The organism is Nitrosospira multiformis, from assembly GCF_900111585.1.
GTDB lineage: Bacteria > Pseudomonadota > Gammaproteobacteria > Burkholderiales > Nitrosomonadaceae > Nitrosospira > Nitrosospira multiformis_B.
Genome location: NZ_FOHI01000011.1, coordinates 1 through 83,315, shown reverse-complemented (window position 1 = coordinate 83,315; position 83,315 = coordinate 1). Strand labels below are relative to the sequence as shown.

Below are 83,315 nucleotides of genomic sequence, written 5' to 3'. Positions count from 1 at the left end.
GAGGGATGAAGCGGAAGAAATACGTTGGCCAGAACGAGAACCGCAAGCATCACCATCAGCAGCGCCGTCGCCAGGCGCCGCATCCGGTTATTGGCCACCACTGGCTCTACAGGCCGCATTTCCTGATTCCCGGCTGGCGATTCCAACGGATGCACCCGATCGATGGCTGGAGATTATAAAAGTCGTGTTTTCAAAGCGCTTTCTGAGTCAGCTTGAGTCCAAAGTACACTTTACCCATTGCAGTGGTCAAGACGTTTTTTGCCATACCCGGTGAGAGCGACGGTAAACACAGCCGCAGGAGGGGGTCGATATCGGGACAACCCAGTCAGCAGGGTGCGCGGCATCCTCCTGCGTGCAGAAGGAGTTAAGGATGTTTCAGACAAGTGCTCCCGTCGCCTTTGCTCCCATCTTGCCTCCCGCTCCTCGTGGTGACAGCTGATCGCGGCCGGATCTCCAGAGCGAAGGGAACCATTTGGCGCATATGCGCTTTGCCGAGAACCAAAGCCAGATAACGTGCAACTTTTTGTGCCTCTTCCTGTGTCACCTGATCAATCTCAATTTTCATGTCCTGAGGCAGAAGCTCTCGAATAAACACCGAACGCTCAAGGAGACGAGCCGCGGCCATCCTTTCCCCTAAATATGGGGATAAGTGGCGAGCTCCCTCTACTACGCGCTCACCATGCTCTAGCGGCATTTTTGCAGTCGCATAGCGTGGAGCCGCAGCCACCGAGGCTTCCTTGATATCTATTAAACATAAATTCTCGTTGGAAGTGCTGCTCCCTACATTAAGCAGAACTGCATAGCGTAGTTTCCCAAGTGAACTGCACCCTTTCAGCCAATAAGCTGCATCTATGACACTCACTTCCGTGCTTTCATCGCGGCGACTCAAGGAAGTTACTAAATACGAAATGGCTTTTCTCTCGAATAATGCGATGATGCCAGCTTTTTCTTCCGCGGAAAGAGGCCAGAAGCATTTTCCCAGGGGTATACACGGTGCCGTGCCGGAAATGCGCTCTTTGGCCAGAGCATTCCAAGTCCGCTTGCCAGCTTTTCTCATGATCATTTTTATCGGTGCGGGAATGGTTATCAAATCCTTATCTATCTCTTCGCTGTCAAAAGCCTGCTCATACCCGACCATAAGTTGTTCCATCATCTGAGCAGTTATAACACCAGGAAGAGCCGAACTGCGGGCCGCCATTGAAAGCGATAATCCGAGCCGGATCAAATCATGAGCTGGGTTTCCGATAATCGTTTGGTCCAGGTCCCTTATTTGAATATCGATTTTCCCTTGAAGATTAGCAATAGGCCCAAGATTTCCTACATGGCAGTCCCCACAAATCCAGATTGAAGGACCACATGGCAAATTATTGGTAGGATTCTCTTCTAGCCATTCATAAAACTGAGCGGTATTGCCACGAACATACGCATGTGCTGACCGCGTCATTTTCAGATTACGCCTTTCACTCAGTAAGGCATTTCTTTCCTGTGGATTCGGTATTCCTGTCTTTTCCTTCATAAAATGAGAACTCATATATAAACTGGCGATTTCTATGGTTTTAGCTGACGCGAAGATTAAAGTAGACTTAACTAAACAACCGTGCAGAGCCGCACATAGGAATACCGAAAAATCGATAGGAGCGAATCATGAACCAGGGGATTGCATTGGTAACTGGCGCATCCAGCGGTATCGGAAGAGCAACAGCGGAGCTTCTTGCTCAAAATGGATATTATGTATTTGCCATAGCGCGGCGGAAGTACAGACTGGAACAGATCCGCTCTGATCGGATTGAACCAATCATCCTGGATGTTACGGATGATGAAGCTGTTCGAAAGGCCGTAGCGTACGTTATATCGACCAAGAGCCGGATCGACGTGCTGGTAAATAATGCTGGGATTAGCCAACTTGGCGCAGTGGAGTGCGTTCCCCTAGAAGCTGCCCGCTATCAGCTCGAAGTCAATCTTTTCGGCTATGCCCGGTTTATGCAGGCAGTGCTGCCGCACATGAGAAACCAGAAATCTGGCTGCATCGTCAACATTGTTTCGGTATTGAGCAGGATATCCGTGCCCGGTTTTGGTTGGTATTCGGCGTCAAAATATGCTATTGAAGCGCTAACCGATGCGGTCCGGGGAGAGGTCATGGAGTTTGGAATCGATGTGGTGCTGATTGCACCTGGCTTGATTAAGACGGAGTTTGTTCCCAAAGAGCTCAGATTGCTGGAGACCATCTCTCATCCTCCTGCATACAAAAATCTCCTTTCAGGCATACGAAACCTCGTAGCTGACGAGCCCGAGGCGCCTGGACCTGAGATCATTGCAAAGGCCGTACTGGACGCTGTCACCGCGTCTCCTCCTGTAAGACACGCGCTGCCTCTCGATTCCAAGATGTCCGTTATTGCGAGATGGCTATTAGGCGCGCGAATCTTCGCCTGGGCAGTGCGGCTTCAGATGAAGTTTTCGAGATAAGAAACTGCTTTACCAACTGGAAGTTCCGAACGCTCATTATTGTTGAACGCAGCACTATTACTCGGTAACAGCCATTACAACCACTGCAGCGGCGCTTATAAGCCCTTCAGCTTCCAAAGTAATCACTCGATAAAAGTCTGGAGCCAGACAGGATGCGTTCTATCCGCACTTTATTGGAATCCTGGGTATAGAAAATCAGGTAGCGGCCAAAAGGAATGGCGCGGATGCCTTCACCCAGCTCTTCGCGCAGCGGGAAGGCTTTGGGAAATGTCAAAATCTTGCTGCAATGCTCGGGGATTTCATTAATGTAAGACAAAGCCCGGTGCAGATTATCACGGGCAATGTGCACCTTTGCCGAAAGGCTATCAGAGTCAGAGGGGAGATTATGAACCTCCTTCTATTCTTGATGCAGGTTTTGCTAATCACTGCGTTCGGGTAACTTTGGTGCACAAGGGTACACACTCCGGTACACACGGAAAATCTCCTGACACGGGTCCGCTCAATCCAGAATGACGCGATCATCCTTTAACCGTCCTTTCATTCATGCCTCTCCTCAGATAAGGAAATGCCATCCAGGTTTAAAAAGGTCTGCGATGGGGCAGTTTTTGGGCGAACTTTGAGAATGGCAGGGAAAATTCTTTTTCCAGCACCTTTGCCGTTGCTGGCAGTTCTTCCCAGACGGCTCTTGTCGGCGGGTGCTTGAAGGCAAACACGATCAGATTGCCGTAAGGCTCTGCCAGTATGGTGGCAATACGCCCCGCAAAGCTGTTTTCAAGACGCGCGAGATATTCGTGAACTCTTCCGTCCCGGCTGAGCAGGTTGACAACCAGCACGCCATTTCTCGTCAATGCTTCACTTGCCTGATCATAAAAAGCCTGCGTGCATAGAGAAGCCACCTGCCTGCCATCGTCGAAACCATCGACCATCAGAATATCTGTGCTGTCTGGATGGGCAGCAATATATTCACTGCCTTCTGCGATCAGCACTTCCAGGCGCTCATCATCAGCCGGCACGTAGAATTGACTGCGCGCGACCGAAACCACCTGGGGGTTGATTTCGATCACGGTCGTATTGACCGTTGGCAGTTGCCAGTAAACAAATTTCGTCAGTGAGCCTCCTCCCAAACCGATCATGAGAACATTTTTGGGTCGTGGGCGAAACAGCAGAAAACACATCATGCACTGGGTATAGGCAAGCTGCAATTCATTCGGGGCAGCGATACGCATTGCGCTCTGTACCATGCTGCTTCCCAGATGAAGTGAGCGGATACCGTACTCTTCGCTCAGGTGAACGAGCCCGGCGTCTGCGAGGGGTGGATTTCTGCTGACGTTTGCCTGCCGTTCACGGCGTTTCAGAAATCGATTCATGAAAGGAGCTTTTCCTTATCCCGTTGCTGTTGCCCCTGCCGTTCCCGCGGACAAGCTTTACAAGTCGTTCTTTTTGGCCTAGGTTTAGATTGAGCGGATACCGGCGTGATGTAATTCAGCCCGGGTTCCTGTCGAAGGGGAGGCAGAGTTTTGCAGGCAGGCATCAAATTGATTAAGGTTCTGGTCTTCTCTTTCTGCGGGACCCTGCTTGCGGCATGCGCAGCCATCGGCTGGGAGGAGTCCTCGTTTACTCACGGAGGAAAGGTCAGCGGAAATCTCGCTGTACTTGCCCACTGCACCGTCGACCAGCTTCAATCCGATAGTCGATGGATGATCCGCACCCTGCAATATCAGGTTTTCAGCTACCCGGATATTGCGGCAATGGAAATCTACGCCTATCCTGAAGGTGCACTCGCAGGCACCTATGCGCGCAACTCGCCTTCCAATCCCGATGCAGTGATCAGATACGGTCTGCCCACCCCCATGATCCATCCCGGCAAACCCGGCAGCAATGCTGACAAGGAAGTGGATCGCGATTATTCTTTCGTTCTCACCTTGAAACGAACGGATAATGCTACGACATTTGCCACCGTCAGTGGAAGGAAATATGAAAGCCGGATTGCGTGGGACACGCTGGAAACCTGCTCGGCTCCCGAATAACTCCTGCTGAAAAAAGCTGGGGGATGGCCGCATAAAATGTAAAAAACATAAAGCCGGCTTTCTTGATTTTTCCCTCGAAACGCGCGTAAGAAAAAAACAACCTCGCGAATAAAAAATTGCAGATGCCGTAACACCTGTAACTTCAGGGGCGTGCCGGGTAGAATGCGCGGGCAATATGGAGTCGGGAATTGAAAGTGAAAATGATGCGTCTATCCAAATCAGTGGCAACATCCAGGTTCGCAATAGCCGGCCCGGTGTTGATGTTGTTCGTCTCCCTGGCTATGGCGGGGGACTTCGAAGATGGAATGAAGTTCGTCCTCAGCAAGGACTACACCAAGGCTATGCAATCTTTCCGGAAAGCGGCCAACGAAGGGAACGCCGACGCGCAGTTCAATCTGGGCGTGCTGTATTCACGGGGCCGCGGCGTGCCGCAGGATCATGAACAGGCCGCCAAGTGGTATCGCAGGGCGGCGGAGCAAGGGGACGCACCCGCACAATCCATGCTGGGGTATATGTATCTGAAAGGTCAGGGCGTCCCGCAGGATTATCAACAGGCAATGTTCTGGTATTTCCGGGCGGCCGACAGCGGGTACGCCGTGGCGCAATACAATCTCGGGGTGATGTATGCGAAAGGCCAGGGTGTGGAAAAGGATTATCGGCACGCCCTCTCCTGGTATCTGAAAGCCGCGGAACAGGGACACGCACCTGCGCAGGCAATCATGGGGTTCATGTATCTCAAGGGGCAGGGGGTCGAGCAGGATGATCAGCAGGCCGTATCCTGGTATCGCAAGGCAGCCGAGCAAGGGTACGCAGAAGCACAATATGCTCTTGGCGTGCTCTACGCCAAGGGCCGCGGAGTAGAGCAGAGCAACCAGGAAGCCGCCTCTTGGTATCGCAAGGCTGCTGAGCAGGGGAACGCGGATGCACAGTTCAATCTCGGCATGATGTTCGCTGTGGGAGAAGGAGTCGTTCAGGATTATCGTCAGGCGGCGTCCTTGTATCGTCAGGCGGCGGATCAGGGATATGCGCGTGCCCAGTTCAAGCTGGGGGTGGCAAATGCCAGAGGGCGCGGCGTTCCTGAGGACGCTTACGAGGCAGCGGCATGGTATCGCAAGGCGGCCGAGCAGGGCTATGCTCCTGCACAGTTCAATCTCGGCGTGATGTATGCGACGGGTAAAGGCGTCATTCAGGATGATCGCCAGGCGGTGTCATGGTATCGACAGGCGGCCGAGCAAGGAGATCCGGATGCGCAATATAACCTCGGGGTAAGGTATGACACCGGGCGGGGCATCGAAAAGGATACACAACAGGCAGTAGCCTGGTATCGCAAGGCGGCCGAGCAAGGCTATGCGCGGGCGCAATACAGCGTGGGTGTGAAGTATGACAGCGGGCAGGGAGTGCCGCACGATTACGCGCAGGCGCTAGCCTGGTACCTGAAGGCGGCGGAGCAAGGGCATGCGGGCGCCCAGACCAATCTCGGCGTGCTGTATTACAACGGCAATGGCGTGAAACAGGACTATGTGGAAGCCGACAAGTGGTTCAGCATCGCCAGCGCCGGCGGCTACGAGGATGCCAAAGAGAATCGCGAACTGATGGAAAGGCTGATGACACCGATGCAAATCGGCGATGCGCGACGCGAGGCGGATGAATGGGCAAGAGCCCACCAAAGGTAATTCTGTTACCGTTACCGCCTCTCCTTTCCGCTTCCACCAGCCGGCCCCCATGGAACGAACAGTTTTCTGCTCGTATTGAACAATCATTCCCGCCTTCGCTCCCTGCTCGTTCCCAACCCCCCGCTCCTGGATTCCTCAACTCGGAGGCTCTGGTTAAAAGAACTTCGCCACAATCGCTCTAAATCACTGAATGCTCCTTCCTGGCTATGGTCTAGTATTGTGGAATTAATAAAAAACCACGAAGGCGGCTATCTCGAGCATTGCCGAAAATTTGCATTGCGCTTTACTACGGCCGCCTAAGTAAGCAGAGTTGGGTGGCTTGAGGCTGTCCCGCCAAGTTGCAGGACAGAGTCGGGCAGGCGTGGCAATCGAGGAGAAATACCAGTACTGGAAGGAGAAAATCGATGTGGCGGGGCAGGTGCAAAAAGCGGATGAAGAACTCTCTGGGATGGTTGCCGGGTGATTTAAAGGTGAAATGTATTCCTGCCGCTAAGTAACCATGAGCTACAGGCCCTGAAAAAGGGCCTGTAGCTGGATAAAGGGGAATTTTCGTGCACGGGAAAGTCCATCATTGCCTTTGTCAGCTGGCTTCCCGTTTTTCCTTATCATTCGCCGTTCAAAGCCTTTAACGTTGCACCGGCTTCAATGAGGCAACCCCTTGATGTGACAATCTTCAATTCCTCTCGCTTTGCTGCTTGTCGCTTGAAAGCGTCTGAAAGCGCTTGAAAGCACTAATTTTTGCGGATGAATAAATTATCCATCGCGCTTAGCTGTAAAACGGCATTGACAGCACCCTTCACGGCAACAGAATCCGGAACATCAACGGTGATCTGGTCAAAAATGCCGCCCCTGGCAAAATGTATCTTCTGAGCTCTCTGCCAGCCCCCGGACATCTCGTCAATGGTAAACAGCTCAAGGCGAGGAAACCGGTCCTCATACCTAGCGGCAACGGCCGGATCGCGAGGTCGGTAATAGTGCTTGGCGGCGATATGCTGCGCCTGGGATGTATGGAGGTATTCGATGTAGGAAGCCGCCACACTCCGGGTACCTTTCCCGTATGCGGCCGTATCCACTACGCTTATAGTGGGTTCGGCCACTATTGATATGGATGGGGTGACGATTTCAAACTCATCATTTCCGTTATTTTGAACGATCAGGTGTGCTTCATTTTCCCAGGTGAGGAGTACATCGCCTGTGTTGAGAAAGACAAAGGCAGTAGCGAGGTTTCCCGACTTTTTACCCTCGTAATCCAGCGGCTGGGCGTTGGCAAACAATTGGCTGACAAATTCGCGCGCCGCTTGTTCATTGCCGCCTGATTGCCTCATCGCGTATCCCCAAGCAGCAAGATAATTCCAGCGCCCGCTTTCAGACCGCTTTGGGTTTGCGGTAACTATTTTTATATCCGGACGTACCAGATCGCTCCAGTCCTTGAGTTCCTTGGGATTGCCTTTCCTTACCAGAAACACGATGGTCGAGGTATAGGCTGAAGGATAAGATTCATTCCGAAAATCCTGCGCTAAAAGCTGACGGAAGTCAGGCGCAATAAATCTTTCCTTGTCATGCAGCTTGTCCGCATCGTAGGACAGCGCAAGAGCAGGAACGTCGAGCCCATGGAGCGTAATCTGCGTGGGCTTGCCCGACTTATTCCTCGCCGGCTCAACTCTGATATCCAAGCCGGTGCGGGCTTTCCAGTGGGAGGCAAAAGCAGCATTCAATTCCTCATATAACTGCCCGGCAGCGCCGGTAGCAGGACGATCGGGAAAATTATTCAGGGTGGCGTAGGCAGCCAGGCTCACCAGCGCTATGAATATACCTACAGCAAAACGGGAACTATCGGTTGTCATTTTTCATTTCCTCCAAGTGACACATAATGGATCGAGCACAAATTGGTGCTTGTTCACCGCCTCCTCCATCAGAACAGACGCAGGAATTGGCATTACCTGGCTTTAAGTCAAGCCAGTTGTCCAGGCAGTTTTGGCTCTAACACACCGATAAGGCGGGGGGCAGGGTAATACCAGCAGGGCGAGAATGAGGATTAATGGGGGCTATGCCCACGCTTGGTCCGGTACTGTTTTCCCAAAGCACTACGGATTCAGGAAAACCAACGAGTTCTTCTTCGTGCACGTAAGGGGCTAAAGAACCGTAGGTTTCCCGAGGATCGTAAGCCAGGTTGGAAATAACGTTATCCATGCGCGTGATGTAACCCTCTTTGGTTCGTATATACACGGCGTATTCGAACATGGATCACTCCTGTCTAATAGGACTTGCTTTGCATATGGTACTGGGAATTTGTTACAGCCTTTATATAGGCGGCCACCGTTTCTGATCGGGTTACGGGTCCTGGCCTGTGAGTAGCGAGAACAGGAAATTATCGAACGTCATTTTCATTTCCTCCAGAAATAATAATCAAGGAAGGAAATTTAGCATCATCATCTGCTTATCAGAACCAATAAAAAAAGAATTGCTTATCAAAATAAGAGCGTTCCCAAGTAGGTTGTCCATCTGGCAAAGGGGAATCGGTCTATCTTGAGGAGGAAGTGGATTACGAGGAATGGGGCCGGGAATACTATCTGAGTGCAGTCAACACGGTGGTGGACATTCATACTCGTGTCTCCGACTTGTATAGCAGTCCTCACAATCAGATTCACGAACAAGTTCGCCTGGCCATCGAAATCGAAGGAGCGGCAGGAGCGAGAGCTTCTTAACAACGAGGAGTCGTAGAGGTGTCAGGTGTCAGCGTGCAGGCTCTGACAGCGGGATTTCTCCTGATCATAGGCAGCAGCAATGCTGGGGATTCTCGCGAAGATAGTCACGAAATGCGAGATGTCGCATGATCTCCGGTGAAGCTTCGGCATAACATTGAAGCTGAATTAACCTGCGATTCGTCACAGGATCGCTCTCCGTGCAGTAGCGTGACTCAGGCAAACCAAGTTCACCCCACCCTTCATAGCCCAGCACTTCAAGATCGGCCTGATGGCGATCCAGCTCAGGCAGACTTGTGACCACTGGCATGAGGTCGAGAACCGGTTTTGCACGAATGCCTGGTATTGCGGTTGATCCGACATGATGGACGAACAACAGGATTCTCCCCAAGGCAGATGCAAGCACCTTGCTTTCAACAAGAGCATTTTCAACCCAGCTTGGATCATATGGATGTAGTTTGACCTTGAGGGGTGGGGGCAATCTGGTTCCCCTTGCATCGATGCTTAATATGATGCGCAAATACGCTCAATCATCGCTTTGGCGTAGCACACAAACGAGGCTACTTGTTTCGTACGCCCGGCCAAGTCGTCTCGTACGGTACCCAGGTAAGCTGCCTGCGCCACCATCAGGACCGCTCGATACTCATGTGGTAGGCGCTCAAGCACCCATGAGGCGGCTACGTCCTTGGGCGCGATTTCACCCGTGGATATGCTAAACCAGATGCGTGCAAGAGCAAGCACAACATTCCGTTCATCACCTTGCCAGTCAGACTCTTCGTTCCACTGTGCAGTAGTGTCAGAAAGCGCCTTCACAAAGCTTTCCTTCGGAACTGGATCGAACAGTTCTGATGCAGGCGTTCCTACGAGGCAGACACTGCGTTGTCTCACCGTTGTTAGCAGAATCGCAAGGTCGTGGTCTGGGATGGCGGACTGAATAATTCCAGTCCCCAGCTGTTCGCGAAGCCATTCACCGAACTGGAACTCCCGCATCGGTGGATATCGCCAGGGAACCACTTCTTCCCGGACGATAACCGTCACTTCGAGTGCGCGATAAGCTTCACTGGTTCCAGGCCAGGCGGAGACTGACAGTAGGTCCATCATCAGCGAGCGCTGAACTGATTCGGCGAGCGGACCGTTTATGGTTACGAGCAAGTCGATATCGCTATACAGCTTGAGCCCCCCATCGACTGCCGATCCAAACAAATGAATTGCTTGCAGTGTTCCGGCCAGGTTTCGTTCAATCACTTCGCATGCACTTGACAGTTGCCGTGCAATTTCGACAGGTGGTGAAGTCCTCATGGCGGCTAATTATAGCGGCTTGCAATCGAGGCCATTTTCGGCCGAAAGTAACTGATTCTATCGGTCCCATCCAATCACTTTATCTGCAATGGAGCGTGCAATCACCGGCTTCCCGCTCGGATTATCTGCAACCAGATGTCCAACAAATCTATCTTCAATAAATTGCTTTCCCTCGGCTTCTCCCGCTACCACATAGGACAGTTTTTAATGGGAGAACTTTTGCTTTGAGGCTGCCGAGAGAATCCGATAAACGGTACCTTCACCCTACAAGAGGGGTACGGATGACAAGATCAGTCATACTGAAATTTTGCCGTTCACCTACAGTTACTGAGAAACGGCTCAAGGGGTCAAGAAAAAGGGAGTGGTGACGTAGAAAAGATAATTCAGAGTTTTTAACCGTGCACGTGATGCTCAGGCTCAACGGACAATCGCAGTCCGACTGTCTTGAGGACTGCGAGCAGAGTTTTGAGAGCCGGATTCCCTTTTGGCGATAACGTGCGATATAGAGATTCGCGACTGAGGCCGGCTTCTGCGGCAACTGCCGCAAGGGAACACCGAGTTGCTCGCCCCACCAGGTATGCTTGGGGGGCATGTCCCGGACTAATCAGGTGGCCGTACATCATCACCGTAACGTTTTACCACGTTGTCCCTGATAATCCAGTCGGCAGGCCGGTTGTCTGGGGAGTAGAAGCGGGTGTGTAAGTTTGAGTACGCCCGGTTGCCTCTGGTTTCGGCGTCATGCACAGCGACATCAGGAGTGAGGCCCATCTGATAGAGACTATCGGCGCGTTGGTAGAATAGGTTGCTGTTGAACCAGTAGTGGCGCACGTCTTCGTGAGGAGGAGCTGGATCATAGCCACCTTCACCGATCATGGCGCCGGTGTTTACAAACAAATTGCAGGCCGCATAGGCATAACTGGCTCCACCCTTGCTGGGATGACCGTGAATACGGTAGTTGTGTTTTCCTCCTGCTGAATCTGAACTACCGTTTTGAAGGCGGTTATGCACAGTCACGGTGTTCACCGAGTCATGCATACGTACTGTCGCTTCACTAACAGGTGTTGAATCATCGCGCGTGTAGCCTTTTGAATGCAAACGGTTGTTGGCGATGATGATGTCCTTATTCTGGGCAGCGATAGGTGGAGTGCTTAAGGGATTCCAGGCCGCCATCGGATAAACCAGGCTGCTTATCGTGCTATTGATGACTGCACCCCGGCGCACCCCCCGAAACGTAACGCCATCGCAATCATTGCCGTCGGTCTCGCATAGTGGGTCTTCTTGACTGTTGTTTAGGGTAATGCCGTCAATCAGGACATCCGTGATATACCCACTGTCCTCGTTTGTTGCAATTGCAGTTTCGGGAGTATTGGCCATGGTGGCGCGAATTCGACCGACTTCGCCGCCGCCGGTGATTTTCACGCGGTGGACAGGGCCAACAAGCTCGATGTTTCGCAGTTTGAATCCCGGCATAATGACGATTTCAACGTCAGAGGCATCTACGGAAACTGGCTCATCAATGTTGTCTTGAAAGAGGAAGCGGGTTCCCGATTTGTCACTCCCGGCGTAGCTATCCTGGAAATTACCGGAGTCGATAATGACATCTCTTCTGCTTGGGATTGAGGGAGGCGTCGGCCAAGCAATTGGCATTCCCTCGGGTAGCGGCCCCAGATCCGATATGCCCTGAACTAGGTTGCTAGGCGGCAGCGGACCAGGTTTGCAGATATAGGTTGATATCGGCTCTGATTTATTGTTTGTTTCATTACTTTCAGCCACCCGGCAGCCCTTTGGTCTCACGGGTATAGGGCAGTAGTCTGCAATTACACGCAGAAAGATGACCTCATTCAGGCGAGAAGGGACCCTTACTGTTCCTTTAAACATTAACGGAGGTTCCGGAGCTCCCAGAATTCGTGGCCCCAATTTTCGCGGCCCGAATTCGGGAAAGGCATTAAAGGGAGCCACGGAGGGAGTCTCGGAGTTGTAGTTGTATTGAATACCTGTTTCAAAAGACGGTGCAGGTGTTGTACTTCGATTTTTTACAACAAACTCAATAGGTATTCTTATTTCAACCCCACGTGTATGAATGATAGTGGTAGGCCCTGTAAGATCAGTTACGACCAGGTCAGGGAGCACGCGTCGCTGGGCAGTGGCATGATTAACAAGGGTGAGACCTATACCTAAGGTTGCGGCCAGAATGAGATTGCGAATTTTGAAGCAATCGTTAATTATCATTGCGTGCTCCACGACAGGGCGCTTTAAAGTAATGAAGAGTCTATTACTTAAACTAGGTGATGGAATTCAAGCTGTCAAAGGCAGACCTCGTATCTGTAGTCCATTTTCGCATCCCCAAAAATTTCCCATTCCCCGTTTGCCGTCTGTCACGGGCCATTCCCGCCGCTTTGCTTTCCTGTCATGGCCTATGATCCGCAAAGCTTTGCGGCCGCGCCGCACTTGAATGCCAACCTCGTCGGCAGGCCCCATGCTTCCCGCGCCAATCCCCCACAACGCCCCACCCTCTACGAGGGGGACTTGTGGGGGGATAAATGAATACGCGGGAAGTCATAGGCCGCTATTTGCCTGCCTTTTTACCCCACCCAATCCAACCCTTGCCCATGAGGGCAAGGGCTGTCTCCCCACTCCTGTCCCCCAGGGGCGAGCCGAGGAAAGTCCGAATGAGAGGATGTGATTCTCACAGCTGCTCCCCTCGGTACGCCTACATTCCTACCTGCCAAATTCTGCGGGCCTGCGCCATGCAAGCCAGATCAACGGCGAGGAAGCAAACGAGATCATCCTGCTCAACAGCCATGACGGACAGTGGGTGAACAGCTCGAAGAGATGAAATCACTCCCCCCTGAATGAAGGCGAGCAAAAGGCTTTCGCACGCGCCGCCTTGACCCTCAATATGAAGATTCGGAACCGGTACCGATCACGGAGCGGGATTTACTGATGCCGCGGCGTTTCTCGGATCGTGCAAGCAATATGTGGACGACCTTCAGCCGTGTTCAGGAGAGCCTGATTAAGGGCGGCATACGGAGGCGGAGTAAATCCGGAAGCTCCCTGCCCACCCACGCTGTGAATGGCATCGACCAGAACGTGAAGCTCAACCGCGCCTTGTGGATACTAGCCGAAGAAATGAGAAAGCTGAAATAACCAGGAGAAGGGGTCAGCATCTTTTTTTGCTGGCCCCAGTCCCGTTTCACATCCACGAAACAAGCGCATACGAGATAGCTGCGGCAGCGGGGAAAGGTTTTATATCCGGCTTTGCGGTAACTGCTGCTTGGCTTGTCACCAGAAATGCTGCGACAGCCGAGGCGATTGGTGGAGTAGTAGACGAAGTAATCAAAGTGGGATTGAACGGCAAATTGCCCGATTCTCCAACTGGGGTCATAAAATCAGTTGTCGCTGGGGCCGTATTAGGGAAAGATAGCAGGGGCGGCAATCCCATCGGTAGTTAAAAATATAGATATTCCGCTTTCTAAGACTCCAGCAAATCTAAATTTAAACACTGACCCTGGTCGAATGGTTGCCCAGACAGTCAGCACAGGTTTAGGTGGAGGCGCTGTTCAAGTGGTAGATAGGGCAACTTCAAAAGTCCCCAGAAAATAAGGGAGGGATCATGGGATTGAGCCGGGCATGCCGCGATCTATTTAATTCAGCTGAAATTTGCATAGAGAATGATTGGAGTATCTCCTGGGGTTTTCTTATGAGGACGTCATCCACTGGGAACAAGACAACTTGATGATGAACCCACTGCGGCCTTCTCTCCCGATGCTCTTATGTGGCTCCTACCCCACAAGGCACGTTTTGCAGCCCCCGTCTCACCTGCTGCTTCCGTTTCCCAGTATTGATTAACCGCTATAAGAAATGAAAAAAAGAGGAAATCAATCAACTAGGTGTGGAGAAGCCACTGGATCGAAGTCTCTCCACTCCCCATTCTCCCACTGGCCTTTGGCTATTTCGATGTCCTCGGCCCCGTGCTGTCTCAAACAATCAATTATCTGCTGTTTGTCATTGGCATTCGCCATACGCACCGCCAGCATCAATCCAGCCTGTCGCGGATGCATTTTGTTTGTACCTTCGCCCTCCCCGGGTAAACCTCCTGCTGTACCTGCAAGGGAGCCGGTATACCCGCCCACGGCAGCCGCTACTGCACCCACTGCCGGTCCTCCAATCACCGTGCCGGCAGCACCTGCTGCAATGCCTCCGCCGATTGCGCCGGCGGTCGCCCCTTTTGCCGCACCTTGATCGCTGGTTCTGGTCGCATTCTGATCGGAATCGTGAGCACCTAGCTGATTGTTAAAAAAAAATGAAAACATCATTCTTGCTAACAGAATCGGGCAGTGATGCTGCCGCTGCTCTAGCCTTATCATCTGTTTCAAATCTTCCCGCGATAATATCTTCCATAAATCTCTCCTGAGAATAATGGGCCAGCGCTCCAGCTATTGGTCGCGGCCACTCTAATGGGTCTGCAGTTCAAATGCTGAGTTGGCACCATCCTTGCGACTAGCGCAGCAGCTTTAAATGCCAAGGCTGGCGGCCGCCTCAACTGGGCGAGGTTGCTCAAGCGAGTCTTCGACATCGACATGGAGCACTGTCCGAGCTGCGGTGGGGAGTTGCAGCTCATTGCGGTGATCCTGGAACGGCCGGTGATCGAGATGATCCTCGAGCACCTTCGGTTGGAGTCACAACCCAAGGCCCCGCGACTCGCTACTCCTCTGTAATGTAGTGGCACTGGACCCCACGGCGCTTGCCGTTGACCACTAGGTGCGCGCACGCCTTCCCGTAGTGCTTCAGTGTGCGGTTCTCCTTGATCTCGCGTTTGGCGGAGAGGTCGCAGCTGTGGTGTGTCCTTCCTTTGTCAATCTTGTACGTCTTGCCGTTCGTGTCCGCATAGTGAAAGTCGATGCGCCAGTTGCAGAGACTGAATTGAGGGACGGCACACCCGAGATATGCTATCTGGTCCGTGATCTTCTTGCCACTTCCGTGAATTTCGTGATTGAGTTGACACTCGGGAACACGGACGGTGACCCCGGCGGGGGTGTCCATTTCAAATCCCCCCACTGGTTCGGCGCCGATGGCCGTGGCGGAGGCGGTGGAGGTCACTAGTGCTCCCCCAAGTGCAATGGCGCTGTACAGCACAGCCACTTGCCAGAATCGTTGCATCGTTATCTCCTTACCTCCATCATGGAGAATTCTTAAGCTCATGTACTCATACCAAAAACAACCTCCTTATTAACTTTAATGACAAGCGAGGGCGAAAAAGTTCATGCGGATGATTTTTCTTGTTGGTCGCAGTCATTTTTTGCTCCTATGGAATGGCTATCAATCAGCTAGTGTGCTAGCCCAGCCTATTCAATACCACGCATCTTTCAGACTGATCTGCTCGGTTATCAACATAGTTCAGTAGAATGTTTGCAAATTGATGCCGTGGCTGATGTTGAAGCGCGATGACCAATAAAATTAACGGAAGAAGCATTTCAAGAGGATATTTCGCTTCAAATTGCTGGTAACCTGAACCAAGAAATTATTAATGAGGTTTTCCCCTGTTACCGGGGATAGAGCGGGGATAGGACTGTGGATAAGTCTCTTAAGACTCTGTTTCAGCTAGATCTAATAAAATTGGTCAGATTTGTTGCAGTGTGTTTTTCTCGAAAACAGTTCTTGAAAATCTATTCTTGATTGCTGTCATCTCAACAAGTTTCGATAAGGTACGAGGAGGTACGAGGCATTGAAAACCTGCCCGAAGGCAGGGGAAAGGAAGCCGGCACTTCCGGTCAGTTGGAGCCCCCTCAATTTCTTCTCATTGGGATAGCCTGATATCCAGTTATAACGCGTTAAACGCGATAACTGAGAGTTCATTCATGAATTACCTTTTTATCTGGAGAGTCAATATTCCAAATAGCTATTAAGGCCCGTAAGATTTGCGTGGACTCTTTATCGTGCGGATGGCTTTGTCTAGTAGAAAACGCGTTTTTTTGGCGGCTCGCTCGTCTTTTTTCGTCAACTCTTTCTGTACCATCTCCGCGAAAGCGATTAAGTCCTGTCGGGGATAAGCGTCCTGCACACCACAATCTTGAAAGAATTCAGCAATCCAATGAGCATTAAGTTCGGTGTTTCCCGTTTCTTCTAAATACGTCTCTGCTGCCATCTTCACGTAATCCGTCAGTTTAGGCATCGTGTCTCCTCATAGATCTGTAGATGCTCGGAGGTGGCAAACCCGCAAGGGCGATCTCCCCACCGCCGCCGCTGGGCGGCAAGAAGCAGCTGTGGTATCTCACGAGGAGAATCGGTCAGCCGATTTTCATGCCCGGGCTGTCCCGCACCAGGTATTACCCAAGCAGAGCCCCCGCATCTCAGAGACCGCGAAACGGGTAAATACCTGGGTAATTTGAGTACCTGTCCCTACGACCCCAACTCGGATACCTTTGCCTAATTAACAACTGCTTGCGCAACATAAGCTTTGCCGCGGTGTTTATCGGCGAAAAATGGCGCAATACCGCTACTATTTTTATAGCAAGCAATCCAAAAATTGCTTAGGAGGAAGAGTAAAGGGCATTCTCTTACGTAGCGTTATTCTTTTGCCGCGCCATAAAGCCGAGTAAACCAAGCCCGGCCAGCAGCATGGGATAAGCTTCGGTTGGGGAATCTAAGCTGTTACTTCTACTTTTCCTATTTGAACCTGGAGCGTATATTCGCCACCGTTCGGCATAATATTGGACCCAGGACTCCAACCGGTATCCAGTGCCTCGCTGCAACACTGGGTTACACCAGCAATATAGTGACCAACCGGTGCTTCTGCCGATAAAAAAGAATCAAAAGAATGTACCGATCCACCAGCTCCTGCTGATACTCGCGCTCACTAATGTCCCGCCCGAGATCGGGCGGTTCGCCAATACCGCCAACCGGCAGACCGACAAGCGTATCAGGAGTTACATATCCGGCACAGAGTCTAATAGGCGAAACGGTACGCCAATCGAAAAAAGCGATACGCAGTGAACAAGGCGGCTTTGCGTCATTTCTTATTTACTGAATTACGGCTCTCCGTATTACCGGGCGTTCAATATAGTGTCGGAAGGTAGGCGTAGCTGTAATATCGATCTACTATCCACCATTTATCATCACGTTTTATCCGTCTTACATAGGTCTTCACTGATGCGAAGCGGCGGGATTTGTGGTAAAGTTTTCAGGTAGTTGTAACTGGAGAATGGAAGGAAAAAGTAAGGAAGGATCATGGCGAAATTTTACGAATCCGATCACACCCGGTTCATGCGTGAACTGTTCGAGAAAAATCCGAAATTGCCGGAGGACCAGAGGGAAGCGCGCGCAATCTGGTGGGACAAAAAGCTGGACCCGGAAGAGCGCCGGCGTTTCAAGGAATCCGCGATGCCGCAAAAGGCTTACGTCTATTTCGGAAAATAGACGTCCTGCCTGGGAGCCTGGAAGCTTTTCCGGGCACTATCCCCACGTCCGGAAATTTTCCAGTACGACGGAAGCGACCGAAAGCGGTTGAAACACGTTACATGGCTTCAAACACCCCTGCTGCACCCATTCCGGTGCCTACGCACATGGTGACCATGCCATACTTCTGATGGTGCCGGCGCAAGCCATGCAGCAGCGTCGCGACGCGAATGGCGCCGGTGGCCCCCAACGGATGGCCGAGCGCAATGGCTCCCCCGAGGGGATTAATCTTCTGCCGGTCCAATCCGAGATCATTGATGACTGCAAGGCTTTGCGCGGCAAAAGCCTCGTTCAGTTCAATCCAGTCGAGATCGTCCTGTTTCAGGCCCACCTGCTTTAGCGCCTTCGGTATTGCCTTCACTGGACCGATGCCCATGATTTCCGGCGGCACGCCCGCTACCGAATAGCCGAGAAAGCGTCCCATCGGCGTCAGGTTGAACCGCTTCAATGCGCCTTCGCTTGCCAGCACCACCGCACCTGCGCCATCAGACATCTGCGAACTGTTACCCGCTGTCACCGTACCCTGGGCTGCAAACACCGGCTTGAGCCTGGAAAGAACTTCCGGGTTCGTGCCCGGTCGGGGGCCTTCATCGGTATCCCGAACTACTGCCACATCTCGTATTTCATGGGAAGCAATATCGGGTCGCTTTTCCACTACAGTATAGGGGGCAATTTCCTGCTCGAATTCCCCTGTCTCGATTGCTTTCAGCGCCCTTGTGTGGCTCGTCGTCGCAAACTCGTCCTGAGCCTCACGGCTGACCTGCCACCGCTGAGCGACTTTTTCACCGGTAATACCCATGCCATAGGCGATCGCCACGTTTTCATCGCGCAGGAATATGGCCGGGTCCAAAGCCGGCTTGTTGCCTGACATCGGTACCATGCTCATGCTCTCGGTGCCGGCCGCTATGATCACATCGGCCTCTCCCAGCCGGATACGGTCGGCGGCAAGCGCCACGGTCTGCAGTCCTGATGCGCAGAAACGGTTCACTGTCATTCCGGGTACGCTGTTCGGCAACCCCGCCAGCAGAAGCGAGATGCGTGCGACGTTCAATCCCTGCTCCGCCTCCGGCATGGCGCAACCTGCTATCACATCATCGATGGCAGCAGGGTCGAGACCTTCGCACTGATTGACGGCAGTCCTCAATACGTGGGCGAGCAGGTCGTCGGGACGCACGGTCTTGAACATTCCGCGCGGCGCCTTGCCTACCGGTGTGCGGACGGCAGATACGATGTAAGCATCGCTGGTTTGCTTCGTTGTCATGATGAATTTCCTTTACGCTGATTCACAATAAAAACGATGATGGCTTTGACCGCCTTCGGCTTCCCTGTCGCACTACTGAAAACTGCTTTCATTGCCTTTTTCGTTCTTATCTGCGCTTGTTCTTCCTGATCAGCGGTAAGTCGTTAAGTTGCCAGCTTTCCTCAGTTCCTGAGGGGTTTTCCCGTTTTCAAGGTATGCTCGATGCGTGCCTGGGTCTTTTCGGTTGCCAGTAGTTCGATAAACGCATCCCGTTCGAGTTCCAGGAACCATTCCTCATCGACCAGGCTTCCGGGTGTGAGTTCTCCGCCACACATCACAGAGGCAATCTTGGTGCCGATCAGAAAGTCATGATCCGAGATAAAATTGCCTTCGTGCATGTTAACCAGCATGCCTTTGATGTTCGCGATGCCGGTTGCACCGGCAACGGGGATACGGCGCGCTCTCAGCGGAGGGCGATAGCCCGCCTCCGCCATTGCCGCCGCTAGCGCCTTGGCAATATAAAGCAGTTCAAACCGGTTCATCACGATTTCGTCGGCACGCCGCAGATATCCCAGCTCTTTGGCTTCCTCCGCACTTTTCGACACTTGGGCCGTGGCCACGCTTTGAAAGTAATTTTTCAGTACGGGAAAAGGATCGCCGTCTTTCGCCTTCTGCGCTGCGCGCAGCGCCAGCTCCTTGCAGCCTCCTCCCGCTGGCAACAATCCCACGCCGGCTTCCACCAGTCCGATATAACTTTCTAAGGTAGCGACCGCACGGTCACAATGCATGACGAATTCGCATCCGCCACCGAGCGCAAGTCCATCCACCGCCGCAATCGTTGGAATCATCGAATAGCGCAACGCCTGCGAAGTCTGCTGGAATTGCGCAATCATTGCCTCCACTTCCGCCAGCTTGCCCGCCATCAGGGCATCCGCAAGATTGAGCTTGCGCGCGGCCTTGAGTACGGCGGATTGCGCCGTTTTCTTGAATTTCTTCGCCAGCACGTTGAGAGCTGAAGGAGGTTCTTCGTTCTTCAAGCGCTCGGTTGCCTTCTTCAGATTGGCGCCAGCAGAAAAGGGAGGGTCGGTCTGCCAGATTATCAGGGCACCCCAGTTACGTTCAGCTTCGTCTATCGCCTGTTGAATTCCATCCAGCACGTCACTACCGATAGTGTGCATCTTGCTCTTGAAGCTGAGTATGGCAATGCCGTCGTCGCCCTTTTCCATGCGACCACCTGCTTCAGCCTTTTCCGGCATGCTCCACATCCTCACCGCCTGGGTTTCAAATACGGTCTGGCCATACCGGGGTTCTTCGCTCAGCAGCCGGTCGGTAAACAATTGCCGCCGGTATACCGGTAGCGAGGAGCGTAGCCGAAAACTCTTGCTGGAAGGCGCGTAAGAGCCCGGCTTCCTGTGTACCCCCTGTATGTCCGGGTTGACTGCCTGCGCCGGGCTTTGTCCCAATTCGTGCACCCACTCCGGCAGCGGAGCATTGCTCATACTCTTTCCAGCAGCGATGTCTTCGCTGATCCATCCGCTGATCTCGCCCCATCCGGCGGCCTGCCAGGTTTCAAACGGACCCTGCGTCCAGCCGAAGCCCCAGCGCATGGCAAAATCGAGGTCACGGGCATTGTCCGCTATTTCCTCGAGATGCACCGCGCAGTAATGAAATAGATCGCGAAACACCGCCCACAGGAACTGAGCTTGCGGATGAGGACTGGCGCGTAGGGCTCCCAGTTTGCCGGCAGGGCTTTTGTCTTTGAGCAGTTCCGCTATGTCAGGGTCCGCCTTGCCCGCCGAGAGCACATATTCGTTTCGCGCAATATCCAGCACGTGAATGTCCTTGCCTGTTTTCTGATATACCCCCCGCTTCGTCTTCTGACCGAGCGCGCCTTTGTCTATCAGGGCTTGCAACCAGGGTGGCACCGCATAGTATTCGTGCCAGGGGTCACCCGGCAGCATTTGGCGCATGGTATTGATCACGTGGGCAAGAATATCCAGTCCCACCAGGTCGGCAGTACGGAAAGTCGCACTTTTCGGGCGCCCAATGAGGGAACCGGTCAAAGCATCCACCACGTCGAATCCAAGTCCGAACTCGCTTGCGTGATGCATGGTGGCGAGCATGGAAAATACACCAATCCGGTTGGCAATAAAATTGGGCGTATCTTTCGCGCGGACGACACCCTTGCCCAGGTAAGTAACCAGGAAGGCTTCCAGGTCGTCGAGCATGGCGCTATCACTGGTTGTACAGGGTATCAATTCCACCAGGTGCATATAGCGCGGCGGATTGAAAAAATGGATACCGCAGAAACGGTGGCGCAGGGTTTCCGGGAACACCTGCGCCAGTTGATTGATGGACAGTCCCGATGTGTTGCTGGCAAAAATTGTGCGTTCCCCCAGATACGGCGCTATTTTTGCGTACAGCCCCGTTTTCAGATCCATGCGCTCCGCAATCGCTTCGATTACGAGATCGCACTCCCCGAGCAGTTCAAGGTTCTGGTCGTAGTTCGCAGGCTGTATGAATGTTGCTCTGGCTGTGCTCGACAGAGGTTGGGGGTCCTGCTTTTTAAGATTTTCGATTGCCTTGACTACATTCGCATTGGGATCCTCTCCGGCGGAAAGCTCGAATAAGAGGGTTTCAACGTTCGCATTGATCAGATGCGCTGCAATCTGCGCTCCCATTACTCCTGCGCCGAGAACGGCGGCCTTGCGCACGGTGAATCCAGAATTATTCACTTTTACCTCCAATACGATATGTCCACATCACCCGGGAGGAACCACGCGCGGCTTGCGATGCTCATCGACCGCAACATAGGTTAGCACCGCTTCCGTCACCCGATAGCATATTTCCTTGTCGCCCTGCCGTAATCCGCGCTGCGCATACACGGCCACATCCACCGTAATGGAAGTCCGCCCAATTCGGACGATATTGGCATAGAAGCTTACGACATCGCCGACGAATACCGGTTGCTTGAATACGAAGGAATTCACGGCCACGGTTACGACACGACCGCGAGCCCGGCGGATGGCGGGAAGGCTGCCGGCAATATCCACTTGCGCCATGATCCAGCCCCCGAATACGTCTCCCGCATAATTCGTATCCGTGGGCATCGGCACCAGCCGCAGCACCGGGTCGGAATCCTCAGGCAGCGATACCTGAGATTCAGCGTCACTGTCTGTCATTTTTTATGATTTCACAGGATAAGGTATACGCTGGAGGGAAGCAGATTCAACTACTCACTCTCTCCCGCGAATTTTTCGGCATGAAGGCAATTATCTGCTCATTACTTCGTGTAGAGCCTGTCCACCTCGCTTTTGTAGTGGTTCAGCACATAAGTACGCCGCAGTTTCAACGTCGGTGTCAACATCTGGTTCTCGACTGTCCACGGCTCGGTCACCACGGCAATGCGATATATCTTGGCATAACCCGGAAATCCTTTGATCTGATAAGCGATCCGTTCCAGCAGGATTTCTTCGAACTTCGGATCGCCCCCCAGACGGCGCCAGTTCCGATCGAGATGGTATTCATCTGCCATGCTTTCCCAATTTCTGGAATTGAGAACTGCCAGCACCGCTAAATGAGGACGTCCCTCGCCAACCACTATGACCTGTTCAAATAACGGATCGCGCAGAATCGCTGCTTCCATGTTGGCAGGCGGGATCTTTTCCCCGGTCGACATGACAATGATTTCCTTTACCCGACCGGTAATGGTGATATGCCCGGACTCATCGATTTCCGCGATATCGCCCGAATTGAGCCACCCGTCCGGGGTCATTACCGCTCGAGTGGCCTCCTCATTGTTCCAGTAACCGAGCATGACGTTGGGTCCGCGAATAAGCAAGGCATTCTGCTCGCCGAGCTTCACCTCCACCCCTGGAATAGGCCGTCCGACACTCGCTGGAGCATTGTCCTCGATCGTATTGCAGCAAACCACCGGGCTGCTTTCCGTCATACCGTAGCCCTGGAGGATGGGTAGGCCCAAGCCGATAAATACGCGGGAAACCTCGCTCGATAATGCGGCTCCGCCACTCATTGCTGCGCGTAGCCGCCCTCCCAGTTTGCTCATCACCTTCTTTGCCACCAGTATTTCCAGCAATGGCCACAGCGCATGGGAAAAATGCTTCTCGGCGCGCCCCTGCTGATACTCGAACCGGTTATACCCGATCTCGACTGCAAGGTCGAACAGCCTGCGGCTCAGCAGGGGACCCTCCGCCAGCTTGGCGCGAATGCCGGCATATATGCGCTCATAGATTCGGGGCACCGAAACGAGGATGGTCGGCCGGATGATCAGCAAATCCTCCTGCAGCTGGGGAATCGAGCGCGCATACGCCACTGTCGAACCCCGCATCATCGGCACATAATAACCGGCAGTTCGCTCAAACGTGTGAGACAGCGGCAAAAAGGAGAGTAGCACATCGCTTTCTTCGATCGGTACGACCTGCAGGCAGCTATGCGCATTGGTCAGTATATTATGATGACTGAGCATCACGCCCTTGGGGTGCCCGGATGTGCCCGACGTATAAATGATGGTAGCCAGCTGATGCGGGTCACGAGCGAGGACACGACTTAGCGCGGCTTCTTCCGAAGCTTGATGGTCCGGCTCCGCAGGAAGCTGATAGACGGGTTCCACGCTTGGCAACGACTGGGTCGGTCTCTCGCCGGGGAACCACTCTGGTAGCCAGTCATGCAGCGCAAGTACGAGCTCGTTCCCTCTATGGCCCTGCCTGACGCTGCCCTGGATAATGATGACGCGCACAAGCCCTGCCATCTGGTCACGCACTTCGGAGAAAGCGAGCCACTGCCCCAGTTCCTCCAGCAGAAGTATCTTGACGCCCGCATCCTGAAGGATATAGGCCGCATTATCCGGGCGATCAGTGGGATAGAGCGGCACTACCACCAGCCCAAGCCTCAGCGCAGCCTGTTCGAACATTACCCATTCCGGGCAGTTTCTTAACATTATCCCGACGCGGTCACCCGGTTTGAGCTTTTCCTTCGATAGCGCAATCACCCAGTGTGCAATGCGCTCATCCATTCGCGACCAGGTAAGGTCACGCCACTTGCCGCTTGAGCGGTCATAATCCCGATAGGCTATCGCTTCGGGCGTGCGGCGTACCCGCTCGCGGAACAATCCATCCAGAGTTCCCGCAGTTTCCACCGGAATGATGCCCGCCATGTCCTTTCTTCCAGATGTTGTAGGGATTTCCGCTTCGCTTGGCGTTGTTGCCGGAGATAACGCCGATCGAACCTGCTGCCGGCTGGCGGAGGCATTGTTCATATATTGCTCATGCGTTGGTTAACGAAGCAGCCTCAGTTGCCTTGTCCGACCTGGAGCCAAAGTCAGAAGGAAAATCATCCACCATGATCACGCGGCGCCGCAAGGCTCCCATTTTTTTCAATATTTCCAGTTCCGTAGACGTAATGACTCTTTGCTTGAGGGCAGCCGCGATACTCTCTTCTTCCTGGGCGGGAATCTGCCCGCTCTTTATCGCCGTACGCAGCTTGGCTTCCGTTGCCTCACAGGACACTGCATGCTGCAGTGCCTGTTCCAGAATATTCAGCGGCTCGTCTTTCGCTGTGGGTATGTAAATACCGGCAGTGAGGCGATCACGTGCGTCGCTGGGCGCCAGCATCAATGTCGCAATTTTGTGTTCCAGTTCGTCCGGGGGCGGAGAGAACGGTTTACCCAGCGGAAACACCATGAATCGCAGTACGCGTCGTGTAAATCCGGTAGCGGGAAAATTATCCAGTACCCCATCGAATGCCTGTTGCACGCGATACAACGCATCCTGCATGGACCAATGCAGCAGCGGCAAGTCAGAAGGGGGTCTGCTATCGTCATTAAAGCGTTTCAGCACAGCGGAGCATAAATAGAGAAGGCTTAGAATATCGCCCAGGCGCCCAGACAAACGCTCCCTGCGTTTGAGCGACCCACCCAGAACCAGAAGGGAGATATCGGCGAGAAAGGCGAAAGCGGCCGAGCAACACGCCAGCTGGCTGTAGTAACCCTGTACTTCCGGATCTGTGTTGAGCGGCTCCTTCGCAAACCTGCCGCCGGTAAGCCCGTGCATGAGCGATCGTAAGCCATTGCCGACCGTAAAGACAAAATGCCCAGCCAGAGCCTTGTCGAATTCCACCAGCCCCCGCTTCGTGTCGGAGTCCCCGGCGGCGCGGATTTCCTTCAACAGGTACGGGTGGCAGCGTATCGCGCCCTGGCCGAAAATGATCATGTTTCGCGTGAGGATGTTGGCGCCTTCCACAGTGATGCTGACAGGAATCTGCTGATAGCTGCGTCCCAGGTAGTTGCCGGGTCCCAGGCAGATGCCCTTGCCTCCATGCACATCCATTGCATCATTGATCACCTCGCGTCCCCGCTCAGTGAGATGGTATTTGACAATGGCGGAGATCACGGAAGGCTTTTGCCCGAGATCCACTGCCCCCGCAGTCATCATTCGCGCCGCATCCATCATGTAGGTATGGCCTCCGATGCGTGCAAGTGCTTCTTCAACACCCTCAAAAAATCCGATAGGCTGCTTGAACTGCACACGCACTCTGCTGTAAGCGCCCGTTGCGCGTGTGGCCAGCTTGGCTCCGCCAGTGCTGGTGGCGGGCAGGGAGATGGAGCGGCCCGCGGCAAGACAGTTCATCAGCATGCGCCACCCCCGTCCTACCCCTTCGATTCCTCCGATCACATACTCCATGGGGATGAAAACGTCCTTTCCCGAATTGGGCCCGTTCTGAAACGCGGCATCGAGCGGAAAATGACGGCGACCGATCTCAACACCCGGCGTATCAGTGGGAATCAGCGCCAGGGTGATGCCCAGATCCTTCTGGCCGCCCAGAAGTCCATCCGGATCATGGAGCTTGAATGCAAGTCCGAGGAGGGTCGCGACCGGGCCAAGCGTGATGTAGCGCTTCTCCCAGGTCACGCGCATGCCCAGCACCTTCTCATTACCGTTGAACGTGCCATAACATATAATGGCCGAATCGGGAATGGCGCTTGCATCCGAACCTGCCTCAGGTCCAGTGAGCCCGAAACACGGCACCTCCAATCCCTTCGCCAACCGCGGAAGATAGTAGCTCTTCTGCTCTTCCGTGCCATATTGCAGCAGCAGTTCAGAGGGGCCCAGCGAATTTGGCACCATTACAGTCACTGCAGCGGTGCCGCTGCGTGAACTGATTTTCATGATGACCTCGGAGTGCGCGAACGCGGAAAAGCCGAGCCCCCCGTACTCCCTGGGAATAATCATGCCAAAAAAACCCTTGTCCTTGATGAACTGCCATACATGGGGCGGCAGATCGTGCAATTCCCGCGTGATCTGCCATTCATCCAGCATCGCGCACAGTTCTTCCACAGGACCGTCTAGAAAGGCTTTTTCTTCCGCCTGCAGCTTGGGCTTGGGAAATGCCAACAGCTTGCTCCAGTCCGGTCTGCCGCTGAACAGTTCTGCCTCCCACCATACTGTGCCGGCATCCAGCGCTTCCTGCTCGGTTTGCGAGATATGGGGCAGAATCTTACGGAAGATTTTCAGCAGGCGGCTGGAAATGAGGATGCGGCGCACCTGCGGTACGAAAATGATGACGCTGGCAACTAAAATCAGCGTCAGAAGCAGAGATGAGATCAAGGTAATTTTCCTTGGTAGATTTGTGACACCTGTAAAAAACCGGCTCTCTATACGGGTGCGGCTTCTCAGCCGTCAGCCGGAGCGGGGGCGCCGCGGACATTCATCTTGTTATCCACTTTCTTTACTCCTTCAACCATCCACGTGAGCATGTTGACACGATCCAGTTGAGCCTGATTATCCGCAAAACCGCTCAGCATTACCGTTCCATTATGCGATTCCACCCGGACGTCGAGATGCCGGACATCCGGATCCGCCTTCAAGGCGCCCTGTATCGAACTGTTGAGCGTGCTATCATCCACAATCGCCTGGGGATCCGGCGTCTTCCATGATTCATGCACCTTCTCTTCTTTTCCGCAACTCGCCAGGAAGAGGGCACCTGCGAGGGCGACGGCTAAAACTACGGGTTTATATCTATCGATCATTTTATTTTTCCTGGTCAGAATAAAAAATGCCAATCTCGCGCTGATCAAATAATTACCGATTATGAAACCTCTGTAAACTTCAATCCAGTATTGAGGAGGTAGGTTTTCACCTGTTCAGGCAGATTTTCTTGCAGGCAGTCGAATTCTCTGGTTTCTTTCATAGAACGAAGCCAGGTGAGTTGGCGTTTCGCCAATTGCCGGGTTGCGGCCAACGCCATTTCCCGCATTCGCAATGCGTCGGTTTCTTTTTCCAGATGCATCCATACTTGCCGGTAACCCACGCACCGCATCGAAGGGTTTTCGTCACTGAGATAGAATTTATCACGGATTGCCCGCACCTCATCAATTAATCCATGCTTCAGCATCTGCTCGAAGCGGGCTGCGATGCGCTGGTGCAGTGCCTGACGGTTGCCGGGAACGAGCGCAATCTTGACCACCTCGTAGGGTAGTGAAACATTTTTCGGCTTGCTCAGTGTTTCCGACATGGGTTTGCCGGTGAGATAGAACACTTCCAGGGCGCGCTGTATGCGCTGGCTGTCGGTTGGTTTGATGCGTTCTGCGCTGGCGGAGTCCAGCCGGAACAACTCCTGGTGCATCGCGGGCCAGCCGCTTTTTCGAGCTTTGGCTTCAATCGCAGCGCGCAACTCGCTGTCCGCGGAAGGAAGTTCCGAAAGTCCCTCGAGGAGCGTCTTGAAATAGAGCATCGTGCCGCCTGCCAGAAGCGGAATATTGCCCCGATCCGTAATCTGCCGCATGGTGCGCAGTGCGTCAGTGCGGAACCGGGCAGCAGAATAATGCTCAGGCGGATCGATCAGATCGATGAGATGATGAGGCGTGGCCGCCAGCGCTTCCGCGTCTGGTTTCGCAGTGCCGATATTCATGTGGCGATAGACCTGCGCCGAATCCACGCTGATGATCTCCACCGGAAGATAACGTGCGATATGCAGCGCGAGCCCGCTTTTCCCGCTTGCCGTCGGCCCCATCAGAAAAATTGCGGACGGATAGGGGGAATAGTCCGCTTTTTTTTCATTCCGGATTCTTCTGCCCTGTTCAGTCACGGTAGCGGGGAAAAGGCTATGCCTATGGTAATTGCCTGCCTCGTGGATCAACCTCTATATTTTCGCCAAAGCGCTTCGGATGGTTCCCGGTTTGTGTTGCGAGTGGTCCGGGATTGAAATCTGTTTTATTCAAGGGATTAAACGCGATATTCGATTGAATGACAAGCATTGGTTTTTTCGGTTAGAATCCATTCCTTGACTGGGCGCCCAAGCCCGCCGCGTTTGCCCAAACCAATTCTATTTTATGATTCTTGTACTTAGCCCGGATACCGGACCTGAAAGTCCCGACTACAAACAGTTACTGGCGTATCTTGCCAATATGCCGGGAATATCCACTCGAGTGCGCACCGAGGTCGGCAGCGAGCAGACGCTCACCGAAGTGTATCTGATCGGGAACACGAAGGCGCTGCTGGTCGAGGATATGCAAAACCTGCCATGTGTAGAGCAGGTTGTCCGGATCTCGGAGGAGTATCGTGTTCTTGGTCGACACAAGGATGATCACCGGCCTACCCATTTCGATTATAACGGAGTGCGTTTCGGTCAGGATACGCTGAACGTTTTTGCCGGACTGTGCGCAGTGGATACGCTCGAGCACGTCGAACTGATGATGCAGGCGCTGCGGGACAACGGACAAGTGTGCACCCGCATGGGAGCCTACAAGCCCCGTACCAGCCCCTACTCGTTTCAGGGCCACGGCAAGGCCTGTTTACCCTACGTATTCGAACTGGCCGGAAAATACGGGATCAGGGTGATAGCCATGGAAATCACCCACGAATCCCATCTTGAGGAAATCTGTGATGCGCTTTATCGCACGGGCAATGCCACCGGGGTCATGCTGCAGATCGGCACGCGCAACACACAGAATTTCGAGTTACTGAAAATAGTGGGACGCCAGCAGGATTTTCCGGTGCTGCTCAAGCGTGGTTTTGGTATTACCCTGGATGAATCTCTCAACGCTGCAGAATATCTAGCATCCGAGGGTAACCGCAAAGTCGTTTTCGGTCTGCGCGGCATGAAAACCAACATGGGCGATCCGCATCGCAATTTTGTCGATTTTGCCCATGTGCCAGTGGTCAAACGGCTGACACGCATGCCGGTCTGCATTGATCCGTCGCATTCTGTCGGAATGAGAGCCGCGTCCCCAGATGGCATACTCGATATCATGCATGCAACTGCGCAAGGCGTCATCGCCGGCGCCAATATGATACTGGTGGATTTTCACCCTGCGCCGGGGAAAGCGCTGGTGGATGGACCTCAGGCGTTGTTGATGAGGGAATTGCCGCTTTTCCTGGAAGACGTGGCCATTGCGCGGAAAGCCTACGAGCAGCGTGCTGCCCTTGCCCAGCGTTATCAGGAGGATGCCGAACCGGCGCTGTCCTCCTCGGTACAAAGCGCCTGAATTGCCAGTCTGAACTTCTTTTCGAATAGACACTCCAGGCACGCCGCACTGCCGGCTGCCTCAGCTTCCCCTTTCTCATTCTTTCCAGTCCTTCTCCATAGACATGCCGGGAGGGGAGCAGCGTGACTGTGATACGCCAGGTCCTGATGCTGCTGTTCGCATTGCTTACATCGGCTTTCATGGATTCCGGCAATGCTGGCGGCGTAATTCGACCGGCATCCTCCCCAGGTTTTGCTACTCCCGCAACCGGAACATCTTTATCGGGCTTTCCGGGGACGATGACGGACGATGACGGTCGCAGTGTTCGTATGACTCACGCTGCAATGCGCATCATTTCCCTTTCACCCAACATCACTGAACTGATATTTACTGCTGGAGCCGGGAAAAAACTGGTTGGAGTCAGCAGGCACAGCAATTATCCGGATACCGCAAAATCCATTCCCGACATAGGGGACTCATTCAGTCTGGATCTTGAGAGAATTGTCGCACTACAGCCCGATCTGCTGCTGGCCTGGCGCAGTGGCAACGCCAGAGCCGATATCGAGAAGCTGGAAAGGCTTGGCCTGACTGTCTTTGCGACAGAAGCAGTCACGCTGGCTGATGTGCCGCGCCTGCTGCGAACCATCGGCACGCTGGCGGGAACATCAGGGCCAGCGGAACGGGCAGCGAAAGCCTATGAAGAGGAATTGCAGCGGATCGAGAGCAGCTACAGCAACCGGCCCAGGGTCAGCGTATTCCAGTTGATCTGGCATCAGCCGCTGATGACGGTAAACGACCAGCACCTCATCAGCGATGTTATCGATGTATGCGGCGGCACGAACGTGTTTGCGCTGGCATCTTCCCTGACACCAGTGGTATCCGGGGAAAACCTGCTCGAGGCGGATCCGGATGCCATCATCAGCAGTGTCTCACTGGAGCAGGATGAAAGCGCGACGGCTGAAGTCAAGGCTTTCCTCCGGCAGTTTTCGCCGCTCAGCGCGGTGAGGAATAACAATGTATTTTTCGTGCACCCCGATCTGATCCAACGCCAGACGACTCGCGTGTTGCAGGGGACACGTCTGGTTTGCGAACAGCTGGAACGCGTTCGTTCCCGCCGGAAAACCGCCCGCCTGCCTGATTCCTGATTTTCGTGCTCCCCCATGAACATGCACCGGCAGGCCCTCAGAAGCGGATTTGTCAATCAGGAGGATAAGAATTTCTCTTGAGAAAACAGATGAATGGTAAAATAAGCGTTTATGCTTTTGCCTTCCCCGCCCTGCATTGAATGCCTCATGGTTTGTAGAATGGCTGGCACTCGCAGGCATACAGAGGTTATCCAGAGGATTAAATTTGAGGGTATATGTCGAATGCTAACCGTACCGCCAGCGGTATTTGTGCTTGAATGAGGTGTATTTAATGGAAAACGGCGAAATGATCAAGGTATTGCTTGCAAACCCTCGCGGTTTCTGTGCAGGCGTGGACCGGGCAATCGAAATTGTCGAGCGTGCACTGAGCGTGCATGGCGCGCCGATCTACGTGCGCCACGAAGTGGTGCATAACCGTTTCGTAGTGGAGGATCTGGAAAAAAAGGGAGCAGTATTTGTCGAGAACCTCGATGAAGTCCCAGCCGGCAGCATTCTGATCTTCAGTGCTCACGGAGTTTCCCATGCGGTGCGACGCGAAGCCGAGGCGGGACAATTCAAGGTATTCGATGCCACGTGTCCGCTCGTGACCAAAGTCCACATTGAAGTGGCAAAGATGCGGGACCAGGGAAGAGAAATCATCATGATCGGCCATGCGGGACATCCGGAGGTGGAAGGTACCATGGGTCAGGCCGAGGGAGATGGTCCTTCCATGTATCTGGTGGAAACAGAAGAAGATGTCGAGAAACTGCAGGTGCAGGATCCGGCTCACCTGGCTTACGTGACCCAGACCACCTTATCCGTGGACGATGCCAATCGGGTGATCCAGGCCCTGAAAGGTCGTTTTCCCAACATCCTCGGTCCCAAAAAGGATGATATCTGCTACGCCACCCAGAACCGGCAGGACGCGGTAAAAACGATGGTCAAGCAATGCGATCTCGTGATTGTGGTGGGCTCCCCCAATAGCTCCAACTCAAACCGCCTGTGTGAAGTGGCGAGAAATGCCGGAGTGGACGCGTACATGCTGGACCGGGCGGAACAATTGCAGGAAACCTGGCTGAAAGGCAAAATGCGGATCGGTATTACTGCGGGGGCATCGGCGCCGGAAGTGCTTGTACAGGAAGTCATCTCGCGACTCAGACAAATCGTGTCAGAGCAAGCGGAAAGGGAAGTGGTGGTGGAAGAGTTGAGAGGAGTGGTTGAGTCAGTGGTGTTCCCATTGCCAAGAAACTGATCCCGGCTTTTCATCGGATAGTTTTACTCCCTTAGATCGGAAACTCCTTGCTTCCATCCATCAGTGCCCGCTCGGGCTGACGCGGCAACCTCACAGCGGGTAGCTGCGGCATTCATTCATCTCCTACGTTCTCACCGAGTTTCGGCATTCATACGCAATGCAGGTTGTTCCAGAGTTTTTACAAGTTCATTCGATCCGACTATTCAGCCCATAGCAAAATGCAACACATATACGAAAAGGCAAGAAAGATCACGATGGTTATCTTCGATGTGGATGGCGTGCTCACGGACGGGAGCCTCTATCTCACGGACGGAGGTGAGGAGATCAAGGCGTTCAACAGCCAGGATGGCCACGGCCTGAAAATGCTCAAGGCCACCGGAATCAAGGTGGCGCTTATCACGGGCCGTCAGTCCCGCTGCGTGGATTTGAAGGCAAAGGACTGGGGCGTTACCCTCGTCTATCAAGGCGCAAAAAACAAGCTTCCCGCATTCGAGGCCTTGCTCGAGGATCAACACCTGGATGCATCCGCCTGTGCATACGTGGGAGATGATCTGATCGATCTGCCAATCCTGCTGCGCTGCGGTCTTGCCATCTCTGTGCCTGCCGCACCTGCCCTCGTGAAAAAGCACGCGCACTATATCACCCGTCTGGAAGGAGGGCGAGGTGCTGCGCGCGAGATCTGCGAAATGATAATGCAGGCACAGGACACGCTGGACGCGCATCTTGCGACTTATCTCACATGATTGGTCACCTTCGCTTCGGGTTCCTTTTCGTTATATTAGCCCTGTTTGCATCATTGCTAATCCTGCTGAATCAGGACGGGCACACACCTCTGCTTGCGCCGGAGAGCGTATCAGTACGGGCGCCCGATTATGTTTTGGAAGATTTTTCTGCCATTCGCACGGATGAGAACGACGCGGGATACAAAATGCTTCTCGGAAAAAAAATGGTGCATTATCCCGACGATGATTCGGCTGAGCTGGAACAACCCCGCTTAATTACTATCGAACCCGGTAAACCTTCAGTACAACTGCAGGCGGATCATGCGAAGATGTCCGCCGAGGGCGAAGACATTTATTTGAGTGGCAATGTGGTGATCGTCCGAAACGCGGGTAAAGGCCGCGGTGAGACAATCTTGACAACCAGTCTGCTGCATCTCATTCCCGACCAGGACATTGCGCGAACGGACAAGCCCGTGGAGATAACTGAAACGAACGCCACTATCAGAGCGATTGGAATGGAAATGAACAATCGTACGGGCAACACACAGTTGTTGTCGCAAGTAAAGGTCGTGCATGACAAGAAACGCTAGGTTCTCTTTTACGGCTCCCATGAAACCCCTGTCTGCCGCTTTTCTCGTTGTAATGCTCTTCAGCGCACCGGTTCTGGCAGAGCGGGCAGACAGCGAGAAGCCTGTGCATCTGGAGGCGGACCGCGCCACCGTGCAGGATGCCAACAAGCTAGCTACCTTTATCGGCAATGTCGTACTGACCCAAGGAACACTGATTATTCGCGCGGATAAGATGACAGTGAAGGAAGACGCCAACGGTTTTCAATACGCCACTGCATTCGGCAATCTTGCCAGTTTTCGCCAGAAGCGCGATGGCAAGGATGAATACGTGGAGGGCTGGAGCGAGCGTATGGAATACGATGGCAAGGCCGACAAGGTTCAGCTTTTCAAGAAAGCAAGATTGAGACGCGGAAAGGATGAAGTTCATGGGGACTATATTTCCTATGATGCGGTCAACGAATTCTTCCAGGTAAATGGCGAGGGTGGAACGAGCACCCAAACCCATTCCGAGGGCAGGGTGAGAGCTGTGATACAGCCCAAAAAGAAGGAGCCCAAACCCGAGGCAGACAATTCATAAACAAACACCATTATGGAACTTCCCCTCTCTTCAGCCCGCGGCCACGCCGATCATGCTTCCCAAGCCCCTGAAGCTCCCCTGGTTTCCTCAGGAAAGAGAAGTGAATTCAGGGCGGAAAATCTGAAAAAAAGCTACAAGTCGCGCACAGTGGTGCATGATGTTTCCCTTTCGGTTAAAAGCGGAGAAGTCGTCGGCTTGCTGGGTCCCAATGGCGCAGGCAAGACCACCTGTTTTTACATGATGGTGGGCCTTGTGCCGCTGGATGGGGGCAGCATCGTCCTCGATGAGCTTGACCTCAGCCAGATGCCCATGCATGAGCGCGCGCGCCTTGGTTTGAGCTATTTGCCGCAGGAGGCTTCGATTTTCAGGCGACTCTCGGTAGCCGACAATATTCGCGCTGTACTGGAATTGAAAAACCATGGGGCTGACGAGATGCAGCAGCATCTCGACAATTTGCTGCATGATCTGCATATCAGTCATATACGCAACAGTCCGGCCATCAGTTTGTCCGGCGGGGAACGGCGGCGCGTCGAAATTGCCCGTGCGCTGGCGACAGGGCCACATTTCATCTTGCTGGACGAGCCATTTGCCGGAGTGGATCCCATTGCCGTGCTGGACATCCAGAAAATTATCCGCTTTCTGAGGGAGCGGGGCATCGGTGTGCTGATCACCGACCATAATGTCCGGGAAACATTAGGAATCTGCGACCATGCCTACATCATAAGCGACGGCAGGGTGCTTGCGAGCGGCAGTCCAGACGAAATCATTTATAATGAAAACGTGAGAAAAGTCTATCTGGGAGAACATTTCCGCCTTTGAAATAAAACTTCGCTTTACCTGAAACCGGCTTTATCGCTGTTTTTCCAATATGAAACCAACTCTTCAAGTCAAGCTGTCGCAACATCTGGCGCTTACGCCGCAATTGCAGCAGTCCATCCGGTTATTGCAACTCTCCACCATAGAGTTGAACCAGGAGATAGAGCGCATCGTACAGGAGAATCCCCTTCTGGAACTTGATGACAGCATCGGTAACGACAGCACGGATTATCATAAAGTCATACCGGAAGAGTTGGCCGCACCGTTGCCAAATGAGCTGGAGGTTGCCGAGGAAAGCATCCCTATTCTCTCCGTCGAAGCAGAAACCGATGTGAAGCAGCCGCTCGACGAGCGGGAGTGGCTTCCGGAGGACAGCGTTTTTCGGCACAACCGGGACGATGAGGACGAACGTGATATTCCGCAGCAAGCGGTGGAACCTCCGAGTCTGCGCGACCACCTCAACTCGCAGCTCAGCCTGAGCCAAATCTCCCAGCGCGATAGAAAGATCGCCGGATTACTGATCGACAGCCTGGATGATGATGGCTATCTCGTCCAAGATCTGGAAGAATTGGTCGATCTGTTGCCCGCCGAGCTGTCAATAGATATCGACGACCTGCACATTGCCCTCGAACATTTGCAGCACCTGGATCCCCCCGGGATCGGTGCGCGCAACTTGAGAGAATGCCTCATCATGCAACTGCAGGCGCTGCCACCCGATACGCCCTACCTGGAGCAGGCGTTGGCGCTAGTGAACAATCATCTTGAAAGCCTGGCATCCCGGGACTTCAGCGCCATCAAGCGGGTGCTGCACTGCAGCGACGACTGTCTTCGTTCCGTCCAGCAGATGATAACGCGGTTGAATCCGAGACCAGCCACGGCCTTCAGCTCCGCAGTTGCCTGCTACATCGTACCCGACGTCATCGTGACCAAAATCGGCGGTTCCTGGGTAGCCAGCCTTAACCCGGAAGCCATGCCGCGTCTCAGGATCAACCGCCTCTATGCCGAGATCCTGAAAGGATGCAATGATGACTCTACCCGTCGGCTGATCAGCCAATTGCACGAAGCAAAATGGCTGGTAAAGAACGTACAACAGCGTTTCAACACCATCCTCAAGGCATCGGCAGCCATTGTGGAACGCCAGCAGCAGTTTTTCGAGCATGGAGCAGTTGCAATGCGTCCGATGGTATTGCGGGAAATCGCCGATGTGCTGAATCTGCATGAATCCACCATTTCGCGGGTTACCACGCAGAAATTCATGCGTACGCCGCGCGGTATTTTCGAATTGAAGTATTTTTTTGGCAGCCACGTATCAACGGATAGTGGCGGCGCCTGCTCCGCCACCGCCATTCGCGCGCTGATCAAGCAAATGATCAGCGCAGAAAACTCGAGGAAGCCGCTCAGCGATAATCAGATCTCGGAGGTCCTGGGGCAGCAGGGTATCATGGTTGCTCGCCGCACCGTGGCAAAATATCGGGAGTCCTTGCAAATTCCTTCCGTCAATCTTCGGAAATCGTTTTAACCCCAGTTCATTTCATAGGAGCCACAAATGAACATCCACGTCACAGGTCGGCAAGTCGAAATCACCTCTCCATTGCGCGATTATGTTGTTTCCAAATTGAGCCGGATCACTCAACGTTTCGACCAGATTGTGGATATCACTGTGACCCTTTCCGTGGAAAAACTGGAGCAGAAGGCGGAGGCGCTGGTCCGGGTGCCTGGCAATGATATTTTTGTCGAGGCAGACAGCACCGATATGTACGCTTCCATAGATAATCTCGTTGATAAACTCGATCGTCAGTTGGTCCGCCGCAAGGAGAAAAATGAAAGCCAACGCACGGATGCCGTTTAAGGAATTCCGGATCAGGACAATCTGAATCAACGATCAGGTGTAGCAACGATAAAGAGTTCTGCATCAATAGATTCAACACCGCTTTTCGCTCCGAAACCATGAATTTGTTTCGGGACTCCCGGGAAGAAGCTCGTGGTTTTTCCCAATCCTGATAATCAGGAGGTATTCAACCAGATGGTCGGAATTGACGCCAGACAGCTTTTCGAGGAAAAACGCCAGAAACTGGATCTCACCTGGGAAGCAGGGCGGGATGGAGGCGACAGGAGTCTCGATAATGAAGCGATCGCGCGTTCGACGCAGGGGATGATCGGACACCTCAATTTCATCCATCCCAACTGGATTCAGGTACTGAGCGAAACCGAGGCCGAATATCTCAACGCGCTCGATCCTGCTTCCCTCGAACAGCATATGCGCAGGCTTGCCGAAAGCGACATGCTATGCATCATTGTTACAGCGGGCGCATGTGTCCCCGATTCCATAAGGTCCCTGGCGGATTCCACGCGTACCCCTCTCTTCTGTACACCCTACTCCAGTCTCGAAATCCTCTGGATATTACGTCCCTATCTCGGGCAGGTCCTTGCTCCTTCCTGCAGCAGGCATGGCGTATTGCTCGACGTTCTTGGCCTCGGCGTAATGATTACCGGCGAGAGCAGTGTCGGCAAGAGCGAATTGGCGCTGGAACTGGTAAGTCGCGGACATGGATTGGTGGCGGATGATGTGGTGGAGCTCTATCGCATTGCGCCGGAAATGCTCGAAGGACGCTGCCCGCCCATGCTGCGCGATTTTCTCGAAGTGCGGGGACTTGGAATGCTGAACATTCGAACGATTTTTGGCGAAACGGCGGTACGGCGCAAAAAAAACATGAAACTCATCGTTCACTTGCAGAAACCCAGCAGCACTGATCTCAATGCAATGGAACGGCTGCCGATCAATGATGTCACTGAGAATATCCTGGATGTCAACATCCGGAAAGTCATCATTCCAGTTGCCGCCGGCCGAAACCTCGCTGTGCTGGTAGAAGCGGCGGTGCGGAACTATGTTTTGCAATTGCGCGGCATAGACAGCGGTCAGGAATTTTTCGCGCGCCATCAACAGGAACTCGAGAACGGGCAAACATAAACACGTGGGCGAAAACAGAGTTAAAACCTTCTCGTCCTTCCCTGCCTTTCTGCTCACGGATATTCTTATCCGGTACGATTTGAATCTATGCAATTGATCGTCGTCAGCGGCCTGTCAGGCTCCGGCAAGAGCATCGCGCTTACCGTTCTGGAAGATAACGGCTACTATTGCGTTGACAATCTTCCGGCCAACCTGCTGCTGGAGGTGACGGTTTATCTGAAGCAATCCGGTCACGAGCGCGTCGCCGTCAGCATTGACGCCAGAAGCAGCGAAACCTTGCATCTCCTGCCACAGCGGTTGGCCGACTTGAGGCGGCAGAAAATGGATATCCATCTGTTGTTTCTCGACACCAAGACGGATACGCTGTTGAAGCGTTTTTCCGAAACTCGCCGCCGTCATCCACTCAGTGACAATCAATCCACCCTGCCGGAATGCATAGAGATGGAACGCGAGATGTTGCGTGAAATTCATGACCTGGCAAACCGCATCGATACCAGTGACTTGAGCGCGAGCTCGCTGCGAGCCTGGATAAGAGATTTCATCGGACTGGAGCCCGGGCGCCTGACGCTGCTGTTCCAATCTTTTGGCTTCAAGCACGGCATCCCGCTGGATTCCGACATGGTGTTCGATGTTCGCTGCCTTCCCAATCCCCACTATGAGGCCCTTCTGCGACCTTTGACGGGAAAGGATGGCGCCGTGATCGAATACATGGATGCAAACAGCAGCGTGAATCGCATGTTCGAGGATATTCGCCGATTCGTCGATGACTGGTTGCCCTGTTTCATCCGCGATAACCGCAATTACCTCACGGTAGCGATCGGTTGCACAGGAGGGCGGCACCGTTCCGTTTATTTCGTGGAGCGGTTGGCGCGTTATTTTACGGAAAACAACCAGGTTCTGGTACGACATCGGGAATTGAATGCATAAAACGCCATTCGCCCCCTGCAACATTGCAACCCTGTGGGCGAACAGGGCATCCCCGCTCGCCGATTACTTATCCATTTCCAGACATTGAATTCCCGCGCCAGCACATCGAAAACTGTCACGCTTGCTTTTACCGGCGCGTCCGGCATGCCCTATGGCATGCGTTTGCTGGAACTGTTGCTCGCAGCCGGCACTCGCGTCTACCTGATGTATTCCCAGGCAGCGCAGATCGTGGCTCATCAGGAAATGCAGCTGGTATTGCCTTCTCGCGCCCGGGAAGCCGAGGAGCTGTTGCGTCGGCGTTTCAGTACTGAACAGGACCAGTTGCGCGTGTTTGGACGGGAGGATTGGTTGGCTCCGGTTGCCTCCGGCTCCAACCCGGCTGACGCAATGGTGGTTTGCCCCTGCACCATGGGTACGCTTGCTGCAATTGCCGCAGGAATGAGTCAAAAGCTGATCGAACGTTCAGCGGACGTAATGCTGAAGGAAAACCGGAAGCTCATCCTCGTACCCCGGGAAACCCCATTTTCCGCCATTCACCTCGAAAATATGCTGAAGCTTGCGCGTAGCGGCGCAATAATCCTTCCACCCAATCCCGGCTTCTATCACCATCCCCGGGATATCCACGACATGGTGGATTTTGTAGTGGCGCGTATCCTCGACCATGTGGGAGTTGCCCATACGCTCATGCCGCGCTGGGGCGAAGAAAGTACGGCCGATTGAATTCGACGCGGCGCGTTCTCGTGCCGATGAACTATCCTTCGGTCTCCCTGATTTCTCCTGTCCTCGCGGTGAGAATATCGGCGCATTGGCCAGCAGAAACGGGTTTCAATCCCGTGTGGGTTGCATGATAAATTCCCGCCTCGGTGACAACGAAATCCATGGGAATATCGTGTGCGTGGGGATGCAAATTTTCCAGGCGGAGAATTTCGAACGCAACACCGATAGCGAGCGGACGCGGCTTCATGACGGCTAGTGTACGATCGAAATAACCGCTGCCGTACCCCAGGCGAAAGCCAAGTTTATCGAAGCCGATCATGGGGATGATCAAGGCATCCACTGTTACCACATCGGTATTGTCAGGTACCGGAATATCATAAGCGCCGATTTTCATGGGCGCTTCCTGCCACCACTTGCGGAACCGGAGTGGCTCATGTTTATTCACTACCTCGGGGAGCGCAAGCGTGGCGCCCCGGGTCTGGAAAAAAAACATGAGCGGACGGGGATCATATTCGCCCCGATGAGGCCAGCAAAATCCGACAGTACTTGTCCGGAGCGCGAGAAAGCCTTGTTCCAGCAGCTCGGTGATGGCAGCGCTCCAGCGACGATGGTCGGCTGCGCCTATGCATTCCCTGGCCGCCATCAGTTCCGCGCGCTGGTGCCTTCTCCAGTCCTTCCAGTTATTCATCACTCTTTCGAATATATACTCGCCGTCAGTTATCTGCCATAGCCGGAATTTCAAGCGGCTCTGTCTGAGATGTATATTGTAGAAGCACTTTCCTCACGGGGGAGGGGATGGCAGCTTTCAGCGCGTCCTCGGGCATTATCCATACACAGGGATTCCCGGACTGCGATAACGCCTCTGGTGCCAAATGGTCCGCCGGGCAGGAAATGACTTGCAGGATGAGCGGATAAATTCGCAATCTGAAGTGGGTAAAGGTGTGAGTGAATGCTTCCATCTGTGACATTGGGCCCACATTTATCCCGAACCGCATGCAGTATTCAACCACATTCTCATTCATCCCCATCTCCGGCAGGCTCCACAGCGCGCCCCAGATCCCCACGCTCGGCCGTTTTTCCAACAGGATTTTGCCCTGTGCCACCACCAGCAGCAGCACCGCTTCCCTTTCCGGCAATATCTTCCTCGGCCGAGGAGTGGGCAGGCTGCCGACGCGGCTGTCCCTGAAAGCAATACACTCCAGGCGAAGCGGGCATGAGCCGCACATGGGGCGAGCACGGATGCAGATAGTTGCCCCCAAGTCCATCAGCGCCTGGGTATAGTCCTCGATATCGCGCTCAATCGGGCTCTCATCTCTCTTTGGCAGCAATGCTTCTGCTTTTTGCCACAACTGCGCTTCCACCTGCTTTTCGCCCGGGTAACCCTCGATTCCGAAGCAACGCGAAAGAATGCGTTTCACATTGCCGTCGAGAATCGCGGCTCGCTTTCCGAATGCGAATACCGCAATTGCCGCAGCGGTGGAGCGGCCGATTCCCGGAAGCTGACGAATGATGTCAACCTCCTCGGGAAAAATCCCGCCATGCTCTCCCACAATCCGCTGCGCCGCTTTATGCAGGTTCCTCGCACGCGAGTAGTAGCCCAACCCGCTCCACTGTACCATTACCTCATCCAGCGATGCGGAGGCAAGACTTTGTATGTCGGGGAAGCATTGCAGAAATCGCCGGTAATAGGGAATAACTGTCCCCACCTGCGTTTGCTGCAGCATGATTTCCGAGAGCCAGATGGGATAGGGGTCACGCGTGTTCTGCCAAGGCAGATGGTGGCGGCCATGCTCGCGCTGCCAGCGGATGAGTCTAGTGGCGAAAGAATTCGCAATAGAATCCGAAATATCTCCTCCCGCGCTCATCAGGGGCGTATGTCCACTCTGACCCTTGATGCCGTGAAGTCACCCGCCTTCAATACGCCTACCCGAATCGACCCTTCCAGGTTCAAGCCCTCCAGATCATCCAGCACGCTTAATTCGAATGAGCGCTGCGGGTGGCTGGCTTTTTGTCGCTGCTGCCCATCTTGCTGTCGCGCCGAAAAACGGTCCAGATTCAGCTCATCGATATCCGCTTCAAAAGCGAGGTGCGGCGGAATGAAGCCGCTTGCCGAAAATATCACCGTGATATTACTGTCTGCCAAGGTTCCGTTCAGCTTTGTCCACGCATTGCCAGCCGAGCTGTCAAGGGAGGCGCTGCCGAAGAAGCTTCCTTGAATACCATTCGCGGGAAGGCTTGCACCCTTCGCCTCGATTTCTGCTTTCAATTCTGGCAGCCTCAGCCAAAGCGCCTGAATATTGCCGCCAACTGGCGAGGAAAAATGGGCCTTTATAACCCGGCCTTCGCTTTCTGATTCCAGATCGGCCGAGAGCACCTCACTCCGGAACTCCGCCAGGGTCCCCTGTATCGACGAAAGAGAAAACTTTCCGCGGGTCAGGCTATGGGACCTGTTAATTTGTGCCACTCCCAAAACTTTATCCGCGGTCACTTTCTGTCCCCTTAAGCCCAGATGGATGGCATTCACCCCAATATTAAAACTGCTGTCAACGTTCCTTATTCCGGCATCGAAGGTGAATTCCTCGGCACCAAATTCCCCTCCTTCCTCCAGAAAGCTGGCAGAAAAATTTCCGCTCGACTGGATGAGCAATCGGCCTGTATCCGGAAGCTGCGCCTCGGCAGCGAGCTTCATCCCATTGAGTGCGAAATACTGCCTTTCTGCGTTCAAAGTCAGGTGAAAACGTATACGGGTCGTTATATCGACTTCGGCACGCTCAGGATGAGCTATGTTAAACGCCAATTCCACTTTGCTGCGAATCGCATCCTCCTCCGAATCTGCTCGTTCGTCCGCCCGGTCAGCTTCCAACCCAATGTTCCTGAATACGAAATGCGTATCGCTGCCTTCATCGCGGAAGGCGAGCAGGGTTTTTTCCATATGTACCCGCCCTATATCGAATCGGAAGCGTTCCCGTTGCTCCTCGCTCCTGATCAGATCATCGATGTTCGTGCTGCCATCGGAAAAACGGATCAGATTGGCTTTCAGTCCTGTGATGTTGATTTCGTCCAGCACCAGCTCCTTTCGAAGCAATGGCAGGATTTCGAGAGAAAAGTGAACCTTCTCTATGGTCGCGAATTCTTCGTCACTGTTATGTTCACTAAGGGAAAGTCCGGTGAGTTTCAAGCCAGGACTGGGAAAGAACGCGAGCGTAATGGGACCGTCGAGCCTGAGCAGCCGCTCCTTTTTCTCTTTCACGAGCCGGATGATCTCCGGCTTGTATGCATTGGGATCAAAAATGACAACAATATAAATGATGCTGCCCAGCAGCAGAACTGTTAAGCCCGCAAACAGGAAAAAAGCCCATCTGGTACAGTGGGGGTAGCGGTTCATAGGCGGGGAGAAATGGAGCGGGTGAAGGGAATCGAACCCTCGTCGTAAGCTTGGGAAGCTTCTGCTCTGCCATTGAGCTACACCCGCCGCATAGCTGCGGATTATACGGAAACTAAGCCATAAATGGCAGGGGCCGTTCCCTTATTCGAAACCAGGTTCTTCATTCGGGGTATGCACCGCCTCCGGCTCGCTGGCTGCCTTGACGGACTCGCGTTAGTCTTTTGCGTCCTCTTCACACGCAGCTCCAATCGCCCATCATGCCGTTTATCCGGTCAAAGTTCGGGGTACGGAAAGCACACTACGTAAGACAGTTAAACCGCTTCATCACGATACTGAACCCCCTCTGACTGCAATCGCTAGCGCGCCAACCCTCTATTGATCGCGTGCAAACAAGGGAAGTTTCGCTCCACAATTCCGGCAAAATCTTGCGTTCTCTTCCAGTCCTGTTGTCAGGCACACAGGGCAGGTCCGAGTGTTTGGCGGGCGTTTCATCGCGAACCGTTGAGCAGTCATTTCCGAAGTGATAATTCCGGTTGGGACAGCAAGGATACTCCACCCGACCAGCATGGTGATTGACGTAATGGCGCGTCCCAGATCAGTTTGAGGAGTAATATCGCCAAAGCCAACGGTTGTGACCGCTGTAATAGCGAAATAGACCGATGTCGGAATACTGCTAAACGGAGAATTGGGACCTCCTTCTATTACATACAGCAGCGTGCCATTCAAAATCACCACGATCGCTACCACAGACAGGAAAATCAGGATTTTGCGCCTGCTCGCTATGATTGCGCTGCCCAGCAGCGAGTACTCCTCCACGTACGCAGTAAGCTTCAGAAGGCGAAACATTCGCAGCAATCGCAGTAGGCGAAGATCGACTAACGCATGCAGTTCCGGTATGAAAAAGGCAGCATATGTTGGAAGGATTGCAAGAAGATCCACTATCCCAAAAAAACTCCTGGCATATCGCAAGGGATGTTTTACGCACCACAGCCGAGCTATGTATTCGATCGTAAACGCAACAGTGAAAAACCACTCCAGAGCATTCAGGATTCCATCATATCGGTGGTTAATCTCGGAAACGCTATCGAGCATCACCACGACCACACTTAACAAAATGGCAGCGATGAGCGAAAAATCGAACCATCGCCCAGCGCGGGTCTCGGCTTCGAAAATAATTACAAAGAGACGGTCACGAAAGCCGGACTCCGGTTTCCCGAAATACGCGGCAATATCGCTTCTTGAGATCGGCCGCGGCGCGACGTTTTCCTGTTCCTGTTTTTTCATAAATAAGTCTTAAAGAGTAAAAGACACTCAAGCTGTTACCGGTTCTCTTTGTCCAATGTCCCTTCACGGATAATAAAAAATTTAGGCATACGAGTGACCCATGAATGAACATGCTGCCCATCTCGTGATTTTGGGCATATCAGCAGGAATGATCGTGGCGATCTGTAATGCTCCATTATGAAGCACTACGTTTTCTTAGACTCACATTGGAGCATGTACATAAACGCATTGCCGTGTTGCGGGTAATGATGGGACTATTAATCGCACATTTTCTGGAGGTGTAGGTTTTTGCCGTTGCCTACATGTTTGTGGAGCATGAGATGGAGTTTGGTCGAATCGCCGGTATCACAACCGGGGACATTTTTGATTATTTTTATTATTCATCTATCTCCTACACGACGGTTGGTTCGGGAATTTGATATCTGTGGGATAAAACGGAATCAGGATGCGCTCCTCTTTCCGTAAATCAAGATTAATATACAGGGGACATCGCCAGCGGATCAGCACTGGCGATCCTTGCGTCATGAGTAGTCGCAGCAGATGATGCAGAGTTCTGCGCTAAAGAAGGGCATCCTCCGAGGAAAGAAGAAACCGGGCTTGCTACAAATCATCTGCGGGAACGCGCTCCTGCGCCCCGGTGGCTTGGTTAGCGTAGGAGCCAGCCATCTGGCGGCAGCTCTCGGCACACTCGCGGCAGACTCTGGCACACTCTTCCATGTCACCTACCTGTTCGCAACTCCTGGCACAGGCTTCGCAGGCTTCGGCGCAGACTCCGCAGAGCTGGTTGCTTAAAGTGGAGTTGCTCAGCATGAAATTGGCCGAGGTCTGACAGAGCTCGGCACAGTTCCACATAAGCCGCATATGGTCTGCGGAAACGTGTTTGCCGCCCGACTCCAGACAATGGGTCATCGCTTCGTGCAGGCACGTTTGATGGCATCGATTACAAGCATCGATGCATGATTGCATTTTGGGATCGGTAGTATGGGTCATCGCGGAGCCTCCTTTAAATTGGGTAAGCAAAAAGCAAGAGAAATCATGATCCTGTTACTATGAAAAGTCCGTACGGTGACAAACGGACCAGCAGGGTCAATTGCTGGAAAAAGCAGCAGTACACGTGTTAACCAAAGGATCAGGACGGTCATTTTTCCCGAAAATAGAGGATAGATTCTCAGGAGCTCGAGTATTAGGCCAAGTCTGGGTCGAACGAGCCGATCAGTGTTCTTAATTTCCCTGATCTTTTATATTAGGATAATCCTCAGGACGATTGGGGGAATTTGCTTTTTGAGCGGACATAAACAGTGCAACGTTCAGCTTGGCTCGTCTATTGTGGTGCGGACTTGGCGCTGCAGTGGGTGGCGCAGTAGCCTTTGTCCCTTGCTTCGCCGCCTGCCTCGCCGTTCTTGCTTCGCCGCCTGCCTCGCCGTTCTTGCTTCGCCAGGCGGCTCTGCCGTATTTTTATTTGGCCTTACCCGCGCGCCGGCGGCACAGCCACGGGCGCTCTTTGGCGGTCACCCTGGAGGCGCTCTCATTGGCATTGCCTGCTATCAGCTCTTCGGCGATTCGCTATGGGTCTATGCGCTCGCTCAGGTATTGGCCTTGTGGTATATGCTCCTCACCAGGACAGTACATCCTCCAGCCGGGGCCAATCCGATGATCATGATTCACGCTCACTCCCAGTCTGACTGCGCTTTGGGAACCGGTTTTCATTGGAGTGTTCCGCTTGACTATCCTGTTTCCTGGCTCGATCAATCCCCTCTCTCCTTGTTTTGAGGAGGGTGGAACGGAATAGCCTGCGGATGCGATGCCGGCCACAGCGCGAGTTATCGTAGGGTGTCCGGATTGCTCCGTCCCGTATGCCGCCCTTGATAGGATTTCTTGAAGACGGCTGAAAGTCGTCCTCATGCCGCTTGCGCGATCCGAGAAGCGCCGGACGTCAGTAAATCCGCTCCGTAATCGATAAGCGGGACCAGCTTCCCGCGTATTCGTTCATCCTCCCACAAGTTCCCTTCGCTCAAGCCTAAGGGGCGTTGTGGGGATTGAAGCGGGAGCTACTGGACTGCCGGTGCAAGGGGAATTTAAAGGGGATTTCAAGTGAACCGCGGCGGCTAAATTTCAATGAGTTCCGCAGGCTCGTTGATGGTGGATGGGTGTTCAGCAGCGACCAGGACGCCGCCGTGTACAGGGATAATATGTGTCACCGTACTTTTGGAACCGAGATCGCAAAAGGGGTGGCGCCAAATGAGCGTTAAGATACCAGCCCGCTTTACTGGGAGCCCTTACTGCTTCTGATACAATCCAATCAATTCCGCAGAGGCGATCATGTGGCCTTGCATCCCCTCCCCAGCCTAGCTTTAGGGGTGGCTGAGATCCGGCAACACCCCAGTTCCGGCCAGGGTTACCTGCCGAGCCCTGAGGCAATCCCAATCAATGTAACGCTATCGAAGCAATATAATCGCGTTTCGCCGGTTGCGATGCCATCCTATGGTGAAAAGCAGCTTTAGTGGCTTTCTCTGCCGCCCGTTTGTATTTTTGCACTAGCGTGGCGTGCGACTGTGAATCCTGCTCGTGTCTCCCATAAGGGTAGCTTTTGTCCTCGTAATACTGGAGCCGTCTCTCGTGTTCCGCTGCTATTTCCAGAAGTTTCCTGGCGCGGTTTTCATACCGCCGGGCGAGCTCGTCGTGGTCGATAGAAGTTCTGATACTTTGCGCGGCCATGCTCGCATTGTCATTCCTTGCTTCGAGCGTGCTGGTCTCAGTGCAGGAGGCCAGCAGGCCCAGCATGGATATGGATGTTAAAAACTTCCTTATTTCTTTTTCCATGATAGGTAGACTCCAATGAAATGGATGAAGTGAAAGCCGCTCCATCCTGATGCGGCCATGACATTGGAACATTGTACGCAGTATTACTATAAATAAAAGTCATGTATTTTGATTGTTATCATAATATTCTGCTTATGGTTCTGTCTGACAGCGGTCAGTATCCTCATGGGCACAACAGCGCCTTGCAGCTTGGCCGCAGGACTCTTGGCTTCGACTGTCGCTATACCGTCTGGCCACCATCGACAACGATGGCGCTCCCGACACCGAAGCTCGTGTCGATGATTCGGTTCCACTCCTCCTCCATGATGTCCGCCGCAGGCTTGATGGTGTATTCGATACCGGCATTGTTGAACGCGAAGTCCAACCGTCCGAAGGTTTCGATGGCCTCGTTCAGCGTCCTTTGTACGTCCTCGTTTCGCCTCACATCGCACGTAACGGCGAGGGCCTGACTTCCATGTTCCTCGATCAGACGTGCTGTTTCCTGTGCGCCCTTTTCAGCTATGTCTGCCACGAGGACGCTCGCACCTTCTCGCGCGAAAGCAATTGCGGCCCACTTGTAGCACCGGTGACAAATGCCACTTTCCCTGCGAAACGTTGAGTTTGATTGATGGTCATGTTCTGGTCCTCTCTGTGAATGGATTGATTTGGCTTGGTGGTGACGGCTTTCTTCTTACGGCCACAGCAACGCTGCTCTAGTTGTCTGTCGCGCTTCAAGCCAGTGATGCGCCCCGTCGCTTCGGCCGACGGCAGTCGTGTAGGAACTGGATGTTATCCGTGTCGGAGTGGATGGCCCTGCCGGTCGATTTGGCCTAAATGTTCGCAAACGAAAGCAAGCTTGACTAGCTAATAAATTCTTAAAGAGGATATAAGTTGTACTAATCAATCTTCCATGGGAAACTGAACCATGGTCAGACGCAATCTCAACGATCTCCTGTCCTTCGTGACGGTGGCGCGGGAAGGCAGCTTCACGCGCGCCGCCGCGCTGCTCGGTGTAACCCAATCGGCGTTGAGTCAGGCAATAAGCGGCCTGGAGACCCGCCTTCAGATTCGGTTACTGACGCGCACGACGCGTAGCGTTTCGCCCACAGCAGCTGGGGAGCGTCTTTTGCAAGCCATTGGCTATCGCTTCGACGAGATCGAAGCGGAATTGGATGTTTTGACGGAACTGCGCGACAAGCCTGCTGGCACAGTGCGCATCACCTGTGGCGATCACGTCCTGCGGACCGTATTACTGCCCAGGTTGACACCCTTGTTGCACGAGTATCCCGACATCAGGATAGAGTTCGATGTGAACTACGGCTTCCGCGATATCGTGGCAGATCGCTTCGATGCGGGAGTGCGCCTGGGAGATACCATCGAGAAGGACATGATTGCCGTACCCATTGGGCCGCAATTACGCATGGCTGTCGCGGCCTCACCCGCCTACTTTGTCGCGCACCCCATCCCCAAAAAGCCGCGGGACCTGCTGAACCACAACTGCATCAACCAGCGTATGCAGACCGCGGGCGGACTCTATGTCTGGGACTTCCAGCGACGGGGCCAGCATTTGAATGTGCACGTGGATGGGCAGCTTATTTTCAACACTTCCCCCAACATGGTGGATGCTACGTTGGCGGGGCTAGGTATTGCATTTCTGCCCGAGGAAGAATTCGCACCCCACATCGAGGAAGGTCGGCTGATACGTGTGCTGGACGACTGGTGCGAACCATTTTCTGGATACCACCTGTATTACCCCAGCCGACGACAGCCATTCCCTGCCTTCTCGCTCGTCGTCGACGCATTGCGTATAAAAGCGATTGATCGCTGATCGCGTATCCTGGAATGGGAATCCGCGATGTTCTCGGGCACTTGGTGAACATCGGGTTTCACCGGAGTCGACTAGGAGGTGGCTGCGCCGTATAATTCAAATTATAAAATACGCATATTGTCAAAAGCTGAGACGGCATTTTTGCCAAGCGACTCTTTGGAAAATGATACAACTTATAGTCAATGGCCAATCCCAACTTGTTCCTTCTCCAGATTCTGGAACCGATTCAGGGACAACGAATGACGCAAGGCTGAACATCAGGCAATTACTGGAGCACATGGGGTTGCAGGGCAAGCGGATCGCGGTCGAGCGCAACGGTGAAATCGTACCGCGCAGCCAATTCGATCAGCCGATGCTTGCCAGCGGCGACAAGCTTGAAATTGTCGTTGCCGTAGGTGGAGGGTAGTCCATGGACAGACTTGTCATCGCAGATAAAGCTTATTCCTCACGCCTCCTGGTCGGGACCGGAAAATATAGGGATTTTGACGAGACCCGCACCGCCGTGGACGCCAGCGGCGCAGAAATCATTACCGTGGCTATCCGCAGAACCAATCTCGGCCAGAATCCGGAAGAGCCCAGTCTGCTGGATGTGCTGCCGCCATCGCAATATACGCTGTTACCCAATACAGCCGGATGCTATACGGTGGAGGATGCAGTAAGAACCTTGCGCCTTGCGCGCGAATTGCTGGACGGTCATACCTTGGTGAAGCTGGAGGTCCTGGGTGATCCGAAAACACTCTATCCCAACATCGTTGAAACCCTCAAGGCGGCCGAGATTCTGATCAAGGAGGGGTTCCAGGTGATGGTCTATACCTCGGATGACCCTATTGCCGCCAGGCAGCTGGAAGAGATCGGCTGCGTCGCGATCATGCCTCTGGCATCCCTGATCGGTTCGGGCATGGGTATCCTCAATCCATGGAATCTGCAGATCATCATCGATAATGCCAAAGTCCCGGTCATTGTGGATGCCGGAGTGGGTACGGCGTCGGATGCGGCGATTGCAATGGAGCTGGGCTGCGACGGCGTGCTCATGAACACAGCCATTGCTGCCGCGCAAAATCCGGTACTGATGGCGTCAGCGATGAAAAAAGCGGTTGAAGCGGGGCGTGAAGCGTATCTCGCCGGCCGTATGCCGAAAAAGCTGTACAGTGCAAGTCCCAGTTCTCCGGTGGAGGGGGTTATCGGCAACATGTCAGGGAAATAAGGACCGGAAAGGATTTTTCATTCCCCACCTGTCCTTTCCAGGCATTTAACAAAATGGAACATTCTCCCCATCGTCCCATCCGCAGCTTCGTTCTTCGCCAGGGACGCCTTTCAAACGCGCAGCGACGCGCCCATGAAACATTGATGCCGAAATACGGCATCCCTTATTCCGGGAAACTGCTTGACTTGGCCCTTATCTTCGGCAGAAGTGCGCCTAAATTCCTGGAAATCGGCTTCGGCATGGGCGAAACCACAGCGCTGATCGCCCAGGCGCATCCGCAAAATGATTATCTGGCCGCTGAAGTCCACACTCCCGGGGTGGGCAGCCTGCTCAAGCAAGCGGAAGAACTGGGCCTTACGAATATACGCGTCATCCAGCACGATGCGGTTGATGTCCTGCAACACGCTTTGCCCCTTGAGTGCCTCGACGGGGTGCACGTTTTCTTTCCCGACCCGTGGCCCAAGGCGCGCCATCACAAGCGCCGACTGATACAAGCCGAATTCGTTGACCTGCTTTGCAGCCGCCTGAAACCCGGCGGCTATATCCATGTGGCGACCGACTGGGAGGATTATGCGGAGCAAATACTGAAGGTATTGAGCGGTGAGCCGCACTTGACCAATACCGCAGCTGGTTATGCGCCCCGCCCGGAATATCGTCCGCTCACAAAGTTCGAGCAGCGGGGTCTCCGGCTCGGACACGAGGTCTGGGATGTGATATTCCGGAAAAAACAGCCCGTCTGAAGAGGGTTATGCGCGGCTTTGCCCGGGAAGGAAAATCTGCAGCAAATCGTTCAAAAATCGCCTGCCTGCGAAAGTAGGCGCAATACGCTGAAAATCCCGCGTTATCAACTGCCGCCGTTCCGCCTCGTCGAGCTGACGCTGGATGTGAGTGAGAGCCAGCCCTGTACGTTCAATGAACATTTGCGGGGCAAACCCATCGGTCAGGCGTAGCGCGTTCATCACGAATTCAAACGCGCGATCATTCCGTCCTACTTCGTGCTGCTCCATGATAGGGGGTTCAGATGTCATTTCGGGAGCCGATCTGGTCAGATACTCCTTCGGCTGCCTGTACCGCATCTGACGTACTATCCTGTCCCGAAAGCTTATTTTGCTGTGCGCTCCGGCACCGATCCCCAGATAATCTCCGAACAGCCAGTAGTTCATGTTATGACGGGATTCGCCCCCGGGCCGGGCAAAGGCCGACGTTTCATAATTTGCATAACCTTCCCGGGCGAGCGTTTGTTCGATCATTGCCTGCATGTCCGCCGTCAGCTCATCATCGGGCAAGGAGGGCGGGTAACGATGAAACAATGTATTGGGTTCCAGCGTCAGATGATAGGCGGAAATATGCTGCACGCCGTGAGCAACCGCTGTCTCGATATCCTCCCGCGCTTCTTCCAGCGTCTGGTTCGGTAGTCCATACATCAGGTCGAGATTAATGTTGTCGAAGTTCTTTTGGGCGATTTCGATCGCGCGACGGGCATCCTTGCCGTCATGTATGCGACCGAGTGATGCAAGGTGAGGGGCGTTGAAACTCTGAATGCCGATGGAGAGGCGATTGATGCCCGCGGCCCGGAAATCCGCAAATTTTTGCGCCTCGAACGTTCCGGGATTGGCCTCCAGCGTTATTTCAGCCAAGTGCTCCAGCGGTAGCAAGGCCCTGGCGGCGGCAAGAATTCCATCTATGGAATAAGGACTGAACAGACTCGGCGTTCCACCGCCGAAAAAAACACTGATGACTTTGCGTCCCCATATCTGTGGCAATGAAGCTTCCAGGTCGCGGATGAGGGCGGCTACATACTCGGCCTCCGGCATGCCGCCGCTCCGGTCGCGAGCTTCATAGGAGTTGAAGTCGCAATAGGGGCATTTTTTCATGCACCAGGGAAGGTGGATGTAAAGACTCAGTGGGGGCAGAGACTTCAGCTGGAGGGTCTGGGAACCGAGAATCGCTGCGGGAGAAATAATTGCTGTCATGATGAATTGAAGAGACAAGCAAAAGGAGCCATTGTTTCAGCAATGATTGAAATTGTCTTTCTCTTCTCCTTGCAACGGCTGAATAAGCGGCAAGCGGTCAAATCAGGGCTGTTCCTGTCTGATCCTCTTGACGAGTTGCGCGAGTGCTTTTCCCCGGTGGCTGATCCGGTTTTTTTGCTCCATCGGCAGTTCCGCGGCTGTTTTGCCGAGGTTTGGCAGAAAAAAATAGGGATCGTAGCCGAAGCCGCCGTTACCGCGGGGATTCAGCAGAATTTCTCCATGCCAGCTTCCGTCGGCAATAATGGGTTGCGGATCTTCGGGATGCCGCAGCAGCGCTATAACGCAGTAATAGTACGCCCGGCGGTCACTCTGGTTTTGCAGCGCCTCGACCAGCTTCTGATTGTTGCGTTCATCCGATTTCGGTTCTCCCGCATAACGCGCAGATAAGATACCGGGCTTGCCTCCAAGGATATTGACACAAATGCCGGAATCATCGGCGAGTGCCGGCAACCCGGTATTTTTGCTGGCATGGCGTGCCTTGGCAAGCGCGTTCTCAACGAAAGTGCAATGAGGTTCCTCAGCTTCGGGAAAATCGAATGCCGACTGGGGCAGCACTTCGATTCCCAGAGGTTCCAGCAAGAGGCGAATTTCTCGTAGTTTGCCGGCATTATTGCTGGCAATGACCAGTTTTTGCATATCCGGCTTTATCTGTTCAATGCGTTTTTCTGAGTTGCGATCAGTTCCCGTATTCCCTGCTGTGCCAGATCCAGCATCATATCCAGATCATTCCGGCTGAAAGGCATGCCTTCGGCCGTCCCCTGCATTTCCACCAGACCAAAGTCGTCCGTCATGACGATGTTCATGTCCGTATCGCAGCGCGAATCTTCCAGATAATCGAGGTCCAACATCGGCACGCCTTCGTAGACGCCCACTGAAACCGCTGCAACATGACCGGTGATCGGCGTGGCTTCTATCGCCTGCTTGTGCAGCAGCGTTCCTATCGCATCATGCACTGCTACAAATGCACCCGTGATGCTCGCCGTGCGAGTACCACCATCAGCCTGGATCACATCGCAATCCACCTGAATGGTTCGCTCGCCCAGTTTTGTCAAATCCATTACCGAACGCAAGGCGCGCCCAATCAGCCGCTGAATTTCCATCGTCCTGCCGGACTGCTTGCCTTTGGCGGCTTCCCGCTGCATGCGTTCATTGGTGGAACGCGGCAACATCCCGTATTCTGCTGTGAGCCAGCCCTGTCCCTTGCCGCGTAGAAAAGGAGGTACTTTCTCATCCACGCTCGCAGTACAGATTATGCGGGTATCCCCACATTCGATCAGCACTGAACCTTCCGCGTGCCGAGTGTAATGCCGGGTAATCTGAACGGAGCGAAGTTGATCTGGGCGGCGTTTACTGGGACGCATAAGTTGTACTATATCCTTCACTATTAACTGAGCGGTGATACATTTACCGGATAAGTCGAACGATGCATACCGCTTTTCGACTGCACGGAAACACCAACTCGTTTCCTTTATATGCAGCAACGATATGCGATAATGCCTAGTCCCACAATTTTAACGCATCAAGGACCTTCGAGTGGATGATCGAGTGGACAAGTTAGCCAAGATCTACAGCATGACCGGCTATGCCGTAGTCGCGAAGGAACTTCCACAAGGATCGCTGAATCTCGAGCTTCGCTCGGTCAACAGCCGTTATCTCGATATCCAGTTTCGCCTTCCCGACGAATTCCGCATGCTGGAAACCGCAATGCGCGAATTTCTGACCGCCCGCCTCAAGCGTGGAAAAATCGAATGCCGCGTCAGTTTTTCCCGGATTACACCCGCGGAAGATTTGCAGCATATTAATGCGGATTTGTTGCAAAAATTGCTGGAACTGGACCGTACCGTCAGAGCGGTATTACCTGAGGCTCGGGGCCTGGCAGTGGCAGATGTCCTTCGTTGGCCCGGAATATTGGCGACGGAATCCTCCTCCGCTGAGAACCTTTTCGGGCCATGCATGGACTTGCTGCATATGGCAGTGGACGAACTGGCTGCTGCCCGTGGTCGTGAAGGTGCAAAACTTAAAGCCATATTGCTGGAACGCCTGGCCAATATGCGCCGGCTCGCATCCGAAGTCAGTCCACGCATTCCTGCTTTACTGGCGACATTTCAGGAAAAGCTCAAAGCCCGGCTGTGTGAAGCCATGATAAATTGTGATGACGAGCGCATCCGCCAGGAATTGACATTGTTTGCCAGCAAGATCGATGTGGATGAGGAACTATCGCGCCTTCAGGCGCACTTCGATGAAGTAGAACGCGTTCTGGAGAAAGGCGGAGCGATCGGCAAGCGGTTGGATTTTCTGATGCAGGAACTCAATCGGGAAGCCAATACCATCGGCGCGAAATCGGTGGATGCGGAAGTGTCGAAAATTTCGGTGGAACTCAAGGTATTGATCGAGCAAATGCGGGAGCAGGTGCAGAATATCGAATAGCTGCAGGAAAATCGGTAGTTGAATGTATAAATAACATTGGCATCATGTTTTTTTGCCGCTACCGCGTGAATCCCCGACACAAATAGCCATCGTCCTGAATTGAAAACGAGAGTACTCGATTTACCGGCTATTATTGGATGATATGTGTAAATTCTTATGAGTGATTCCCTGCATCTCGTCTGCCCTCATTGTCACTCGATTAACCGTGTCCCCGCTGCGCGCCTCGGCGAACAGCCCAATTGCGGACAATGCCACCAGCCGATATTCGCCGGCCAGCCGTTGGAATTAACCGATTCAACCTTCGCACGCTACATTAATAAAAACGATGTTCCAGTTCTGGTCGATTTCTGGGCACCCTGGTGCGGACCCTGCAAAATGATGGCGCCAGCCTTCAAAGAAGCGGCGGCTCTGCTTGAGCCCCATGTTCGCCTCGTGAAGGTGAATACCGATGTGGAGCAAACAGTCGGCGCGCAGTACCGCATTCGCAGTATTCCGACACTCATCCTGTTCAAGGGCGGTCGGGAGCTTGCACGACAGGCGGGCGCAATGACAACCCAGGATATCGTGCGCTGGACGCGATCCCAGGCCTTGGGCTAGTTGAAGGGGTAGAGGCGGGTGAAATCCTGAAACTCCTTGAGTTGTGGAAGCTGTTACACTCTGCTTTCGACCCTTCCAGCCGGAAGCCTTCGGAAAGAGCGCGAGCTCAATCAAAAACAAAAAACCGTAACAACACGTATTGCTGAAGAGGGATTTCAGCAGGCCTAACCAATGACTACAACGCCGGGTACTCTATATATCATCAGCGCGCCGTCGGGAGCTGGCAAGACCAGTCTGGTCAAGGCACTGCTGCAAACGGATATCGACCTCAGCCTGTCCATTTCATATACCTCACGGCAGCCTCGCCCCGAAGAAATGGACGGACGTGATTATCATTTTGTAACGCGTCAAGTATTCGAGCAGAAACTGCAAGAGGACGAGTTCCTGGAAAGCGCGGAACTCTATGGGAATTTCTACGGCACCTCGAAAAAGTGGATCAATGAAACCATGATGTCGGGGCGCGACATTCTGCTGGAAATAGACAGTCAGGGCGCGCGTCAGGTGCGCGCGGTTTTCCCCGTAGCGGTGGGCATTTTTGTTCTGCCGCCATCACTCGAAGTACTGGAAATGCGCTTGCGCCATCGAGCCCAGGACAGCCTCGAAGCGATCAGTCGCCGGCTGGCAGCGGCGCGTGAGGAGTTGAGTCATGCGGGAGGGTATAATTACATCATCATCAACGACAAGCTGGACAGGGCGTTGCAGGATCTGAAATGTATCATACAGGCGGAGCGCCTGAAAACGGCGAAGCAGCTTGTCCGTCACCATGGTCTGCTGGCACAACTCACCCGCACGTCCGTTTTATAAACCGGACAAGCACGCAGACTCCCTACCTCCGCCTCCCCCAGAAGTTTCATAGAACCATCAGCGGTAGCAACGGCATGTACCTTTGTCGTGCAAAATGAAGTGCTTGAAATGTTCCCCGGGTTGCCTTTCCACAACCAGACACTCTATACTGTAATTTCCTTATATCCTGGTAAAGGAAATCATGGCACGCATCACTGTTGACGATTGTCTGAAAAGAATTCCCAATCGCTTCGATATGACCCTCGTTGCAACCATTCGGGCGCGCCAGCTTTCAGTGGGCGGAAGCCCGATGGTGGAACCGTCGCGGGATAAACCCACCGTGATTGCGCTGCGGGAAATTTCACAAGGCCTGGTTGGAACGGATATCCTCACGACTGGAACCCTTTAGAGCGTTCAAGCGCTACCGGGGATGTAAAAAAACCGGTTTCATTGCGTAACAAGTAAACTGACGATCAATCATCAAATGAGGATACCGCTATTCCGAAACGTATGTTGATGGAATGAAATGAAGGAAATGACGATGCAGGCGCGAGGTCTGTCCAGTTCTTCTGCTACTTTGCCTGAGGCGAGTTTCCTTTTTCACGAACTCTCCAGCTATCTCACGCGGGAAGACGTATCCGAGCTTCAGAACGCCTATCTCTTCAGTCAGAGCGCCCACTCGGGTCAATTCCGCCAATCCGGCGAACCTTATATCTCTCATCCCCTCGCAGTAGCCAGCATTCTGGGCAAACTGCGCCTCGACAGCCAGACGCTGGCGGCAGCGCTGCTGCACGACGTAATGGAAGATACACATGTTTCCAAAGCCGAAATCGGGGATCGCTTTGGCAAGTCGGTCGCGGAACTGGTGGACGGTGTTTCCAAGCTGGACAAGATCGAATTCCAGAGCCACGCGGATGCGCAAGCGGAGAATTTCCGCAAAATGCTGCTGGCAATGGCGCGGGATGTACGCGTCATCCTCATCAAGCTGGCGGATCGGTTGCACAATATGCGCACGCTGGAGGCCATGCGGCCGGAGAAAAAGCGGCGTATCGCGCGTGAAACCATGGAAATCTACGCACCTATCGCCAATCGGCTAGGACTCAACAATATTTACCATGAATTACAGGATTTAAGCTTCCGTTACCTGTATCCGAGGCGCTATCGGGTTCTGACCAACGCCACCAGGGCGGCGCGCGGAAACCGCCGCGAAATGGTGACGAAAATTCTCGAGACCATGAAGCAGCGCCTGAAGACCGCAGGGTTGGATGCAGAAGTAACCGGCCGTGAGAAACAGCTCTACAGCATCTACAAGAAGATGGTGGAGAAGCATCTTTCGTTTTCCGAGATTCTGGATATCTATGGTTTTCGCATCATCGTAAAGGACGTGGCTTCGTGCTACATCGCGCTGGGCGCACTGCACAGCCTCTACAATCCCATTCCCGGAAAATTCAAGGATTACATCGCCATCCCCAAGGCCAACGGCTACCAGTCCCTGCACAGCACCTTGTGGGGGCCTTACGGCACGCCGATCGAAATCCAGATCCGGACACCGGAAATGCATCGGATTGCAGAGGCGGGCGTTGCCTCGCACTGGCTCTACAAGAGTTCCGATGCGGATCTGAACGATTTGAACATGAAAACCCATCAGTGGTTGCAGAGCCTGCTCGAAACCATGAGTGATTCCACCGATTCGCTGGAATTTCTGGAACACATCAAGGTTGACCTGTTCCCGGGTGAGGTCTATGTCTTTACGCCCCAGGGCGAGATACTGGCACTGCCCAAGGGGTCGACCGCAGTGGATTTCGCCTATGCGGTGCATACGGACATCGGCGATTGTTGTGTTGCGGCAAAAATAAGCGGGGAGAATGCGCCGCTGCGCACAGTGCTCAGAAGCGGAGACCGGGTGGAAATTGTGACCGCATCCCATGCCAAGCCTAATCCGGCCTGGCTGAATTACGTCGTTACCGGTAAGGCACGCTCGCATATCCGGCGTTTTCTCAAGACCATGCAATACGATGAATCGGCGAAACTCGGGGAGCGCCTGTTGAATCAGGCATTCGCCACGCTCAAGGTCGATCCGCAGACGATCAGCGAGGCGCAATGGGAGAAACTGACGCGTGAAAGCGGCGCCAAATCCAGAACCGATTTGCTGGCGGATATGGGCTTGGGCAAGCATTTACCGGCAGTGATTGCACGGCGGCTTGCGGCTTCACCCGGCGAATCCACTCTCGGCGCAAGCGGAACTACGGATGTTATCACGATACTCGGTACCGAGGGCATGGCCGTACAATTTGCCAGGTGCTGCCGACCCATTCCCGGTGACCCGGTTATAGCGTTTATCAAGAAAGATCAGGGGCTCGTGATCCACACCGATGACTGTCCGGCAGTAACCAAAAACAAGGGCAGTTCGGACAATTGGCTGGATGTGGCCTGGGGTAAGGACATCGACCGGCAGTTCGAAGTGGGTATCAAGCTGATGGTGGCCAACCAGCGAGGAGTACTAGCCAGGGTGGCGGCAGCCATCGCTGATGCGGATTCCAATATCGATAATGTCGCCATGGAGGGTGATGGCACATATACCAACATGAATTTCGTCTTACAGGTACGCAACCGCCATCATCTGGCACAGGTGATTCGCAGTTTGAGGCGAATTCCTGAAGTGGCAAAGATCAGCCGCGTGAAGGAGTGACAAGAACGGCGAGCAAGCTTGTTTTCTCTCCCCGGACCCGCATAACGGAGCGGGGATTGAAGCCCCTATGAAGGCGAGGCAGGGGGAAGTCATGAACCCAAGGAGCAGAATGTTTGCCATGGGATGCGGCCTGATGCAATAGAAAAAAGTGTAACCTGTCTCGGAAGGATAGCTGAAAATGTGTGGACGCTACGGCTTGAATCATCCTGATCCTGTATTGACGGAGTGGTACCATGCTTCATTCATGCCGGAACTGAAACCCCGCTACAACATTGCGCCCACCATGGAAATACTCGCCATACGCGATACTGACAGTGGCCGCATGGGCTCCATGATGCGCTGGGGCCTCATTCCTTACTGGATCAAGGATGTGAAGAAGCTGCCGGTATTGAATAATGCCAGGGCAGAAACGGTGGCCGAAAAACCTGCATTCAGACAGTCCTTCCGCCAGAGGCGTTGCTTGATCCCCGCTTCCGGGTTCTTCGAATGGAAAACGGAGGGCCGGCGCAAGCAGCCGTATTTTATATCCAGCCGGGACGGCACACCATTTTCGTTTGCCGGCATATACGAAACCTGGGTCACCGATACGGGAGAAGCAAAAGAGAGTTGCGCCATCATCACGACCGAGTGCAATGCGCTGATGCAACCGATCCATGATCGGATGCCAGTCATACTTTCAAAGGATGCCTGGGATACATGGCTTGACCCGGACCTGAGGACGGATGAGATCCTGCTATCCCTGCTCAAGCCCTGTGATGAGAACAGGATACAAGCATGGCCTGTAACACAGGCGGTGGGTAAGGTAGTGAATCAGGGGGAGGAATTGTTTCGTCCGTTGATTTCAGAACAAGAGGGAGACTTTTTTGGCACAAATTAAAATTAAAGACAATCAGATTATCGACTCTTGCATGATTGAGAATGGATTTCCTGAACTCTTCCTGCATCCCACACCTTCGCAAGCTCATGCTCCAAAGCAAAATGCTGCATTCTGGGCGCATTATCGCCGGTATGGGCATAATGCTTAGCAGCCTCGATCCATACCAGAACCGAGGCGATGCCATGGAGTTCCAAGCGAAAATCCTTTGCGTACACAACCGCTGCATTCGTTATTTCCCCTAGAAGTTCCTTTTGATCAGCATCGGTAAACGCCTCTTTAAGAGCACTTTCAAGCATTCTGCGAAGCCGGGGAGTCTTACTGAGTTCTTCAACCTGATGCTCATCAAACCGTTTTGATAGCGTATATCCACTCGGCTTGCCCGCTGCTTGGCGTAAATCCCCAACCATCGTCCAGCGATCATAAATCTCGTACACTCTTTGATGGAAAGTAATGAGCTGATCCGGAAACTTTAATGCTTCGATGTTTCCGAAATAACCTTCAGGACGGGGGAGCCACGTCGAGCGATCTGCACGAAGACTATGAAGAAACGATACATAGGCATATGTTTTAATCCCGAGCGTATCGTAGAATCCGGTAAATGGAATAAGGGGCTGCGGAATTCGAGTACTGTACGCAAGCGCTTCTATTTCTCGCGCCAGCTCGGATACTTTTTCATAGTACTCATCATTCCACTCAGACTCCAAACCTGCTGAGATTGGGCACTCATCCAATAACCCGACCAATCTTTCGATGTTCCGAATCAATTGACCCAGTTGTTCAAGAGTGCCTTTCGTAATCGCGCCCAACACCGAGTTTGCATCCATGGCAACCTTCCAGCGTTCATGTTCGAGCCTCTCGCTTTCAGCCGAATCAAAGAAGCCGGTCTTACCGGTATTCGACGTGGCGTTACTAAGCATGACTTCATTTTTTTTGCTTTGTTTAGCATTGCCGAACATCCCATTCTCCGTAAGAGTTAATGGAGTTTAGAAATCAGTGGTCGGATAAGGCAGATTTCTCGTGATTCTATCGGAGAAGCTATCAACTCCGTCATTGACTAGGAGCGCATAATTCTCCGGCTCCGGAATGGTGCCAGCAATAAGCTGACCTACGTTATTGATGGCAGTACCACCCCGAAAAATTACATTATCATCAGGTAAATGAAAGTGGAATTGAGATCGGTCAAGTTAGCTCCATCAAGGCCGGCGATAAAGGGATGAGGAAAATACGGCTCATTCCCGCTGAACCCTCCTACCGCTTGGCGGGCGCTGTTGATGTCAGCAGCAACACTATCATCCCTGCCCACATGCCTTGATCCAGATCCTTCATGCCTACGCCGTCCGGGCGGTGATAAGCAGTCCAGGTAGTGTATTACGAGATCAAGAATATGAGAGAGTTGCGAGCATACGGCTATCTTTCATACGCCAGAACAGGCGCCAGCCACGTCTCCGTTTCTTCCAGTGTCCAGCCCTTGCGTCTGGCGTAATCCTCCACCTGATCCTTGGCGATCTTGCCGACTGCGAAATACCTGGCTTCCGGGTGGGAAAAGTAAAAGCCTGATACCGCGGCCGTGGGTACCATGGCAAAGGATTCAGTCACGATAATGCCCGCATTTTCAGGCGCTTTCAGCATTTCAAACAAGGGGCCCTTCTCGGTGTGATCCGGACAGGCCGGGTAGCCCGGCGCGGGGCGAATGCCCTGATATTCTTCCGCAACCAGTTGCTCGTTGCTCAGGTTTTCATCTTTGACAAAGCCCCAGAATTCACGCCGTATCCGCCAGTGCATGTGCTCCGCAAAAGCTTCCGCCAGACGATCCGCTAGCGCTTTCAGGATAATTGCACTGTAATCGTCATGCGCCTCCTCGAACACCTTTAACTTTGCCTCGATGCCCATTCCCGCAGTTACCGCGAACGCGCCGATAGTGTCGGCAATGCCGCTTTCCCTGGGGGCAATGAAATCCGCCAGGCACAGGTTGGGCTTGCCGTCCGGTTTCATGGTCTGCTGGCGCAGGTTGTGGAAGGTCATCGCTATCCGCTCGCGAGCTTTGTCCGTATAGATTTCGATATCGTCACTGTTGACCGTATTGGCTGGAAACAGGCCGAATACGGCATTTGCTGTAAGCCATTTCTGCTCCACGATCTTTTTCAGCATCACCTGCGCATCGCGGTAGAGATTGCTGGCGGCCTCGCCGACCACCTCATCCTCCAGGATGGCTGGGAAACGTCCCGACAGCTCCCATGCCTGAAAGAACGGCGTCCAGTCTATGAAAGGGACCAGTTTTTCCAGGGGGTAATTTCGCAAGGACCGGACACCGGTAAAACCCGGGGAAGGAGGGGAGTAGGTTTTCCAATCCGTTTTGAAGGCGTTCTTGCGGGCGTCCGCAATGGATAGCATCGGCGCGGGCCCTTTCTTGTTTTTATGCTGCGCCCGTACCCTCTCATACTCGGTCTGGATTTGTTGAATATAGTCCGCCCGTAAATCCTCCGACAACAGATTGCTGCACACGCCGACCGCGCGGCTGGCATCCGGCACCCACACGGTGACCCCGCTGTATTTGGGCGCCACCTTCACCGCCGTGTGCACGCGCGAAGTGGTGGCTCCGCCAATCAATAGCGGGATGGTAAAACCTTCCCGCTCCATCTCCTTTGCCACATGCGCCATTTCTTCCAGGGAAGGCGTAATCAACCCTGAAAGCCCGATCATATCCGCGTTTTCACGTCGCGCTGTCTCCAGAATTTTGGCACTGGGGACCATCACCCCCATGTTCACCACTTCATAATTGTTGCACTGGAGCACCACGGTGACGATATTTTTGCCAATGTCATGCACATCGCCCTTGACGGTGGCGATGACAATCTTGCCCTTGGCTTTGGAATCGCCAAGCAGCTTCTTTTCCGCCTCGATGAACGGCAGCAGGTGCGCTACAGCCTGTTTCATCACGCGCGCCGATTTCACCACCTGGGGCAGGAACATCTTGCCTGATCCGAACAGATCGCCGACAACGCTCATGCCATTCATCAAGGGCCCTTCGATCACCTGGATCGGACGTCCGCCCTGTGCGGCTATTTCCTGCCGGACTGCCTCGGTGTCTTCCACAATATAGGTCGTAATCCCCTTGACTAGGGCATGGGTCAGCCGCTCCTGCAGCGAACCGTTCCGCCAGGCAAGGTCTTCGGTGCTTTCCTTGCTTTGTCCCTTGAAGCTTTCGGCAAATTCCACCAGGCGCTCGGTGGCGGTAGCCTCTCCGTCTCCCGGAAGGGTGCGGTTGAGCAATACATCCTCGACCCGTTCCAGCAGGTCCTTGGGAATATCGGAATAAACGCCGAGCTGACCGGCGTTCACGATGCCCATCGTCATCCCGGCGCGAACGGCGTGGTAGAGGAAGGCGGTGTGGATCGCCTCCCGCACCGGCTCATTGCCGCGGAAGGAGAAGGAAACATTCGAAACGCCGCCGCTCACTTTCGCATACGGCAGCTTCTCCTTGATGGCATGGGTCGCTTCGATGAAATCCACCCCGTAATTATTATGTTCGTCGATGCCGGTGGCGATTGCAAAGATATTCGGATCAAAGATGATGTCCTCAGGAGGGAAGCCAACCTGATCAACGAGAATGCGGTAGCAGCGCGTGCAAATCTCCACCTTACGCGCCAGAGTGTCCGCCTGGCCGGTCTCGTCGAATGCCATCACGATGACCGCAGCGCCATAACGCCGCGCGAGTTTCGCATGTTCGATGAATTCGGCTTCACCTTCCTTGAGGCTGATGGAGTTGATGATAGGCTTGCCCTGTACGCACTTCAGCCCGGCTTCAATGACCGACCACTTGCTGGAATCGATCATGATCGGCACACGGCTGATATCCGGCTCCGCGGCGACGAGATTCAGGAAAGTAACCATCGCCTTCTGCGAATCGAGCATCGCCTCGTCCATGTTGATGTCGATGATCTGCGCCCCATTCTCGACCTGGCTGCGTCCGACGCTCAGTGCTTCCGCATAGTTGTTGCCGAGTATCAGGCGGGCAAAGGCTTTCGAACCGGTGACGTTGGTCCGCTCCCCGACGTTTACAAACAGGGAGTCGTCACCGATGTTGAGCGGTTCAAGACCGGAAAGACGAAGCTTCTTTGGAATATCCGGCACGGCCCGAGGGGGGATACTCCCAACGGCGTCTGCAATGGCTTTGATATGCGCAGGCGTGGTGCCGCAGCAACCGCCCACGATATTCACAAAACCGGATTGCGCATACCCTTTGATCAACCCTGCAGTATATTCCGGGGATTCGTCATAGCCCGTCTCCGCCAGCGGATTAGGCAGGCCTGCATTAGGGTGAGCACTCACATACACGCCTGCTACCCTGGAAAGCTCCTCGACATAAGGGCGCATCAGTTCCGCCCCCAAAGCGCAGTTGAGTCCTACGGACAACGGACGGGCATGAGATACGGAGTTCCAGAATGCTTCCGGCGTCTGGCCGGAAAGCGTGCGCCCCGAAGCATCCGTTATCGTGGCCGAAATCATGATGGGAACACGCACCTGATGCGTTTCGAAATACCGGTCTATGGCAAACAGCGCCGCCTTCGCATTGAGGGTATCGAATATGGTTTCCACCAGCAGGATATCAGCTCCACCGTCGAGCAGCCCGCGAATGGATTCGGAATAATCCTCCACCAGTTGGTCGAATGTGATGCCGCGAAAGCCGGGGTCGTTCACGTCGGGGGAAATCGAAGCGGTTTTGGTGGTCGGGCCCAGCACGCCCGCGACAAAGCGCGGCTTCTCGGGCGTCTTTGCCTCCATCGCTTGAGCTGCTTCCTTTGCCAGCCTGGCCCCGGCAAAGTTGAGCTCATACACCAGGTCCTGCATGTGGTAGTCGCCCATCGAGGCCGAGGTGGAATTGAAAGTGTTGGTTTCGACGATGTCTGCGCCTGCCTCCAGATAGGCTTCATGAATGGAACGGATCACCTGCGGCTGGGTGAGCGTCAGGAGATCGTTGTTGCCCCGGAGGTCATGCGGAAAATCGGCAAAGCGCTCCCCGCGATAGTCCTTTTCGCCAAGCTTGTGGCTCTGGATCATGGTCCCCATCGCACCGTCGAGCAGCAGAATGCGGCGGGCCAGCAGATCTTCCAGTAATTTGATGCGAGGGTGTTCGTTCATGGCAATACCAGGGTTCAGGTGGAGCTTGGATTCTATCATGCCCTTATCCACCATTCCCTCCGACAGACTCCTGACAACCAACCGGCTGAGAAGCGTGTCTTGATAGCGTCAATGGCAGCTTCTGTCTGGATGAGGCGTGGATTCGATGGAGCGGAACGTCATTCGACGGGTATTAGAGCAAAGGCTGTCTCCCCACTCTCATCGCTCATCGCCTTGTACCGAAGTACAGGGTGTACTTAAGTCCAATAGGAATCTGATGTGATGTAGATAAGATGGCATCAGGTTCTATTTTTTCACTATCCATGGGGGTAAGGTGAATAGATTTTTTCGCGACGCAATTGCATCTGGAGTATTGCTCTCTGCAATATCGGCTGTTCAGGCAACACCTATTTATATGACCGCCGATTTCTCTGGTGGAATTCTCACCACTGACGGGTTGGCTAATAGCCTGGGCTTGCAGCAGACCAGTACATGCAGTGGTTGCGCTGCCGGCAGCGTTAGCGGAAATGTATTATTCGATCAAAGCCTCATCCCCGGGAGTGGTACCGGTACCGTGACCATTGCGCTCGCAGCAGTTACCGGCGCCTCAAACAGCACCATTTTCGACATAGACTTTGGAAGTCGACCTTTGGGTTTCGAGTTCGGAGATGGGGATGTGCTGGGTGGCCCATCCATACAATTCAATAATGGTGTATTCAATGGGTTTTTCTTCGTGAAAGATTTTGTGGTCGATGGAAAAACCTATGAAATCAACATGCAGGGTGCGAACTGGACCATGAATTGGTTAAAAAGCAATTCCTCTTCGCAGCTTGTTGCGTCAGGGTACCTGAACGTGGGTAATCAGGGGCTGACGAGCCAGACATATTTTGAACCGTCGCTGCCAGCGGCGGAGCTACCGAATAACACAGTCTCGGAGCCCACAGTTCTTGCGCTTGTCATGGTTGGCATGTTAGGTATTTTTATGACTCGCCGGCATAAACAGACATACGCAACTGCGTAACCAAGGCAGCTTACAGCTTACTTATCAACGTTCATATAACGGTTAGTTGCGACCCCCTGATCAACCTCATTATCTTTACCGATGAACTCCGCAGCGGTATACAGTGTGAGGGGGCACGGTCAGGGGGAAGCGCGGTCAAATCCTGTCCTATACCAATATCTTTCGTTTCTTGACGAGCAAAAGTTAGAATGTTGATTCAAGGCCAAATTCACCCTACAGCTTGGGGCGGCCCAGCTTGCGCAAAGCCACGTAGAAGACAGGGGTAAGGAACAATCCGAATAGAGTCACACCGAGCATCCCGGCAAAGACAGTTATACCCGTTGCGTAGCGCACCTCGCTACCCGCACCGTGACTGAGCACTAAGGGAACAGATCCAGCGATGAAGGCGATGGAAGTCATCACAATCGGCCGAAGTCGAAGGCGGCAGGCTTCCAGTGCGGCTTCGATGGTATCCTTGCCCTGAATCTCCAGTTCTCGTGCGAACTCAACGATCAGGATGGCATTCTTGCATGCCAGACCCATCAGTACGACCAGTCCCACCTGCACGAATATATTGTTGTCCCCGCCTGTGAGCCAAATGCCGAAAAGCGCGGCGCACATGCATACCGGCACGATCAGGATGACCGCCAAGGGTAATGTCCAGCTCTCATAGAGGGCAGCCAGCACCAGAAAGGCCAGCATGATCGATAAGGGGAATACGATGGTCGCCGCGCTGCCCTGGGTGACCTGCTGGTAGCTCAGGTCGGTCCATTCCAGGGTAATGCCGCGGGGCAGCACCTCTGTGGCAATCTGCGACAGCCTGGCGATGACTTGTCCCGAGGAGAGCACGCGGGGGTCGGCATCACCGATAAGGTCGGCGGCGGGATAACCGTTGTAGCGGATGACGGGATCCGGGCCAAAGGTATGTTGAATCGTTACCATCGAGCCTAGCGGAACCATTTCTCCTCGACTATTGCGTGTATAAAGATTGTTGATGTCTTCAGCATTCTGGCGGAAAGCCGCGTCCGCCTGTGCCATCACCCGATAGACACGACCATATAGATTGAAATCGTTGATGTAGAAGGATCCAAGGTAGACCTGCAACGTATTGAAGAGGTCCGTCAAATTTACTCCTTGGGCCTTGGCTTTGACCCGATCCACCTTGACCTCGAGTTGCGGGACGTTGGCTTGGTATGAGCTGACGGGAAAAGTCATGCCTGGCGTCTGCGCGATCGCGTTCTGGAATTTTGTGGTTGCGCTTTGCAATGCCCCATATCCCAGACCGCCGCGATCGACCAAATAGAGCGAATAGCCCGACCCATTGCCCAATCCTTGAATAGGCGGAGGCAGTAATGCATAGGCTTGCCCGTCCTTGATGTCGACAAGCCTGGCATTCAGTTCAGCCGTGATGGATTCCGCGGAACGCTGGCGTTGATCGAAAGGCTTGAGGATGACGTAGGAGGCAGCCTGATTGGGCGTGTTGACTGACTGCAACGCATTCATGCCAACATAGCTTTCGGTCATTTCCACGCCTTCGATACTGCTGGCAATGTCGTTTAATTGACGTGTGACGGCGTCAGTACGGGCAAGTGAAGCGCCCTCCGGCAATTTGGCACCGGCGAAGAGATAGAGCTTGTCCTGATTTGGAATAAAGCCGGTCGGTACGATATGGAATAGCATGACTGTTGCGAGCAATAGTCCTGCATAGAGGGTAAACACGATGCCGCGCCGGCCCAGTGTTCGGGCTACCGTGCCGTGGTATTTGTCGGAGCTGCGAAGAAACAGCCGATTGAACGGACGGAATAGCCATCCCAGGCTGCGCTCGAGCACCCGGGTAGGCGCATCCTTCGGAGCATCATGTCCTCTGAGCAGTTTTGCCGCCAGTGCCGGCGACAGTGTGAGCGAATTGATCGCGGAAATGACGGTGGATATAGCGATGGTGACGGCAAACTGCTTGTAGAACTCTCCGGTGACACCGCTCAGGAATGCCATGGGCACGAACACGGCGCATAGCACCAGCGCAATGGCGATGATCGGACCGGAGACCTCCTTCATGGCCTGATGTGCTGCCGCGAGAGGACTCAGACCTTCCTCGATGTTGCGCTCAACGTTCTCCACGACGACGATCGCATCGTCGACGACAATACCCACTGCCAGGACCAGTCCGAACAATGTCAGCGTATTGATGGAATACCCGAGAAGGTAGAGCCAGGCAAACGTGCCGATAATCGAGACCGGCACCGCAATCAGAGGGATGATCGATGCACGCCAAGTCTGCAGAAAGAGAATGACCACCAGCACGACCAGGAAAACCGCTTCGATCAGTGTTTGACCCACGGCCCGAATGGAATCCCGGACAAAAACATTGGGGTCCCACACTACCCGATACTCGATACCCGGGGGGAAGCTTGCTGCAAGTTCTTCAAACTTGGCATAGACCGTCCTGGCCACCTCCAGAGAGTTCGCGCCGGGAGTAAGAAAAATTCCGGCGCTAGTGCTGCCCCTGTTATCGATCATTGCATGGAGCGTGTAATCGCTGGAGCCGAGCTCGACGCGCCCAACATCCGATAGGTGGACCAATTGGCCATCGTCGGCACTTTTCAGGACGATGTCCCCGAATTCCTGCTCGCTGCGAAGCCGTCCACGCACATTGATCGGAACGAGGAAATCCGCGCTCCCGGGTGATGGCTCGGCGCCCAGTTGACCCGCGGATACCTGAACGTTCTGCTCGCGAACGGCATCCACCACGTCGCTGGCTGTCAAGCCACGTGCGGCGAGCTTGTTCGGGTTGAGCCACAGGCGCATTGCATAATCGCCTTCCCCGTACAATCCGACGTTGCCAACACCCTTCAGGCGTGAAAGCGGGTCCTTGATATTCAGCGTCATATAGTTGCGCAGATAGACCGCGTCGTATCGACCGTCGGGTGAAGAAAGATTCACGTACATGAGCGGAGTCGGCGATTGCTTCTGCGTGGTTACGCCGTACTGGCGTACATCGTTGGGCAGGCGGGACAGGGCTTGGGCGACGCGATTCTGTACACGGACGGCCGCGGTATCGGGATCGATGCCGGGCGTGAAGGTGATCGTCACTTGCAGGCTTCCATCGGAGCCCGCAACGGACTTCATATACATGATGCCTTCGACGCTGTTGATCGCTTCTTCCAGCGGAACGGCGATTGAATCCGCGATCTCTTTGGGATTGGCGCCATGGTACATTGCACGCACGACCACGCTTGGAGGCACCACTTCCGGGTACTCGCCCGCAGGCAGGAGCGGGATGGCGATGAGTCCCGCTGCGAAAATAACGATCGAAAGAACGATGGCAAATATGGGACGGTCGATGAAAAACTTGGAAAAGTCCATACCGTTCCCTTATTCCGTTGCTTTCAGGAGTGTAGAGGAGGGAATAGGCGCTCGCGTTTCCATGGCGACGTGCTGGGGCTTTACGGTCATCCCGTCGTGAAAGATCTTCTGTGCCCCGATGACGATGATCTTGTCCGTCGTATCGAGGCCGGACTGCACGATACGGAGGCCATCGACCTGCCGACCCAATGTGATGTTCTTGCGGAGCGCCTTGTTGCCCTCCCCCAATACATAGACATATTTGCGGTCCTGGTCGGTCAGAATGGCTTTCTCGTCGATCAGGAGTGCATGCAGCTCATCGCCGCCTTGCAGCTGCACCCGAGCGTGAAGGCCGGGTGTCAGCGCGCGGTCGGCGTTTGCAACGACAGCGCGGACACGAATTGTCCCTGTTGTGGGATTGAGTTGGTTGTCGAAGAAATCTACAGTTCCGAGATGCGAAAAGGCTTCCTCATTGGCCAGACGGATGCGGACCTGATAAACATTGCTCTCGCGATCGTTCTTGCGAGCGAATTCCTTATAGCGCAGGAAGCTATGCTCATCGCAGTCGAAGTACACGTACATTGGATCCTGCGAGACTAGGGTTGTCAGTATTGACTGGTCAGCCTGGGCAAGATTGCCGGCAGTGAGGTATGCTCGACCCACGCGACCTGCGATCGGTGCTCGAACCTCGGTAAAATTGAGGTTGAGTTTGGCTGTGGCCACAGCGGCTTCCGCTGCACGCGCCTCGGCGACCGTTTGGTTCAACTCCGTTTGCCTGCCGTTGAATTCTTCGCGCGACATGGCCTGTGCTGCGAACAGTGCCTGCGCGTGCTCAGTCTTGCTTTGTGCGAGATTTGCAGCCGCCCGCGCATGTTCGAGCTGCGCCTGTGCACTATGGAGTGCATTGCGGTATGGACGGGGATCGATGACAAAGAGAAGGTCGCCAGGTTTGACCTCGCTACCCTCCTTATAGGCAACCCGATCGATGTAGCCACTGACGCGAGGACGCAACTCTACAGTCGGAACCGCACGGACACGCCCATTGAATTCGTCCCATGCTTGCACGGAGCGCGACAGCACCTCCGCAACCGTAACATCGGGTGGAGGCGGCTCGACCGAAGTGCTGGATTCCGTATTGCTGCATGCGGCAAGGAAGATTGTCGAGAGAGCAATGAAAATGGTCGTAATAAGGTTTCTGAAACGCATATCTCCGGGGAAAAGAAAGTTGATCCCGCCTTCTTCGACGGCTTTTAGCACGTACGCCTGACAGTACCTGCTTCAAATAACTTGACGGGTTTGGCTTGCATACTGAAGAAACGGCTTTACCGGAGTCCGGAATAATGGCGGATCCGAGGCCTGAAGTTGCAATGACTGATTTATAGTTTTCTTGTCATCTCGATCAATTGGGAATGCAGATGCAGCGCTTCGTGTTTGGTCGCCACTCGTTCCTCCTCATCGAGCAGGCCTGCCAACCAGAGTCCGTCAACGGCATAACGGGCCAGCTGCATTTCGGGACCAGAATCAGTATCCTGGTGGTGTTCCAGGCGCTGTTCCAGCCACTGCGTCCACCGTTTCTTCAAGCCGGGCTCGGTCAGCATCGCCATCATGAGGGCCGCCCACTGAATGAAATCATCCTTCTCAATCAGCTCCAGCGTCGCTGTGATGTAAGCGCGGGTAAAACAGCCGGATGGTTCAGGGTCGAGCTTCATGGCCTGCTTGATGCCCGTATCGAAAGCTTGCAGGCGCTCGTTGAAGATTTCCTCGATAAGCGCCTGTTTAGTCGAAAAATGATGCAGCAAACCTCCCTTGGTCACGTCTGCCGCATCAGCCACAGCTTGTAGCGTCAAACCCGCCACACCTTGCTCCACACAGAGACGGGCACCGTTATCCAATAACCTGCGACGAACGAGAGCAGGCTGCTTCTTGCGTTGATTGCGTTGATTAGCATCGGTCATCTTAAAATGATACCATCTGGACGGTATCTTTTAAATAACATCCAGCAGGTATTTCAAGAATACTCTCGGGTTATCTTAGAGAACCGCTTGCTATCCGCCCCGTCTTTCTCGCCACTGTTATGGAGTCTCTGACGCAACATAAGAGAGTGAGAAGCAATAGCGTGATTCAAGTGTGTGTCAGAAACAACAAAGGAATTTATGTTGAACCAGACAGTTATACCGCAACTGCGAATAATCAGCGCCACTGTTAGCCTGCCGTTTTATGTCGAGGGCTTGGGCTTCAGCGTTGATTGGAAGCATCAGTTCGAGCCAGGCTTTCCTCTATTTATACAATTGACCAGGAAAGATCAGGTTATTTTTCTGACGGAGCATACTGGAGACTGTCAGGTGGGCGGCGCGATCTACTTCATAGTTCCCAATGTTGACAACTGCTATGGTGAATTTACTGGTCAAGGCATTACCACTATTGAAGCACCCCAAGACACCCCGTGGGGGACTCGAGAAATGGTGGTAACAGATCCGGACGGTAACCGTTTGAGATTCGCAACGCACTAACCCCATCGTCCTCCTTGTGGAAATTCCAAACCTACCAAATAAAGAATGTGCGAACGCTTTGAGCAATCGCCGGGGTGATGCCTCGCTTACGTATCTCCATAAATGAAGAAAACCAGTCGGGACAGATAAAGTTTTCTTCCTGATTTTTACCCATCCCAAAAGGATGGAACCGGAGGGCTATCATTGCTGTCGATAGAAGCGTGTCCGGTCTGCTGCTTGGCAGTATCCTGGCGCCTGGCCTTCGAATTCCCTGTTTTTCGTTTTCCAAACTGCTTGACATACTGACTTTGTTACAACCAGCCTGCGATAGGAGTAACCATATGTCATTCTTTCCGGATAAGGAGGAGTTGCGACCGCAGGCAATGGAAATTCTGGCGGCGCAAGCGGCGGCCGCGGGATTGCTCTATGTCTCCGGCGATGAGCCCGGGATCAGAAGGTTAGTCTCCGGCGAGGGATTTCTTTATGTCGGTCCGGATGAAAAGCCCTTGAGTGACAAGGATGAGCTTGAGCGCATTGCCCGGCTCGCCATTCCTCCCGCTTATACCGACGTCTGGATTTGTCCCCATCCCCTGGGTCACTTGCAGGCCACGGGACTGGATGCGCGCAGCCGCAAGCAGTACCGCTACCATTCCGATTGGCGCGCGGTGCGAGACACTATCAAATTTGACCGGATGGTGGAATTCGGCGAAGCTTTACCTCAACTGCGCGAGCGCGTACACCTGGATCTGAAAAAACGAGGTTTGCCGCAAAAAAAGGTTGTTGCTGCAATAGTGAGACTGCTTGATACGACGCAGGTGCGCATCGGTAACCTGTCTTACGCGCGCGAGAACCATAGCTTCGGGCTTACAACCCTGCGCAAGCGGCATCTTGCCTTCATCAACCCCAGGCGCGCATTACTGAAATTCCGGGGCAAGAGCGGGGTCGAGCACGAAGTCACTATCAGTGACAGGAGGATCGTCAGCATTATCCGGGCTTGCCGGGAGCTGAGGGGCCAGCATCTTTTCCAGTATCTGGATGAGAGCGGCAAGCGGCGGTCGGTCGAAGCGGAGCAGGTAAACGCCTACCTCCACGAAGTCATGGAAGCCGAGTTTACCGCGAAGGATTTCCGAACGTGGAGCGGAACCTTGCGGGCGTTCGAGATCATGCTCAATACGCCGTTGCCTGAATTTCCGACCAAGCGCGCACTCAAGGCCGGCATCATCGCGGCGATACGGCAAGTCGCGGAAGATCTGCGCAATACCCCTGCCGTCTGCCGGAAATCCTACATCAATCCGGCGGTGTTTTCTGCCTGGCAGAAAGGCGATCTTCATCGCTGCGTGCAAGAACTGGATGAAGCAGCGCATCCCGCGCATGACTCGCTCGAGTCTGCCGTGCTGTCTTTTCTGCGGAAACAAAAGACCGGATAAAAACTCAGTTTTTTCCCGGCTTCTGCTGTTCCTCTATCACAGCCAGAACGCGCTGTGCTGATCGCAGCGAGCCTTCAATAAATCCCTGGTAGTCGGAAAACGCTTCTCCGCAAACGTGCAGGTTGTTTTGCCCGGTTTCCTGCTCCTCTTGTTCGAGAGAAAATGCCTCGAGAAACTCGATATGCTCCCGGGACTTTACACCCGGACGCCACCCGTGCGCCGCGGCACCGAAAGGCTCCTTTCCCCAGTCGCGCATACCACAGGCGAGAAGGCGGCCTGTGGTAAAGTCATGGTGCTCATAATCCCTGGCAAACTGCACGAAACGCTGCCATAGGCGGGTCGATCCGGGCTTGATTTCGATAATCGACCCACACGTCGGGGAAGGTTTTTTCTCCAGGAACCAGATCCTGGCGGCATCCTGATAGTCGACCTGTGGCCCCTCCGGTTGCTCGGGACCTTTGGAATTATTGCTGGATTCGCTTCTGAGGTAATCGGACCAGAATGTGATTGCCGGGCGGTCGGTATAAATCATGATCAACCCTTTTGTCCGGTCCCTGCTTTTCACATACAGCAGCTCGCGGGTTGGTATGTCGGATGCATAGCGGTTGAGAGACCGGTTGTCTTCCCACCAGGGCTTCTCGATGACAAAAAAACATTTCAGCAGCGGAAGGCAAGCGACCGCATTGAATGCTTCGTGAAGATTGCCTTTTGGACGCTCCCCATTCCATGACATTTCCTCGAGCGGACGCTTCGGCAGGGCAAAAATGACTCTTCGTGCGCACACAAGCTCGACCTCATCCTGCTTCTGCACGGTAAGGGCAACCAGCGCATTATCCCGTCTTTCTACGCTCACCACCCTTGCGCCTTTCGCGATTTTCAGACGAGGAGATTCGTGACTGCTCTGGTGCTTCCGCAAGACTTCCAGGAGGTTCCAGATTATCCTGCTCATCCCTCCGCGTATGCCTCGAAGCGAACCCGTGCTTCGAATTGCCCTGAGCCAGAAGATAATCCACTCGGCGGCATTCAGATTTTCGTGAACAAAGTGATAGTAGCTTCCCCAATCCCTGATCTTGACCACCGCATAATGGCTCAAGACATCGCTGAGAACGTTCCAGAATCCCAGGTCCCATAACGGCTGGTCCCTGAACCGCGCGTGCTCCCGAATCGTTACGAAGTCAGGATCGGTAAGATACTGTATCCATTCAAGCAGCTCTCCCTTCCAGTAATGGCGATAAAAGAACTGCGCGCTGTGCAGTTTTCTCCATTGTTCATTGGCGGCCTCCGTACACCAGGGATTCGAAGCCTGGCCGTCGAATTTCGGACCGTGGACGAGTTCGAAGATGCGCCTGAGAGCGAGTATCATCAGGTCAAAAGGAGTTTTCTGCTGAGCTTCCTCCTCCTGAAGGGTGAATCGGGGCGCCATCGGATCTTCGGAGGTGTACGAAGAGAACGGCACGAGGTCATCCAGGCTTTCTTCCTCCCCCGGATCAGGCTCCCTGATTCCAAGATCGTCGAGCAATCCCTGCAATAAAATCTGGTCCCGCGGCTCGATTCTCATAGGCCCAAATTCTGCGCGGAAGTATTCGATATCGGTCAGCTTTTCGACATCGTTGCCATCCACATTCCTGAATGATTTTTCTGTCGGACCTCTGAATGGAGACTGTTTACCCGTTTGCGGGTCAGGGGGAGCAAGGTAACCATCATCGATGTTCCAGTTACACGGGTCCCATGTATCTTCAAAACCGATCTTCTTTCCATTTTCCTCACTGCTTCTCAGCAGGGACCATGTTTCGATGCGCCCGCCAAACCGGTCGGAAGCTTCCAGAAGGAGAATGCTCCTGATATCGAGCAAACCGCTCCGGACTTTCTTGATAAGCTCGTGGCAGCAATAGAGCCCGGCAATACCGCCGCCGACAATTACCAGATCATGTATTTCCGCTTTCTGCGTATGCTGCGTATGAGATGTGTTGCCCGGCATTTTTTCTCCCGTTACCTCAGTGACCTCATGCCTCAAGGAGCTTGCGAAACCTGCTGGAATCCGAATCTGATGCCTTGAGGGCATCAGGCACAGTGCCTGATCCTGAATTATAAGGATAGAAGATCGCGGAACGGAAATAGAAATCAGTGCCAGTAATCCCGCTGCTTCAGAATACAAGGTGCGCTGATTGGCGGCGAAGTGCATCAAAGAGCCGGCACAGCTTGCTGAGAACGTCGTTTTAACCTAAAAAGAAGAAGTCTCCAATCGTTCGAGATATCGGGGAGAGGAAGTTGTAGTTTTTTGGAAATACTACTGATCGCCTTGGTGGCAAGGTCGGTGATTATATGTTTGTCCTGAGCGTCGCCTAGCATATTCCGTAGCAGTGAAACGTCATGTAACCACATAACTTCTGCGAGGATGTCTCTACTTTTCGACCAGATGCAACGTCCTTCTTTCTTCGGGACAGGTGCGACTGAAGCCGAGCCTCCCGAACCGGTGCGCATCGTTCATGCAGCTGTGGAGGGCCGCGCAAGGCTTAAGATACGGGGATTGTATCGATCCGAATCCGTCAGGCGTAAGCTCGAGTCTGCCCTGCCGAGGCATGATGCGATCAGACATGCTTCCGCGAACGTTCTCACGGGTCGGGTATTGATCGTTTTTGATCCGGCACGCGACCTTGAAGAAATCAAGACCTGGTTGGAGCAACTGCTGCTGGATGCCGGGCATGAAATCATTCCTGAGAACCCGATAGATGATAGCGGTTCTTTGCGTTCCTCCCAACGTCCTGGTTCTCCCGTCATTTCTTCTGATCCCAATTCAGTTCTTCCACAGGATCGGAAAAATTGGCATGCCTTGCCTGGCGATACCGTGGTGGCTGCGCTTGAAACTTCCATGGAATTTGGTCTTAGCCAAGCTTCCGTGGAGCGGAAGCTTGGCCATTTCGGGGTCAATAGCCTACCGGAGACGCCGCCCCGTTCCGGGCTGAGTATTTTTCTGGGGCAGTTTAAAAGCCTGCCTGTGGCTTTACTCGGTGTATCCGCCGTCCTTTCTGCAGCCACGGGAGGACTGGTCGATGCGGCGGTGATCCTCGGGGTAGTTTTGATCAACGCGGGTACGGGCTATGTTGCTGAATCTCAATCGGAGCGAACGATTAATGCGCTCGGACATGTGGCCGAGCAGAACGCAATGGTCATCCGCGATGCACGGCTTCTGGAGGTGCCGGCCAAGTCCCTGGTGCCGGGCGACATCCTGGTGCTGACACCCGGGGCTCGGGTAGCTGCTGATGGCAGGGTGCTCGAGTCGCGCAATCTGATGGTGGATGAATCCATGCTTACCGGAGAAAGCCTTCCGGTGGCGAAGAGGGTAAGCCCGCTGGACCAGCCGGATGTCTCTCTCGCGGACCGGCTTAACATGGTATACATGGGTACGGTGGTAACGGGGGGCAGCGGCCTGTCCGTAGTGGTTTCGACCGGACGATATACCGAGATCGGCACGATTCAATCGCTTGTAGGTGAAACCCGCCCTCCGGAGACACCCATGCAACGCCAGCTTGCGATCCTGGGGAATCAGATGGTGTTGCTGTCCCTGAGCATCTGCGGAGCAATGTTTCTGATCGGATTGGTCCGTGGTCACGCTTGGCTGCAAATGTTGAAAACCTCCATTTCCCTTGCGGTGGCCGCAGTCCCGGAAGGCCTGCCCACCGTTGCAACGACCACTCTTGCCTTGGGTATCCGGACAATGAACCGTCACAAGGTGCTGGTGCGACGCCTCGATGCAGTGGAAACCTTGGGCGCAGTACAGGTAATCTGCCTGGACAAAACCGGAACGCTCACTCTCAACCGTATGTCCGTCCTGGCCCTGCATAGCGGAGGGCGTCGTATTACAGTGGACAGTGATGTGTTTTACGATGCGGGTGTAAGAATCGATCCCTATCAGAGCGATGAATTGTTGCGGCTCCTCCATGTGGCTGTTCTTTGCAACGAAGTGGAACTGAACGGTGAGAAAGGCAACTACCTGCTCAAGGGGTCCGCAACAGAAGGCGCATTGATGCACCTTGCGCTAGCGGCAGGTGTTTCAGTTGAGGCGCTGCGCCAGCGCTATCCCAGAGAGCAAGTGGAATACCGGACCGAAACGCGGAGCTACATGAGCACGACCCATAGCGCCCAAGGGGATGGAAAGCTCGTGGCTGTCAAGGGTAATCCAGTCGAGGTGCTGGAAATGTGCGGGTGGTGGTTGAAGGACGGCGCACGTTTGCCCCTCACGCAGGCCGAGCGAACAGTCATACTCATGGAAAATGACCGCATGGCCGCAGAAGCGCTGCGTGTGCTGGGATTTGCCTACGTCGAACCGAAGCAAGCCGATCAATCTTCAGCGGATGAACTCATCTGGCTGGGAATGACGGGAATGGCAGATCCCCTGCGGCAGGGGATGAAGGAACTTATCGCCTTGTTTCATCAGGCCGGGATAGACACGGTGATGATAACCGGTGATCAGAGCGGCACCGCATATGCGATAGGGAAGGAACTGGGGTTATCCGGCGGCAGCGAACTCGACATTCTCGATTCTACCCGGCTTGATCAACTCGATGCAGAGGTCCTGGCCGGGCTTGCTCAAAAGGTCAATATCTTCTCCCGCGTCAGCCCGGCCAACAAGCTGCAAATCGTGCAGGCACTGCAGCGCGGCGGCAAAATCGCCGCGATGACGGGCGACGGCATCAATGACGGCCCCGCCCTCAAGGCCGCGGATATTGGCGTCGCCATGGGCGGCACCGGCACGGAGGTGGCGCGCAGCGTGGCCGACGTTATACTGGAAGACGATAATCTCCGTACCATGATTGTGGCCGTCTCGGAAGGCAGGACGATTTACAACAATATTCGCAAATCGATTCATTTCCTTACCGCCACCAACCTGTCCGAGATCATGCTGATGCTCGGCTCTGTAGGGACAGGGCTGGGCACTCCGCTCACCACCAGCCACTTGCTGTGGATCAACCTGGTAACCGATATCTTCCCCGGGCTGGCGCTTGCTGTTGAGCCCCCCGAGCCGGATGTTCTGCAGCAGCCCCCGCGAGACCCGGGCGAACCCATTGTAGGTCCGGCCGACTTCAAGCGCTACGGTCTGGAGTCGCTGACAATGGCTGCGGGGTCAATGGGAGGTTATGGCTATGCCATGGCACGTTATGGCGGAGGGCAGAAGGCCAGCACGATTGCCTTCATGACCCTGACGATGGGGCAGCTGCTTCACGCATATAGTTGCCGTTCGGACCATATCGGCATATTCAGCCACGAGACGCTCCGTTCCAATCGCTATCTCGACCTGGCGAGCGGTGGAACGGCCTTGCTCCAATGGGCTACGGTGCTGGTGCCAGGCGTCCGCAGTCTGCTTGGTAATACCCCGATAGGCCCACTTGATGTGGCGGCGATAGGCGCAGGTTCTGTACTGCCTTTTTTCCTGAATGAAGCAACCAAAGACGCTGCCTTCAAAGACAAGCGACGTAAAGAGCTGCTATCTCTACCACCAGCGCCGCGGGAGTATGGATGATGAAACAGAATTTCATGTTCACCTCCGAATCTGTAACTGACGGGCACCCGGATAAACTTTGCGATCAAGTGAGCGATGCGGTGGTCGACCGCTTTCTGCAGCAAGATCCCTTTTCGAAGGTGATAGCGGAGTGTGCAGTATCCACAGGAATACTTTTTATCGCAGCACGCTTCGCTTCGTCGGCTTCTATCGACATCCCCGAGGTCGCGCGCCGGGTTATACACCAGCTTGGCTACGAGCAAGCGGATTTCAATGCAAGAGATTGCACGATCATGACGAGCCTGACTGAACTGCCGGCACCGTCTTATCCGTTCATAGATGAGAGGGAAATGAGTGAGGAAGAGCTGGAATCCGTTACTGCCAAGAATCAGGCCAATGTATTCGGCTTTGCCTGCAATCAGAGCCCGGCCTTTATGCCGCTACCCATCTCGCTTTCGCATAAACTGGCGCGTCGGCTTACGGCCACACGCTTTCAGAAGCAGATTCCCTATCTTGCGCCCGATGGAAAAACGCAGGTAGGGGTGGAATATCGCGAAGGCAGACCGTATCGCATTCATTCCATCACCATCGTTGCCACTCAGCAGAAGACCGCCATGCGCGGCCTCGCCCCGCTGCACGATGATCTCAATGCGCATGTGATCGAGCCGGTTTTCGCGACGGAAACGCTGCGGCCCGACTCCCGCACCCATATTTTCATCAATCCGGAAGGGCTGGTCGCCGACGGAGGACCATCGTTACACTCGGGGTTGACTGGCCGCAAGAACGCAGTGGATACATACGGCGAATATTCCCGGCATTCGGAGTCCGCGCTTTCCGGTAAGGACCCCTCTCGTATTGATCGGGTGGGGGCTTATGCAGCGCGCTACGCCGCCAAGAATGTGGTCGCCGCTGGCCTTGCGCAGGCGTGCGAGGTACATCTGGCGTATTCGATAGGAATATCGAGGCCGGTAAGCGTGCAGGTGGATACTTTTGGTACAGGGCGCATTCCTGATACCGAAATAACGGCGCGTATTCTCGACCACTTTGATTTCCGGCCTGCCGGAATCATTCGCGCCTTTAATTTGCGCTATCAGCCTCAACTATTTCGCGGTTTGTTTTACCGCAAGCTTGCGGTTTATGGTCAGGTGGGACGGATGGATATCGGATTGCCGTGGGAGAGCACGGACAAGGCTGCATTGCTGCGCTAGCTCGATATCGGGTGGGTCAATGCATTTCGAACGATACTCCCAGCTCAGATCAATGCTGCGACCAGAGCCATAGCCGACCGTTCCAATGCAGTTTCCATGAGTTTCTGCACGAAAATATCCACGACCTTCGGCGTTACCGAAGTTCCGTGCGCGGGTCCGGATAAAGTGTCGGTATGCTGGATATATCCGAGATCATACAGGGAATTGAGAATCAACGTGGAGTTTACGAGACATCTGTCATACCTGATCACCACACTGCCGGTGACAATGCTGGTTTCAATTTGAAGAATGCCGTTTACCCCTTCCAAGTACGACTTCAACTGCCGGGCGCGGGGCTCGTTTTTTTTCAGGAGCGGCGTATTGACACGCAGCCGGCCAGGCACATGATGGATATAGTGAGCCATGATTTACCTCCATTAAGATATCTTTCTCATGGAGGTATTTAAGCGGGACTTTGTTACAACATGATGAAGCGGAGAGGCGGAGAGAGTACTGAACTGACAGGCTGGCTGGGTACATTCGATGAGGGCCAAGAGAAACCGGAATAGAAGCAAAGATTGAGAGTCATGATTAAAGTTTATCCATAATCAGCCTTACCTCTACACAAAGCATTTAATTACATGGAATCGTATGAGAGTACCAAGGAACGATTTCTCGATTGCTCGAGAGTTCATTAGGTATTGCACTCACTAGTGGAAAAAATCTCTATCATGAATATGAAATGTAGCAGTTCAAATTTGATTTGCCTTGAAACTGCCTGGATGGCGGCTTTCGGCGAGAATGCATTTGTCGCCCCTTTGACATTTGTCATTTAAGGACTACTAAAGGACTACTTCGTTACTCTTTGGTCCACAAGCTGCAGCATTAGTACGATTTTACCTGCGCAGCTCGAATGTACGTATCTGTTCCAACTCAGGAGAACCAAGATGGTCAGCAAGAACACGATTTGCCTCTGGTACGACGGCACCGCGCTGGATGCCGCGAGGTTCTACGCCGAGACGTTTCCGGACAGCGCGGTGGAAGCAGTCCATCGCGCGCCTGGCGACTTTCCTGCGGGCAAGCAGGGCGATGTCTTAACGGTCGAGTTCACGTTAATGGGCATCCCTTGTCTCGGCCTGAACGGGGGCTCAGCGTTCAAGCACAACGAAGCATTCTCGTTCCAGGTTGCGACCGACGATCAGGCTGAAACAGACCGCTTGTGGAACGCGATTGTCGGAAACGGCGGCCAGGAAAGCGTATGCGGCTGGTGCAAGGACAAGTGGGGAGTGTCATGGCAGATCACGCCACGTGCCTTGACGGCTGCGATCACAGATCCTGATCGAGCAGCGGCCAAGCGTGCATTCGAAGCCATGATGGAAATGGGAAAGATCGACATAGGTGTGATCGAAGCGGCTCGCCGTGGCTGAGGCTCTCGATATCTGACCCCTCTCGCCACGGCTCCACTCTTACCAAAAGAAAGCCAGTTCTCAGAGTTTGCGCTCCTCAAGGCAACTTGCCCGCGACTTTAGATTAGTCTGAGTATGCACACGCACGTACCAGGGCCTTTTATATGTGTGGAGTATTGTGCAAATGGCGCTGGCGGATTTACTCAAGCAACTGCACATCGTGTACCACGATGCCAGGGTTCTCGCACGAGCCGGGATGCCAGGTGTTGCAATCCTGACTCTCCATCGGGTGATGTGAGTTCGTTGCTGCAGGATAATGGAATAGAACAGGGCTGCGGCGGCCAGGCGCCACTGCCCTGATAACGATTATGTCGGCTTTTTTCTCTCCGCAGGAGGGACATATTCTGGCGGACTGGTACGCTCTGTGGGAGCAGTATATTCTCCAGGAGGAACACGGTCGTCCATGTGATATGACTTTGGCATTGCGGCACCTGCCACGTCCTTTACACCCTCCACAACACTCATGAGGATGTCGCGCACGCTCGTGACAGCGGTGGTGCCAATATCGCCTACCCCTCCGGCTGCCGCGTTTACAGTCGCCCTGACCGTCTCTACGACATTACCCCCCGTCTCCCTCGTTCCCTCTGCCACACCATCCACCGTTCGCTTGGCAACCAGCAATGTGTCACCACCCGCGTCAGCAGCACTCCGGACTGCGGCTTTTACGGTTTCTGTTGCTGCTGTGATGGCGTCGCCACCGACGTCAGATACGCCCATTACCACGCCCTTGGCAACGCTTTTCGCGGAAAGCATTAACCCGGTCCCTACGTCTTCGGTGGCGGCAAGAGCGCCCTTGACGACATCCCTTGTTATATCGACTGCTTCCGTACCGACTGCCCCGGTTGCTCTCAACGTATTGGATACGGTATTGCGCACCAGGCTTACGATATCAGATTCAATTTCATCGATGCCTCTCAAGCTGCTGGCAATGCCTGTTTTTACGGTATGGCCGGCCTCTCCCATCGCACGGTCAGCATCCGAGCGATAAGGGCGTGTCGTTCCCACATATCCCTCATCTCCCGGGCGTGTTTCACCACGGGCATACCTTGCTCCCTCGGGCGTCTCTATATCGGTCCGCTTTTTTTCCTCAGGGGGCGGTTTTCCCCCTGCGTGCCTGCCTGATCTAGGGGTATTCATTTCGATTCCTCCTCGTATAGTTATGATTTCCGTACTAGGACGATGAAAATGTCTCTCTCATTTTGCTGCTTTCTACCGCTTCAGTGCAGAGTTCCCTGGTTTGGAATCTTGCAACCCCTTGGCTCGCTCAGAATTTTTGCAACAGATTTTTGTTTTGCGAGATTTTCGGAAATCATCATTCATTTCCAAAATCTAAGATTCTTCGGACAATTTGGTTTCAATGAGGGAATGTTCCGGGTTATCGCCGTTTGTCCCCGGAAAAATGCAGTACGCGTACCAGAATGCCGCTATTGCCGAGATCGCTATATTGCCCCTGATTACCTGCACGACACCCATACCCATCATTCCCAGAAATATCAGTCGCCGGATATCTGATTTCTTTCCGGATTTCGGATATGACTTATGTTCGACGTTCCTGATGTCACCAACGATTGAAGGGCGAACTGCAGGGGCTGAGGTTTCATTCTTTCCGAGCTGAAGCAACCCGTGTTCAGCGATATAGCCCCACAGAACCGGATCCTCCACTGTATGAATGACGAGCGCCGTTCCTGTCCGCGAATTCGTCATTACCGCTCCAACGCCGGGACACTCCCCCAGTTCTTTTTTCAGCGTCTCAAAGTACGCAGTATCGCCGCGCCTTTCGTCGATCTTTATCCGCTTCCTGCCCGGCAGAGAGTGGACCACTCGCGCAAGTGGCGCCATCATTCCCCCTTGGTTGGCGGTCGACCCTGCGCTCCTTCATGGCGCTGGCTACCCTGATTCGCCTGCGTGGCGGGTTGCGTGAGAAGACCTTCCGGTGCCTTATCGGCTTCGCCTGGCGGACTTGCGGCCGGGGTGGCCGAACTTTGGCTGGGGCCAGAGTCCGGTCTAGGCTGTGGCGGTGGCGGAGCAGTCCTCCCTTGCGCGCTCCCCGCCTGGGCTGCCGAGGCACCCACCGCCTCATCTTCCACCGCACCAGCTTCCATCTCCGACTTGACCTCTGCCACGAGGTCATCCACCGTTTCGCTCAATTCGGCAAATGATTCACGTCCTTTCTCATACAGAAGGACGCTACCCTTGATAGCGGCCTTGGTAGCGGGCCTGACGAGGCTGGCAAGAAATGGAAGCAGCACTGGCGCGAGCAGCGTCGCCCCCACCCCCGCCGCCAAGCCCGTGATCAGGTTGCTCTTGAAGTTTTCGGATGCCATGATTTTCACCTTGCTTCCGGGAACCAAAATAAATTTATAGATAATTTTGGTTTTTTTTCAAGCGTTGACACAAAAATTTAATATTCGTGAATCCATTCCATTCTCGGAATGAGAACTATTAGAGGAGGGTACATTCCCGCGCTGCAATAGCACGGGGCTTGTGGGGGCACAAACCTCCCAGCCGAGGTGAGCTTTCGTACGGCTGCCCATTCCTTTTCTTTCTTCAAGCACCATTCCAGCTCATGGCTTTCGGGTAGGCACGTCGATCAGGAAACCGGAAAACTAAAAAATATCTTGACTACGCGGTTTTGTAGCATGTACTTTCAATTCACTTCGCTCAAAAAAGCCTTGAAAAATGAGTAGTTTTTATTCCTGAACATTCAGTCTCACCGAATGCAGCCTATCGAATCGTCAGCCTCAAGTCGCGACATGGGCTCCCTGAAGCGATTACTTGCCAATAACCGGATGCGGCGCCTGGCGACGGCGCTGCTGATGGTGATGCTTGCGGTTCTCGTTCTGGCCAACGTATTTCTTCCGCTTCATCCCTC

The 83,315-nt window shown here is 53.8% G+C and carries 76 protein-coding genes, 1 tRNA gene and 1 pseudogene; 40 read left to right on the top strand and 38 right to left on the bottom strand.

All coding sequences use genetic code 11. From position 1 onward, the window contains the following. Positions 1-364: 364 nt before the first annotated feature. Positions 365-1,516 carry a DUF2252 family protein gene (locus BMW46_RS13650; protein ID WP_074709201.1) on the bottom strand — a complete coding sequence of 384 codons (1,152 nt, stop codon included), beginning with the start codon at positions 1,514-1,516 and terminating at the stop codon, positions 365-367. Positions 1,517-1,644: 128 nt separating this feature from the next. Here BMW46_RS13650 and BMW46_RS13645 point away from each other — a divergent pair, with 128 nt between their 5' ends. Further along, positions 1,645-2,463 carry an SDR family NAD(P)-dependent oxidoreductase gene (locus tag BMW46_RS13645; protein WP_074709200.1) on the top strand — a complete coding sequence of 273 codons (819 nt, stop codon included), beginning with the start codon at positions 1,645-1,647 and terminating at the stop codon, positions 2,461-2,463. A 106-nt stretch (positions 2,464-2,569) separates the two neighbouring features. Here BMW46_RS13645 and BMW46_RS13640 read toward each other — a convergent pair whose 3' ends face one another. Continuing rightward, complete coding sequence (locus BMW46_RS13640; RefSeq protein ID WP_074709199.1) at positions 2,570-2,812, bottom strand: type II toxin-antitoxin system RelE/ParE family toxin; 243 nt, start codon at positions 2,810-2,812, stop codon at positions 2,570-2,572. A gap of 229 nt (positions 2,813-3,041) precedes the next feature. Then, complete coding sequence (locus tag BMW46_RS13635) at positions 3,042-3,830, bottom strand: polyamine aminopropyltransferase (RefSeq protein WP_074709198.1); 789 nt, start codon at positions 3,828-3,830, stop codon at positions 3,042-3,044. Positions 3,831-3,998: 168 nt separating this feature from the next. On the opposite strand from BMW46_RS13635, the gene BMW46_RS13630 reads away from it, so the two are divergent. The 3 genes from BMW46_RS13630 to BMW46_RS15480 all read left to right on the top strand — a co-directional run bounded on the left by BMW46_RS13630 (position 3,999) and on the right by BMW46_RS15480 (position 6,626). After that, positions 3,999-4,490 carry a hypothetical protein gene (locus BMW46_RS13630; protein WP_143121477.1) on the top strand — a complete coding sequence of 164 codons (492 nt, stop codon included), beginning with the start codon at positions 3,999-4,001 and terminating at the stop codon, positions 4,488-4,490. A gap of 200 nt (positions 4,491-4,690) precedes the next feature. Next, positions 4,691-6,163: an SEL1-like repeat protein gene (locus tag BMW46_RS13625; RefSeq protein ID WP_256377080.1), complete on the top strand. Its 1,473-nt coding sequence runs from the start codon at positions 4,691-4,693 to the stop codon at positions 6,161-6,163. Positions 6,164-6,482: 319 nt separating this feature from the next. Beyond that, positions 6,483-6,626, top strand: a complete 144-nt coding sequence (locus BMW46_RS15480; protein ID WP_177171103.1) for a hypothetical protein — start codon at positions 6,483-6,485, stop codon at positions 6,624-6,626. A 268-nt stretch (positions 6,627-6,894) separates the two neighbouring features. On the opposite strand, the gene BMW46_RS13620 is transcribed toward BMW46_RS15480, so the two are convergent. Beyond that, complete coding sequence (locus BMW46_RS13620; RefSeq protein WP_074709196.1) at positions 6,895-8,007, bottom strand: sulfate ABC transporter substrate-binding protein; 1,113 nt, start codon at positions 8,005-8,007, stop codon at positions 6,895-6,897. Positions 8,008-8,143: 136 nt separating this feature from the next. Then, complete coding sequence (locus tag BMW46_RS13615; RefSeq protein WP_074709195.1) at positions 8,144-8,404, bottom strand: hypothetical protein; 261 nt, start codon at positions 8,402-8,404, stop codon at positions 8,144-8,146. 245 nt (positions 8,405-8,649) lie between these two features. On the opposite strand from BMW46_RS13615, the pseudogene BMW46_RS15475 reads away from it, so the two are divergent. Beyond that, a pseudogene (locus BMW46_RS15475) lies at positions 8,650-8,878 on the top strand (hypothetical protein); the annotation flags it as partial. Between the two features lie 54 nt (positions 8,879-8,932). On the opposite strand, the gene BMW46_RS13610 reads toward BMW46_RS15475, so the two are convergent. From BMW46_RS13610 to BMW46_RS13595, 4 genes are all read right to left on the bottom strand, one after another. Beyond that, entirely contained in the window at positions 8,933-9,385 is a 453-nt protein-coding gene (locus BMW46_RS13610) for a GrpB family protein (protein WP_074709194.1), read from the bottom strand. Further along, positions 9,370-10,164, bottom strand: coding sequence for an AadA family aminoglycoside 3''-O-nucleotidyltransferase (locus BMW46_RS13605; RefSeq protein WP_074709193.1), 795 nt, complete (start codon positions 10,162-10,164; stop codon positions 9,370-9,372). Before BMW46_RS13605 ends, BMW46_RS13610 begins: the two co-directional genes overlap by 16 nt. Before the next feature lie 392 nt (positions 10,165-10,556). Continuing rightward, positions 10,557-10,784 (bottom strand): helix-turn-helix domain-containing transcriptional regulator, encoded by a 228-nt coding sequence (locus tag BMW46_RS15980; protein WP_371113522.1) that lies wholly within the window; start codon positions 10,782-10,784, stop codon positions 10,557-10,559. Further along, positions 10,765-12,393 carry a hypothetical protein gene (locus BMW46_RS13595; RefSeq protein WP_074709192.1) on the bottom strand — a complete coding sequence of 543 codons (1,629 nt, stop codon included), beginning with the start codon at positions 12,391-12,393 and terminating at the stop codon, positions 10,765-10,767. Before BMW46_RS13595 ends, BMW46_RS15980 begins: the two co-directional genes overlap by 20 nt. Before the next feature lie 180 nt (positions 12,394-12,573). Between BMW46_RS13595 and BMW46_RS15855 the strand changes: the two genes are divergently transcribed. The 3 genes from BMW46_RS15855 to BMW46_RS13580 all read left to right on the top strand — a co-directional run bounded on the left by BMW46_RS15855 (position 12,574) and on the right by BMW46_RS13580 (position 13,616). Further along, positions 12,574-12,708 (top strand): hypothetical protein, encoded by a 135-nt coding sequence (locus BMW46_RS15855; protein ID WP_256377078.1) that lies wholly within the window; start codon positions 12,574-12,576, stop codon positions 12,706-12,708. A gap of 399 nt (positions 12,709-13,107) precedes the next feature. Next, positions 13,108-13,311, top strand: a complete 204-nt coding sequence (locus tag BMW46_RS15850; protein ID WP_074709190.1) for a DUF932 domain-containing protein — start codon at positions 13,108-13,110, stop codon at positions 13,309-13,311. 26 nt (positions 13,312-13,337) lie between these two features. Continuing rightward, complete coding sequence (locus BMW46_RS13580) at positions 13,338-13,616, top strand: hypothetical protein (RefSeq protein ID WP_074709189.1); 279 nt, start codon at positions 13,338-13,340, stop codon at positions 13,614-13,616. Between the two features lie 426 nt (positions 13,617-14,042). On the opposite strand, the gene BMW46_RS13575 is transcribed toward BMW46_RS13580, so the two are convergent. Next, entirely contained in the window at positions 14,043-14,480 is a 438-nt protein-coding gene (locus BMW46_RS13575; protein ID WP_143121476.1) for a hypothetical protein, read from the bottom strand. 445 nt (positions 14,481-14,925) lie between these two features. Here BMW46_RS13575 and BMW46_RS15470 point away from each other — a divergent pair, with 445 nt between their 5' ends. Next, positions 14,926-15,267, top strand: coding sequence for a hypothetical protein (locus BMW46_RS15470; protein ID WP_177171102.1), 342 nt, complete (start codon positions 14,926-14,928; stop codon positions 15,265-15,267). Between the two features lie 799 nt (positions 15,268-16,066). Here BMW46_RS15470 and BMW46_RS13565 read toward each other — a convergent pair. Continuing rightward, the gene (locus BMW46_RS13565; RefSeq protein ID WP_074709187.1) at positions 16,067-16,336 is read right to left on the bottom strand and encodes a hypothetical protein; all 270 of its coding nucleotides are present in this window, start codon (positions 16,334-16,336) and stop codon (positions 16,067-16,069) included. 1,055 nt (positions 16,337-17,391) lie between these two features. Here BMW46_RS13565 and BMW46_RS13555 point away from each other — a divergent pair. Then, positions 17,392-17,580 carry a DUF3460 family protein gene (locus tag BMW46_RS13555; protein WP_074709185.1) on the top strand — a complete coding sequence of 63 codons (189 nt, stop codon included), beginning with the start codon at positions 17,392-17,394 and terminating at the stop codon, positions 17,578-17,580. Between the two features lie 97 nt (positions 17,581-17,677). Here BMW46_RS13555 and BMW46_RS13550 read toward each other — a convergent pair whose 3' ends face one another. The 7 genes from BMW46_RS13550 to miaA form a co-directional block, all read right to left on the bottom strand. Next, the gene (locus BMW46_RS13550; protein ID WP_074709184.1) at positions 17,678-18,880 is read right to left on the bottom strand and encodes an acetyl-CoA C-acyltransferase; all 1,203 of its coding nucleotides are present in this window, start codon (positions 18,878-18,880) and stop codon (positions 17,678-17,680) included. Positions 18,881-19,041: 161 nt separating this feature from the next. Further along, positions 19,042-21,594 carry a 3-hydroxyacyl-CoA dehydrogenase/enoyl-CoA hydratase family protein gene (locus BMW46_RS13545; RefSeq protein ID WP_074709183.1) on the bottom strand — a complete coding sequence of 851 codons (2,553 nt, stop codon included), beginning with the start codon at positions 21,592-21,594 and terminating at the stop codon, positions 19,042-19,044. A 27-nt stretch (positions 21,595-21,621) separates the two neighbouring features. Then, positions 21,622-22,041, bottom strand: coding sequence for an acyl-CoA thioesterase (locus tag BMW46_RS13540; RefSeq protein ID WP_074709182.1), 420 nt, complete (start codon positions 22,039-22,041; stop codon positions 21,622-21,624). A 101-nt stretch (positions 22,042-22,142) separates the two neighbouring features. Further along, complete coding sequence (locus BMW46_RS13535) at positions 22,143-24,134, bottom strand: AMP-dependent synthetase/ligase (protein WP_218141805.1); 1,992 nt, start codon at positions 24,132-24,134, stop codon at positions 22,143-22,145. Positions 24,135-24,141: 7 nt separating this feature from the next. Then, positions 24,142-26,481, bottom strand: a complete 2,340-nt coding sequence (locus tag BMW46_RS13530; protein WP_074709181.1) for an acyl-CoA dehydrogenase — start codon at positions 26,479-26,481, stop codon at positions 24,142-24,144. A gap of 65 nt (positions 26,482-26,546) precedes the next feature. Further along, on the bottom strand, positions 26,547-26,903 hold the full coding sequence (locus tag BMW46_RS13525; RefSeq protein ID WP_074709180.1) for a BON domain-containing protein: 357 nt from the start codon (positions 26,901-26,903) through the stop codon (positions 26,547-26,549). A gap of 59 nt (positions 26,904-26,962) precedes the next feature. Next, positions 26,963-27,886, bottom strand: a complete 924-nt coding sequence (gene miaA / locus BMW46_RS13520; protein ID WP_218141806.1) for a tRNA (adenosine(37)-N6)-dimethylallyltransferase MiaA — start codon at positions 27,884-27,886, stop codon at positions 26,963-26,965. Positions 27,887-28,205: 319 nt separating this feature from the next. On the opposite strand from miaA, the gene BMW46_RS13515 reads away from it, so the two are divergent. The 12 genes from BMW46_RS13515 (at position 28,206) to BMW46_RS13460 (ending at position 39,014) form a co-directional block, all read left to right on the top strand. Beyond that, on the top strand, positions 28,206-29,360 hold the full coding sequence (locus BMW46_RS13515) for a 3-deoxy-7-phosphoheptulonate synthase (protein ID WP_074709178.1): 1,155 nt from the start codon (positions 28,206-28,208) through the stop codon (positions 29,358-29,360). A gap of 122 nt (positions 29,361-29,482) precedes the next feature. Further along, on the top strand, positions 29,483-30,484 hold the full coding sequence (locus BMW46_RS13510; RefSeq protein ID WP_256377077.1) for a cobalamin-binding protein: 1,002 nt from the start codon (positions 29,483-29,485) through the stop codon (positions 30,482-30,484). Positions 30,485-30,770: 286 nt separating this feature from the next. After that, entirely contained in the window at positions 30,771-31,715 is a 945-nt protein-coding gene (gene ispH / locus BMW46_RS13505; RefSeq protein WP_074709213.1) for a 4-hydroxy-3-methylbut-2-enyl diphosphate reductase, read from the top strand. Positions 31,716-31,933: 218 nt separating this feature from the next. Then, the gene (locus BMW46_RS13500; protein WP_074709211.1) at positions 31,934-32,458 is read left to right on the top strand and encodes a KdsC family phosphatase; all 525 of its coding nucleotides are present in this window, start codon (positions 31,934-31,936) and stop codon (positions 32,456-32,458) included. Continuing rightward, a complete protein-coding gene (lptC, locus tag BMW46_RS13495; RefSeq protein ID WP_074709177.1) occupies positions 32,455-33,027 on the top strand; it encodes an LPS export ABC transporter periplasmic protein LptC in 573 nt (190 codons plus the stop codon). Before BMW46_RS13500 ends, lptC begins: the two co-directional genes overlap by 4 nt. A gap of 19 nt (positions 33,028-33,046) precedes the next feature. Next, positions 33,047-33,583: a lipopolysaccharide transport periplasmic protein LptA gene (lptA, locus tag BMW46_RS13490; RefSeq protein ID WP_074709176.1), complete on the top strand. Its 537-nt coding sequence runs from the start codon at positions 33,047-33,049 to the stop codon at positions 33,581-33,583. A 12-nt stretch (positions 33,584-33,595) separates the two neighbouring features. After that, the gene (gene lptB / locus BMW46_RS13485; RefSeq protein WP_256377076.1) at positions 33,596-34,402 is read left to right on the top strand and encodes an LPS export ABC transporter ATP-binding protein; all 807 of its coding nucleotides are present in this window, start codon (positions 33,596-33,598) and stop codon (positions 34,400-34,402) included. Positions 34,403-34,451: 49 nt separating this feature from the next. Further along, positions 34,452-35,918, top strand: a complete 1,467-nt coding sequence (locus tag BMW46_RS13480) for an RNA polymerase factor sigma-54 (protein ID WP_074709175.1) — start codon at positions 34,452-34,454, stop codon at positions 35,916-35,918. 27 nt (positions 35,919-35,945) lie between these two features. Next, positions 35,946-36,248, top strand: coding sequence for a ribosome hibernation-promoting factor, HPF/YfiA family (gene hpf, locus BMW46_RS13475; RefSeq protein WP_074709174.1), 303 nt, complete (start codon positions 35,946-35,948; stop codon positions 36,246-36,248). A 174-nt stretch (positions 36,249-36,422) separates the two neighbouring features. Continuing rightward, positions 36,423-37,367: an HPr(Ser) kinase/phosphatase gene (hprK, locus tag BMW46_RS13470; protein WP_074709210.1), complete on the top strand. Its 945-nt coding sequence runs from the start codon at positions 36,423-36,425 to the stop codon at positions 37,365-37,367. Positions 37,368-37,454: 87 nt separating this feature from the next. Continuing rightward, entirely contained in the window at positions 37,455-38,294 is an 840-nt protein-coding gene (rapZ, locus tag BMW46_RS13465) for an RNase adapter RapZ (RefSeq protein ID WP_074709173.1), read from the top strand. A 144-nt stretch (positions 38,295-38,438) separates the two neighbouring features. Beyond that, positions 38,439-39,014, top strand: a complete 576-nt coding sequence (locus tag BMW46_RS13460) for a flavin prenyltransferase UbiX (protein WP_371113521.1) — start codon at positions 38,439-38,441, stop codon at positions 39,012-39,014. Between the two features lie 31 nt (positions 39,015-39,045). On the opposite strand, the gene BMW46_RS13455 is transcribed toward BMW46_RS13460, so the two are convergent. The 5 genes from BMW46_RS13455 to BMW46_RS13435 all read right to left on the bottom strand — a co-directional run bounded on the left by BMW46_RS13455 (position 39,046) and on the right by BMW46_RS13435 (position 43,680). Then, positions 39,046-39,699, bottom strand: coding sequence for a 5-formyltetrahydrofolate cyclo-ligase (locus BMW46_RS13455; protein WP_074709172.1), 654 nt, complete (start codon positions 39,697-39,699; stop codon positions 39,046-39,048). A gap of 25 nt (positions 39,700-39,724) precedes the next feature. Beyond that, the gene (gene mutY, locus BMW46_RS13450; RefSeq protein WP_074709171.1) at positions 39,725-40,876 is read right to left on the bottom strand and encodes an A/G-specific adenine glycosylase; all 1,152 of its coding nucleotides are present in this window, start codon (positions 40,874-40,876) and stop codon (positions 39,725-39,727) included. Further along, entirely contained in the window at positions 40,876-42,396 is a 1,521-nt protein-coding gene (locus tag BMW46_RS13445) for an AsmA family protein (protein ID WP_074709170.1), read from the bottom strand. The genes mutY and BMW46_RS13445 overlap by 1 nt, the downstream gene beginning before the upstream one ends. 13 nt (positions 42,397-42,409) lie before the next feature. Then, positions 42,410-42,483, bottom strand: a tRNA-Gly gene (locus tag BMW46_RS13440). 285 nt (positions 42,484-42,768) lie between these two features. After that, complete coding sequence (locus BMW46_RS13435) at positions 42,769-43,680, bottom strand: ion transporter (RefSeq protein WP_074709169.1); 912 nt, start codon at positions 43,678-43,680, stop codon at positions 42,769-42,771. Between the two features lie 540 nt (positions 43,681-44,220). Here BMW46_RS13435 and BMW46_RS15465 point away from each other — a divergent pair. Next, positions 44,221-44,472, top strand: coding sequence for a hypothetical protein (locus tag BMW46_RS15465; RefSeq protein ID WP_177171101.1), 252 nt, complete (start codon positions 44,221-44,223; stop codon positions 44,470-44,472). Between the two features lie 489 nt (positions 44,473-44,961). Continuing rightward, positions 44,962-45,450 carry an HPP family protein gene (locus BMW46_RS13425; RefSeq protein ID WP_256377075.1) on the top strand — a complete coding sequence of 163 codons (489 nt, stop codon included), beginning with the start codon at positions 44,962-44,964 and terminating at the stop codon, positions 45,448-45,450. A 654-nt stretch (positions 45,451-46,104) separates the two neighbouring features. Here BMW46_RS13425 and BMW46_RS13420 read toward each other — a convergent pair. Both BMW46_RS13420 and BMW46_RS13415 read right to left on the bottom strand, forming a co-directional pair. Beyond that, a complete protein-coding gene (locus BMW46_RS13420) occupies positions 46,105-46,500 on the bottom strand; it encodes a hypothetical protein (RefSeq protein ID WP_074709167.1) in 396 nt (131 codons plus the stop codon). A 220-nt stretch (positions 46,501-46,720) separates the two neighbouring features. Then, positions 46,721-47,044: an SDR family oxidoreductase gene (locus BMW46_RS13415; protein ID WP_256377079.1), complete on the bottom strand. Its 324-nt coding sequence runs from the start codon at positions 47,042-47,044 to the stop codon at positions 46,721-46,723. Between the two features lie 360 nt (positions 47,045-47,404). Between BMW46_RS13415 and BMW46_RS13410 the strand changes: the two genes are divergently transcribed. From BMW46_RS13410 to trmB, 4 genes are all read left to right on the top strand, one after another. After that, positions 47,405-48,307 (top strand): LysR family transcriptional regulator, encoded by a 903-nt coding sequence (locus tag BMW46_RS13410; RefSeq protein ID WP_074709165.1) that lies wholly within the window; start codon positions 47,405-47,407, stop codon positions 48,305-48,307. Positions 48,308-48,470: 163 nt separating this feature from the next. Then, positions 48,471-48,713, top strand: a complete 243-nt coding sequence (thiS, locus tag BMW46_RS13405; protein WP_041352691.1) for a sulfur carrier protein ThiS — start codon at positions 48,471-48,473, stop codon at positions 48,711-48,713. A gap of 3 nt (positions 48,714-48,716) precedes the next feature. After that, a complete protein-coding gene (locus BMW46_RS13400) occupies positions 48,717-49,511 on the top strand; it encodes a thiazole synthase (RefSeq protein ID WP_074709164.1) in 795 nt (264 codons plus the stop codon). A gap of 53 nt (positions 49,512-49,564) precedes the next feature. Continuing rightward, positions 49,565-50,251, top strand: a complete 687-nt coding sequence (gene trmB, locus BMW46_RS13395; protein ID WP_074709163.1) for a tRNA (guanosine(46)-N7)-methyltransferase TrmB — start codon at positions 49,565-49,567, stop codon at positions 50,249-50,251. A gap of 6 nt (positions 50,252-50,257) precedes the next feature. Here trmB and hemW read toward each other — a convergent pair whose 3' ends face one another. The 3 genes from hemW to rph form a co-directional block, all read right to left on the bottom strand. After that, complete coding sequence (gene hemW / locus BMW46_RS13390; protein ID WP_074709162.1) at positions 50,258-51,484, bottom strand: radical SAM family heme chaperone HemW; 1,227 nt, start codon at positions 51,482-51,484, stop codon at positions 50,258-50,260. Positions 51,485-51,586: 102 nt separating this feature from the next. Beyond that, positions 51,587-52,180 carry an RdgB/HAM1 family non-canonical purine NTP pyrophosphatase gene (gene rdgB, locus BMW46_RS13385; protein WP_074709161.1) on the bottom strand — a complete coding sequence of 198 codons (594 nt, stop codon included), beginning with the start codon at positions 52,178-52,180 and terminating at the stop codon, positions 51,587-51,589. Positions 52,181-52,188: 8 nt separating this feature from the next. Then, positions 52,189-52,905, bottom strand: a complete 717-nt coding sequence (rph, locus tag BMW46_RS13380) for a ribonuclease PH (RefSeq protein ID WP_081355812.1) — start codon at positions 52,903-52,905, stop codon at positions 52,189-52,191. 211 nt (positions 52,906-53,116) lie between these two features. On the opposite strand from rph, the gene BMW46_RS13375 reads away from it, so the two are divergent. The 6 genes from BMW46_RS13375 to BMW46_RS13350 all read left to right on the top strand — a co-directional run bounded on the left by BMW46_RS13375 (position 53,117) and on the right by BMW46_RS13350 (position 58,917). After that, positions 53,117-53,971, top strand: coding sequence for a YicC/YloC family endoribonuclease (locus BMW46_RS13375; protein WP_074709208.1), 855 nt, complete (start codon positions 53,117-53,119; stop codon positions 53,969-53,971). 156 nt (positions 53,972-54,127) lie between these two features. After that, positions 54,128-54,568, top strand: coding sequence for a thioredoxin TrxC (gene trxC / locus BMW46_RS13370; RefSeq protein ID WP_074709159.1), 441 nt, complete (start codon positions 54,128-54,130; stop codon positions 54,566-54,568). 171 nt (positions 54,569-54,739) lie between these two features. Next, complete coding sequence (gene gmk, locus BMW46_RS13365) at positions 54,740-55,372, top strand: guanylate kinase (protein ID WP_074709158.1); 633 nt, start codon at positions 54,740-54,742, stop codon at positions 55,370-55,372. Between the two features lie 181 nt (positions 55,373-55,553). After that, entirely contained in the window at positions 55,554-55,760 is a 207-nt protein-coding gene (rpoZ, locus tag BMW46_RS13360; protein WP_074709157.1) for a DNA-directed RNA polymerase subunit omega, read from the top strand. Positions 55,761-55,877: 117 nt separating this feature from the next. Continuing rightward, a complete protein-coding gene (locus tag BMW46_RS13355) occupies positions 55,878-58,040 on the top strand; it encodes a RelA/SpoT family protein (RefSeq protein WP_371113520.1) in 2,163 nt (720 codons plus the stop codon). 178 nt (positions 58,041-58,218) lie between these two features. Beyond that, a complete protein-coding gene (locus BMW46_RS13350; protein WP_074709156.1) occupies positions 58,219-58,917 on the top strand; it encodes an SOS response-associated peptidase in 699 nt (232 codons plus the stop codon). Between the two features lie 17 nt (positions 58,918-58,934). On the opposite strand, the gene BMW46_RS13345 is transcribed toward BMW46_RS13350, so the two are convergent. Then, entirely contained in the window at positions 58,935-59,873 is a 939-nt protein-coding gene (locus tag BMW46_RS13345) for a hypothetical protein (RefSeq protein ID WP_074709155.1), read from the bottom strand. 451 nt (positions 59,874-60,324) lie between these two features. After that, the gene (metH, locus tag BMW46_RS13340; protein WP_371113519.1) at positions 60,325-64,095 is read right to left on the bottom strand and encodes a methionine synthase; all 3,771 of its coding nucleotides are present in this window, start codon (positions 64,093-64,095) and stop codon (positions 60,325-60,327) included. Positions 64,096-64,369: 274 nt separating this feature from the next. Here metH and BMW46_RS13335 point away from each other — a divergent pair, with 274 nt between their 5' ends. Then, positions 64,370-65,056 (top strand): PEP-CTERM sorting domain-containing protein, encoded by a 687-nt coding sequence (locus tag BMW46_RS13335; protein WP_074709154.1) that lies wholly within the window; start codon positions 64,370-64,372, stop codon positions 65,054-65,056. Between the two features lie 213 nt (positions 65,057-65,269). Here the strand turns inward: BMW46_RS13335 and BMW46_RS13330 are convergent, their stop codons facing one another. The 3 genes from BMW46_RS13330 to BMW46_RS13320 form a co-directional block, all read right to left on the bottom strand. Next, entirely contained in the window at positions 65,270-68,398 is a 3,129-nt protein-coding gene (locus BMW46_RS13330) for an efflux RND transporter permease subunit (protein WP_074709153.1), read from the bottom strand. A 9-nt stretch (positions 68,399-68,407) separates the two neighbouring features. Then, positions 68,408-69,583, bottom strand: coding sequence for an efflux RND transporter periplasmic adaptor subunit (locus BMW46_RS13325; RefSeq protein ID WP_074709205.1), 1,176 nt, complete (start codon positions 69,581-69,583; stop codon positions 68,408-68,410). Positions 69,584-69,753: 170 nt separating this feature from the next. Continuing rightward, entirely contained in the window at positions 69,754-70,332 is a 579-nt protein-coding gene (locus BMW46_RS13320; protein ID WP_074709152.1) for a TetR/AcrR family transcriptional regulator, read from the bottom strand. Positions 70,333-70,530: 198 nt separating this feature from the next. Here BMW46_RS13320 and BMW46_RS13315 point away from each other — a divergent pair, with 198 nt between their 5' ends. Then, the gene (locus BMW46_RS13315) at positions 70,531-70,887 is read left to right on the top strand and encodes a bleomycin resistance protein (protein ID WP_256377074.1); all 357 of its coding nucleotides are present in this window, start codon (positions 70,531-70,533) and stop codon (positions 70,885-70,887) included. Positions 70,888-71,207: 320 nt separating this feature from the next. Beyond that, complete coding sequence (locus BMW46_RS13310; protein ID WP_074709151.1) at positions 71,208-72,293, top strand: DNA topoisomerase IB; 1,086 nt, start codon at positions 71,208-71,210, stop codon at positions 72,291-72,293. Positions 72,294-72,297: 4 nt separating this feature from the next. On the opposite strand, the gene BMW46_RS13305 is transcribed toward BMW46_RS13310, so the two are convergent. Further along, the gene (locus tag BMW46_RS13305; protein WP_074709203.1) at positions 72,298-74,271 is read right to left on the bottom strand and encodes an FAD-dependent oxidoreductase; all 1,974 of its coding nucleotides are present in this window, start codon (positions 74,269-74,271) and stop codon (positions 72,298-72,300) included. A gap of 417 nt (positions 74,272-74,688) precedes the next feature. Between BMW46_RS13305 and BMW46_RS13300 the strand changes: the two genes are divergently transcribed. Both BMW46_RS13300 and metK read left to right on the top strand, forming a co-directional pair. After that, positions 74,689-77,811 carry a cation-translocating P-type ATPase gene (locus BMW46_RS13300; protein ID WP_074709150.1) on the top strand — a complete coding sequence of 1,041 codons (3,123 nt, stop codon included), beginning with the start codon at positions 74,689-74,691 and terminating at the stop codon, positions 77,809-77,811. Continuing rightward, entirely contained in the window at positions 77,808-78,998 is a 1,191-nt protein-coding gene (gene metK, locus BMW46_RS13295) for a methionine adenosyltransferase (RefSeq protein WP_218141802.1), read from the top strand. The genes BMW46_RS13300 and metK overlap by 4 nt, the downstream gene beginning before the upstream one ends. 44 nt (positions 78,999-79,042) lie before the next feature. Here the strand turns inward: metK and BMW46_RS13290 are convergent, their stop codons facing one another. Continuing rightward, positions 79,043-79,402, bottom strand: a complete 360-nt coding sequence (locus BMW46_RS13290) for an HMA2 domain-containing protein (protein ID WP_074709149.1) — start codon at positions 79,400-79,402, stop codon at positions 79,043-79,045. A gap of 522 nt (positions 79,403-79,924) precedes the next feature. Here BMW46_RS13290 and BMW46_RS13285 point away from each other — a divergent pair. Continuing rightward, positions 79,925-80,404 (top strand): VOC family protein, encoded by a 480-nt coding sequence (locus BMW46_RS13285; protein ID WP_074709148.1) that lies wholly within the window; start codon positions 79,925-79,927, stop codon positions 80,402-80,404. 345 nt (positions 80,405-80,749) lie between these two features. Here BMW46_RS13285 and BMW46_RS13280 read toward each other — a convergent pair whose 3' ends face one another. The 3 genes from BMW46_RS13280 to BMW46_RS13270 all read right to left on the bottom strand — a co-directional run bounded on the left by BMW46_RS13280 (position 80,750) and on the right by BMW46_RS13270 (position 82,767). Next, the gene (locus BMW46_RS13280; RefSeq protein WP_074709147.1) at positions 80,750-81,580 is read right to left on the bottom strand and encodes a hypothetical protein; all 831 of its coding nucleotides are present in this window, start codon (positions 81,578-81,580) and stop codon (positions 80,750-80,752) included. A 192-nt stretch (positions 81,581-81,772) separates the two neighbouring features. Next, positions 81,773-82,285 (bottom strand): HMA2 domain-containing protein, encoded by a 513-nt coding sequence (locus tag BMW46_RS13275; RefSeq protein WP_074709146.1) that lies wholly within the window; start codon positions 82,283-82,285, stop codon positions 81,773-81,775. Beyond that, positions 82,282-82,767, bottom strand: coding sequence for a DUF5132 domain-containing protein (locus BMW46_RS13270; RefSeq protein ID WP_081355816.1), 486 nt, complete (start codon positions 82,765-82,767; stop codon positions 82,282-82,284). The genes BMW46_RS13275 and BMW46_RS13270 overlap by 4 nt, the downstream gene beginning before the upstream one ends. Positions 82,768-83,315: the final 548 nt, after the last annotated feature.

Excerpts from the sequence above, each read along its gene's own strand:
- BMW46_RS13650 (WP_074709201.1), bottom strand. The coding sequence starts at position 1,516 with ATGAAGGAAAAGACAGGAATACCGAATCCACAGGAAAGAAATGCCTTA.
- BMW46_RS13645 (WP_074709200.1), top strand. The coding sequence starts at position 1,645 with ATGAACCAGGGGATTGCATTGGTAACTGGCGCATCCAGCGGTATCGGA.
- BMW46_RS13635 (WP_074709198.1), bottom strand. The coding sequence starts at position 3,830 with ATGAATCGATTTCTGAAACGCCGTGAACGGCAGGCAAACGTCAGCAGA.
- BMW46_RS13625 (WP_256377080.1), top strand. The coding sequence starts at position 4,691 with ATGATGCGTCTATCCAAATCAGTGGCAACATCCAGGTTCGCAATAGCC.
- BMW46_RS13620 (WP_074709196.1), bottom strand. The coding sequence starts at position 8,007 with ATGACAACCGATAGTTCCCGTTTTGCTGTAGGTATATTCATAGCGCTG.
- BMW46_RS13615 (WP_074709195.1), bottom strand. The coding sequence starts at position 8,404 with ATGTTCGAATACGCCGTGTATATACGAACCAAAGAGGGTTACATCACG.
- BMW46_RS13605 (WP_074709193.1), bottom strand. The coding sequence starts at position 10,164 with ATGAGGACTTCACCACCTGTCGAAATTGCACGGCAACTGTCAAGTGCA.
- BMW46_RS15980 (WP_371113522.1), bottom strand. The coding sequence starts at position 10,784 with ATGTACGGCCACCTGATTAGTCCGGGACATGCCCCCCAAGCATACCTG.
- BMW46_RS13595 (WP_074709192.1), bottom strand. The coding sequence starts at position 12,393 with ATGATAATTAACGATTGCTTCAAAATTCGCAATCTCATTCTGGCCGCA.
- BMW46_RS15855 (WP_256377078.1), top strand. The coding sequence starts at position 12,574 with ATGGCCTATGATCCGCAAAGCTTTGCGGCCGCGCCGCACTTGAATGCC.
- BMW46_RS15850 (WP_074709190.1), top strand. The coding sequence starts at position 13,108 with ATGCCGCGGCGTTTCTCGGATCGTGCAAGCAATATGTGGACGACCTTC.
- BMW46_RS13575 (WP_143121476.1), bottom strand. The coding sequence starts at position 14,480 with ATGATGTTTTCATTTTTTTTTAACAATCAGCTAGGTGCTCACGATTCC.
- BMW46_RS13565 (WP_074709187.1), bottom strand. The coding sequence starts at position 16,336 with ATGCCTAAACTGACGGATTACGTGAAGATGGCAGCAGAGACGTATTTA.
- BMW46_RS13555 (WP_074709185.1), top strand. The coding sequence starts at position 17,392 with ATGGCGAAATTTTACGAATCCGATCACACCCGGTTCATGCGTGAACTG.
- BMW46_RS13550 (WP_074709184.1), bottom strand. The coding sequence starts at position 18,880 with ATGACAACGAAGCAAACCAGCGATGCTTACATCGTATCTGCCGTCCGC.
- BMW46_RS13540 (WP_074709182.1), bottom strand. The coding sequence starts at position 22,041 with ATGACAGACAGTGACGCTGAATCTCAGGTATCGCTGCCTGAGGATTCC.
- BMW46_RS13535 (WP_218141805.1), bottom strand. The coding sequence starts at position 24,134 with ATGAACAATGCCTCCGCCAGCCGGCAGCAGGTTCGATCGGCGTTATCT.
- BMW46_RS13525 (WP_074709180.1), bottom strand. The coding sequence starts at position 26,903 with ATGATCGATAGATATAAACCCGTAGTTTTAGCCGTCGCCCTCGCAGGT.
- miaA (WP_218141806.1), bottom strand. The coding sequence starts at position 27,886 with ATGGGGCCGACGGCAAGCGGGAAAAGCGGGCTCGCGCTGCATATCGCA.
- BMW46_RS13515 (WP_074709178.1), top strand. The coding sequence starts at position 28,206 with ATGATTCTTGTACTTAGCCCGGATACCGGACCTGAAAGTCCCGACTAC.
- ispH (WP_074709213.1), top strand. The coding sequence starts at position 30,771 with ATGATCAAGGTATTGCTTGCAAACCCTCGCGGTTTCTGTGCAGGCGTG.
- BMW46_RS13500 (WP_074709211.1), top strand. The coding sequence starts at position 31,934 with ATGCAACACATATACGAAAAGGCAAGAAAGATCACGATGGTTATCTTC.
- lptC (WP_074709177.1), top strand. The coding sequence starts at position 32,455 with ATGATTGGTCACCTTCGCTTCGGGTTCCTTTTCGTTATATTAGCCCTG.
- lptA (WP_074709176.1), top strand. The coding sequence starts at position 33,047 with ATGAAACCCCTGTCTGCCGCTTTTCTCGTTGTAATGCTCTTCAGCGCA.
- lptB (WP_256377076.1), top strand. The coding sequence starts at position 33,596 with ATGGAACTTCCCCTCTCTTCAGCCCGCGGCCACGCCGATCATGCTTCC.
- BMW46_RS13480 (WP_074709175.1), top strand. The coding sequence starts at position 34,452 with ATGAAACCAACTCTTCAAGTCAAGCTGTCGCAACATCTGGCGCTTACG.
- hpf (WP_074709174.1), top strand. The coding sequence starts at position 35,946 with ATGAACATCCACGTCACAGGTCGGCAAGTCGAAATCACCTCTCCATTG.
- hprK (WP_074709210.1), top strand. The coding sequence starts at position 36,423 with ATGGTCGGAATTGACGCCAGACAGCTTTTCGAGGAAAAACGCCAGAAA.
- rapZ (WP_074709173.1), top strand. The coding sequence starts at position 37,455 with ATGCAATTGATCGTCGTCAGCGGCCTGTCAGGCTCCGGCAAGAGCATC.
- BMW46_RS13460 (WP_371113521.1), top strand. The coding sequence starts at position 38,439 with ATGCCCTATGGCATGCGTTTGCTGGAACTGTTGCTCGCAGCCGGCACT.
- BMW46_RS13455 (WP_074709172.1), bottom strand. The coding sequence starts at position 39,699 with ATGAATAACTGGAAGGACTGGAGAAGGCACCAGCGCGCGGAACTGATG.
- mutY (WP_074709171.1), bottom strand. The coding sequence starts at position 40,876 with ATGAGCGCGGGAGGAGATATTTCGGATTCTATTGCGAATTCTTTCGCC.
- BMW46_RS13445 (WP_074709170.1), bottom strand. The coding sequence starts at position 42,396 with ATGAACCGCTACCCCCACTGTACCAGATGGGCTTTTTTCCTGTTTGCG.
- BMW46_RS13435 (WP_074709169.1), bottom strand. The coding sequence starts at position 43,680 with ATGAAAAAACAGGAACAGGAAAACGTCGCGCCGCGGCCGATCTCAAGA.
- BMW46_RS15465 (WP_177171101.1), top strand. The coding sequence starts at position 44,221 with ATGATGCAGAGTTCTGCGCTAAAGAAGGGCATCCTCCGAGGAAAGAAG.
- BMW46_RS13420 (WP_074709167.1), bottom strand. The coding sequence starts at position 46,500 with ATGGAAAAAGAAATAAGGAAGTTTTTAACATCCATATCCATGCTGGGC.
- BMW46_RS13410 (WP_074709165.1), top strand. The coding sequence starts at position 47,405 with ATGGTCAGACGCAATCTCAACGATCTCCTGTCCTTCGTGACGGTGGCG.
- thiS (WP_041352691.1), top strand. The coding sequence starts at position 48,471 with ATGATACAACTTATAGTCAATGGCCAATCCCAACTTGTTCCTTCTCCA.
- BMW46_RS13400 (WP_074709164.1), top strand. The coding sequence starts at position 48,717 with ATGGACAGACTTGTCATCGCAGATAAAGCTTATTCCTCACGCCTCCTG.
- trmB (WP_074709163.1), top strand. The coding sequence starts at position 49,565 with ATGGAACATTCTCCCCATCGTCCCATCCGCAGCTTCGTTCTTCGCCAG.
- hemW (WP_074709162.1), bottom strand. The coding sequence starts at position 51,484 with ATGACAGCAATTATTTCTCCCGCAGCGATTCTCGGTTCCCAGACCCTC.
- rdgB (WP_074709161.1), bottom strand. The coding sequence starts at position 52,180 with ATGCAAAAACTGGTCATTGCCAGCAATAATGCCGGCAAACTACGAGAA.
- rph (WP_081355812.1), bottom strand. The coding sequence starts at position 52,905 with ATGCGTCCCAGTAAACGCCGCCCAGATCAACTTCGCTCCGTTCAGATT.
- BMW46_RS13375 (WP_074709208.1), top strand. The coding sequence starts at position 53,117 with ATGACCGGCTATGCCGTAGTCGCGAAGGAACTTCCACAAGGATCGCTG.
- trxC (WP_074709159.1), top strand. The coding sequence starts at position 54,128 with ATGAGTGATTCCCTGCATCTCGTCTGCCCTCATTGTCACTCGATTAAC.
- gmk (WP_074709158.1), top strand. The coding sequence starts at position 54,740 with ATGACTACAACGCCGGGTACTCTATATATCATCAGCGCGCCGTCGGGA.
- rpoZ (WP_074709157.1), top strand. The coding sequence starts at position 55,554 with ATGGCACGCATCACTGTTGACGATTGTCTGAAAAGAATTCCCAATCGC.
- BMW46_RS13355 (WP_371113520.1), top strand. The coding sequence starts at position 55,878 with ATGAAGGAAATGACGATGCAGGCGCGAGGTCTGTCCAGTTCTTCTGCT.
- BMW46_RS13350 (WP_074709156.1), top strand. The coding sequence starts at position 58,219 with ATGTGTGGACGCTACGGCTTGAATCATCCTGATCCTGTATTGACGGAG.
- BMW46_RS13345 (WP_074709155.1), bottom strand. The coding sequence starts at position 59,873 with ATGTTCGGCAATGCTAAACAAAGCAAAAAAAATGAAGTCATGCTTAGT.
- metH (WP_371113519.1), bottom strand. The coding sequence starts at position 64,095 with ATGATAGAATCCAAGCTCCACCTGAACCCTGGTATTGCCATGAACGAA.
- BMW46_RS13330 (WP_074709153.1), bottom strand. The coding sequence starts at position 68,398 with ATGGACTTTTCCAAGTTTTTCATCGACCGTCCCATATTTGCCATCGTT.
- BMW46_RS13325 (WP_074709205.1), bottom strand. The coding sequence starts at position 69,583 with ATGCGTTTCAGAAACCTTATTACGACCATTTTCATTGCTCTCTCGACA.
- BMW46_RS13320 (WP_074709152.1), bottom strand. The coding sequence starts at position 70,332 with ATGACCGATGCTAATCAACGCAATCAACGCAAGAAGCAGCCTGCTCTC.
- BMW46_RS13315 (WP_256377074.1), top strand. The coding sequence starts at position 70,531 with ATGTTGAACCAGACAGTTATACCGCAACTGCGAATAATCAGCGCCACT.
- BMW46_RS13310 (WP_074709151.1), top strand. The coding sequence starts at position 71,208 with ATGTCATTCTTTCCGGATAAGGAGGAGTTGCGACCGCAGGCAATGGAA.
- BMW46_RS13305 (WP_074709203.1), bottom strand. The coding sequence starts at position 74,271 with ATGCCGGGCAACACATCTCATACGCAGCATACGCAGAAAGCGGAAATA.
- BMW46_RS13300 (WP_074709150.1), top strand. The coding sequence starts at position 74,689 with ATGTCTCTACTTTTCGACCAGATGCAACGTCCTTCTTTCTTCGGGACA.
- metK (WP_218141802.1), top strand. The coding sequence starts at position 77,808 with ATGATGAAACAGAATTTCATGTTCACCTCCGAATCTGTAACTGACGGG.
- BMW46_RS13290 (WP_074709149.1), bottom strand. The coding sequence starts at position 79,402 with ATGGCTCACTATATCCATCATGTGCCTGGCCGGCTGCGTGTCAATACG.
- BMW46_RS13285 (WP_074709148.1), top strand. The coding sequence starts at position 79,925 with ATGGTCAGCAAGAACACGATTTGCCTCTGGTACGACGGCACCGCGCTG.
- BMW46_RS13280 (WP_074709147.1), bottom strand. The coding sequence starts at position 81,580 with ATGAATACCCCTAGATCAGGCAGGCACGCAGGGGGAAAACCGCCCCCT.
- BMW46_RS13275 (WP_074709146.1), bottom strand. The coding sequence starts at position 82,285 with ATGATGGCGCCACTTGCGCGAGTGGTCCACTCTCTGCCGGGCAGGAAG.
- BMW46_RS13270 (WP_081355816.1), bottom strand. The coding sequence starts at position 82,767 with ATGGCATCCGAAAACTTCAAGAGCAACCTGATCACGGGCTTGGCGGCG.